The 92,777-nt window shown below is 53.7% G+C and carries 76 protein-coding genes, 1 tRNA gene and 1 pseudogene; 27 read left to right on the top strand and 51 right to left on the bottom strand.

All coding sequences use genetic code 11. The features are described from left to right. The first annotated feature begins 323 nt into the window (after positions 1 to 323). Positions 324 to 560: a hypothetical protein gene (locus ACR0NN_RS22905; RefSeq protein WP_170721588.1), complete on the top strand. Its 237-nt coding sequence runs from the start codon at positions 324 to 326 to the stop codon at positions 558 to 560. Between the two features lie 737 nt (positions 561 to 1,297). Here ACR0NN_RS22905 and ACR0NN_RS22900 read toward each other — a convergent pair. Continuing rightward, positions 1,298 to 1,834 carry a bacteriocin fulvocin C-related protein gene (locus ACR0NN_RS22900; RefSeq protein ID WP_170721636.1) on the bottom strand — a complete coding sequence of 179 codons (537 nt, stop codon included), beginning with the start codon at positions 1,832 to 1,834 and terminating at the stop codon, positions 1,298 to 1,300. Positions 1,835 to 1,917: 83 nt separating this feature from the next. Between ACR0NN_RS22900 and ACR0NN_RS22895 the strand changes: the two genes are divergently transcribed. Beyond that, positions 1,918 to 2,610: an SOS response-associated peptidase gene (locus ACR0NN_RS22895; RefSeq protein ID WP_170721649.1), complete on the top strand. Its 693-nt coding sequence runs from the start codon at positions 1,918 to 1,920 to the stop codon at positions 2,608 to 2,610. Beyond that, positions 2,610 to 2,939, top strand: coding sequence for a hypothetical protein (locus ACR0NN_RS22890; RefSeq protein WP_170721651.1), 330 nt, complete (start codon positions 2,610 to 2,612; stop codon positions 2,937 to 2,939). Before ACR0NN_RS22895 ends, ACR0NN_RS22890 begins: the two co-directional genes overlap by 1 nt. A 79-nt stretch (positions 2,940 to 3,018) precedes the next feature. Here the strand turns inward: ACR0NN_RS22890 and ACR0NN_RS22885 are convergent, their stop codons facing one another. Together ACR0NN_RS22885 and ACR0NN_RS22880 are read right to left on the bottom strand one after the other, a co-directional pair. Further along, positions 3,019 to 3,762: a hypothetical protein gene (locus ACR0NN_RS22885; protein ID WP_170721654.1), complete on the bottom strand. Its 744-nt coding sequence runs from the start codon at positions 3,760 to 3,762 to the stop codon at positions 3,019 to 3,021. Positions 3,763 to 3,990: 228 nt separating this feature from the next. Continuing rightward, a complete protein-coding gene (locus ACR0NN_RS22880) occupies positions 3,991 to 7,560 on the bottom strand; it encodes a M10 family metallopeptidase C-terminal domain-containing protein (RefSeq protein WP_170721656.1) in 3,570 nt (1,189 codons plus the stop codon). A 332-nt stretch (positions 7,561 to 7,892) separates the two neighbouring features. On the opposite strand from ACR0NN_RS22880, the gene ACR0NN_RS22875 reads away from it, so the two are divergent. Genes ACR0NN_RS22875 through ACR0NN_RS22865 form a run of 3 tightly spaced genes read left to right on the top strand, consistent with a single transcriptional unit; the run spans position 7,893 to position 11,065 of the window. Next, the gene (locus ACR0NN_RS22875) at positions 7,893 to 8,864 is read left to right on the top strand and encodes a hypothetical protein (protein WP_170721658.1); all 972 of its coding nucleotides are present in this window, start codon (positions 7,893 to 7,895) and stop codon (positions 8,862 to 8,864) included. Then, the gene (locus ACR0NN_RS22870; protein ID WP_480685614.1) at positions 8,861 to 10,369 is read left to right on the top strand and encodes a hypothetical protein; all 1,509 of its coding nucleotides are present in this window, start codon (positions 8,861 to 8,863) and stop codon (positions 10,367 to 10,369) included. The genes ACR0NN_RS22875 and ACR0NN_RS22870 overlap by 4 nt, the downstream gene beginning before the upstream one ends. A gap of 54 nt (positions 10,370 to 10,423) precedes the next feature. Next, entirely contained in the window at positions 10,424 to 11,065 is a 642-nt protein-coding gene (locus tag ACR0NN_RS22865) for a hypothetical protein (RefSeq protein ID WP_170721674.1), read from the top strand. Between the two features lie 140 nt (positions 11,066 to 11,205). Here the strand turns inward: ACR0NN_RS22865 and ACR0NN_RS22860 are convergent. The 8 genes from ACR0NN_RS22860 to ACR0NN_RS22825 form a co-directional block, all read right to left on the bottom strand. Continuing rightward, positions 11,206 to 11,282, bottom strand: a tRNA-Met gene (locus ACR0NN_RS22860). Between the two features lie 82 nt (positions 11,283 to 11,364). After that, positions 11,365 to 12,336: an alpha/beta fold hydrolase gene (locus ACR0NN_RS22855; RefSeq protein WP_170721675.1), complete on the bottom strand. Its 972-nt coding sequence runs from the start codon at positions 12,334 to 12,336 to the stop codon at positions 11,365 to 11,367. Then, a complete protein-coding gene (locus tag ACR0NN_RS22850) occupies positions 12,336 to 13,808 on the bottom strand; it encodes a flavin-containing monooxygenase (RefSeq protein ID WP_170721677.1) in 1,473 nt (490 codons plus the stop codon). Before ACR0NN_RS22850 ends, ACR0NN_RS22855 begins: the two co-directional genes overlap by 1 nt. A 71-nt stretch (positions 13,809 to 13,879) precedes the next feature. Next, positions 13,880 to 14,683: a PaaX family transcriptional regulator C-terminal domain-containing protein gene (locus tag ACR0NN_RS22845; protein ID WP_170721679.1), complete on the bottom strand. Its 804-nt coding sequence runs from the start codon at positions 14,681 to 14,683 to the stop codon at positions 13,880 to 13,882. Positions 14,684 to 14,726: 43 nt separating this feature from the next. Further along, positions 14,727 to 16,751: a phenylacetic acid degradation bifunctional protein PaaZ gene (paaZ, locus tag ACR0NN_RS22840; RefSeq protein ID WP_170721681.1), complete on the bottom strand. Its 2,025-nt coding sequence runs from the start codon at positions 16,749 to 16,751 to the stop codon at positions 14,727 to 14,729. 28 nt (positions 16,752 to 16,779) lie between these two features. Then, positions 16,780 to 18,132: a TRAP transporter large permease gene (locus ACR0NN_RS22835; RefSeq protein WP_170721683.1), complete on the bottom strand. Its 1,353-nt coding sequence runs from the start codon at positions 18,130 to 18,132 to the stop codon at positions 16,780 to 16,782. Next, the gene (locus ACR0NN_RS22830; protein ID WP_170721685.1) at positions 18,129 to 18,635 is read right to left on the bottom strand and encodes a TRAP transporter small permease subunit; all 507 of its coding nucleotides are present in this window, start codon (positions 18,633 to 18,635) and stop codon (positions 18,129 to 18,131) included. Before ACR0NN_RS22830 ends, ACR0NN_RS22835 begins: the two co-directional genes overlap by 4 nt. 55 nt (positions 18,636 to 18,690) lie before the next feature. Beyond that, positions 18,691 to 19,710 carry a TRAP transporter substrate-binding protein gene (locus tag ACR0NN_RS22825; protein WP_170721687.1) on the bottom strand — a complete coding sequence of 340 codons (1,020 nt, stop codon included), beginning with the start codon at positions 19,708 to 19,710 and terminating at the stop codon, positions 18,691 to 18,693. A 178-nt stretch (positions 19,711 to 19,888) separates the two neighbouring features. Between ACR0NN_RS22825 and paaG the strand changes: the two genes are divergently transcribed. From paaG to ACR0NN_RS22800, 5 genes are all read left to right on the top strand, one after another. Next, on the top strand, positions 19,889 to 20,674 hold the full coding sequence (gene paaG / locus ACR0NN_RS22820) for a 2-(1,2-epoxy-1,2-dihydrophenyl)acetyl-CoA isomerase PaaG (RefSeq protein ID WP_170721688.1): 786 nt from the start codon (positions 19,889 to 19,891) through the stop codon (positions 20,672 to 20,674). Position 20,675: 1 nt separating this feature from the next. After that, on the top strand, positions 20,676 to 21,104 hold the full coding sequence (paaI, locus tag ACR0NN_RS22815) for a hydroxyphenylacetyl-CoA thioesterase PaaI (protein WP_170721689.1): 429 nt from the start codon (positions 20,676 to 20,678) through the stop codon (positions 21,102 to 21,104). A 15-nt stretch (positions 21,105 to 21,119) separates the two neighbouring features. Next, positions 21,120 to 22,427, top strand: a complete 1,308-nt coding sequence (gene paaK / locus ACR0NN_RS22810) for a phenylacetate--CoA ligase PaaK (protein ID WP_170721690.1) — start codon at positions 21,120 to 21,122, stop codon at positions 22,425 to 22,427. Positions 22,428 to 22,449: 22 nt separating this feature from the next. Beyond that, positions 22,450 to 23,046 (top strand): TetR/AcrR family transcriptional regulator, encoded by a 597-nt coding sequence (locus ACR0NN_RS22805; protein WP_170686519.1) that lies wholly within the window; start codon positions 22,450 to 22,452, stop codon positions 23,044 to 23,046. A 69-nt stretch (positions 23,047 to 23,115) separates the two neighbouring features. Beyond that, positions 23,116 to 23,331 (top strand): hypothetical protein, encoded by a 216-nt coding sequence (locus ACR0NN_RS22800; protein WP_170721691.1) that lies wholly within the window; start codon positions 23,116 to 23,118, stop codon positions 23,329 to 23,331. Positions 23,332 to 23,333: 2 nt separating this feature from the next. Here ACR0NN_RS22800 and ACR0NN_RS22795 read toward each other — a convergent pair whose 3' ends face one another. From ACR0NN_RS22795 to pcaF, 7 genes are all read right to left on the bottom strand, one after another. Further along, positions 23,334 to 24,092 carry a Phenylacetic acid catabolic protein gene (locus tag ACR0NN_RS22795; RefSeq protein ID WP_170721692.1) on the bottom strand — a complete coding sequence of 253 codons (759 nt, stop codon included), beginning with the start codon at positions 24,090 to 24,092 and terminating at the stop codon, positions 23,334 to 23,336. Between the two features lie 12 nt (positions 24,093 to 24,104). Then, the gene (locus ACR0NN_RS22790) at positions 24,105 to 25,178 is read right to left on the bottom strand and encodes a 2Fe-2S iron-sulfur cluster-binding protein (protein WP_170721693.1); all 1,074 of its coding nucleotides are present in this window, start codon (positions 25,176 to 25,178) and stop codon (positions 24,105 to 24,107) included. 14 nt (positions 25,179 to 25,192) lie between these two features. Then, on the bottom strand, positions 25,193 to 25,651 hold the full coding sequence (paaD, locus tag ACR0NN_RS22785) for a 1,2-phenylacetyl-CoA epoxidase subunit PaaD (protein ID WP_170721696.1): 459 nt from the start codon (positions 25,649 to 25,651) through the stop codon (positions 25,193 to 25,195). A 96-nt stretch (positions 25,652 to 25,747) separates the two neighbouring features. Further along, positions 25,748 to 26,506 carry a 1,2-phenylacetyl-CoA epoxidase subunit PaaC gene (gene paaC, locus ACR0NN_RS22780; protein ID WP_170721699.1) on the bottom strand — a complete coding sequence of 253 codons (759 nt, stop codon included), beginning with the start codon at positions 26,504 to 26,506 and terminating at the stop codon, positions 25,748 to 25,750. Continuing rightward, a complete protein-coding gene (gene paaB / locus ACR0NN_RS22775) occupies positions 26,506 to 26,790 on the bottom strand; it encodes a 1,2-phenylacetyl-CoA epoxidase subunit PaaB (RefSeq protein WP_170721701.1) in 285 nt (94 codons plus the stop codon). The genes paaC and paaB overlap by 1 nt, the downstream gene beginning before the upstream one ends. An 18-nt stretch (positions 26,791 to 26,808) precedes the next feature. Further along, positions 26,809 to 27,801: a 1,2-phenylacetyl-CoA epoxidase subunit PaaA gene (gene paaA, locus ACR0NN_RS22770; RefSeq protein WP_170721703.1), complete on the bottom strand. Its 993-nt coding sequence runs from the start codon at positions 27,799 to 27,801 to the stop codon at positions 26,809 to 26,811. A gap of 15 nt (positions 27,802 to 27,816) precedes the next feature. Continuing rightward, complete coding sequence (gene pcaF / locus ACR0NN_RS22765) at positions 27,817 to 29,019, bottom strand: 3-oxoadipyl-CoA thiolase (RefSeq protein ID WP_170721705.1); 1,203 nt, start codon at positions 29,017 to 29,019, stop codon at positions 27,817 to 27,819. 813 nt (positions 29,020 to 29,832) lie between these two features. Between pcaF and ACR0NN_RS22760 the strand changes: the two genes are divergently transcribed. From ACR0NN_RS22760 to ACR0NN_RS22745, 4 genes are read left to right on the top strand one after another with little or no spacing between them, the layout of a single operon-like run. Further along, positions 29,833 to 30,495: a MotA/TolQ/ExbB proton channel family protein gene (locus tag ACR0NN_RS22760; protein ID WP_170686509.1), complete on the top strand. Its 663-nt coding sequence runs from the start codon at positions 29,833 to 29,835 to the stop codon at positions 30,493 to 30,495. Between the two features lie 31 nt (positions 30,496 to 30,526). After that, positions 30,527 to 30,853, top strand: coding sequence for a biopolymer transporter ExbD (locus tag ACR0NN_RS22755; RefSeq protein ID WP_170721708.1), 327 nt, complete (start codon positions 30,527 to 30,529; stop codon positions 30,851 to 30,853). 4 nt (positions 30,854 to 30,857) lie between these two features. Further along, complete coding sequence (locus ACR0NN_RS22750; protein WP_170721709.1) at positions 30,858 to 31,235, top strand: ExbD/TolR family protein; 378 nt, start codon at positions 30,858 to 30,860, stop codon at positions 31,233 to 31,235. Beyond that, positions 31,232 to 32,278: a TonB family protein gene (locus ACR0NN_RS22745; protein WP_170686506.1), complete on the top strand. Its 1,047-nt coding sequence runs from the start codon at positions 31,232 to 31,234 to the stop codon at positions 32,276 to 32,278. The genes ACR0NN_RS22750 and ACR0NN_RS22745 overlap by 4 nt, the downstream gene beginning before the upstream one ends. 90 nt (positions 32,279 to 32,368) lie before the next feature. Here ACR0NN_RS22745 and ACR0NN_RS22740 read toward each other — a convergent pair whose 3' ends face one another. From ACR0NN_RS22740 to ACR0NN_RS22705, 8 genes are all read right to left on the bottom strand, one after another. Next, positions 32,369 to 33,187 (bottom strand): DUF2189 domain-containing protein, encoded by an 819-nt coding sequence (locus ACR0NN_RS22740; RefSeq protein ID WP_480685607.1) that lies wholly within the window; start codon positions 33,185 to 33,187, stop codon positions 32,369 to 32,371. Positions 33,188 to 33,710: 523 nt separating this feature from the next. Then, positions 33,711 to 34,613: a hypothetical protein gene (locus ACR0NN_RS22735; protein ID WP_170721710.1), complete on the bottom strand. Its 903-nt coding sequence runs from the start codon at positions 34,611 to 34,613 to the stop codon at positions 33,711 to 33,713. A 180-nt stretch (positions 34,614 to 34,793) separates the two neighbouring features. Further along, positions 34,794 to 37,940, bottom strand: a complete 3,147-nt coding sequence (locus ACR0NN_RS22730) for an adenylate/guanylate cyclase domain-containing protein (RefSeq protein WP_170721711.1) — start codon at positions 37,938 to 37,940, stop codon at positions 34,794 to 34,796. Positions 37,941 to 38,539: 599 nt separating this feature from the next. Beyond that, positions 38,540 to 40,105: a hypothetical protein gene (locus ACR0NN_RS22725; RefSeq protein ID WP_170721712.1), complete on the bottom strand. Its 1,566-nt coding sequence runs from the start codon at positions 40,103 to 40,105 to the stop codon at positions 38,540 to 38,542. Positions 40,106 to 40,113: 8 nt separating this feature from the next. Next, complete coding sequence (locus ACR0NN_RS22720) at positions 40,114 to 40,737, bottom strand: pseudaminic acid biosynthesis-associated methylase (protein ID WP_170721713.1); 624 nt, start codon at positions 40,735 to 40,737, stop codon at positions 40,114 to 40,116. Between the two features lie 231 nt (positions 40,738 to 40,968). Continuing rightward, the gene (locus tag ACR0NN_RS22715) at positions 40,969 to 41,529 is read right to left on the bottom strand and encodes a YdcF family protein (RefSeq protein WP_170721716.1); all 561 of its coding nucleotides are present in this window, start codon (positions 41,527 to 41,529) and stop codon (positions 40,969 to 40,971) included. 51 nt (positions 41,530 to 41,580) lie between these two features. Beyond that, positions 41,581 to 42,636 carry a pseudaminic acid synthase gene (pseI, locus tag ACR0NN_RS22710; RefSeq protein WP_170721718.1) on the bottom strand — a complete coding sequence of 352 codons (1,056 nt, stop codon included), beginning with the start codon at positions 42,634 to 42,636 and terminating at the stop codon, positions 41,581 to 41,583. After that, positions 42,629 to 43,255 (bottom strand): formyltransferase family protein, encoded by a 627-nt coding sequence (locus tag ACR0NN_RS22705; protein ID WP_170721720.1) that lies wholly within the window; start codon positions 43,253 to 43,255, stop codon positions 42,629 to 42,631. Before ACR0NN_RS22705 ends, pseI begins: the two co-directional genes overlap by 8 nt. Before the next feature lie 327 nt (positions 43,256 to 43,582). Between ACR0NN_RS22705 and pseB the strand changes: the two genes are divergently transcribed. From pseB to ACR0NN_RS22685, 4 genes are all read left to right on the top strand, one after another. After that, positions 43,583 to 44,593 (top strand): UDP-N-acetylglucosamine 4,6-dehydratase (inverting), encoded by a 1,011-nt coding sequence (pseB, locus tag ACR0NN_RS22700; protein WP_170721722.1) that lies wholly within the window; start codon positions 43,583 to 43,585, stop codon positions 44,591 to 44,593. Next, positions 44,590 to 45,747, top strand: a complete 1,158-nt coding sequence (gene pseC, locus ACR0NN_RS22695) for a UDP-4-amino-4,6-dideoxy-N-acetyl-beta-L-altrosamine transaminase (RefSeq protein WP_170721724.1) — start codon at positions 44,590 to 44,592, stop codon at positions 45,745 to 45,747. Before pseB ends, pseC begins: the two co-directional genes overlap by 4 nt. Before the next feature lie 96 nt (positions 45,748 to 45,843). Further along, positions 45,844 to 46,815 carry an N-acetylneuraminate synthase family protein gene (locus ACR0NN_RS22690; RefSeq protein ID WP_480685602.1) on the top strand — a complete coding sequence of 324 codons (972 nt, stop codon included), beginning with the start codon at positions 45,844 to 45,846 and terminating at the stop codon, positions 46,813 to 46,815. Positions 46,816 to 46,826: 11 nt separating this feature from the next. Beyond that, complete coding sequence (locus ACR0NN_RS22685; RefSeq protein WP_170721728.1) at positions 46,827 to 47,522, top strand: acylneuraminate cytidylyltransferase family protein; 696 nt, start codon at positions 46,827 to 46,829, stop codon at positions 47,520 to 47,522. Between the two features lie 102 nt (positions 47,523 to 47,624). Here the strand turns inward: ACR0NN_RS22685 and ACR0NN_RS22680 are convergent, their stop codons facing one another. The 5 genes from ACR0NN_RS22680 to ACR0NN_RS22660 form a co-directional block, all read right to left on the bottom strand. Then, on the bottom strand, positions 47,625 to 49,295 hold the full coding sequence (locus ACR0NN_RS22680; RefSeq protein WP_170721730.1) for a thiamine pyrophosphate-binding protein: 1,671 nt from the start codon (positions 49,293 to 49,295) through the stop codon (positions 47,625 to 47,627). A gap of 218 nt (positions 49,296 to 49,513) precedes the next feature. Then, on the bottom strand, positions 49,514 to 51,925 hold the full coding sequence (locus ACR0NN_RS22675) for a GcvT family protein (protein ID WP_170721732.1): 2,412 nt from the start codon (positions 51,923 to 51,925) through the stop codon (positions 49,514 to 49,516). Beyond that, complete coding sequence (locus tag ACR0NN_RS22670) at positions 51,925 to 54,321, bottom strand: GcvT family protein (protein WP_480685599.1); 2,397 nt, start codon at positions 54,319 to 54,321, stop codon at positions 51,925 to 51,927. Before ACR0NN_RS22670 ends, ACR0NN_RS22675 begins: the two co-directional genes overlap by 1 nt. Then, on the bottom strand, positions 54,318 to 55,607 hold the full coding sequence (locus ACR0NN_RS22665) for an aminotransferase class III-fold pyridoxal phosphate-dependent enzyme (protein WP_170721736.1): 1,290 nt from the start codon (positions 55,605 to 55,607) through the stop codon (positions 54,318 to 54,320). The genes ACR0NN_RS22670 and ACR0NN_RS22665 overlap by 4 nt, the downstream gene beginning before the upstream one ends. Next, positions 55,604 to 57,148 carry a trimethylamine methyltransferase family protein gene (locus tag ACR0NN_RS22660; protein ID WP_170721740.1) on the bottom strand — a complete coding sequence of 515 codons (1,545 nt, stop codon included), beginning with the start codon at positions 57,146 to 57,148 and terminating at the stop codon, positions 55,604 to 55,606. Before ACR0NN_RS22660 ends, ACR0NN_RS22665 begins: the two co-directional genes overlap by 4 nt. Positions 57,149 to 57,255: 107 nt before the next feature. Here ACR0NN_RS22660 and ACR0NN_RS22655 point away from each other — a divergent pair, with 107 nt between their 5' ends. Further along, complete coding sequence (locus ACR0NN_RS22655; protein WP_170721743.1) at positions 57,256 to 58,122, top strand: LysR substrate-binding domain-containing protein; 867 nt, start codon at positions 57,256 to 57,258, stop codon at positions 58,120 to 58,122. A gap of 87 nt (positions 58,123 to 58,209) precedes the next feature. Here the strand turns inward: ACR0NN_RS22655 and ACR0NN_RS22650 are convergent, their stop codons facing one another. From ACR0NN_RS22650 to ACR0NN_RS22615, 8 genes and pseudogenes are all read right to left on the bottom strand, one after another. After that, positions 58,210 to 59,631 (bottom strand): AMP-binding protein, encoded by a 1,422-nt coding sequence (locus tag ACR0NN_RS22650; RefSeq protein ID WP_170721745.1) that lies wholly within the window; start codon positions 59,629 to 59,631, stop codon positions 58,210 to 58,212. Continuing rightward, positions 59,624 to 60,469, bottom strand: a complete 846-nt coding sequence (locus ACR0NN_RS22645) for a hypothetical protein (RefSeq protein ID WP_170721746.1) — start codon at positions 60,467 to 60,469, stop codon at positions 59,624 to 59,626. Before ACR0NN_RS22645 ends, ACR0NN_RS22650 begins: the two co-directional genes overlap by 8 nt. After that, positions 60,466 to 61,797 (bottom strand): hypothetical protein, encoded by a 1,332-nt coding sequence (locus ACR0NN_RS22640; protein ID WP_170721750.1) that lies wholly within the window; start codon positions 61,795 to 61,797, stop codon positions 60,466 to 60,468. The genes ACR0NN_RS22645 and ACR0NN_RS22640 overlap by 4 nt, the downstream gene beginning before the upstream one ends. Beyond that, positions 61,794 to 62,924 (bottom strand): BtaA family protein, encoded by a 1,131-nt coding sequence (locus tag ACR0NN_RS22635; RefSeq protein ID WP_480685596.1) that lies wholly within the window; start codon positions 62,922 to 62,924, stop codon positions 61,794 to 61,796. The genes ACR0NN_RS22640 and ACR0NN_RS22635 overlap by 4 nt, the downstream gene beginning before the upstream one ends. Next, positions 62,884 to 65,346, bottom strand: a complete 2,463-nt coding sequence (locus tag ACR0NN_RS22630) for a PEP/pyruvate-binding domain-containing protein (RefSeq protein ID WP_170721751.1) — start codon at positions 65,344 to 65,346, stop codon at positions 62,884 to 62,886. The genes ACR0NN_RS22635 and ACR0NN_RS22630 overlap by 41 nt, the downstream gene beginning before the upstream one ends. After that, complete coding sequence (locus ACR0NN_RS22625; RefSeq protein WP_170721754.1) at positions 65,343 to 66,254, bottom strand: UbiA family prenyltransferase; 912 nt, start codon at positions 66,252 to 66,254, stop codon at positions 65,343 to 65,345. Before ACR0NN_RS22625 ends, ACR0NN_RS22630 begins: the two co-directional genes overlap by 4 nt. Continuing rightward, positions 66,251 to 67,489 carry a hydroxymethylglutaryl-CoA reductase gene (locus tag ACR0NN_RS22620; RefSeq protein ID WP_480685594.1) on the bottom strand — a complete coding sequence of 413 codons (1,239 nt, stop codon included), beginning with the start codon at positions 67,487 to 67,489 and terminating at the stop codon, positions 66,251 to 66,253. The genes ACR0NN_RS22625 and ACR0NN_RS22620 overlap by 4 nt, the downstream gene beginning before the upstream one ends. 443 nt (positions 67,490 to 67,932) lie before the next feature. Then, positions 67,933 to 68,346 (bottom strand): annotated as a pseudogene (locus ACR0NN_RS22615) (transposase); the annotation flags it as partial. A gap of 546 nt (positions 68,347 to 68,892) precedes the next feature. Between ACR0NN_RS22615 and ACR0NN_RS22610 the strand changes: the two are divergent. Further along, entirely contained in the window at positions 68,893 to 69,531 is a 639-nt protein-coding gene (locus ACR0NN_RS22610) for a GDSL-type esterase/lipase family protein (protein WP_480685593.1), read from the top strand. 205 nt (positions 69,532 to 69,736) lie between these two features. Here the strand turns inward: ACR0NN_RS22610 and ACR0NN_RS22605 are convergent, their stop codons facing one another. Continuing rightward, on the bottom strand, positions 69,737 to 70,633 hold the full coding sequence (locus ACR0NN_RS22605; RefSeq protein ID WP_170721765.1) for a helix-turn-helix domain-containing protein: 897 nt from the start codon (positions 70,631 to 70,633) through the stop codon (positions 69,737 to 69,739). 95 nt (positions 70,634 to 70,728) lie between these two features. Here ACR0NN_RS22605 and ACR0NN_RS22600 point away from each other — a divergent pair, with 95 nt between their 5' ends. Then, positions 70,729 to 71,646, top strand: a complete 918-nt coding sequence (locus ACR0NN_RS22600; protein WP_170721767.1) for an MBL fold metallo-hydrolase — start codon at positions 70,729 to 70,731, stop codon at positions 71,644 to 71,646. A gap of 476 nt (positions 71,647 to 72,122) precedes the next feature. Here ACR0NN_RS22600 and ACR0NN_RS22595 read toward each other — a convergent pair whose 3' ends face one another. The 7 genes from ACR0NN_RS22595 to ACR0NN_RS22565 form a co-directional block, all read right to left on the bottom strand. Beyond that, positions 72,123 to 72,602 (bottom strand): DUF2165 family protein, encoded by a 480-nt coding sequence (locus ACR0NN_RS22595; protein ID WP_480685591.1) that lies wholly within the window; start codon positions 72,600 to 72,602, stop codon positions 72,123 to 72,125. A gap of 64 nt (positions 72,603 to 72,666) precedes the next feature. Further along, positions 72,667 to 74,328, bottom strand: coding sequence for an ABC transporter substrate-binding protein (locus ACR0NN_RS22590; RefSeq protein ID WP_170721771.1), 1,662 nt, complete (start codon positions 74,326 to 74,328; stop codon positions 72,667 to 72,669). Between the two features lie 87 nt (positions 74,329 to 74,415). After that, on the bottom strand, positions 74,416 to 75,300 hold the full coding sequence (locus tag ACR0NN_RS22585) for a TauD/TfdA family dioxygenase (protein WP_170721774.1): 885 nt from the start codon (positions 75,298 to 75,300) through the stop codon (positions 74,416 to 74,418). A 9-nt stretch (positions 75,301 to 75,309) separates the two neighbouring features. Next, the gene (locus ACR0NN_RS22580; RefSeq protein WP_170721776.1) at positions 75,310 to 76,716 is read right to left on the bottom strand and encodes an FAD-binding oxidoreductase; all 1,407 of its coding nucleotides are present in this window, start codon (positions 76,714 to 76,716) and stop codon (positions 75,310 to 75,312) included. Next, positions 76,713 to 77,963 (bottom strand): amidohydrolase family protein, encoded by a 1,251-nt coding sequence (locus ACR0NN_RS22575; protein WP_170721779.1) that lies wholly within the window; start codon positions 77,961 to 77,963, stop codon positions 76,713 to 76,715. Before ACR0NN_RS22575 ends, ACR0NN_RS22580 begins: the two co-directional genes overlap by 4 nt. After that, the gene (locus ACR0NN_RS22570) at positions 77,960 to 78,754 is read right to left on the bottom strand and encodes a creatininase family protein (protein ID WP_170721782.1); all 795 of its coding nucleotides are present in this window, start codon (positions 78,752 to 78,754) and stop codon (positions 77,960 to 77,962) included. The genes ACR0NN_RS22575 and ACR0NN_RS22570 overlap by 4 nt, the downstream gene beginning before the upstream one ends. Beyond that, positions 78,751 to 79,449, bottom strand: coding sequence for a glutamine amidotransferase-related protein (locus tag ACR0NN_RS22565; protein WP_170721784.1), 699 nt, complete (start codon positions 79,447 to 79,449; stop codon positions 78,751 to 78,753). The genes ACR0NN_RS22570 and ACR0NN_RS22565 overlap by 4 nt, the downstream gene beginning before the upstream one ends. Positions 79,450 to 79,577: 128 nt before the next feature. Here ACR0NN_RS22565 and ACR0NN_RS22560 point away from each other — a divergent pair, with 128 nt between their 5' ends. Then, a complete protein-coding gene (locus ACR0NN_RS22560; RefSeq protein ID WP_170721786.1) occupies positions 79,578 to 79,967 on the top strand; it encodes a RidA family protein in 390 nt (129 codons plus the stop codon). A 250-nt stretch (positions 79,968 to 80,217) separates the two neighbouring features. Here the strand turns inward: ACR0NN_RS22560 and ACR0NN_RS22555 are convergent, their stop codons facing one another. The 4 genes from ACR0NN_RS22555 to ACR0NN_RS22540 form a co-directional block, all read right to left on the bottom strand. Then, positions 80,218 to 81,771: a S1 family peptidase gene (locus ACR0NN_RS22555; RefSeq protein ID WP_170721788.1), complete on the bottom strand. Its 1,554-nt coding sequence runs from the start codon at positions 81,769 to 81,771 to the stop codon at positions 80,218 to 80,220. A gap of 18 nt (positions 81,772 to 81,789) precedes the next feature. After that, complete coding sequence (locus tag ACR0NN_RS22550) at positions 81,790 to 83,850, bottom strand: lipase family protein (protein ID WP_170721789.1); 2,061 nt, start codon at positions 83,848 to 83,850, stop codon at positions 81,790 to 81,792. A gap of 231 nt (positions 83,851 to 84,081) precedes the next feature. Beyond that, positions 84,082 to 86,268, bottom strand: a complete 2,187-nt coding sequence (locus ACR0NN_RS22545) for a S41 family peptidase (RefSeq protein WP_170721791.1) — start codon at positions 86,266 to 86,268, stop codon at positions 84,082 to 84,084. A 65-nt stretch (positions 86,269 to 86,333) separates the two neighbouring features. Further along, positions 86,334 to 87,014: an iron-containing redox enzyme family protein gene (locus ACR0NN_RS22540; RefSeq protein WP_170721793.1), complete on the bottom strand. Its 681-nt coding sequence runs from the start codon at positions 87,012 to 87,014 to the stop codon at positions 86,334 to 86,336. Between the two features lie 189 nt (positions 87,015 to 87,203). On the opposite strand from ACR0NN_RS22540, the gene ACR0NN_RS22535 reads away from it, so the two are divergent. The 4 genes from ACR0NN_RS22535 to ACR0NN_RS22520 all read left to right on the top strand — a co-directional run bounded on the left by ACR0NN_RS22535 (position 87,204) and on the right by ACR0NN_RS22520 (position 92,549). Beyond that, complete coding sequence (locus ACR0NN_RS22535; protein ID WP_170687192.1) at positions 87,204 to 87,416, top strand: hypothetical protein; 213 nt, start codon at positions 87,204 to 87,206, stop codon at positions 87,414 to 87,416. Positions 87,417 to 87,419: 3 nt separating this feature from the next. Then, entirely contained in the window at positions 87,420 to 88,661 is a 1,242-nt protein-coding gene (locus tag ACR0NN_RS22530; RefSeq protein WP_480685586.1) for a YcaO-like family protein, read from the top strand. A gap of 137 nt (positions 88,662 to 88,798) precedes the next feature. Next, positions 88,799 to 89,764: a TfuA-like protein gene (locus ACR0NN_RS22525; protein ID WP_170721797.1), complete on the top strand. Its 966-nt coding sequence runs from the start codon at positions 88,799 to 88,801 to the stop codon at positions 89,762 to 89,764. Between the two features lie 118 nt (positions 89,765 to 89,882). Then, a complete protein-coding gene (locus tag ACR0NN_RS22520; protein WP_170721799.1) occupies positions 89,883 to 92,549 on the top strand; it encodes an adenylate/guanylate cyclase domain-containing protein in 2,667 nt (888 codons plus the stop codon). Positions 92,550 to 92,777 lie beyond the last annotated feature (228 nt).

The raw sequence follows: 92,777 nt of genomic DNA, 5'->3' as shown, positions 1-92,777 counted from the left end.
GTGTATTGATTTCGTCCGTTGCTAAAGGATCTGCTACGAGCGGTGCGGGCAACAGGAACGCAATCAGCGCAAGTGTTCTCAATTCGATGTCTCCGTGTCCTGGAGTGGCCGCATTGCCTATGATGGTGTCTATTACAAGGTTCCGAGGTCGACTAGTGGCGAACCCAGCTTGGCATATTTCCATCTACGGTAACCTTCGGTTTTTCGTGGCCTCAAGCTATCAGGTATTGGCATCCTCGCGAATGCATTTGGCAGAAATTCGCAATCTCAAATCGCAGCGATACACCAAATGACCTGAACCCATTTCATTCAGGAGATTAGGTATGAGTGACCAATTGGCTGAAGGTGCATTGTACCCGGCGAACATCCTTACAGAATGCTTCAAATCGAATGTCGGCGACCACCCTTGGATTCAGGCCAATCCCGAAGTCGCGTTAGCGGTTGAACACGCGATTTTGGCAATGGAAGCAGCGTGTGAGGCAATTCGGGAAAAGCAATCCAATTGCGATGCGGGCGAAGACTCAAGCCAGCGTCAAGTAGAACGGCACATTCGGATATAGCGACCCAACAGAGTCAAGGATGCTGGCGTAACCGCTGGGTGTGGTGCGACGCGCCGAACTCGTACCCCCTCATTGAAATCGCTAATCCCTTCGCGACGCGCCGCGCTTTATCTCTAAACTCGCGACATGAAGCAATTGAGACCCCGAAGTGGAAGATTCGCGCGTGTCTGACCGCAAAAACCGCGTATTTCGCCAGTTGTGGATGTTTGATACGGGGTGACACGCCTCACTCATGACCCCCTCTTTTAAAGGTCGTAAAACCAGTACGTGCTAAAATACAGCCGTGCCACCCACTGTGAGATAATCGCATTTGTGGCAAAATTGTGTCCACGATTCATTGTGAAACTTACCGTTCTCAACTGGGAAACAAAGTGTTTCACCCTATTTTGGAGTATTACGGGAATCCCCCAATTTCGGACAAGGCACTAACAAAGTAGATTGGGCCCAACGGAATAACACTACCACTCCGTGTACCCCCTCAAAAAAAGAGGGGCTGGCCAAGACCCCCTCATCCAGCCCCTCACCACCTTCACTCTGAATTATTCGTGAGACGGTGGTTACTTCCACTACTCCCGAACCGGCAGACCAGCGCAGTATAATACTGAAAGTCCATCATATTCAGCCCGCTATATATGGGGGGTTACGGCGGGCCCAGCCGTCGCCATCTGGCGCGCTCGAAGTCGCTTTTCTGATGCGGCAGAGAACCGCATTGTCCCTGCGCTGTGAACCATGAAGCCTTAACACCAGTTACCAGTGCACAATCCATCGCAAGCTTGCAGCCAGAGAATGCCGCAACCTCGTACGGTAGGATTACATCCGCCCGCCAGGCATTCTTGAATTGCACCACAATCGTTGTGTCGCCACATGCAGGATCTTGATGACGAGCAGGTACAGGTGGGCAGCGCGTCCTCTTCTTGCTCAATTGTTGTGGTGTCGCACGCGTTGTCACCCAGTCTTTGTGTGTATTTTTGGAAAACGGAGTGATCCGGGAATATTTTTTCTATGAGCTCTGACATACCATCAATGTGCGCGATGGCCGTCTGGTTCCTTTCTTGGTCAGAATAGCTTTCGGGCGAAAGGGTATCACTCAGTTCTCGCAGCAACTTACATTGCGAACTATCCGATAATTCGGATGCCCCCTCAAGCAGTCGGTCTTGCCACAGGCTGAATTGGATAGCTGCAGGCAGGCAATCGAAAATAGCCTTTTGCTCAGTTAGGCTAAGTGCTGATAGCCCTGTACGAAAAGAGGTGATAGGCGAAGAAGGTCTATGCATAGTGTTCCTCCAGTCTGATACTGATGCATATCACACTTGAAAAAGTTCCCCAAACGTTCCCCCTGTTTTGCTAAGCTTGCTGAATGTGCGGACGACTCGGCAGACCTGAAATGACATGGGCGGAGCTTTATGCCCTGCAGAACTGGATCGTGAACGGCGTTCCAGTCCCAACTGAGCGCGACCCAAACGCTCAAGACCTGTCCATGAGCTGGAACGTGAAGCCCACTCAGATGTTGGATATGGCTTATATCCATGGCGACCGACTTATAAGCTCTACGGCCCGCTGGTGGCTTGTCCCGCACTGGTTTAAGGAGGACGTGAAGCAGTGGAAACCGACCACCTTCAACGCGAAGATTGAGACGGCACATAAATTGGGTTCGTTCCGGGTCGCCTGGAAGAGCAGCAGGTGCATTATCCCGGCCAGTTTCTACTATGAATGGACAGGTCCAAAGGGGGCTAAGCAGCCTTGGGTTATCAAGACAGATACCAATGACCCCTGCATGTACTTCGCGGGCCTTTACTCGCGCCTCTCATCAGGTCTGAACACTTGCACAATTCTGACACGGCCTGCTTTGCATCAAATCGAACACATCCATGCAAGGTCGCCGGTTATTCTAACCAACGAGAACTTAGTGCCGTGGATGACAGGCGAGATTGACAACGACGAAGCGCAGAAATTGGGCACGGAATGGGATGGACGGATGCGCTGGTACAAAGTCGCACCAATTGGCCGCGACGATGACGGGCCAGAGTTGATTGACGTCATCGAGGTGTGATGGCCACGCGCAGCAGATCCCCGAAGAAAGCAGCAGACGATAAGTACTTCCCGATTAGAGTGCGCGTTCAAGTTCCTGAAGAAGGGTTTGGCTATAAGCTCAGTGAGATGCACGCGTGGCTCGATGTCAATGCCGGTCGTGGCCGCTGGGGCTGGAACGCGGACAACGTGCTCTCACGCACCGCACGGGATGCCACTTCATTCTACCTGCTGGACGAACAGCTTATTGCGCCGTTCATTGAGGCGTTCGGTCTGAAACTTGCGCAAGGTGAGGCGGAGCTCTGCGGCGAAGGGTCGTTCAAGCTGATTGCTCCCGATAGCTTTTGGTAATTAGAGCTCAACTGGCGTTCTTTGATTAGAATTTAATCGGGTCACTCCACCATAATAGTGGTATCAAATTTACCGTCATTCACTCACAGTTTTTGTAAGTCTGGGTATCGAAGTAGCCATTAAAGAACGTATACACCTGTCTTTGCGTGAACTCGAACATGGAGTCGTGGATTTCAACTCCCAAATCATTACCGAGAGTTTTCAATTGAATCTTTATAAACTCAGGGGTTTGAAACTTGAATACTGCGGTGGCTTTGTAGTTTTTGCTTCCGCGGTCAAAATCCTTCAAACGAAAGGCCAGCAGGTTAGTCGCGGACAAACTGGGCGGTACTTCACCTACGCCAACATCATCAAGCAGTAGGTAAGGTTCAATCGCGCCTGTGTCTTCACCGAGCGGGCCGATTCCCCTAAACTCAATGCTTTCGAAGGTCACAATCGAAGAGAACTTCGAAAAATTCCTGAAGCAGTAGCTAATGGAGGCATATGAAGCTGAACTATCGGCTGAGACCGTGAAAGTTTCAACGGCTGGTCTGGCGCTCTGAATCAATTCGATGAGCCTAAGTCTTTGATCAATTGTGTTGTTCTCACGCTCTTGGTTGCCGAGGACCAATTCGATTTCATTCAGTGTCGTAGTTTGTCTTTGACTTTCCCTTTGAAGCTCCAGGAGGTCTTGTTCGATTTTCAACCTAGACTCTTCGAAGCCACTGCCTCGGAAGTCGGAATAAAACCATGAAGCGCCCGATGCACCTGCGGATATCGCAAGCAGCAGATAAAAGACAATTTTTTCCAATCGGCTTAGCCCTCCAGGTGCCATATCACCCATTTTCAAACCTCATTAATTCAAAACAGTTTTACCCGACCTGCTTGGCAAAAGCCGTACCGCCGATGTTTTCAATAATGATTAAGGTCCGCAATATATCCAGCACCGTCAAGGGCCTAACCGATCCTTGGACCATGCCCAAAAGTTGGTTAACGGGTGGTAAATTGCTTCCTACGCGACTCGATACGGACACTGAGTCAGATGCTCAGGTAACGGTGGTGAAGTGCTCCACTAGAAAATGAAGTCGGACTCTTGCAGCGAATTCGAACTTACACCATTCAGTTGCATAGAGTTGCCAGATCCATCGACAATCAGCGCATTCGCTGCACCGGATAGATGGTTGGCCTTTAAATCAGCAAAATCGACTATCGACGCCACGCCACTGAGGTCTATGAAATCTCGCGGCCCGAAGCCAATCACTATGTCCGCGCCTTCTGCGTACACGAAAGTATCTGCTCCAGCCCCACCACGCAGGGTATCGTTGCCCGTACCACCGTCTATAAGGTCCGCTCCGTCGCCACCGCGCAGGTCATCATTTCCAGCAAATCCCAACAGTGTGTCGTTACCTGCGTAACCATCTGCACGGTCGTTTCCTGCGCCCGTCCAAAGCGCGTCATCACCTGAGCCGCCGCCGACGGTATCCCTCCCGCCACCGGCATAAACAACGTCGTCATTACCTCCAGCATAAATTCGGTCGTTGCCTGCACCGCCGAACACAGTGTCTCGCCCTGTCCCAGCCCAAACGACATCATTGCCATTCCCAGCGCGAACATCGTCGTTTCCAGCACCCGCACCTATCGTGTCGTTGCCTGTACCTGCGAAAACTGTGTCATTTCCCGATCCTGAATAAACTGAGTCTTTTCCCGCTTTGCTTCGGACTAAATCGTTGCCCCCGAAACTCGAAAAGGACTCGTCTTCGTTATTTCCGATGAGAATGTCGGGTCCGCTAGTCCCAAGGATTTCGTCAGGTTCCTCAATGCTTGTCGTGATGTAACTGTCGTCGCCAACCACTTCCACCTTGAACGCAAATCCTGAGAAATCTCCCTCTAGCACGATTGTTGCGTCGATGCTTCCATTTAGATCCTGGTCGATATCAAGGATTGCGGACCCTAAGGACACCGTCAGGTTTTCATCGGAAAGTCTCGTGCCAGCTACGATTAGAGTATCACTCAAATCAAAGTCTATGACCGTATCACCATCCAGCTCGTTCAAGTCACCTTTGACAAATTGCCCCCCGCTCGCGTCATCTAGGACATGCGCCTCTTTGTCTTCAGTGGCTTCAATGGTTTTAGAGTCATTGGGAAGCCATTTTGGTTTTTTTGGGCCATATCCAAGCGTCTCAAGTAACGCGACATCAACTCTTGTAATTTCTTGATTTGGCGTAAAATCGTCATCCATAATTGTAATTGAACTTGGAGTTATATGGTTGAAGTACGGCCGCAAAAATTCCACTGTGGCAATCATTTCATTTGAACCTTTAGGAGCGACAGGTTCGTCGAGTTCAATAACATATTGACCGAATTTATTTTGTCCTTGATAGAAAAGTGTCGAAAACGGTTCCATCCCTGCCCCGACACCAAGGCCGTGCAAAATTTCATGGGCAATTAGAGATTCGACGTCAGGAGATTGTGCATTTGCCAATTCGGAGGGGGAGTATGCGCCGCCAGCGCCATTATACCATCGCTCAATGAAGCCCGGATGAAGAAAAATTGTAAGGTCCGGACCACTTTCGTCATTATCGGTCAGTTTTTCATAGAGTGGGCGCGGGACATGAATTTCTGTCGTGTCGATTTCGCCAGTTTCGAACTTTTGGAAGCTGATTGCTACCGTTCCTTGACTAATACTGGGTTCGGCTCTAGCGAAAGTACCCCCAACCACATCCGGATTTAGTTTTAGCGTATCGGGTTTAATCTCAATACTCAAACCACCAAGAGCGGGTAACTTTTCGTATACTCTTGCAGCAGCAGCTTTAATGTCGGCCTTCAATAAGTCTATGGCACTCGCGTCGACGCCAGTCAAAGAGCTGGTGTCAACCGATGTTCTTTCTTCCCTTCGAGAGCCATCGCCATCCTCAATTGTGGCTTTAATAAATTCAAAGGATTCCAGCTGCAACTGAACCTCATCAGAGGTTGTCGTTTCTTCGTCTATGACACGAACACCGAAGTACAGTGTTGTGTCTGTTTCAACCAATGTGTCTTGTATTATGGGAACGACAAATTCAGCTTCATCGTTGCCTTCTAATATCTCAACCCTTTTGTAAGCATAATCCCGGTTCCTTTCGCCCGAAACCAATAGTCCAGGCAAGGCCCATTCTCCGATATCGCCGCCCGTTACACTCCCGGTCATAAACGGCATTGTCCCGTCGTAGACTTGATAGAATTCAAGTACCAATCTCCCGTCCGTTAGCGGGTCACTTAGTTTTATGGGGATTTTGAGTTCGCTGTCACTTTCCTGAGCAGTCGTATCCGATATACTTATGGAAATCTCAGGAACTTCATTAACGCCTATGAAATCATCAACGCTGAGCTCAGTGATACCTTCAAGAACTATTGTATGATTGGCTTCACCGTTACCAGTTGTATCAAATTCAACAAGCGTTTCATTCTCCAAGTATTGCCATGCCACTTGACCAGCTACACCAGTGAGAGGAGAGTCTCCCTTCGCCGAAAATTCTTCATTTTCTGAGAAGGTACTGCGAACTGCATCCCAATCCGAAACATCGATTTTGTCGATGCCACGTTCAAAATCCGTAACGGCATCATGACCGAGTACGTCGAAGCCAATTGTCTCATTAATGTCAAAGTCTTTTGATACGCCTTTGAATAAGTCCTCACCTGCCCCCCCCGTAAGCGTGTTTTCACCGCTTCCAAGAAAAAGCGCATCATTAGCTGAACTCCCGATTAGGGTGTCGTTACCTTTTTCGCCATACAGATACCAAGGTATTTCTTCAGCGCTGGAGGCATCAATTCGATCATCTCCATCGCCTGCGAAGTATGCCTCGTGACCAAGAACTTCGTATCGAAGGAAATCCAGTAAGCCAGGGGCATAGTACACGTTTCTTATTTGGGAAATATCTTCCAGGGTGGGCAAAGTCACGGTGTCGTTTCCGGGACCTGAAAAACGCCATTCGGGCCTGCCCACACCCAAAGACGGCCACAAAACAGTACCGTTTGAGTTGGCTATTTCGGGGAAATTTATCGTATTACCTGTTGGGTCTGGATCCCTGAAGATTTCTGGAAATCCGGAATAAGGTTCGCCTGGAACATATTCATTGTCTTGTAGAACCCAGATATAGTCCGGAACTGTAACAACCTGCTGAACATCATTTTGAGGTGGCAAACCAGGTTCACTCGGACCAAGGAGAGTTAGTTGCCCATTTCTTTGTGCACCGACCAAACCGAGCGAGGGATATTCCTCTGAGCTTAGCCCTAAACGTTCGTAGACTTCGCCTTGGTACTCTGCCGATTGTCTAACTGAACCAAAGCTCGCTTCAATATCGGGTGAAAAAATCGCGGCATCAGAAACCTGCGTTACTTCGGCCCTTACCGTCGTGCTTGAAAACGAAATCGAATTTATGAACTTTGAATGCGCCTCATCGAAGACTAAAGCTCGGTTTGTTTCCTCGAATGAGTACAGGTATTCTTGCACTACCAAACCTTCATTGGCGGATTCACCATCAACGGCAACAGACCGGCTCATGTTCCAAAGTGGGACAAATACTTCTTGGCCATCCAGCAGTAACGGCACATCACTAGGTGGCGTTAAAACTTGCCAAACGCTGGGAGAAGAGTCATCGCCCAAATATGTGTGCTGTTGAACTTCGAAAGAAAACTCAATTCTGTACCAACTTGACATAGTAAACACCCGCACCCACTGAAGTTATCCGTGCCGACATAAGGTTGAAGATTAGTAGGCTCGGAACATCAAATGCGGTTTACACAAACCTACTTCGATAGAAGGGCTAGTGGCGTCTCGTTGAAAGCCTAAAACCACATTTCACTTACAAATTAATTCTTATTGCCTAGCACAATTCACACCTTGGTCAAAATTTGCCCGTTTGTTCCCGCCTTGTTCTTGCTTTGTTTGGGGTAATATGATACCTATTCTTTAAGAATATTCGCTTGAGGCAAGCAATGAGCAGGTCCACATTTGAAGCCGTGCCACGCGCACTGGACAGCAATGGCAACCCGGTATCCGGGGGCCTGCTATACGTCTATCTGGCGGGCAGTACGACTGCAGCAATCACCTATTCCGACGAAGACCTGACGACACCCCACACGCAGCCGATTGTGAGCGATGCGTCGGGCGTGTTTCCGCAGGTCTACGCAGCACAAGGCAGCTATAAGTACGTCATCAAGACGGCGGGTGGTGTCACGCTTCAGGAGGCCGATAACGTTGTCCAGGGTGAAGCGGGCTTATTGCCGATCCCATCGGTTCCTGACCTGCTGGCAAATACAAGCCTGTCCTACACAACCGGCAACGCTGTAGTAGAAGGCGACATTGTCCGCACTGACAAAGAGGGCACGGCATACGAGGTCGCAGCGTCAGACGCGACGGACTATGACACAATCACTGCAGGCGGCGTAAAGCTGAACCGCGTTCCGAACCCTACGGAAACGCTCACGTCTCAGGCTATCTCGGACACGCCCCACGCCGTTAAGCTGGATCACCTTCCTGAACTGCCTCAGGAAACATTTGTTGCGAACCCGGCAGATACTAAGGCCGCTCCGATACCAATCAAAGCTGACAAAGCGCTTGGGTTGTTGGGATTTGGCCTCACGACCGGGACGGCTGAGGAATGGTCGCTGAAGCTGCCACAGCCAGACGGGCGGACGGTCATCAAAAAGGGCGGACGCATCGAAATCCCTCTCGGCAACGCAACCTATGACGTCGATTACGCCGAGCCCTTCCCCTTGGACATTTGGTCAAACCCGGTTTTGACGCCTCACCGCGTCGGTAGCGATATTTTCATCTGCCACACGGTTTTACAGACCGACAAGGCCAAGGGTTTCACGATTTACATCTGGCAGTGGGACAGTGGAACAAACGACTGGATCACACCCACCGTGAATACCTTTGTGACATGGGAGGCAACGGGCGAATGATCCGCTTTGACTATGTAAAAACATCCCCCTGGATCAGAGACCAGCGCATCACAACCGGCGTTGATAAGTTCGATGACTGGTGGATGACAAACAGCGTCCTTGGATCAACATGGGTTGAATACGGCAATGACATTCTGTGCGCCGTAAGGGGTGAGGGTTCAGGGACGACCTACGGGGTTTCCATTCTGCGCGCCGAAAAGTCCTCAGACCTTGCTGACTCCAATTCGTGGGAAATCCTGCATAAAGACGCCCCAGCCTTTCAGGCAACGGACATGCCCACGCCGTATGGCAACTATCCAGCCCCTACAACCGGGATTGAACTGTTTATCGATACCGATGTGACCACGAACGGTTTTGACCGCCTGTGGATCACATTCAAGGCCAAGGAAATTAACCTCGACCGCGCCGACTATCCGCAGTGGGATGCTGCGTTTACCGGAACCGCAATCGGCGGCACGTATGATATCGGCTACACGATTGCTTGGCGCGAACAGGTCTGCGTATTTAATGGTTCTACCGAGCTTGTTCAGGGCATCGATTATCAGTTGAACAATGAAGGCAGCGGTTCAACGAATGGTGAGATTGAGTTCCTTACCGACCAGAACGGCAATTCTCTGACGTTCAAGTATGTCCAGCAGTCATTCCGGTACGCGTTCTATTCCGATGATGGCGGCGTGGCATGGACTTATTACGGCCCGTTTCTTGGCAGCGGTGGGCGTCCCTATGAATATGGGCAGCCGTCGCTATTCCGGCACAATGACGGGTCGCATACATGGCACATGGTCACCACCCAAACTCCAACCAATCCGGCAGAGGCATTTATCTATGCCCGCAGCACTGGCCCAAGCGGCGGCAACTGGACTTGGGTCGATGAGACCGCAATCGCCGACTTCGGTGACGATGGGGATTGGAACGCCTACTGTGCTGTTGGCACGGGTGTGCGGGTGTTTGATGGATACGCCTATCTACTCGGCACTTGTGGTGCTGGCGCTGATATTGATTGGGGAACAAACCCGGAATCTTTACCTGATGCAACGAGCCCAGCCAACATTATCACGCACACAGACTACCCCACAGCACATGGATTATGGCGCTGTCCGCTTACAAACATGACCACCCCATCATTCTGGGAGGAATACGCGCACAACCCCGTTTCCTATCGTCCTGGCGGTACGGCTTCGGCCATGTGGAACGGCGATATGATTGGCGGGCAAAACGACCTGCGCATCACCTATGAGGGCGTTGGCACACTGCGCGATCCAGTGTCGGGCCCGCAGTCTGAGGCCACGCTTGATTTCCAATACAACGGGGATTTCTCGGTCCTGAGCCTGCCCGCACAGCCTGACTACATCACCGGCAATCTGACGATCCAGGTCAATTTCGTTTCGAAGGCACTGGGCTTCCCGATAATCCAGAAGGGACCAAACGGGCTTGCCAATTTATCGACCGTATCAGGGCAATTCTACGTCCATGTGACCGACGAAGGCGGAATTGTTGTCCATTGATGGCATTTTGGGAAAACCGTACATCTGGTGTATTCTTAGGAGCTCGGCGGTTTTATGAAGCTTATTTTAACTTACGAAGGCAACTTGCCATCTCTACAGAACAAGCGAGGAAAGAAGGGCAATGAGTTGCTACATGACATTCGCAAGCAGTTTCACCCGCAACTAAAAAGGCATTGGCAAACAAACAAGTTTTTGAACGAGTGGCAAACAACGCAGGGTGATTTTGATAAAGAAAACCATCGCCCACCTAGTTCAACACCTATGATTGCAGCAGGTGGTGAGCTTCACCATATGAGCAAATTAGTTCCTGAAGCCCACAAGTTGGCGGGATTTAGATTTACTCCGCTGGCGCGGAAGCACTGGTTCCTGAATTGCACTCTGGACATTCTTTTTCTCAGACGAGATCCACCGGGTTCAGTCACCAATCACGGCGACATTGATAATCGCATCAAAACGCTAGTTGATGCCCTTAGATTGCCGGATGCTAATCAAATCTCAGACGACATGTATCCAATGCAGGACGAGGACCCGTTTTATGTTCTTATGGAAGACGATGAGCTTTTAACCAGACTCAATGTTGAGACGCAGATGCTCCTCACGCCACAAGCCTACCCAGACGACAAGTCCGTCAAGCTAGTCATTCGTGTCGATGTAACCCCGTTCCACTTTACCTTCGACAATCTGTCGTTTGGTTGAGTGAGGCGGGCGAGAATCGGGGAAGACTTCCTGAGGTTTGATTTGACTCAAAATCAAAGCGTTTGTCCCCCATATGTCCCCCAGAAACCAGAACGGGGAGTTGAGGCAGCGCCAATATTCATGCAAGTAATTGATTTTAATGGTAGCGGAGGAGGGACTTGAACCCCCGACACGCGGATTATGATTCCGCTGCTCTAACCAACTGAGCTACTCCGCCACGAGTGAGAGGCGATTTAAGCGAGGGGCTGGGGAGGGTCAAGAGGGAAATGTTCACCAGCACAGATTCTTTGCGTGATCTTTCACTCGGGCTTTTGTGTGGCCTTCTTGGCGCATGCCTCCTCAACAATCTGACGTATGAAACGCGCGCAGACATCGGGTTCAGTGATCAGGATCATATGGCCTCGGTTCTCCATCTCTTCATACGTCAGACCAAACTTTGTCATTGCTGCGCCATGTGTTTTGGCCGACAGGATCGGGTCTCCTGCGCCATACAGGATACCTCCGGGCACATGCAGTTCGTCATAGCGAGAGGTTAGATTTCCCATGCTGGCCTCGGCCCCGATCACATCCTGCGAAGCGGTAATGAAGGCCGAGGGGCGAAGGCCCAGGGCTCCGCCTGCCCGGTCCAGAAAGTCCGCCGGAGCAGGTTCAGGCGCGAAAACGTCTTTTAGAACAAGGGGTGCTGTTTTGCGCGCCATCGGGACAGCGATGGTATTTCCGATAAAGTTGCGCAACCACTCGGTGCGGATTTCAAGCGGTTTGAAGACAGCAGGCGGTGTGGGCATTTCCTGCGTCAGCGGAGCCAGCAGCGCGAGCGCGGTCGTGCTATCCGGATAATCCAGCGCCATCGCCAAAGACACGGCGCCACCCAAAGAATGACCGACCAGCACGGCTTGGTCGACATTCTTCGCCTCCAGAAACTCGTGGACCATACGTCCCTGCTCGGGCAGCAAGGCAAGCGCAGCATTATCGCGAGTGGAATAGCCACAACCCGGACGGTCCACCGCAAGAACGTGATAATCCTGTGCAAGCTCATCCATCAACGCATAAGTGTAATGCTGTAGTTGGCCTGAAAGACCATGGATCATGACAATGGTCTGGTTGGCCGGATCGCCCTTTTCGACATAGTGGATGCTGCCACCGTGCACAGGTATGCACTTGCCCAATTGCGGTACCAACTGGGTGCCTTGCTTGGTCAGATGGCGGGTCCAAAGGTGCATGCCCAACAGGATACCCGCCAGTAGCAGGACTATCGTTAGCAGGATCGACATCACGGATCTCCGGTTGCTTTGCTAAGGGGATGGTATTGCTCGAGCCCCGATTGCGCCATGCGTTTTCTGAACTCGCTAACCGTACCCGGCCACAATGTCGTGTTGCGCCCGTTGGCGTCCTGATACCACGAAGTACAGCCGCCGGACTGCCAAACGTTTTCAAGGTGACGATCCTGCATCTCTTGCGTGAATGCTGCCTGCCTATCTGCGTTCGGAGTAATGGCGCTCAGGCCGTTCTCCTGCATCTCGGTTAGAACACGGCCGATATGGGCAACCTGTGCCTCGATCATGAGCACCACTGAATTATGCCCCAGCCCTGTATGCGGGCCCAAAAGGATGAAGAAATTTGGAAATCCGGCGACCGCAGTACCAAGATTCGCCTGCATCCCATCGGACCAAGCCTGTTTCAGTGTCAGGCCATCAGCCCCGGTAATATCGAGATTGTCGACCACATCGGTTACATGAAACCCGGTGCCCCAGATCAGAACATCGGCTTCAAACTCATCTCCGTTACCTGCTGTAAGTCGGTTCCCTGCGATTGAGGAAACGGCATGCGGCATCACATCGACGTTGTCACGTGCCAACGCCGGATACCAATCGTTTGAACTTAGGATACGTTTGCAGCCGATTTTGTAATCGGGTGTCAGCGCCGCTTTTAGCTTTGGATCACTGATCGCATCATCCAAAGCCTGTCGCCACGTTTTCATGGCGAAATCGACAGCCCGAGGCTCACCCCGGAATACGCGGTGGCGAAACTCGAACAGCATATAGATCAGTTGGCGCCGGATGCGCGGCAGCAGCGGCAGGCGCTGATACAAGCGGCGCACCCAAGGCGCAATCGGGCCGTCCGGGCGCGGCAGAACGTATGGGGCACTGCGCTGAAAAATCGTAACGCGCGCCGCAGTTTTAGCGATCTCGGGGACGAATTGAACCGCTGAGGCTCCGGTTCCAATAACAGAGACCCTTTTACCGGTCAGGGAAACGTCATGGTTCCATTCTGCCGAATGAAAACTGGAGCCGGGAAAACTACTGGCGCCAGAGATCTTAGGTATGCGCGGGACATGCAGCGCCCCGATGGCCGACACAAGAAATCGTGCTGACCAACGGTGGCCATCCTGGGTCTCGACCTGCCACCTGTCACCCTCCCAATGCGCGGATTTGAGTTCCTGGTGAAAGCGGCAAAGCGCATACAACCCTTCTTCTCGTGCGATGCGTTGCAGATAGGATTGAATCTCAGCCCCACCTGCATAAGCGCGGCTCCAGTGCGGGTTAGGATGGGTTGCCATTGAATAGAGATGCGAAGGAACATCACAGGCCACACCGGGATAGGTATTTTCGCGCCACGTCCCGCCAATATCGCCTGCCTTTTCCAGAATCGTAATGTCCGAAAAGCCACGCTTGCGGGCCTCAAGCGCCATGGTCAGGCCCGAGAACCCAGCTCCTACGATCAGCATATCGGTATACGTTGCCATCGCAGCCTCCCACTAGCGCGATGAATGGATCATATGGGGTATCCGTGCGGTTTGAACAGATTGCCCCGTGGTCAACCGCTTCCGCTAAGCACGTCGGCTGCAGGGCGTGGCAGCAGATCAAGCAATTCGAACACACGATCACGGCACGCAGGGCCGGCCCAATCCTCGGGGTAGAATGCCGGGGGCAAATCCGGCTGCCGCAGCACAACACGTCGCCAGCGATGCACGAGCAGAGTTCGCAAAGTCGCGCTCTGCAGGGGTGTTGGCGTCCACTTTTCAGGGCGTGACTTGGCAGCGCGTTCTACTGCGCCCAGAAGAGCCTGACATGAGCTGCGCAATTCGGGCAGGCATAACCGATCTTGCAGCCATTTCGGCGCTGAGTGCGGAGATATATCCAACGCCAGCAACCCGTCGGCCTCAACCGGAACAGGCCCCGCTCCCATGGCAACGTTGCGCCCAATGGGGATGTAATCATCGCTGAGCATCACATCCTCAAGTACCTGCGTGCCCGACCCGTCTTCTGCGATCAGAAGATGCCATTGCTCAACGGGTGTCGGACCACGCGCATAAATGCGCGGCGTGACGGCGGCTGATTGCGTCCTACCAAATTCAGAGAGGACATGGCGCGAGACACGGCCAATCCGGTCGCTCTCGATCCAGCCATCTTTGCGCAGTCGGTGCAACGCGACCCGGATCGCTTCGGGTTTGATGCCCATCGGCTCGATGATCCGAGTCAGTACGCCGCCCGAGATCTGCGCACCGGGCTCTTGCGCCATGTCACCAAACAGCGAGACGATGATCGACCACACCCGCTGGTCTTGCGGGTCGGTTAGTTCGGCAACAGCCGTTTCGAACCACGAGCTTTGATTGGTCATGAGACCAGTTTAACCCACTAAGCCCAATAGTAAAAACAGGTAATCAGTACGCGTTCATGGTCAGAAGTTCGTACTCTGCGACCGGCTCATCATCCTGATTGGTCAAAGAGACATGCCAGCGAACTTCGCCATATTCGTCGTTGCGTGGGGTCTTCTGTTTAACCGTCAAACGCACCTTGATGCTATCACCTGCGACGACCGGCTTCATGAAACGCAGGCCGTCCAGCCCCGTATTGGCCAGCACGGGCCCCTCATTTGGTTCGACGAACAGCCCCGCTGCGAAGCTGAGCAACAGATAGCCATGCGCGACCCGACCGGGGAAGAAAGGATTCCGCGCCGCCGCGTTCTCGTCCATATGGGCGTAGAACGTGTCTCCGGTGAAATTCGCAAAATGTTCAATGTCGTCCAGCGCGATGGTTCGCGAGGCAGTATGAAGCGTCTCTCCGATCTGCAACTCACCGAATCTACGGGTAAAGGGGTGCGCTGGCCCGTGGATTTCGGGCGCTCCGGGCACCCACCTAGTACCCATGCTACTGAGCATTCGCGGCGAGCCCTGAATGGCCGTACGCTGCATATAGTGTTTCACGCCACGTACGCCGCCCATTTCCTCACTACCGCCCGCGCGTCCCGGCCCGCCATGCACCATGTGCGGCAATGGCGAGCCATGACCTGTCGATTCCGCCATCGAGTCTCGATCGTTGATGTATATCCGCCCGTTATAGGCGGCAGCCCCCATCACGACGTCGCACGCCACGCTGGTGTCATGCGTGACCAAAGACGTGACCAGAGACCCCTGCCCCCGATTGGCCAGCGCAATCGCATGATCCAGATCGCGATACCCCATAAGGGTCGAGACCGGGCCAAACGCTTCGGTGTCATGGACGCGCTGTGCCCGATCGGGATCGGCGCAGTGAAAAAGCATCGGAGGAACAAAAGCGCCGGTTTCGGGGCCATGTAAGTCGAACGCATCGGGGTTACCGAAGACGCGCTCAGCCTCTTGCCCAATCAGCGCAGCCTTCTCCAGCACATCAGCCTTCTGTCCATTCGAGACCAGCGCCCCCATACGCGTGGCCTCGGCCCGTGGATCGCCGATGGTGATCTTTGACAACCTCTCTGAGAGCGCGGCGATCACTTCGTCCACTTGCCCCTCGGGCGCAATGATGCGTCGGATGGCGGTGCATTTCTGGCCCGCCTTGGTGGTCATCTCGCGGGTGACTTCATTGATGAACAGATCAAACTCGGGTGTGCCCGGCACGGCGTCTGGCCCAAGGATCGAGGCGTTCAGACTGTCCTGTTCTGCCACGAACCGGACCGAGTTTCGCAAGATCGCAGGTGTCTGTCGCAGTTTAAGCGCAGTGCTGGCAGAGCCGGTAAAGCTGACCACATCCTGACAGCCCAAGTGGTCCAGCATATCGCCCAAACCACCCGAAACAAGCTGCAGCGCACCAGCGGGCAATATGCCACTGTCCAGCATGATCCGAACGGCTAGTTCGGTGACGTAGCAACTGTTGGTCGCCGGTTTCACGATGGCGGGGACGCCCGCCAACAGAGTCGGTGCCAGCTTTTCCAACATCCCCCAGACCGGGAAGTTAAAGGCGTTGATATGAACCGCAACGCCTTGCAGAGACGTGCAGATATGTTGCCCCAAAAACGTTCCATTACGCGAAAGTTGCTCGACATCGCCATCGAGATAAACCTGCGCATCCGGCATCTCGCGCCTACCTTTTGAGGCAAAGACGAACATCGTGCCGATACCCCCGTCAATATCGATCAGGTGATCTTTCTGCGTCGCCCCGGTCTCAAAACTCAGGTCATAAAGCGCCTGTTTATCTGCCGAAAGCTCTTGCGCCAGCGCCTTGAGCATCCGAGCGCGGTCATGAAACGTCAGCTTACGCAGGGCGGGTCCGCCAGTGTTGCGCGCATAGTCAAGCATCGCCAGCACATCGAGTGCCGCGTTTCCGGCAGTGGCAAACGGTGCGCCGGTGACGGCGGAAGCGATGGTGCGTGCGCCTTCTCCGGGCGCAACCCAAGTGCCAGCGGCAAAGCTGGAAATCTGATGCAGGGACATGGTGTTCTCCTGTTTGATAAGGCGGGGCTTAGTGCCCCAATGCGCCCATTTGCTGGGGCAGATACAGAACCACGATGGGGACCAGCACGATCAGCGCCAGGCGGAAGATGTCGGCGACCCAGAAGGGGGTTACGCCTCGGAAAATAGTGCCGGTCGAGACGTCGCCCACCACGCCTTTCAGGATGAAGACGTTCAGGCCCACGGGTGGAGTGATCAGTGAGATCTCGGTGACAACCACAACTACAATGCCGAACCAGATCGGGTCATAGCCCAGCGACGTGACCAGGGGGAAGAAGATCGGAACAGTCAACAACAGCATTGAGAGGGATTCGAAGACGCAGCCCAGAATGATGTAGATGCCAAGGATCATCAGGATCACGACAAACGGTGCCACATCATAGGCTGTGACCATTGCAATCAGGGCCTCGGGCAAGCCGGCCAGATTGATGAAGTTCGAAAATATCTGCGCGCCGATCAGCACCGCGAACAAGGCAGACGCGGTAAAGCAGGTCTCTTTCAGCACCTCGAAGGTCGATCCTACCGTCAGGCCCCCGCGAAACAGAGCGATCAGGAACGCTCCGGCGGCTCCCATTCCTGCGGCCTCGGTGGGTGAGAAGGTCAGGTTCAGGGGCTCAAAGTCAAAGGCTCCGTACAACCCGCCGATCACCAGAAAGAACAGCAGCAGCACGGCCCAGACCGAGCCCAGCGCACGGATACGTTCCGACCAGGTGGCGCGTTCCCCTGCAGGCCCAGCCTTGGGGTTGCGCCAGACGGTCCAGCGCACGGCGAAAAGGTAGAACAGGATACCCAGGATACCCGGGATGATCCCAGCCATGAACAGCTTGCCGATCGAGGTTTCGGTCAGCAGCCCGTAAATGACCAGAATGACCGAGGGTGGGATCAAAATGCCCAGTGTTCCGCCTGCTGCAATCGAGGCCGTCGAGAGTTCATCGGAATAGCCGAAGCGCCGCATCTGCGGCATCGCGACCTTGGACATCGTGGCCGCCGTGGCCAGCGACGATCCGCAGATGGCCGAAAATCCACCGCAAGCCGCAACCGTCGCCATGGCGATGCCTCCGCGCATGTGGCCCAGAAAGGCATTGGACACCGCATAAAGCTCGCGTGCCATACCGCCTTTGTTCACGAACAGGCCCATCAGAATAAACAGTGGAACAACCGACAAGCCATAATCCTGCGCGGTATCGGTAATCTGACGACCAACCATGGACATAGCAGCCTTCAACCCACGCTCGTCAAAGATCGAGCCGCCGCGCTCATAAGCGAAACCCAATGTCCCAACGAGACCCATGGCAAAGACGATGGGCAGGCGCACCAGCACCAGGATCAAGACAATCGCAAATCCGATCAGCGCTGCGGTCATTGCATAGGCTCCGACAGAGTATTGGGGGCGAAGGCCTTTAACAGCCCGGTGGCGATCATCACCAATGCTGTGATGGCGACCGATAGCGTGATGAACCAGCCAATCAGGTAAGTGGGGATTGAGAGATACTCGGTCACGTCCCCATAGTCCCGTGCCCGCTCGGACAGAACCCAGACGCGCTGAACCGGCCAGAACAGCATGATGCCGCTGACGACGTAAATCACTACATCGCGCGCACGTGACAGGTGAAGACGGTTAAAAAAACCATCTGTCAGGTCAACCGCAATATGGCCGTTAGTGGTGGAGACGATCGGCAGAACCGAGAACACCAAAATGGCCATCAAAATGCGCGTCAGCTCAGTGGCGGCCTCGATCGGCGCATTGAAGACCGAGCGCAGGATGACGTCACAGAATGTCATTACCATTAGGATGAACAGGGCAATGCAGGCCACGATCACGGGAAGGGCGCTGGCACGGCGCACAAGCTGGATTATCGGGGTCATGGGAAACTCATGAAGGGTAAATCAGGGCGGCGCAATTGGCCGCCCTGCAGTCGGATTAGTTCGAGGACATTTCCGATTTGATCATGTCATAAGCCGCCTGAGCGTCAACGCCCGCCGCATCAACCTCGGCAATAACTTTGCCACGAATATCTTCGGCGATGGCTGAGAATTTCTCCAGATCGGCATCGGTGGCGGCGTTGATGGCATTGCCTTCCGCCGCTTCGGTTGCCTCACGTCCGGTGGCATCGATCTCATCCCAAATCTTGCCGATTTCGCGGCTCAGCGGTTCGCCGAACACGTTTTCTTCCAGCGCTGTCTGCAGCTCTGGCGGCAGATCGGCAAACGTATCTTCGTTCATGATGAAGGCAAAAGACCCACGATAAAGGCCGCCGGGCATCTCATAAACGTTCTGTGCAACTTCGGTCAGCTTGAAACCCTTGCGCGATTCCAGCGGCATGACGACACCGTCAGCGGCTTTTGATGCCAGTGTTTCGTAGACCTTCGGCGCGGGCACCTGAATGCCGGTCGCGCCCAGCGCCGCGCCAACGTCACCGCCAACGCCGCCGGGGATGCGGACTTTCAGGCCAGCAACCTCGTCGAGAGACGTGACCGGAGCACTGGAATGCAACTGCGCCGGGCCATGCGTGTGCAGGGCGATCACTTTGACGCCACGATGCTCATCCGCCGCCTTCAGATGCGCGTCATAGGCGCGCCAATAAGCAACCGAGGCTTCCTCGGCCGATCCTTCATAACCGGGCAGTTCGATCAGCTTGGTGGTGACAAAACGGCCAGGCTGGTATCCGTGGAAAATGATCGAGGCATCGGCAGCGCCATCCATGATCAGGTCCATCTGTGCGGGAGGCGGGGCGATGCCCAGCTTTAGCTCTGCCGTGACCTGCCCATCAGTCGCCTCTTCCACCATTTCGACGAATTTGGGCCACATCTTTGCGTTGATGCCATGGGTGGGCGGTGCCCAGCTGGAAATCGTCAGTGTGTAGTCTGCGGCAAAGGCAATAGTGCCGGACACTGCCAAGGTTGCAGAAGCCAACAGTGTTGTGAGCTTGGTGAATTTCATGACCGGGTCTCCTCCTCAAAACGCAAGTCGTTAGTTTGGTATTGGTTCGTTTTGTAACTATCAACGGGACTGAACAAGCGTCGCCGCCCTGCTGATTCACAAAAGCTTGGATAATTTATTGACCAACCGTTCGGTTTATGCAAGAAGTTTGTTGCAACTTATGAAAAGCGAACCGGGCATGTCCAACACGATTATTTCGCAAAATATGGGTCAATGGGTTGAAATTACACTCAATCGTCCAGATCGCCTGAATAGCTTCACGGATGAAATGCACTATGCCCTGCGCGCTGCACTTGAGGCGGCGCGTGACGAAGGCGCCCGCGCTGTGCTTCTGACTGGGGCCGGGCGTGGTTTCTGTGCCGGGCAAGATTTGGGGGATCGAAACCCTGCCACGATGGAAGGGTCGCCGGATCTGGGGAACACCGTCCGCACGTTTTATGCGCCCTTGGTCCGCCTGATCCGGTCGCTGAACTTTCCAGTGGTCTGTGCCGTCAATGGCGTCGCCGCCGGGGCCGGGGCGAATCTCGCTTTGGCTTGTGATGTGGTGCTGGCGGCTGAATCGGCCAAGTTCATCCAGTCGTTCTCAAAGGTTGGCCTGATACCCGATACCGGCGGGAGTTGGCACCTGCCACGCCTGCTGGGGGAAGCGCGGGCCAAAGGGCTGGCCCTGACCGGGCAACCATTACCAGCGCTACAGGCAGCGGATTGGGGGTTGATCTGGAAAGCTATCCCTGACGTCTATTTGATGACCGAGGCACGCGCTCTGACTGAACAATTCGCCAATGGCCCTACGCTTGGGTTGGGTCTGACAAAACAGACAATCCAGGCAGCGGCAACCACCACTTTGACCGAACAGCTCGAGATTGAGGCCGACGCCATGAAAACCTGCGGTGAAAGCGCAGATTATGCCGAAGGCGTCACCGCGTTTTTAGAGAAACGCGCGCCGGTGTTTCAGGGAGAATAAGATGACACCGAAGGAGCGCGCCCAGAAAGCCGCCGCTGCCATGTGGGGACGTGACAATGCCTCGCAATGGGCCGGAATGGAACTGGTCTCGGTGGACGAAGGTGCGGCGACATTGGCGCTGCAGGTGGTCGATCATCACTGCAATGGGCATGGAATTTGCCATGGCGGCGTGACCTTCATGCTGGCTGACAGCGCATTTGCCTTTGCATGCAACAGCCGCAATCAATCCACTGTGGCACAGCACAATGTGATCAGTTTCATCGCGCCGGCGCGGTCCGGCGATCTGCTGACGGCCCGCGCAACGGAACAAAGCCTGACCGGGCGCAGTGGCATCTATGATGTAACCGTAACCAACCAAACCGGCCAAAAGATCGCAGAGTTTCGTGGCTTTTCCCGCGCGGTCAAAGGCCCAGTGTTTGATGAGACCTGAGATGAGGGGGATGACATGAAGGATCTTACTCCGAACAAGGCAGATCTTGATCCGATCGAGATCGCCTCGATTGATGAAATTCGCAGCTTGCAGCTTGACCGGCTCAAATGGTCGCTGCGACATGCTTATGACAACGTGCCAATGTACCGGCAGCGGTTTGATGAGGCCGGGGTGCATCCGGATGATCTGCAATCACTCGGCGATTTGGCCCGATTTCCGTTTACCTACAAGAATGACCTGCGAGAGAACTATCCCTTTGGCCTGTTCGCCGTCCCGCGCGAACAGATCATCCGAGTTCACGCCTCGTCGGGGACGACCGGCAAGCCAACTGTTGTGGGCTATACGCAGGGCGATATCGACAATTGGGCCGATCTGGTTGCGCGATCACTGCGTGCCAGCGGATTGCGCCGGGGTAATATGGTGCACAACGCCTATGGCTATGGGCTGTTTACCGGCGGATTGGGCGCGCATTACGGGATTGAACGCCTGGGGGCCACGGTCGTCCCGATGAGCGGCGGGCAGACGGCTAAGCAAGTCGATCTGATCACCGATTTCAAACCGGACGGAATCATGGTTACTCCGTCCTATATGCTGAACATTCTTGAGCAGTATCATAAGGTTGGCCTTGATCCGCGCGACTGCTCATTGGCGGTTGGCGTTTTTGGCGCCGAACCCTGGACGGACTCAATGCGAGCCGAGGTTGAACAGGCCTTCGACATGCACGCCGTCGACATCTATGGCCTGTCCGAGATCATGGGGCCGGGCGTTGCCAACGAATGTGTAGAAACAAAAGACGGGCCAGTAATCTGGGAGGATCATTTCTATCCCGAGATCATCGATCCCGTGACCGGTGAAGTCATGCCCGATGGCGAGATGGGCGAACTGGTCTTTACAACATTGACCAAGGAAGGTCTGCCAATGATCCGCTATCGCACCCGCGATTTGACCCGGCTCTTGCCTGGCACTGCACGGTCGATGCGACGGATGGAGAAGATTACCGGGCGTTCGGATGACATGATCATCCTGCGTGGCGTAAACGTCTTTCCCAGCCAAATCGAGGAGCAAGTTCTGGCAACCGGAGGCCTTGCGCCCTACTACCAAATCGAGCTCTACAAAGCTGGGCGGATGGACGCGATGCGGGTTCATGTTGAGGCAACACCTGACGCTGCAGATGAGCTAAGCAAAACCGCTGCAGCCCGGATGCTTTCACGCCGGATCAAAGAGGTGGTTGGCATCTCGACCGAGATCGATATAGGCGAGCCGGGCGAGGTTGAACGCTCTCAAGGCAAGGCCCGGCGCGTGATCGACAACAGGGACAGTTAAGCGAAAGACGGAGGGCCAGCAATTGGCGCGCACAATAGCAAAAGACCATGATCACAAACGGGCGCATATCCTGAAATCTGCTGCTCGCGTCTTTGCGCAGGAAGGGTTTGATCGCGCGTCAATGTCTCAATTGGCGCGCGAATGCGGGATATCCAAAGCCAATATCTATCATTACTACGATAGCAAAGACGCCATTCTGTTCGATATGCTCGACAGCTATCTGCTGCAGCTTCGTGATCAGATTTGCGGACTTGACCTTGCAGGATTGGAGCCTGCGGAACGTCTGAAATGCGTGGTGAGGGAAATCCTTCTGGCCTATCAGGGCGTGGATGATGAGCATCGGGTGCAAACCAGCGGCATGTCGGCCCTGCCCGAAGATCAGCAGAAGCTGTTACGCGGCTATCAGCGCGATCTGGTTGTGTTCGTCAGTGATATCATTGCCAGCGTCTCGCCCAAGACCTTCAAGAATGACGCCGCCAAGCTTCGGGCGACCACAATGTCCGTCTTCGGAATGCTGAATTGGTTCTACATGTGGAACGCAGGTGCGGATGCCGACGCGCGCAGCGATTATGCAGCGCTGGTGAGCGATCTGACATTGTCAGGTGTTAACGGTCTCTGAAACACAAACCGCCCAGAGTTGATTTGGCTTACTGGCGCGGATGCGCTTGAATGTGGGCGGAGGTCACTCATGCAAAGCCCTGATCGTTTTGATAAATTCTATTTCGCCAAAGTTGGTCTGGGCGAGGCCTGTGGCTGCGCCGAACGTGTGATTGATGTGTTCGAGTTCAATCGGAAAGGTGGCGCACATGCCCAACGGGCAACAAAGCAGGATCGCCGCAAACATCGGTCCCTTCGTGGATGGGCCGTGAAATATGGGCTGCTCAGCCGTAAGTACCAGTCATGAGACTAGGGCGTCTTTAGCCCTAACACAGTAACCTGTTCTGTCGCCTTGATCACCCACTGATCTTTCATCTCTGCCCCGGTCAGGTGCCGCAGGCCGAGCTTGCGCAGAACTTCAATCTTCTCCGCGCCCCCTGCCCCAAAACTGGCCGCCACACGAGGCCACCAATAGTTGACCGAGGTCTGCATCTCGGCAGACTTGCCCCGGTCGATCAGCTTGCGCGCACCTTCAAGCGCCAGCTCTCCGTGGCGTGCTTCGATCGGAGTAATTTCACGGAACGCTTCGGCCAGAGGCTGATAGGATATCTGTGAGAACTGAGCGAGTTGCACATCAACCGCCTGACTCATCAGCAAGTTCATCACCACGGCATCCTCCCACCCCTCAATCGGATAGTTGAACACCGCAAGGCGCATGTCATGCTCAGAGCGGGACGCCCCGATATCTGCGTCCCGATCCAAACGGGTCGTCCAAGGGTGGTGGTTTGCATATTGGTCGATATTGGCCCCAAACTCGCCCATGATTTTCAAAACACGATCCGCATTGTCGGTCTTTTCAAGCACAATTTTTGCCGCCGCTATCCGTTCCTTGATGCCAGGGCCCTGATTGATGATATCGGCAAACCCTGCAGCCCCTGCCAGTTCACTATCCACAAAGGTCGCCATCAGCTTCATAAGCTCCGCGCGATAACGCGGCGGAACATTGGTCGGGTTGCTCAGAACACCACCTGCGGCCAGATAGCTCTCGATTGTCATGTCTTCAGCCATCATATCCTCCGTCTACTGATCGTAATCCACGACCACGGTGTCGGTTAGCGGATAGGCCTGACAGCTCAGGACATAGCCTTTCTCGACCTCGTAATCTTCCAATGCATGATTGGCGAGCATTTCAACCTCGCCCTCAAGCACCCGGCAGCGGCAGGTCGAGCAGACCCCAGCCTTACAGGCGTAGGGCGCATCCATCGCATTCTCCAAGGCAGCATCAAGAATCGACTGATCTTTGGGCATTGTGACCGTCTGGGTCGCCCCGTCCATGGTAATAGACGCTTTTGTCTGGTTGGCCTGAGACGCCGTATCTGCACCGCTGACCTTGCGCTTGACGCGACCGGGTTGGGCGCTGGCGAAGAGTTCGAATTTGATTTGACCGTCATTCAGCCCATGCGCGCGCAGTGCGGCAGCAATACCCAACATCATCGGCTCGGGCCCGCAGATAAAGGCTATGTCGACGTTCTTGATATCGATCCAATGAGCAAACAGTTCAGCGCATTTGTCTTGCGTGACCAGCCCGGTAAAAAGTTCGATCTCCTGCGCATCCGATTCCAGAATGTGGATCACGTTCAGGCGCCCCATATAGAGGTTTTTGAGATCCTCCAGCTCTTCGCGGAACATGATCGTGTTCACGCCTTTATTGGCATAAACCAGTGTGAACCGGGAATGTGGTTCCTGCGCCAAGCTGGTTTTCAGGATCGACAGAACCGGAGTGATGCCGGACCCACCGGCAAAACCCAGATACTGCTTTTCGGCAGACGGATCGATTGCAGTGTGAAAGCTGCCCATCGGGGGCATCGCTTGCACTGTATCGCCCACCTGCAGATCGGAATTGGCCCAGGTCGAGAATGCCCCGCCATCGACGCGCTTGATCCCGACTTGCAATACTCCGTCATCTTTGCCCGCGCAGATCGAATAAGACCGGCGCAGTTCTTCCCCATCGAAATTGCGGCGGAAGGTCAGATACTGGCCTTGGGTAAAGTCGAACTCATCGCCCGAACCGTTGACCGGCTTCAATGTCACCACCACCGCATCGCGGATGGTTTTGTGAATGTCGGTGACCTCGAGGTCATGAAAACGTGCCATCCGGTGATCCTCCCTCAGATGCACTTGAAATAGTCAAATGGTTCCAAACAATCGGTACAGCGCCAATGGGCCTTGCACGGGGTTGAGCCGAACTGGCTGACCTTTTCAACCGCCTTGCTACCGCAACGTGGGCAGCGTTCGGGGCCGCCTGCAGGTTGCGGCGGAGCAATGCCGTATTCCTCAAGCTTGGCGCGTCCCTTGTCGCTGAGCCAATCAGTGGTCCAGGCCGGGGCGATGCTGGTCTCGATCCGCAAATCGTTGATCCCGCGATCACGCAGCGCGGATTCGATATCCATGCTGATGATAGATGTTGCCGGGCAGCCGGAATAGGTCGGCGTGACCGTTACCTTAAGTGTGCCATCGTCCCACCGCACATCGCGCACGATGCCCAGATCAACGACCGAGATCACCGGGATCTCGGGGTCGGGAACGGTGTCCAGCCATGTCCAGATCTGATCTACACTTGCATGCATCGTCTCGTTTGCCTTGTTTGTCGTATCGAGCGCCACCGGAGAACGGAGTTTTGATAAAATTCCGGATTGATTTCTTTGTAATAAATCAATCAGTTGTCACCAATCGACGCCAGGATAGGCGCGTTGCAGCCACTGCATCTGTGTCAGGAGATGACCCAAGTGCTCAGTATGCATCCGCCCATCGCGCCCGCCTTTGTGGCCAAAGCGGCTTGCGGGAATGGACAATGTGGCCTCGGTCAGCACCCGCTCGACCAAAGCGTCATATTCTTCACGCAAGTCAGCCGGGCTCGGGGCGATCCCCGCAGCTACCATCTGGACGTCCACCTCATCATTGGCAAACATCTCACCCACGTAGGGCCACAGATAATCCAGAGCCTCCTGCATCCGTGCATGGCTTTCCTCGGTCCCATCGCCGAGCCCCACCACCGTGTCGCCGGAACGTTCAAGATGATAAGTGACTTCTTTGATTGCCTTGGCGGCGATCGCCGCGACCCGTTCGTCAGATGATTTCATCAGACGCCCCAACATGATCGAATGCCACGCATCGAACAGGAACTGACGCATCAGCGTGCGCCCGAAATCGCCATTCGGCACCTCGACCAGCAATACATTGCGGAAATCCCACGCGTCGCGGAGAAAAGCTAGATCGTCGGCACTTTTGCCACCATCGATCTCTCCAGCAAGGCCCAGCCACATCTGAGTCTGACCGATCAGATCCAGCGCTGTATTAGCCAACGCGATGTCTTCTTCCAGCACAGGCGCATGACCGCACCATTCGCTGACGCGATGCCCAAGGATCAGGGTGTTATCCCCCATCCGCAGCAGAAACTGCAGGAATGCTTCGTCCCGGGTCATCACATCGCCCCCACTTCATCGGGAATGTCGAAGAAGGTCGGGTGGCGATACACCTTGCTTTCGCTGGGTTCGTAAAGCGGGCCCTTGTCGCTGGGAGATGAGGCCGTGATATTATTGGCCTCAACCACCCAAATCGACACGCCTTCGTTGCGGCGGGTATAAACGTCACGCGCATTCTTGATCGCCATTTCAGCGTCTGGGGCGTGCAGCGAGCCAACGTGACGGTGGCTCATTCCATGCTGACCGCGGATAAAGACTTCCCACAGGGGCCATTCGTTGTTCATAGTGTGTCCTCCTCGGGTCTATTCTGCCGCCAGGTTGCGTTTGCTTTTCTTCCGGGCGTGGGCCAACAGGCCGTCGCGCACCCATTTGCCATCGTCCCAAGCCTTGTTCCGGGCAGCCAGCCGGTCGACATTGCAAGGGCCATTGCCCTTGATCACATCAAAGAACTCGGACCAGTCGGGTTCCGAGAAATCGTAGTGCCCGCGTTCCTCGTTCCATTTCAGATCAGGGTCGGGAATGGTCAGCCCCAGAAATTCAGCCTGCGGCACCGTCTGATCGACGAATTTCTGGCGCAGTTCGTCATTGGTGTTGATCTTGATTTTCCACGCCATCGATTGCGCCGAGTGCACTGATTCTTTGTCCGACGGGCCGAACATCATGAGCGACGGAAACCAAAAGCGGTTTAGTGCATCCTGTGCCATCTTGCGCTGTTCTGGCGTGCCTTCTGCCATCTTGCGGATCGCATCGTAACCCTGTCGCTGGTGAAAGCTTTCTTCCTTACAGATACGAATCATCGCGCGCGAATAGGGCCCGAAGGACGTCCGCTGCAGTGGAACCTGATTCATGATCGCGGCCCCATCAACGAGCCATCCAACCGCGCCGATATCGGCCCAGTTGAGTGTAGGATAGTTAAAGATCGACGAGTATTTCATACGCCCGTCCAGCAGCATCTCTGTAATCTCATCCCGGCTCACCCCCAGGGTTTCGGCGGCACAATACAGATACAGACCATGACCGGCCTCGTCCTGAACCTTGGCCAGCAAGATCGCCTTGCGCTCCAGCGTTGGTGCACGGGTGATCCAGTTGCCTTCGGGTAGCTGACCGACGATTTCGGAATGCGCGTGCTGGCCAATCTGACGGATCAGGGTCGCGCGATAGTCGTCGGGCATCCAGTCCTTCGGTTCGATCTTGATATCCGCATCGATCTTGTCCTGAAACGCGCGCTCCTGCTCGGACATCTCTTCGCGGGATTTCACGCCAGTTCCGGCGGTTTTGATCATCTGAGCGTACATGTCAGGTCTCCTCCCTTACACACGTTCGAGAATAAGTGCAGCGCCCTGCCCCACACCTACGCACATTGTGCAAAGCGCATAACGCCCGCCTGTGCGGCGCAGGTGATAAGCGGCGGTCATGACCAGCCGTGCTCCGCTCATTCCAAGTGGGTGCCCGATCGCGATCGCGCCGCCGTTCGGGTTTACATGTGGTGCGTCATCCGCCACGCCCAACGCGCGCAGCGTCGCCAGCCCCTGTGAAGCAAACGCCTCATTCAATTCTATCACATCCATCTGATCGATGCTGAGGCCGGCACGGGCCAGGACCTTCTGGCTGGCCGGAACCGGACCAATTCCCATCACACGAGGTTCGACCCCGGCGACCGACATGCCGACCACACGGGCAATCGGTTTCAGATCGTTCTTTGAGGCAGCGGCCTCGTTGGCCATCAGGATCGCTGCCGCGCCGTCGTTTACACCAGAGGCATTCCCGGCGGTCACAGTCTTGTCCGGCCCATTGATGCCCTTGAGCCCCGACAATTTCTCAGCCGTGGTTCCCGGGCGCGGATGTTCATCCGTGTCAACCACCACCGGATCACCTTTGCGCTGCGGGATTGTGACCGGGGTGATCTCCTCCTGAAACACCCCGGTCTGGTGCGCCGCGGCCCAGCGGGCCTGGCTGCGTTCGGCAAATGCGTCCTGATCAGAGCGGCTGATACCGTAAGCTTCCGCCACGTTATCTGCTGTTTCTGGCATCGAGTCGATACCAAAATTTTGCCGCATTTTCGGGTTCACAAATCGCCAGCCAATCGTGGTGTCGTAAACTGCGTTGGCGCGCGAGAAGGCAGAAGCCGCCTTGGGCATAACAAAAGGCGCCCGCGACATGCTTTCGACACCTCCCGCGATAGCCATATCATAGTCACCGGCCTTAATGGCGCGCGCCGCCATTCCAACTGCATCCATACCCGAGGCGCAGAGGCGGTTGACCGTTGTTCCCGGTACATCCACCGGCAAACCGGCCAGCAATGCCGCCATTCGCGCCACGTTACGGTTGCTCTCACCTGCCTGATTGGCGTCGCCATAGATGACATCATCCACACTCGACCAATCCACCTGCGGGTTACGCGCCAGAAGCGCCGCAATGGGCATTGCAGCCAGATCATCCGTACGCACCTGGCTGAGGCTTCCACCATATCGTCCGATTGGGGTGCGCTGGGCGTCGCAAATATAGGCGTCCATAGGGCGAGAGCTCCGAATTTGATGCCACATCATTAAGTGACCGATAGGTCGGTTAATACGTGCACATTCGATTCGCGGCAAGTTAAATGTTACTCATTTTCCATTTTCTAAGAACATTGGTAACATATTTGACCGAAGCCGATTGTGCGCTTACGACCCGCTGGCGTGGTGAACCCTCTAAGGTGAGAGGCAAACTCATACTTTGGATGGCGGCCAATCACTGCCAATATCGGCGTAAGCCAGTTCAAAGCCCGAGGTATTAGCACTGAGTTCACAAAGGCTTCACCAGTCCTTTGAACTACACCCTCTATCAGGTATGACAGAGCTATTGTCTGCGATATTCTGCGGGCAATCGAGGTTCGCACAAGCAAATGGGTGCTCTTCAATGAAATCTTTCCGTGTCCTACTTGCGTGTTTCTCATGCTTGTTGCCAATAAACGCGATTGCCCAATCTGCTGAGGACCCTGCCCCGGTAGTTTCGCTGGAACTCAACGCAGCTGATGACGTTGATGGGGCTTGCAGGCTAACATTTTTAGTAGAAAACCGGTCTGGAACGCCCATCGGCGAAGCCGTTTTTGAAACGGTGATATTCGACTCGAGTGGTGGCGTCGTATCCCTGACACTTTTTAATTTCCGCGACTTGCCTTTGGATCGCCCACGTGTTCGTCGGTTTGGCCTTTCCGGGATGTCTTGTGCGTCGGTCAGTCGGGTTCTGATCAATGGTGCGAATTCGTGCGTTGTAAACGGTGCGCAAACCGATATCTGCCAATCATCACTATCGCTCAGCAGTCGGTTGGAAATGGAATTGCTTGGATGAATGTACTGACTTCTCTTCGCGACATTCTGGCCCTTGGCGGGCCGGTGGTGGCGGTTCTAATCGTCATGTCGATCCTGACCGTCGCGGTTAGTCTCTACAAGCTGTGGCAGTTCGCCGCTTGCGGGGTCGGACGTCACAAGATTTTGTCGCAAGCGCTCCAAGCCTGGGATGCCGGTGATCGGTCGGCTGCGCGCGCGCGCCTTGCGCAAAGCAGCAGCTACCTAGCGCCGTTGGTCGAGGCGGCCATGGACGCGCCAGATGCACCCGATATCGACACTCGACTGGACGCTGAGGCTGGTCTTGCACTGGCCGGGCTGGAACGTGGTTTTCGCCTGTTGGACACGGTTGCCCAGCTCGCCCCTTTGCTTGGATTGTTCGGAACCGTTCTGGGAATGATCAACGCCTTCCAAAGTCTGCAATCGGCAGGTTCTTCGGTCGACCCGTCCCTGCTGGCAGGCGGCATCTGGGTGGCCTTGATCACAACCGCCGTTGGCCTTGCTGTTGCCATGCCGACATCAATGGTCTTGTCATGGTTTGAAAGCCGCACAGCGCGCGAGCGCGTGTTCGCAGACAAGGCGCTGCGCACGGTTCTTGTTCCAAATCACGCGATAAGCCCCGCAATGGGCGCAAGTGAGGTTCTGAACGCTGAACATGCGTAACACGGCACCCTTCGTCAGAAGACCAATGTCGATGACACCGCTCATCGATGTCATCTTCTTGTTGCTGCTGTTCTTCATGCTCTCTTCAACCTTCTCAAAATTCGCCGAAATTGAGATCAGCAGCGCGACCTCTGGGCCAGCCACTTCGGCAGAACCTGTAGAAAGGGTTTTTATTCAGATTGGCGAGGAACGCATCACCTTGAATGGTGAAGCCATGACATTGGATGAGTTGTCAGTTCAGATTGGAACGGGACAAGCGCTTATAAGCCTCGATGAAGATACGACGGCACAACGACTTGTCGATGTGCTGGTCACTTTGCGCGGTCGTGATGGATTGACCGTTACGGTGCTGGAGTAGCTTGATGATCCGGAACCTCCGCAAAAGCCGCAGACGGGACTCGACCATCCCACTGATAAACGTCGTCTTTCTGATGCTGATCTTCTTTCTGATCGCTGGCACTGTGGCACCTCCGCTTGATCCAGAGCTCAAGCTTGTAGACGCCTCTGAGCTGGAAGGCCGCGACCCGCCCGATGCGCTGGTTCTAAATGCAGACGGTGCACTCAGTTACCGGGGGGAGCAAACTGACCCCGAGGCTTTCATGACCCGCCATGAAGATGGCCCTGTAAGAATAGTTCCGGACCGCAACGTTTCAGGCCAACGCCTGATGGAAGTGACCGGTGCGCTTCGGCGACACGGAGCACCATCTGTATTTCTTGTAACCCAGCAGGCGCTAAATTGATCCGTAGGTCTGCAGCGGTCGCGGCGATAGCCGTTTTGCTTTCACTCTTCTTACATGCTCTGGGGTTCAGCCTCTTCGGCCCCGGTCTTCCTGAGCGGAAGTCTGACAATGATAACGCAAATGCGATTGAGCTTAGCAACTCGTTTGAGGATTTTACCGAACCCACCAGCGATCCTATACAGCCGGAACCGGCTGAAGCACTTGAACCCCCAATCGAAGACATTATCGAACCCGAAGTACCGATAAGCGAAACGCTTGTAGCATCACCCGATCCTCATCCCGCCACTTCACCCGACATTGGCGCCCCCATAGAGCCGCAATCAGATGCCCCCGCGGAGGCACCGATCGAGCCTGATGCGCCAACTGATATCGCAACTGAGTCAAATCCAGATACACCCGTGACGCCCCCCATTGAACCGCAAGCGGATCAACTGGCCGCGTTACCCCCGGCAGAAATTCCGCCTGCTCCTATTGTGCCACCCGAGACGACAACCGTAGAGCCCGAGATCCCGAATACCGTCGAGGAGCCAAGCCCCGAAACGCCAGAAGTCGGCACCGAGACCTCCGAACAAGCGGTCGCAGTTTCCAAACGCCCTCGCCTGCCCGATGAACGACCAGCACCAGCGCCCCAGAAAACGCTCGAAGGCTTCAGCAACTTCGACAACTTGCGCAACCCGGAGCAAACTGTGGAATCGCCACTGATCCGCTATCAAAGAGAAGGGGCCGACGCCTTCCGCACCAGTCGCGGGCGCAACCAGACCACAGGTCGGGGCGTTGGGAATTCTGACACGACTAATTACGCTGGTCAGGTTTTGATCCACCTTAATCAAACGCCTGTCGTCTATGTACCGGTCCGCGGGTTCGCCCAGGTGTTCTTTGAAATAAACCCTGACGGCTCATTGGCGTGGGTCGATATCGTCGACAGCTCTGGCTCGCCCGAGATCGAACGAGCGGCCAAAGATCAAGTCATCCGCGCCGCCCCATTCCCGCGCCCACCAAGCGGATCAAGCCGCAAGCTATCTTTCTACTACCAGAATAGCTGAGATCCAGGTTCCAATTCTTTCGATAGACAAGAGCCTCACATACCCGAGGTTTAGGCACATAATCCATCGGTTGAAGCGGGCTCGCCCTGTTCACTCATCTGCAAATGAAACAGCCCGCTGATATAAATGCCAAGTGGTATGCCCGAGTATTGGCAGTGTGAAGATCAAACCCAGGAACGCTGGAATGAGAGACAACAGCATCGTGACGGAGATGATCGCAGCCCAACCGAGCATGACAACAGGGCTTTCCGTGACCACCCGAATGGACGTCAACATTGCGGACACGAAATTTGTTTCTCTTTCGAGCAGCATGGGCATCGCAACTACGGTCACTGAGAACAGGACAGCCGAAAGAAACGCACCAATGCATGTGCCGACTGCAAGGAATGTCCACCCCTGCGGCGTGAAGAAGACGGCATTCATAAACCCGTCAAAATCAGAGAAAGAGGCTTTCTGCAGAATGATCGCGAGCCAAAGCCGGATTTGATAGGTCCACACCCAGAAAATGAACAGCGTGACGAACGCCATCCAACCCATCTCGCGCTTTCTTTGGTTGGCCATGACAGTGAGAATGTCACGCCAGCCAAAACCCTCTCCGATTTGCAATCGGCGGGACATTTCGTAAAGCCCTGCCGCAGCAAACGGCGCTACCAGCGGAAAGCCAACTGCGGCGGGAATGATCATCCAAATCTTGCCCAACCAAACCAGACACCAAACGAATAGAATTCCAAAAACAGCATAGAATAGGCCGAAAAAGCCGCTCATGAGAGGACGAGCCAGAAAATCCGAAAACCCCGCCTTGAGCGAACTGGTGATATCCTCCGCTGTTAATACATTGACCTTAGGCATGGCCTGCAGGTGTGCTGTATGCGCATCCGCCAGAGCGGGCTTGGTGATCTTGGACGTCATGACACACTCCTTCAAAATCAATTGATGGACTTTTCCCTTCGCTGACAGAGCTAGCGATAGTTTCGCATATTTCTGCCAACTAAATAAATTGAAGGTTGCTATCCAAGCGCAAGTGACAGTTGCAGAAACTCTGACGATATTTGCTCGTTAAGCAATTAGTCCGTTGGATCGGATTTAGCCTGAAACATCTTATCGATTTTACTACGTTAGCTGCACGAGGATGCCACCAACATCGCCGAGCGCAACTGAACTGTCAGCACTATTGCGCAACGCGGGCTGCCGAGTTTCGATCCTTAGACCTTCGATTTGCTAGCCAAAATCGCCGCTAACCCCACTGGCAACTGCTTTCGTGGAAGCCCTGAGCTCTCGCATTGCGTACATCATCGGGACAGCAACATCCCCGATCGATGTCATATAGATGAGAATATTCCTACAGAACCTGCCCGGCCATCGAAATGGGGTTGGTTTAGACCAACGCAAATCGAGAATCACTTAGGCGCTGACCCACTGGCCCGCGGACAAGCTATTTGGTCGCGCTGACATCACCCGGGACGCAACCTCGAGCACAGAATCGCATGTCGCCAGGAGCTATAGATATGATGTCATCATCGTTGTCTGGTTTGACTTTGAAGTCGATATCAATGCAACTCGCAGCCTTCGGGGTGTAGTATTTGTTCCTGGGATCAACATTTCCAAACTGGTCGAATCCAGAGACTAACCGCATGTGATGCTCCCATCTCTTACCTTGCAGAGTGAGATTGGAGTAATAGGCCAACAACTTGATCGACTTACCTTGGGCAAACATCTTGTAAGTCATTTCGACCCCACCAATGTTTTTCGAGATCACACCCTGTTCCAACCCTGACTCGATCGAGATAACCCAGCGACGCTTCAATGGTATCGATATTACGTTTCCGTTTTCGCTGCACGTAAGTGTTTTCCAGGAAAAAATGTTCAATATAGCGTTTGTTCGGATCGGATTAGTATGAAGTCGCAGAACACTCTCTTTTGGTGTGATTATCGCGTTTTCTATCGGCACACCATTTATGACACAGTTCTTTTGCATCACCGCAAGATCAGTCAGAACCATATCAGTAAACGACGCAGCAACCCCGCCCTCCAGTGATTGTTCGATCAGCTCGGGCATTCCTGGGGCTTCTAGAACCCTGTTGGAATCTCCAAAATCTTCGAAGAGTTGAACAGGGTCCAGTGCTACAGGCGCAGGTGCTTCAGAACGCAATAAGTTTCCGGGATAGGATATTCCATCGAACTCAACAACTGGATGAAAGTGAAACGTGAAGATGCTTCCACCTTCTTCTTTTTCGCCACCCTCAGAAACAATTTCCACTGCTTGCGACGGGCCGTGAATCGAAAACATCATGACAGCGCTGAAAAGAGAAACGCCTAGAGCCTTCTTTATGAACATGATTATCCCCAGGTTTTTTGATATTAAATTCGAAACAATATAGCTGAACACTATCAAATTATTCTATTTGTATCAAATATTGGGCAGCTAAACGGGCTGTCAGCAGTTTCTCTTGCCATTTTCACGAGGCAATGCAGACCCACATGAGCCCAGAGGTCAGGCCCTATCAAGCTTGTTCAATCATTTCTCCGAAGCTTCAATCTGACCAGCACGCAACGCCTCTTCGACACGGTTTGTGAATGGCAGCTGATATCTAACGCTCCATGTTTTCTCACCAGATCTGATCTGGTCGATGACCTTCAATCCTTCGGGTATTTCGCCCGCTAACGAATGAGCGTCAGCGAGTAACGTCTGAGCATAGAGTACGATCTGGGTCGACCCGGTTTGAAGATAGTCCTCGATACCCGCGCTAATCTCAGCAATACCTTCGGTGTGTTGGCCATTCGAAGACTGCGCCCATCCGCGTAGTATTCTGCCCCAGGCGCTCCAATAGTGAAATTCACGCTCACGGCTGATTTCTATGGCGCTATCGACTAACTCCAGCAAATCCTCTGTTTCGCCAAGTATCTGGTAGGCGGTGGCCAGTATATTAAGCCCATAACAACGGGTAAACGCATGAGGTTCATTTCTAAAACGCGCAACCAGATCCGTTATTTCAGACCGGAGCTCGGAATTATCTCCGTCCTTCAGTGCTTTGGCCCAACATCGCATAGCAAGGTCAACGAGGTATATGTCAGCCTCATGATAGTGGAATATATCATCCGGTGCGGATTGCCCGCGCACCGCAATCGCACGATCAAAGGCAGAGATGGCTTCATCCAGCCTGCCGAGCATGAAATTACTCATACCGATATTATGTGCCGCGAGCGCCGCCATCGTGGAATTCTGGGTTCGTTGGGCAACTTCATCCAGATAATCGCAAAGAGCTAAGGCACCAAGAGGATCACCCAGTGTCAGCTGCGCGCCAAACTGTACATGTACCGCCAAAAAAGCGTCGGCGGAACTGGCGGCAGATTTATCAAGCAGATGGCGAAACCTGTCGAGGTTTTTCAGAACTTCTTTTGATCCGAAAGCCCGAGTGCTAAGTGCAACATTTAACATCTTACGCAAATCGATCTCTTCGCGGTCGCGGTCGGGACTTGGCTCAATCTTCGCATTCTCGGACAAGGCTTCGTTGAGATGGTGTATAGTCTCTTCGTTTGCAAAACGTTCGCTCGAAATGATCGCTGCCTGCTGCCAAGCATCCCGAGCTTGTCTCGGCATTTCTGCGCGCGAGTAGTGCTGTGCCAGCAATTCCGGGTTCTGACTGACCAGATCTCTAAACGATGTTGCCATGACTTCTGCAATTCGTCTGTGTACAGCGCGCACACGGCTGGGCAGCATAAGATCATAGGCCGCTTCCCGAATAAGCGCGTGGCGAAACGAATATGTTCCATCAGAACTAACGCCACTTCGCACGAGCATTTGCGCCGTAACCAGTTCGTCCAGCATAGCAAGGGTCGATTTGATCGATTGGTTGCTGACTGCACTAATCATCGCGGGCAAGATATTGCGACCAATCGCGGCGCAGATCGGGACAATCTCGCGCGCAGAGTCCAGTTTGTCGATCATCGCCCATAACAGTTCCTTGAGGGTCGGGGGTAATGCCAGTGCAGTCTGGTCAAAGGTCTGTTCATCTGGTTCTGTAAATCGGTTTTCGACCATCCGCGCCATTTCTTCAGCAAACAATGGCACTCCATCCGTTCTGGTCGCAATTTCATCTTTCATCTCTTGAGTGACCCGTTCGGATTGCAACAGCTCGTCCAACATCTGATGAACGTGATCTCTGTCGAGGCGTGAAATCTTTATAGAAACTATATCGCTCTTGCCGATCCAGGGCGGATGATAGGTCGGTCGAAATGTGCATACGATCAGTACTGGCTTGGATCTGAGCCGTGCTATTAGCAGCTCGATGATTTCTTCCGTCGAAGGATCTATCCAGTGCAAATCTTCGAACAACAACAACACTGGGCGCCGATGCGCCAAGGCTGCCACAGTTTGCACTAGGGCATCCTGGAATTGAGCCTTCAGACGATCTGATGGCAACTTTGTTTGTTTGTCTTCGACCGTCGTAGGTATAGACAGGGCATTTGCAAACAGAGGCAAATGTTTTTCCGTAACTTCCGCCCATTCTGACAGCAGCAGCTTCAGCTTTCTTAGCTTCTGGTCAACATTGTCGGATCTGCGAAAATCAGCCATATGGCTGATGCAGCTTATCACAGGAAAGTGCGCACTGCGTTCATGATTGGGTGAACACTGAAAACTCAGCCGCAAACACCGGCGCGCTTCAAAATCGTGCGTTGCCGCTTCGACCAGGCGCGATTTTCCAATCCCAGCTTCACCAGACAGCATGACGGCTTGACCTCTGCCACGCCGTGCTGCACGCCAGTGCTTCTTGATGATCGCGATCTCGTCAACGCGATTTACGAACGGTGCACCGGAGGTGCCGTGGCGGGCCTGAAAACGCAGCACGGGTTGTTCTAAACTTAGAACTCGCCATATGCCAACAGGTGTTTCAAACCCTTTGAGGCTTTGCTTTCCCCTCCACTCACAATCGAAATTTCGGCCTATTAGCTGTTTGGTGTATTCGCTGATGGCGACGGTTCCTGGATCGGCCAACTCTTGAACTCGAGCGGCCATGTTAGGAACTTCGCCGAACACCAGCCCGCCTAAATTGGAGTGACCATCAACCACGGCTTCTCCGGAAGAAATACCTACCCTAATCCTGATAGACTGCCCATCTCCGTGCTTGATCTTGTTAATCGAGCTGCAAATCTCCAATCCTGCGGTGACAGCTCTTTCAGCGTCGTTCTCTTCTACCGTCGGGTACCCGAAATAAGCGACAACGCCATCTCCGATAAACTGTGCAATATGACCCTGATGCCGGCGTACAATTTCAAAACACAAAGCCTGGTAGTCGTGCAGAACTGCACGATATTCTTCCAGATCGAGTTGATTTGATAGCCTAGTTGAACCCACCAGATCGATAAAAACTAATGTCAGGTAACGGCGCTCGGGGATGACATCCGAGGCTCCGCTCCCAATCACGCGGAAAATATCGGAATGTGCCGATCGCTCAGACTTATCGCCGATGTCTTCGTCTTGACGTTCTTGCAAATCTTTGATCGCACGCATCATACGTTTGCGATCACCCAAATTCAGACCAAGCTCTATCAGATCAATTTCAGTGAGGGTGGCAACAATGTCCAATTCGATCGAGTTTGCAGCGAACACATCGTAGTGCTGCTCAAGCGAAACACTCTTTAACCACGCCTTGATGCCTGCCATCTTATTTCCTCAGTCAAATAGGCCTCAATGAGAGTTGCATTCTTTTAAATTGGCATATTGCCGCGCGATTTCGCTTCTGTCGAAGTCAATAATTCAGCTTGCCGAATATCAGCTCAAATTAACTGCGCACCTAGTGATCAATTTATGATCATTCAAATCGAGGCGGCCACTGCAGCCCTCCGGCAACCCTACCCCAAGACAGAAATTGCGTCCACAAGATCAAATGTGTGGTATTTTCGGTCGATTTTGGTTTGCAATTGATTGCGCTCAGAGCCAGCTATCCACAGTTATCAACAAACCCTCCAAACTCAAATCAAGTGAAACAGCAACTAACCAACCAATCAGTGGACATTTCGAAGCTATCTCCGCAATCAGCTAGGCCAAACAACTCTGGATTTCGATAGCGTAGCTCGGATCTCATTCGACGGGCCGCGCCGCAGCACAACAGGCTTTGGCCAATGGCTTTTTGGGTCAGAAAAAATGTTCCAAATCAACAGGCTCTGGACAAACCGCACATCTTTTCCTATCGGTCTAATGATAGTTGCCTGCTGCTCAATTTCTCTTCGAAGGCTATCGCACCCTAATTTTGGCCAGACCCTTCACGTAAGCGCATCAAAGGCCTTTAGAATTGATCTTTTTGAGTATTGATCCAAATTGTCTGACACATTTGATTCAAGTTTTGACAATGGTGGTTCGGAAACAAAGCCGACAATCTCGTCACTGCTTTTGAGCGCTTTAACTGACCCATCTTGAATGAGATGAGAAAAGTAGTCGGCTCCTATGTCTGACCAAACTGCTGTTTTCAACCCCATCTCCAACGACCTGTAAATAATTGTCGATGCGTCTGTGATCAGCATATCCATCGGCGCCATGGCTTGGTGTTCTGTACAATCGCTAAATTCAAGTATTTCTTCGGCGCTTACATTAAGTACTTGCTGCGCCTCAGCCAAACGTTCGCGTCCTGAAGGATGCAAACGAAAATACCAAGCGACACTTGTCTTGGTGGCTTCATAAGCTTCCCTGACATGCGTCGGGATCAGCTCATTTTTTCCGTATTGGAGTGCCACGAGCACACGCGGCCTCTGATCCAGCGATTTTGGCGGTAAGCGAGGCGCTGATGCAGGATCCTGTAATGCGTCCTCCACAGCGCGCTTCGGATTTCCCCCGACAATCGCGCGGTGATAACTTGAGATCGTTGTCGAGATCCATCGCGCGTTATCCTCTGTCCAGCACCAAAAGACATCTGGCAATAGCTCGTATCCCTTCGCCGGAACGTGGGTCCAGTTTGCTGACAGTGGATGATCGGGATAAATTCCGCCATGTTGAACATCGACGACAGTCACCCCAAGATGACGTGCGGCAGCGCAGACATAGTTTACCCCTGTGTAACTGCTTAGAAACACTGTTTTTGGTCGAACTTTTTTGAGCAGTGCTGCATAGTAGACCATCGCACTAGCGTTCCGTTCGAGCCGATCCAGGACCACGAATTCGTTCAGCTGCAAAGCTGGTGCCAACCGTTCTATTACGGCGTTGGTTTCCCTTGTCTTTGCCAAGACCTTTTTTCGCGCCCTATAGTCCTGTTCGGTTTTTGGTTTTACCAGCGCAAATGGACGCGTGAGTTTTAGTTCAGGTTGTATTAGGGTCGGAACCAGAAACTGTTCAGCTGTGCCTCGAGGATCGTGCGTCGACAATGACAACTGAGATTTATTGTTATTGGCGATCCATCTAAGGCCGTCGGTAAGTGGCTGAAAGACAGTACCTCCAATTCTGCGATACTGGGCTTTGCGATTGAGATATAAAACTTCCGCCTTAGGGAAGTTTTCAAAAATTTCGCTTGGAAACTCTTCTAGCGAACCGTCCAGCCAGCGCATCTCGTGAACCGGGTTCCAAACTTGAAATACCCAATCGGACCAGAACTTCCAGCGGTTCTTGATCTTGGGCTTCTTAACTTCAAGCAGGTCACGTTCACCTGCAATAAATCCGTTTCTTCGCTTGGCGTTGATTTGGAAACGGAGAATTGGCCAATAGTTGAAGCCCTTGATCCGGCAGGTGGAAGGCTGGATCTCTTTTTCAATCTCATTCAGCAGCTTAACGAACTCGGTCCCTTCGGGGATAAAGCCAGTGCTTTTAGGTAGCGCTTCCTGTTGCAGTTGAGATGACGTCATTACTTAGATTACTTTTCAAGCAGGAACCACGTGATATTGTCCTGTGGAACCAACTGGTCACGTTTGTAGAAGAAACCGTAATCCACTAATTTCATATCGAAGCCATCGATCAGCTCACCCGCAAAATCGCGCTTGAACAGACGGTCTGCGTGACCCCGATAGGGAATTGCGACAGGATTTGGATCAAAGTACTCGGCTACAAGCACGTATCGATTGCTGTTTCTAACCAAATTCTCATATACGGTAGGCAGCTTATCAGGGTTGACATGAATAAGAACACCGGCTGTGAACGTCAGATCTGAGGGCGACAGCTCCAAGGGATCGGTGATTGTGCCCACACGCACCTCCGCCCCGTCTATTTTCTGCGCTTCCGCCGCCGCGGCCTCGTTGATCTCAACACCTTGCAATTTGATCCCAGCTCTGAGCTTGCTGAGCGCCAGAAGGTTCAATCCAATATTGCAACCCAATTCAGCCGCCGAATTTACCTGCGCGCAAGTTCTAAGCATCTGCGACCATGCGGCTATTTTAGGAACGAGCAGTCGTTCGGCTTGGTTGCGTCGAATGTATTCATTTCCGAATTCACCGGCCCAAAACGCTTCTTGCGGTGTCGAATATTGGCTGCTCTTCGTCACGCGACTCTCCTTAGGCAGTGGTAATCCTCAGTACGTGCAGGCGGGTTTGGTATGAGGCGCTGCCGAACTTGCCCACCGCATAGCGCGTTGCAACAGGGCTTAGCAAGGCAGTTCATGCGTTTCTCTAGGCGCATAAGTCGCGATTATGATCTGAGGATTGAGCTTTCAGTCACAACCAATCCGATACTCTCACGCAAACGGGAATTCTATGTGTTTTGACGCATTGCCGCACTAGTCGTTTAAAGTAGAGCACCGTAACTGATCATAGACCTGCCCGTTATAGAATGGGTGTTTTGTGCTGAGAGCTTCGCAAACCTGCCCATCGTCCTTAAAATCCACTGCGGCGAAGGTCTTTTGGAAGGCCCGCAAAGAGTCCTTTTCATTTAGCAGAACAGCTTCGTCCCCGAGCGAACCAGAAACCGCGCCAACGACGTCGAGTTCTAGCCCAGTCGGGAAAAATGAACGGAATATGAAATCTGTTCTTTCAACGTGATAATCTGATGTCACGACCACTAGGTCGCGAATACGCATGGGAATGACCGCATTCCGTCGCAAAAAGTAGGCGTCCCCAACAGTGTCACGCGAATTGGTGTCTACGACAATTTTGCTTGAGTCGATTGCGTGGATTGCCTGCAGTTCGTCGGCCATTACGGCCCCGATCATTCGAGGGCAATCCTTCCGATAGTTCCACCCGGTAGTGAGAAACAAATCGAAGGGGTTTTCACGATGCAATGCGACAGCCTGCTCAATCCGCGCCCGGGACTCTGAACCCAAATTTGCCTCCGCATCCATGTGATGCGCTAGAATTGCAACTGCTCTCATGTTCGTATTTGCTTCGGTGGCTTAAGATTTGACTAGTACATCTTCGGTGACGCGGTCACCTCGCTTAACGGCTTGGGATACTCGTTGCCCAATTACCTGTTCATAGAATTTCGGAGGCATCCCAAAGCCAGGCCGTATCCGCCTGATATGTTTGCTCGAGATCATCTCACCTGCAGCCAGATCTTCAACAAAATATAAAGAACGACGGAATATTTTGTTTGGCTGTTCCGCGGGTGATCTGGAAAAGTTGCCATCTCCCAGCGCAGAGAATGCCGCCCGTGTATCTTCCATCAATGAACGCATCTCATCTGGTTCAAGAGAAAATGTGCTGTCCACACCACCGTCTGCTCGTGAGAGCGTGAAGTGTTTCTCGATCAGCGTAGCGCCGGTCGAGGTTGCAACAACGCTCGCAAGGTTACCCATTGTATGATCGGATAGGCCCACTTCGACGTCAAACTCGCGTTTGAGCAATTTGATGGCACTAACGTTGGCTTGATCTAGCGGTGCCGGATAACTGCTTATGCAATGGAACAATGCGATTTCATTACAGCCATTTTGTCTGGCTGTTTCGATGGCCTCACCCACTTCAGATAGGACCGCCATGCCAGTCGACATCAGCATTGGTTTTCTTTGTTTGGCAATATATGCAATCAGCGGCAGGTCAACCAACTCGAATGAGGCAACCTTGTAAGCAGGTGCATCTAGGCTCGCGAGCAAATCTACGGCCGTTTCATCAAACGGAGAAGAGAACAGGGTTAGGCTCAATGACCGGGCATATTCGAAAATTCGTGCATGCCATTCAAACGGCGTATGTGCTTCACCGTAAAGATCATAAAGCGTGCGGCCTTTCCACAGTCCATCTTCGATCATGAAGTCCTTAGCCGTAGAATTGATCGTCATAGTATCTGGCGTATAGGTCTGAATCTTGACTGCATCGACACCGGCTTCCTTCGCGGCTTTGATGGTTTCCAAAGCACGATCAATCGATCCGTTGTGGTTAGCAGAGACTTCAGCGATCACATAAGGTGGATGTTCTGCACTGATCTGGCGGTCATTAATTGAGATGGTGTTAGGCATTTGGGATTCCGGTAATCTGACGCAATCGCTTTATTTCATCAACAATGATGGAATTCCAGCCAGCGAAGTCAGCGGGCAGGTCAGACAACTTGTGCTGAGTTCCTTCACCAACCTGTTCTTGCAAAGTCCAGTTGCCCGCTATGACCTCAGGAAGTCTCCGAATAAAGAGAGTCTCAATCTCTTTGATGAGCCTGTCATAAGTCTGAACGAAGGTAATCTCAGTTTCGGCGAACAAAACACGTTCTTGAAAAAGGATCGGGCCGGTATCGACACCCTCGTCAATCAAATGGATCGTCACTCCAGCAGGAGTCTCATCAAAGAAAGACCAGAAGTTGGGATGTGCGCCTCTGTTATAGGGCAGGTAAGAGATATGCAGATTGATAATTGGGCATCCGATGCTCTCAATCTGCGATTTTCGGATCAGGTGCCGGTAACCAAAGCTTATCACAAGATCATATTCTTTGTCAGGTATCCCGTCCTCTGAGTGATGGACTTCGCAACCGGCAGAAAGCAAGGCATCGATGAGCGTCGTGTGGCGCCTGCCATAGCCCAAAAAAAGAATGGTCCGTTTGATGGCGCCATTGGGCCTAAAGACTGTTGCGCTCGATGTTGGCTTCATAGATCATTTCATTATGCTAGATTTCACGGTGCATCGGCTGATCTCGGGCGCTGCTTTACCGCAGAATTCGCGGTTGGGATACTGCAAATGAAGAAGCTGGTGTAGGACTTTTTTTTATCCTATCACGTCTCAGGCACTGGACAAGTCGCTGGAATTATCAATATGGGGCGCTTCATTGTGAGAAAACGAGCAAGTTCATGCCATCCAGAACCGTGCGAACGACGCTAAGCGAAACCGTAGAACTGTATCCGGTGACAGTGGGTTGGCGATTTACCCGCATAGGAAATGTAAAAACGAAGTAATGCAAATGGCTAAAGGAATTAATTTATGTTGAACCAGTTTGACGGCAGCACCATTCTGGTTACCGGTGGTACAGGTTCTTTTGGCAACGCATTTGTGCCGATGACTCTAGCAAAGACAGACGTCGCAAAAATAATAATTTTTTCAAGAGATGAGATGAAGCAATGGGAGATGGCCCGCAAGTTCCAGGGTGATCCCCGTGTACGGTTTTTTATTGGCGATGTCCGGGATCGCGAGCGCTTGTACCGGGCCTTCGACTCGGTCGACTATGTCGTGCATGCAGCTGCCACAAAAATAGTGCCAACCGCGGAATACAACCCGTTTGAATGCATCAAGACAAACGTTAACGGTGCGATGAATGTCATCGACGCGGCAATCGATAAGCGGGTCAAAGGTGTTGTTGCGCTGTCGACAGACAAGGCGTCCAGTCCGATAAATCTGTATGGAGCGTCAAAACTGGCATCCGACAAATTGTTTGTCGCTGGAAATTCCTATTCCGGTAGCCACGTGACTCGGTTCTCAGTCGTTCGATACGGCAACGTTATGGGGTCTCGCGGATCAGTCATTCCATTCTTCATGAAGTTGCGTAACGAAAACTCTCTGCCAATCACCGATACAAGGATGACGCGGTTTATGATCACTCTGGATCAAGGCGTAGAGCTGGTTTGGCATGCGTTCGAGGACATGGTGGGTGGCGAGATATACGTCAAAAAGATCCCATCGATGAAAGTGACAGACATCGCGAATGTGATCGCACCGCACGCAGATACGGAAGTTGTTGGGATACGACCCGGCGAGAAAATTCACGAGCAAATGGTTGGCGCTGAAGACGCTCCCTTCACCTATGAATATGACGAACATTTCAAGATCCTGCCGTCACTGCACAACTGGTCACAGAGCGCGGACCGCATCAAAGACGGTGTTCGGGTCGCGGAGGATTTTGTGTATTCCAGCGATTTGAATACCGAATGGATGGAAAAGTCCGAACTTTCTAGCTGGATTGAACAAAACCGCGCCGAGTTAGAGAAACCCTTATGATCCCCTATGGGCGGCAGAATATAGACGAGGACGACATAGATGCTGTCGTCGAGGTTCTCAGGTCTGATTTTCTGACTCAAGGACCAGCCATTCCCGCCTTTGAGGCGGCAGTGGCCAAGAAGGTTGATGCGCAATATGTGTCTGCTGTGAATTCGGCGACATCGGCCTTGCACATTTCTGTTGCTGCACTGGGGCTTGGGCCCGGTGATATTCTGTGGACCTCGCCGGTAACGTTTGTCGCTTCAGCCAATTGCGCACGTTATTGTGGTGCCGATGTGGATTTTGTCGATATTAACCCCGACACCTTCAATATGTGCCCGAAAGCGCTTGAACAAAAGCTCATAGAAGCCGAGAAATCAGGATCGCTCCCAAAGATTATCGTGCCTGTACACATGTGCGGCCAATCTCCGGACATGAAGCAGATAAGTAAGCTTGCACGGGCTTATGGTATCAAGATCGTTGAAGACGCAAGCCACGCAATAGGCGCTTCATACGATGGCGCCCCGGTTGGATCGTCCCTGTATTCCGACATCACCGTGTTCAGCTTTCATCCGGTAAAGATTGTTACTTCTGGCGAAGGCGGCGTCGCGGTTACAAATGATCCTGAGATTGCATCCCGGATTGAGTTGTTGCGTAGCCATGGGATCACGCGCAACCCTGAGCTGATGACCGGCCCATCCGATGGTCCGTGGTACTATCAGCAGATAGAACTGGGCTGGAACTATCGTATTACGGACATTCAGGCCGCGCTCGGGCGCAGCCAGCTGACTCGTTTGGAACAATTTGTAGAAAGACGCAACGCGTTGGCAACGGCCTATGATCAGCTATTGGAGAACTCAGAAGTTGTCCTGCCTGGCCGTGATCCGCTAGCCCGATCATCGTTTCATCTATACGTAGTCCGGCTGCCTGAGGCTAACCCCAAGCGCCACAGATCAGTGTTCGAATCTCTGCGGGGGTCGGGCATAGGTGTGAACCTTCACTATATCCCGGTACACCTTCAGCCCTATTACAAACGACTTGGATTTGCTTCTGGCGATTTTCCGGCCTCGGAAGACTATTACCATCGCGCAATCAGCATACCGCTCTACCCGGACCTGACTGAAAATCAGCAAGAACATGTGGTGAAGTCGTTGGAAGTCGCGCTAGCGCTCTGATAGGAAGCACCGCAGATAAAGGAGATCAGCATGCCTTCAGTCAAGCTTGGAAATCGCCTCATTGGAGACGCACAGCCCATCTATTTGATGGCGGACTTGGGGTTGACCAATGGCGGAGACATTGGTCGCGCAAAGGAGCTGATTCACATCGCCGCCGACAGTGGCGTTGAGGCCGTAAAATTCCAAATGCTTGAGGCGGAAAAGCTGCTAGGTGATCATAGCATTGAATACACCTATCCCACGATGAAGGATGGGCCGCGAACAGAGAACATGCTGGAAATGTTCAAGGGCCTTGAATATTCAGACGATCAATGGGCCGAACTCAAACAAACGGCCGATAGCCGAGGCCTCGATATGGTCGTGACCTGCCACTATGAGGGCGGGGTCGAGCGTACAAACCGGCTGGATCTGATCACGAATAAAATCTGCACTTGGAGCCTCAGCCACCGCAGAATGATTGAGCAATTGGCGGCGAATGGCAAACCCCTTATTTTTGACACGGGCACCATAACGCGGGCTGATCTTATCGCGCTTGAAGATGTCTACAAAAAAGCTGGCGGCGGAGAACTGATCGTTCTTCACGATTTCCACACCGACGTTGAAGCAGAGATGAATTTTCGGGCAATGGAAGTGTATCGCCAACTAGGAATGGTTGCTGGTTATACTCCGCAAGGACGCAGCGATTGGTTGGATTTCATGAGCGTTGGTATGGGGGCAGCCATACTAGAGAAGCGACTAACAACCTCACGCGACATCCCTGCAAACGGACATTGGAAAGCACATGAGCCGGTAGAGTTTTCCGAGTGGGTCGAATGCATCCGTCGTTGTGAGCGAGCAATGGGCAATCCGGTTGTTGAACCCACGGCCCGAGATCAGCAAGATGCGAAGAAATACTATAAGTCCGCCTACTTAATTCGGGACGTAAAACAAGGTGATCCGATTCGACAGAGTGACTTTGTCTTTAAAAGACCGGGAACTGGCGTAAGCTCTTGGGCGTTAAGCGAGAGTTACCTAGGACGCCCTTACCAACGCGACTACAATTCGGGTGAAATGCTCGATCAGTTCTAGGCGCTGAACAGATGCTGAGTAAACACACACCAATTGCAATTATTCCTGCCCGTGGTGGTTCAAAAAGAATACCGCGTAAAAACATAGCGGATGTAAACGGAAAGCCTTTGTTGGCCTATCCTGTAGAGACTTGCTTGGCTTCTGGTCTGTTTTCAGAAGTGGTCGTGTCGACAGAAGATGACGAGATTGCCGATGTCGCACGCCAGTTTGGTGCAAGTATCGAAATGCGTCCCGCAGAGTTGGCAAAAGATACGGCTCCAGCATCGTTGGCGTGTAGAGATTTGTTGTTACACCGCTATGAGCCCGACAGCCGACCCAAGAATTTTTGTATGGTCTATCCGATGGCCATATTCCTCGAAGCGGCTGATTTGGTCGAGAGTATGCGCAAACTTGACGGCTGCGACGGAGTAATGGGAGTTTCGGACTTCTCGATCCATCCCTATAAAGCAATGATTGAAAAGGATGGCTATCTGGCTGCGCTCTGGCCCGATCTAAACCTAATGCAATCGCAACAATACCCTAGAACACTGGGATCCAACGGAACTTTCTATTGGGGAAAAACGAGCAGTTTTGTCGAGTCTCCGAATTTCTACCCTAAGCTTCTGAAATCTCATATTATCCCCCCTTGGAAGGCGATTGACATAGATACGCCGGATGATTTGGAACATGCACGTCGAGTGAAGCAACGAGAGCTTGATCAGAGTTGATGTCAATGTCATGAAAGCCTTGCAAGGCGAATTTGGATTTAACTCAGGTCTAGAGCCGCCCCCGATTGTCGGTGATCAGTGCAGCATGTTCCTTAATATCGTTCACTCTTCCTCTGGTGCTTTGAACAGATCCTTGCGCAGCGTCATTAGTGCCCCGGGATCAATTTTCGCCTGAATCACCATGGTTTTTTGGTTTGCGATGGCGGATTTCAGGGCATTCCCCAACTGCCCCGGGCCTTCGACCCAGATGCCATTTCCACCGCAGAGTTCCGCGAACTTGTCAAAGCGAGGGGATTGAATCTCTGCCCCCAAGAGCCGACCGCCGTAGAATTCCTGCTGATAAGCTTTCTCTGCGCCCCAGGCTTCGTTGTCGAGTACAATGATGGTAATTGGCAGTTTGTGCGATATGGCCGTTTGTATTTCGATCATCGTATATCCGATCGCACCATCGCCCATCACCGCGACGACTGGGCGTTCAGGGGCTGCAGCCTTCGCGCCAATAGCGGCGGCAAGGCCAAATCCCACGAGACCGAAATCCAGGGGTGTAATCAGCGATATCGGTGCATAGTGGGCCAGCCGGTCAGCCGCCTGCAGACAGGTGTTACCTGTGTCGAGCGTGACTATGGCGTCCTCGGGCAGTGCATCGCGGATTTCAGCGAGTGCACGGCGGGGGTGCATCGGAAGAGTTTCGATTGCTGCTTCCTCGGCCCGCTCAGCCCAGAGGCTTTCCATATCGGCCTTGAAACTGTCGCGCCACGGATCGCACTCGGGTTTTGACGCAGTTGCGGTCAGTGCTTCGGCAGTCAGGCGGGCATCGCCTTGTGCAGCGATCTCGGCAGGGAAATAGCGGCCCACGGCCGACCCTTCGATATCCACGTGCGCGATGCGGGTCTCGGATCCAACATAGTCATTGCTGTGGAACGTCGAGTTGAAGCCAAGACGTGCGCCCAGTACCACCATCACGTCCGCTTCGTGCGTCAACCGCGAAGCGACGCGATTGCCGCGTGGACCGGCCTGACCTGCAAACCAAGGGTGGCGATGGCGCATCACGTCGGCGTGGCCCGTCGAAGCGACCACGGGGATTTCCAGCGCCTCCACCATCGCAGTCAATGCCGCGCGGCCCGCACCCCACTTAAAGCCTCCGCCCGCAACGATAACGGGACGCTTGGCATCGGCCAGCAATTTTGAAATGGCGGCGATATCTTCGGTGGACGCAGGTCCGGGGCGTGCGATGTTCAGAGGCTTTGGATCAATATCCGGGACATTGGCCGCAAAGAGGTCGCGCGGGACATGCAGCACCACAGGGCCACGTCGCCCGGAATTGGCCAGCCGGATCGCATCTTCCAGCATTGGGGCCAGCCGGGTTGGATCGGTAACCATGACTGATCGTTTTGAGATCGGGGCAAAAAGGGCGACCTGATCAACCTCCTGAAATGTATCCTTGGCCTGGTCCGCGCGGGTTATAGCACCAGCGATTACGACAAGAGGAGAATAAGCCAATTGCGCTTCAGCCACTGCAGTTACAATGTTCACCACACCCGGACCGGCCTGTGCGCCCAGGACGACACCCGGCTTACCCGTCGTCCGCGCCCAAGCGTCAGCCATATGACCTGCAGCGCGTTCATCACGCGCGCCGACATAGGCAATCTCACCGCCCTTGTACATCGCATCATAAAGTTCGAGCATTGAGCCGCCCAAAAGGCCAAACACCGTGTCGATGCCGTTGGCTTTCAAAACGCGATAAACGGCTTCACCGCCATTGATCGTGATCATATCTGTCCTCCTGAAAGCGAAATCGCACGAAACGGCTTAGCGCAAATTGAGTTTGTCTGTTCTGAAGCAGCAACGGGGCTGCAAGTTCGGTCCAAACATTCGGCCTGAAAGAAGATCACACCGAAGTTTTTTGCAAGAAACGATCCCGACGATATGGCATCGACATACCGCGCAATGATACCTGCATGTTGGTTTAGGAATTTGTTTTCTGCGGTCACTTAGACCTCCGATCTTGGATGCAGATTCTGCGGATCGAAAAGAGCGTCGGGATGCACAGTTGTCGCAATCTCTTGATTGAGAATTTGCACCTTTAGGCCGTCATGTGGCGTGCCCTTGCGAACAAATAGCCAACCCAGCGATTTGCCGATGCTGTAACCATATCCACCCGAGGTCGTCAGGCCGACCGGCTTACCATTCCACAGCACAGGTTCGCCTCCATGAATGTCGATGTCATCGGCATGCAATTCGGCATAAAGCAGTTCCCACGTCGGATCGCGATCCTTCAGCGCCGCGCGGCCCACAAAGTCTCGGTTTTCAGTCACTACGAAACGCTCTAGGCCAACGTCGAAAGGGCCCACATCCGTGGTCAACTCGCCACTTGCTCGATAGGCTTTTTCCATGCGCAACCCGTTGAAGGCATAACTGCCCAGGTCGACCAACCCATGCTTCTCGCCAACATCGAAAAGCGCATCGTAAATCGATCCGATCTGCTCTAAAGGAGCATGCAACTCCCAACCGAGTTCTCCGACAAACGAAACCCGCAGCATGTAGCAAGACACGCCAGCAACCTTGACTTCTTGTCCAGAGAGCCACGGGAAATTGGCGTTCGAAAGGTCAACTTCCGTCAACTCGGCCATGATCTTGCGTGAGGCGGGGCCAGACAACGCAAGCATTCCCCAATCCTGCGAGCGGTTAACCATGTGAACGTCTTCACCATCGCGGATGTAGCTTTTGATCCAGTCAAAATCCGGATTGGCGCGTGCAATGGGTGAGCCGGTGAAGAACCGGTCTTTAGCAATGCGCCAGATTGTGATCTCGGTCTCGAACCGGCCTTGTTCGGTCAGCAGGTGGTTCAGGCTCATCCGCCCGTCCCGCGCCGGGATCTTGTTGGCGGAAATCCGGTCCAGCAATGCACCCGCATCCTTGCCCGTGATCTCGAACTGAGCAAATGCACACAGGTCAATCACACCCGCAGCTTCACGCGTCGCTTTAGCTTCGCGCATTGCGTTCTCGTGCCAAATCTGGTGGCCCCAGCCAATCTGTTCCACTTCGCCTACCGCACCAAAATAACGCGGGCGTTCCCAACCTGCGATCTCGCCAAAGACCGCACCCTTCGCGGCGAGACGGTCATACAGCGGGTGGCGTTTGAGTGGACGCAGGCTTTGAAACTGCTTGCCTGGGCACGGGGTATCATGACGGCGCATGAACTCGTCTTTGGTGCGCTCGACGATGAAATGATCGGTTGCAAATTGTCCATAGCGGCGTGGGTCAAAGCTGCGCGTATTGATCGGGGCTTCGCCATGAACCATCCAGTCGGCCAGCACTTTGCCTGCACCACCGCCCCAGGCCAACCCGATCGATGATCCGCAAGACAGCCAGACGTTCGGCGCACCGGATGGACCCACTAACATACCGCCATCAGGCGTGTGGGTGATAGCACCCCGCACAACGCGTTTGATGCCCAGTTCAGCTAGGATTGGCATCTTGTCCAAGGCAACCATCAGGAATTCACCGATGGAATCGTAGTCCGCTTCGAAAAGCTCATTCTCCGCCACCCAAGGCGCGCCTTCGGGCATCTGCCAGACTGTGGGGCAGACATGGCCCTCATAAATGCCGATTAGCCCGGATTTTTGTTCCTGCCGGATGTAGCCACCAAACGCGTTGTCGCGCATCACTGGAAGCTCGGGGCGGTCGAGAAACTCCTTCACCGTGTCAGTAACAAGGTAATGGTGCAGACAGCTGACAGATGGGATTGTCAGCCCAAACCACGCGCCCACCTGATTGGCGTAAGAACCTGCGGCAATAACCACATGTTCGGCCAGCACATCGCCCTTTTCGGTCCGCAATAGCCACATGTCTCCCTTGCGGCTAGCTCCCAACACCTGGTTGTGCCGTTCGATCTTGGCACCGCGTGCGCGCGTGGCGGCGGCCAGTGCCATTGTCACGCTAGAAGGGTCGATATGCCCATCTTCAAAGGTCTGGATTGCCGCCTTAACGTCATCGACCTTGTAAAAGGGGTTACCTTTGGCCACAGCCTCGGGGCCGCCAAGTTCCATGGGCAAGTCGAGCAACTTACCTACGCCCATGATCGACTTCATCCAATCGACCTCGTCGTCGGTTGTGGCGATGCGAAATCCGCCCACCTCGTGCCAGCCGATGCTTTGGCCTGTTTCCTGTTCGACCTTCTTGTAGGTCTCGATCGAGGTCTTGTTGACCCAGCCCATAACCCGGCTGCCAACCGCATGAGCAATCTGCCCGGCTGCATGCCATGTCGAGCCGCTGGTGAGTTCCGCTTTTTCAAACAGGATCGTGTCAGTCCAGCCATTTTCGGCAAGCTGGTACTGCGCGGCGACGCCCATTATCCCGCCGCCAATGATAGCAACGCGCGTGGTGCGAAGCGTGTCTGACATCAGAACGCCTCCTTCACTGGTTTGAGAGAGGCGCTTGCGGTGAACCGTTGGCAGGCAATTTCAACCTCGAAGCCCGATACCACGTCTTCGGACGCCAGCCTATCCAACGGCGCATTGATCATCGCAAGCGCGACCGAACGGCCAAAACGATAGCTCCACGCCGCCGAGGTGATCTGTCCAACAACTTTACCATCATAGTAGATCGGTTCGTCATGGATCGGGATCGCGTCCGGTTCGTCGAACAGTAGCGACACGATATGCCGCTCGGGTACATGATCTTTCAAAGCATCTTCACCAACGAAACCAGTGCCCATGGCGCAGAACGCACCCAGCCCGGCCTCGTGCGGCGTGGTCCCTGGGGTCAGTTCGTGGCCAAAGGCACGGAAACCGCTTTCGATGCGTAATGAGCTGCTGGCGAAAAGCCCGGCATGTGTCGCACCGGCGACGACCAAAGCCTCATGTGCAGCCATGGCCATGTCGGCGGGGACATAAAGCTCGAAGCCGGCTTCGCCAGAAAAGCTCAGCCGACCGGCCCAACCGCGAGCGAGGCCGATCTCGACAGATGCAAAAGAAAATCGCCCAAGCGGAGGAAGGGTGGTGTTGCTGGTGGCCTGAAGCACCTCGTGCGCTTTGGCACCTGCCAACCCTATGATCGCGTAGGCGCTGGTAACATCAGTGATTTCTACACGGAGATCGCCCTTTGTTTCGCGCATCCGCTTCATATCGCGTACGATCTCTCCGGCCCCCACGATCATCAGATAAGTTTCAGGCCCGTGGCGCTGCACAGTCAGGTCGCTTTCGATTCCACCGCGCGCGTTCAGGATTTGCGTATACGCGATGCGCCCTTCATTGATGTTCATTTGGGCGGCGCACAAGTGATTGAGGAAGGCACAGGCATCTGGACCTTGCACCATGATCTTGCCGAAGGCCGATTGGTCCAGGATTGCCGCACCGGTGCGGCAAGCCGCAACTTCAAGCCCCACCTGATCACGCCAAGCCGGTACACCAAAGCTGAGAGGCAGATGCGCAGCATTTCCGCCGAAATGCACAGCCCGCTCCCAACCGCCTCTTGCTTCGAATTGCGCGCCTGCCTCCATCAGTCCTGCATGAATGGGCGAACGCCGCTGCCCCCTTGCCGTCTCCATCGTCCGACCCGGATAGGGGTTATCATAGTGGCGGCCCAACATTTCCGGGATGCGCGCCTCCAATGCGCCAAGCACGTTCATTTCAGGGCTGAAACGCCGGATATCGGCCTCGTTTAGCTCCATTGTTGGTTCGCCTGCGATGATCCATTCAGCCATCGCTTTGCCTGCGCCACCTGCCAACGCGATGCCGGTCGAGTTCATTCCCCCCATCAAAAACAACCCCGGCACTTCAGGGCTTTCACCCAGCATGAACTGGCTGTCGAGCGTAAAGCTCTCGGGCCCGTTGAGCAGCATCCTAACCTCTGCCTTTTCAAGCGCCGGAATGCGCCGCAGGGCATTTTCCATCATGGGCATGAAGTGATCCCAGTCCTCGTCCAGCAGATCGAACGAAAAATCTGAAGGCAGGTCCTTGGTCGAAATCCCTTTTGCGTGGGGTTCGAACGAGCCGACCAACAGCCCTTCGACATCGTCACGGGCATAAAGATAAGCGTCCTGGTCATTCAATGTGGGCAGGTGCGCGCCCTTGCCCAAAGCCTGCACCTCGACCAGCGGTTTGGTCAGGATGTAGAAATGTTCACAGGCATAAAGCGGCATGTGTGCACCCGCCATCGCGGCCACCTCGCGCGACCAGAGGCCGCTCGCAATCACCACTTCGTCCGCTTCGATCTTGTGGTCGCCGATCTCGACACCCGAGATACGTCCGCCCTTTTTTTGAAGACCCGTGACACGCGCATCTTCGACTATCTTCACACCACGCGCACGGGCCCCCTTTGACAGCGCCAGCGCCGCGTCTGACGGGTTCAAGCGACCGTCGGCAGGAGACCAGACCGCACCGATGACATCGTTCACCTCAATCAGCGGCCAAAGCTCTTTCGCGCGGGTGGCATCAACAACTTCTGCCTCAAGCCCAAATGCCCGGCCAAGCGAAACCTGACGCTTGATATTGGTCAAACGGTCCGGATTCGTAGCCAGAGTTAGCGAACCAGTCTGCGTCCAGCCCGTGGCCTGCCCTGTCTCGGATTCCAGTTCGCCATAAAGGTCGATTGAATAGTTTATGAGTTTCGTCAGCGTCGCCGAGGGCCGCAGACGCCGGACCAGACCGGCTGCATGCCAAGTGGTTCCGGACGTCAGCTTGGAGCGTTCCAGCAGCACGATATCCTTCCGCCCTTCGCGCGCTAAATGATAGGCAATCGAGCAGCCGATCACACCACCGCCAATGATCACGGTGCGTGCGTGTGTGGGAAGGTTCATTGCAGCACCCCGTTTTGCACCATTTCTGCCAGTGTCGCGCGGAAAGCCTCCAAAGCCTCGTCAATCAGGTCAGGTGTATGAGCAGCTGAGGTGAGACCCGAAGTATAGGACATGATGTCTACCCCACGCGCGAGCATCCCGTTACGATAGGCCTTGACGGTTGACTTCGGTAATCCGCGGATCTCTGCTGGGGTAAGCCCGTCGACGCAATCGTGGCCAAAGTGGAGGTGGAAGATTGAGGCATCGCCATAGGCCACGCCAGTTACACCCTGCTCTGCCAGCGCTGCATTCATGCCAATGCGCATTCGACTGGCCATCGCGTCGGCCTGCGCTTGCGCCTCACCCGTCGCCAGTAGTGGCATTGCCGCACAGGCCCCTGCTGCAATAAGAGGCGAGGCATTGAAAGTCCCTTTATGACTAACCGCTGGCGCCAGCCCGTTTTGCATTGTGGCGTTGTTCATCAACTCCATGATTTCAGCACGCCCGCAAACGGCACCACCGGGCAGACCTCCGGTGACGATCTTGGCAAGCGTCGTTAGATCCGGGATGATCCCGTCCCGCGCCTGCCGCCCGCCGGGGGACCAGCGGAATCCGCTAATAATTTCGTCGAAGATCAAGACAACGCCTGCTGTGCGAGCCACGTCATGTAGAGCTTTAAGTGTCGCTGACTCCATAGGCACACACCCATAGTTTGCACCCGATGCCTCAATGATAATGGTACCGATCCGTTCATCCTCCAGCGCCGCAGCCATGGAAAATGGATCCGCAGTGCAAACGTGAATCAAATCGTTGATTGCACTAGGGATGCCAAGTGACGTGACCTGCTCATCCCCGGCTTTCGCCCCTTTGAGCGCGTGGTCATGCCAGCCATGGTAGTGGCCATCGACCCGCAAAACATGATCTTTGCCCGAATATGCGCGCGCCAGCCGCAGGGCAAGCATGGTCGCTTCGCTACCCGAAGCAGTAAAGCGCGTACGCTCGGCCGAAGGATAGAGCCGGTTCACCCATTCCGCCCACTCTGTTTCAAGAACATGGCAATCGGCGCAAAAAATCACGCGTTCTGCCTGACGCTGCAGCGCCTCGACGATGACCGGATGTCCGTGGCCTAACATCTGACTGGCACTGCCCATCTTGAAATCGATGTACCGCCGCCCCTCAACATCCCATTTCTCGGCACCCTTCGCGTGGTCGATAAAAATCGGGTTTGGCGCACGATAACGCAACTCGTGGCTAACCCCACCGGGGAGTGCTGCACGGGCTTGTTCGCTTAGGCGGAGATTGCTCATGTTGACCGTCCTGATCCGGCCTTTGTCAGACGGATATCAAAGTTAGCGCGCAAATCGTTATCCAATGAATCAGAGATATGTTTCGGAAAGTGAGTGCGCAGAATCTCACGAGTTTTCTCGCGCGCGACATCTCCGATGGGCTGGGAACCATCTTCCTCCCATTCGCGAGGCGTCCGGCGATCACCGATCTCGGGATAAAAGTAATCTGATTTCATGCGTCCAAAAGTGTGATGCTCGCCCAGATAGTGCCCCGGCCCCTCGCAAACTGACTTGATGACATCTGCAGCGATGTTCTCTGGTGTGGCCTCAATACCGCGAATGGTGCGCAGGATATTTCCCAGCAGATCGTTGTCACTGACATAGGCGGCGTGGCTGACACCTAGGAGGCTTGACATCATACCTGCAGCCTGTGTGACGATGTTGGACCCAGCATGGGCGGCCATCGCCACAGCAAGGGATTTCTCTGCCCCATATTGCGCATCGAGACACTTGGAATCGGTGATCCCGGCAATCGAACTGGTCGGCAGATCCCAATGCCGACCCATCTGCGCCGCACCTGCCATCAGGATCGCCTGCTCGCCACCACCCCCACTCATGGAGCCGGTGCGCAAATCCGCGACCAGCGGCTTGGGTGCGAAAATTGCTTTGACATCCGGTGCAACCAGCTGTGCATAGACCAATCCCGCCAACGTCTCGGCCACGGCCTGCACAAGCGATCCGGCGACTGTGGCGGGGCTGGTCGCACCGGCCTGACCTGCGCTAATAAGTTGAACGGGAAACCCTGCCAAGATCGCGCGCTCAAGTACCTCGCAAGCTTCTTCGGCGAAGCGCATGGGTGGTACCACATGACACACCATCACTGTTAGAAAAGGCCTAGCGCGAAAAGCTTCTTCGCTTCCAGCAATGGAATAGCAAAGGTCTGCAATGGCATGCACATTCTGCGGCTCGGTGATCGAGATCGAGACATGTTTGGAAGTCCCGGCAAGACAGGCATAAGCCGTGTTGAGGTCCATCACCGCGTTGTCTTCAATATCACGTGCAACAACCGAGCGGCTAAAATGATGAATATTGTCCATTACATCCACAATGCGGGCAGCATCGTAGAGATCTTGCAAGGTACTGTCGCGATAAGCATGCGTTTCTAGATCGAAAACACCGGGGGCTGCGCCGCCCGTGGACATATGAACTCGGGGGCCCTCGATCTTCAGGTCCCGTTCGGATGTTTGGCCACAAAGTGTAAATCCGCGTTGAGCCTCATCAATCGCCCGCCTCACGAGCGTCTCGGGGAAGAGTAATCTTCCTGCCTTGGTGTAGGAGCCGCCGGCCTTGGTGACTTTTTCGATCATCGAAGGAGTAGCTTGGCTCAGGCCAAGCGTCTCCAAAAGCGAAAACGCCGCGCCCTCAACCAGTTGCACGTCCTTGGGCGACAGTGGCCTGAGACTCCCTCCAACCACACCTGGCCAGACGGGGCGCTCCACCTCGTCCTGTGCAGGTTGCTTTAATCGGTCTTTACGACCTCTGCGGCGGCGGGCTTCAACCATGAACTCATGAGTATTGTATTTCGCTAACCTAACCATTGCAGCCAAATGCGCTGTTTACAAAGGCACCTTTCTCATCAATAGATGAGTAAAACTTATGAGTACTCACCGTGAGACCTTCGTTACCAGCTCTGCGTGCCTTTGACGCTGCCGCTCGGCATGGCAGTTTTCGTGCGGCTTCTGAACATTTGTCGGTGACAGCGACCGCGATCAGCCACCATGTCCGCGGTCTCGAGGATCAGTTGGGCACGAAACTATTCGTGCGCAGTGGACGAGATGTCATCCTAACTGAGAGCGGTGCAAGATTGGCAGAGGCCACCGGCCAGGCATTTGGAATACTTGATGACGCCGTCCGAACGCTCCATCGCGATACGCGCAAAGTGGTTCGTCTGGCTGTAGGTCCGATTTTTACAGCACGTTGGTTGATGCCGCGAATGAGCGAATTCTGGCAGGCTCACCCAAAAATTGAGCTTGAATTTCTCCCATCCTTTGAGCCGGGCGCTTACGCCAGCGAAACCGTCGATATCGTCATCCGCTGGGACCGCATTGAAGGATCCGATCCCAAGGCGATCAAGCTGCTCGAACTCAGCCCGGCAGCCATTGCTTCCAAAGCTTTCATCGAAGCTCATCCGCCCATCAACCATCCAAACGATCTGAGGCATTTACCCCTGCTCCATCAGAGAAATCACTGGGGTTGGCTAGATTGGTTTGCCGCGATGAATGTCGTGCTCGATTCGCCACTAAGGGGCCCGATTTTTCAGGACGCCAATACCTTGCTCAGAGGCGCTGCCGATGGGCAAGGCATTGTGATCGGCTGGCTACCTCTTATCGACCAGGATCTTGCAGAAGGTCGCGTAGTCCGCCTGTTTGATGAAAGCATCTCACCAACCCATGGATATTTTGTAGAAACACGCGGTGGCCATACGCGGCGATCCGAGGTGCTTCGAGTCATTGATTGGCTGGCAGGCGATGTATAAGGCGTTGGCTCATCATGGCCGTGTATTCAATCGTTTGAAATGATGGGCGCTTCTCCGTCAGGGCACCGATGGGTAAAAAATTGCAGCTTAGTTCCCCAACAGGCAGGTAAGTTCTGCCCGGTCAACTTTGGATCTGTGGCGTTTGTCCATTGGTATTTTTTTCACGTGGATCACTTTGGCGATCCCCAATTCCTGCGCCAAGCTCCTCCAGCTTGATAGCTGATCTGCATTACCTTCGATGCATAAAGCCGGGCTTCCGCCGAGGTTAATGAGTGCGCTGTTCGTCACACTCGGCCATCGTCTGACAGCTATTTCGATTGCAAAAGGGAAGATGCGGCCAGTCGACGTTGTCACATCGCTCCCCAGTCTACCTAACAGCCACAAACGACCTTGGTCATCCAACTGACCAGCGTCGCCGGTTCGATGCCAGGTTTTGGTGCCCTCTTGGATTTTGTTTTCCTCGGCATGCGTGGGATCAAGATAGCCATCATTTACGTGATCGCCCGCGACCTGAACTTCATCATCGCGAATTCGGAGCTCGATCCGAGAAACCGGGTGGCCGACGAGAAGCCCCCTACCTGCTGCCATTTCACGATAGTCAGTGTCGGAGATGTCACGTACATCAAGATGCGCAATCGGTTCTGCCTCGGTCGACCCATAAACGCAGATTACGTCCAGTCGGGAATTGGCGCGAAGCCTCTCGATCAGATCTGGGAACACGGGTCCACCGCCTGTGAAAACAGTATGCAAAGGGCCCGTATCATTGCACCGAGCAAGCTTTTCGCACAAAGACGGAGGGATCAATAGGCGCGTAACTTGCTGCTTCGATATCCAGCTCGACAACTGCTCAGGGGATAACCGATCCAGATTGCTCATTTTCCAGTTTGGCAGAACAGTCGTACGCCCTGCTGCAAGGTTAATCAGCGTAAACACTGGGAATGCGACCAGATCCCGTTCGACGACATCGCTATCAAGAAGCGGCGCAATGGCATCATGTTGAGCCATCAGAAATGCATGGCTACGGGGGATGGCCTTGGCCTGACCTGTGGTCCCGGATGTAAACGAAATGAGTGCCGTATCATTGTCTTGAACAGTCACAAATTCGGGTGCACTGGGGGCGTCACCTGGTCGCAATAGACGCAGCTTCAACAGTTCAGGCAGAACGAATTTGAGCAACGCAAAGTAACCAGACGCGCAATAAGCCTTGGGTCGAATTGTTCTCGCCGCGTGGCGCAACCCCGCAAGCCCCATCGATGGTTCAGGTAAAACCACCGTTGCTCCCAATGACCATAAGGCCGCAAGACTGGCGTAGAGATCAGCGTTGACCGGCATCGCCAGCAGAACACGATCGCCATGGTCGACGCCCTTACTCCTCCATGTGCTGGCCAATTGCCGCGCGCGTTTCTGCAGGTCACGAAATGTGACCTCGCGGCCACTTCCTTCAATAATGGCCGTCCGGTCTGGGTGTCGATCGACGGCGGCGGCAAAATGGGCCAGCAGGTTAGCCATCCAACCGCAACCCCAACAGGCTGTACCGCCGGAATATCTTGGCCCCTTCAACGACACTGCGGTCAGCGGATTGGTTATCATCATGGATCAACGCATGGATGGCGGTTTCAAAACCAAGATTCAGGGCAGACTTATGGAAATGGCTGGCCAAATGGCGACCTGCCCCACGTTCAAGGCTTGCATAAGTCTTCAGGATAGCTGTTGTCGGATTTGGACCTTCTGCATAATTCGGGATACCAAACAGAAATCCCGCCAATGAGCCATCCGGACGACGGGCAAAAAAGATAAGCTCGCGCTTCAATATCGGAACAACAGGCATGTACATCGCAAGGAAATCGCGCTCCGAAATGGGTTTATAAAAGGCGTTTTGCGAAAAAGCTTCGGCAGATAGTTGAAATACTTGCCGAAACAACTCTTCGGGGTTGGTTCCGTTCCAGGGTTCGACATTAAATGCGTTGGTTGCAGCAGGAGTAGATATGGCGGTTTGTGTCAATGACACACGTGCCGAAAAATACTTACTGATGGTGGAAAATCCCACCGCCTCAAACACTTCGGGCTCATGGGGCTTGTTCGTCGGTTCCATCAAGAATGGAGCTGAACCATCACTCTCGGATACAAACCTATAGCTGTGCCATGTATCACCAGTCATTGGTCCGATGATCCGATCAATACCTGCGTTACGGACACGCCCAATAGCCGTGTGAAGAACCTCCAAACCGGCCTCAGGGCTCTGGCACGAAAAATCGCCGATGGTCGCGGCGGGTACGCCATCCCAATCCGGACCCTGCAGATAAACACACAGTTTGGCACCGTCGGTCTGAATACTTTCTTTCGTCATGATAAGGCTCCGGCGGTAGTCTCACGGCCAATAGACCCTGCTATGGACCAGATGTAATAGGCCAGCGGGAGAAATAGAGCCAAAATCGTGAGCCTCAAAATGCGGTCCCTTTGGAGCAACTGTGGAAGCAACAAGGGCACAATCGCCGTAATCGCAAGCGATACAAGCGAGAGCGCGGTCAAAGGTTCGGCCCAATTTGAGTGTTCAGAATTCAGGGATACGGACCAATTCCGAGTAAGGTACAATACAGCAGCGGCCAACGGTATTGCTATTGGAATGGCACGCAACGCTACAGAAGTGAGCCCCATGGCCAATCCCATCGCACTGAGCCCAAAAAAGGATATCGCATCCCACCCCGTTGCATTGCCTGCTGCAAGCCAACCAAACCCCAAAAGCCCCAAGGCAGCGACGACATCCAGATCAGGATATTTGCTGTCGCAAGGAGATCCAGTTCGCGCCCAGCCATGTGCGGCAAGAACCATGATTGGCAATACAGTGTTCTGTAGATTTGCGGCTGCAAGCAGCAAAAAAACCGCGACAACATAAACGCGGGTCGTATGTTTGGTCAGGCCCAGCTTTGTTCCAACAACTCCGAAACTGACCAGGGCTGCAAAGAACAAAATGGCCAACATCACCAAGTCCGCCAAGGCGCTGTAGTAGTGAACTTTCAGAAAGATCAGCAAACCAAGCGGCAGGAACAGGTTGTCAAACCCCCGCCAGCTTTGCGACTCGACCAACGTGCCAAAGGCCGCGACCATTAGGCACAACATCATGATGTTGGGCGGTGGGAGTTTGGACAAAAACAAGAAGCAGATGATCGCAACCAATAGCGTTACGACAAAGAACACCACTGACCCTTCTATGCTTTTGTCACCATCTTCGATCACATAGCGCTTTGTGCCATATGTCGTACCGGCGAGCGCGGCTGCGGCATCAGCCAGTGTCAAAACAGCAATCGGAAGCACGTAATACAGGGTGTTTTCCCCCGCCAGTAAGAAACAAAGCCCAACGGAAAGCGCCAACAGGAAATCACCGTATGAGGTGCGTTCGACGCTGTGCAGTGCAGCGCCCAGACCTTTTGAGAAGCGAGGTAAACGCAAAATCATCATGACGATCACGGTTACCCCAATCAGCATGTAGACCGGCCAACGATCCGGGAAAATCCACGGCAGAGCCAAAGTGAACAACCCGGTCCCAACATGCATCAATTTGCGCTGGACTTCCGCGTTCAAGCCAATCTTTTGTGCCATCCCCCGGACAATTGCCATCAATCCCAACAAGGCCAGAACAGACGTCAAAGCCAGCAGGATCTGAGCCAGAACACTCACGCCAGCACCTCTTCTACGACAAAGTCCGAGTAGAAAAAGGCCATGTCGCGCGCTTTTAGCCGATCCTCAATCTCGCGACGTGTTTCGACTTCGCCCGCAAAAGTAGCGGGCACGCGGCGCGGTGCCATCATGTTCCAATAAACTAGACGCGCCTTTGGTGCGGCAGCTGACAGAATTGATCCGTATACCTGCTCAAACATGTCGGGCGACATGTATTCGAAAATGTCAGAAAGATTGAACCCACTGGCTTTTTCACCGGTCGAAACAAAGGCCTCTAACGATCCGGGCCTGATATCGAGACGATCGAGGCGGGCGCGAATGGTTTCATAGTGCTCGGGCCGCCAGGCCATCGGCAGCGCGTCACCATGCGTACCTTTCAGGATCCAGTGCAAATAAGGATTTTGTGATGGATCGGTCTCAACACCTGCATGACGAATACGACGCGCCACATGTTGGGCTGGACTGCCTTCAACGTGATCGAAAAACGCCTTGTCGCGCCCCATGCGCCCCATCACAAAGCGGGAAAAGAATACATTCAGCAGCATCCGCCATCTGAAGGTGTTAAAGCGCGTTTCAAAAAAAACCTCGCGCGCATCCGGCGACCGGGGTGCAAAGACGTCGTCAATCGTACGTCTGGAATGCACCAACGGCAAAAGTCTGGTGCGAAAGATGCGAAAGTACCGTTCGAACTTACCGACCCCACCGATCCCATAACGCTCCACATCTGGGGCAAGACCGGCCCAGAAGGTGCGTGTCTCGTGATCCGTGTCCTTCAAGGCACTGATCAATAGTTCTGCTCGCCGCTTGCTGGGCCGCGATCCGGCCAGTTCCAAAAACTCTGGGTGTGTCAGCGTTCTGAATGCACCGATGCGTAGCTTGAGGCAGGCGATCTGTGCCGGTGACAGATCCACAACCACAACTTTCGCGGGGTCGAGTGTTAGCATAGCAAGCGCGTTATCCCCTGCCGAACAAATAGACACCAGCGTACTGCCCGTACAATCGCCCAGCGCGTTGGTCAGTACGTCCGCATCCTCCCACAGCTGAGCATATCGGATGTGGTCGAAATCTACTTTGCTTGCGATTTCGCTATGCGCCATCGCATCGTTCCACTTTGCCGTTTGCTCCATCGACCGACAGGGTTTCGCCATCCTTAATCCATTGCGTGGCCCCTTTCAGACCCACGACGCATGGAATGCCCAACTCACGCGCTACAATTGCGGAATGTGACAACAACGACCCCCGCTCCACGACTATGGCCGCAGCATTCGAAAACACTGCGATCCAACCCGGATCGGTGTGACGCGCCACAAGGATGTCGCCAGGCTTCAATGCCTCGGTACGGGGATCGCGTATCACACGCGCCCGAGCGGTCACGTGTCCGGCCGAACAGCCGGTGCCGGTTTTCACACGTTCCGGTTCGCTGTTGACCTCTTCGTTATCCACCCAGATCGGAGCGATGGCCGGGCCCCTAACCTCAATCCGCTCTGGCGGGTCCGGGCGCTGGGACGCAGCGGCATCTTCATGTTGTCGCTGCGCAACTATGGCTTTCAGATCAGGCGAAAGGCTGAACCCTTCGACGGCTCCCAAGACCTCATGGGTCGTCAGATAAAACACGTCGCGGGGTTTATTGACCAGCCCCCTGGCTGAATACTCCCTACCGATCCCCAGAAAGACACGCCGGGCGTGACCAAAGATTCGAGTGCGTTCGAAACGCAGGTTTTCTCGGTCACGTACGCGGGCCTTGGCCCAGCCCACGATCCATTGGGATAGGCGACGTTTCAGTGGATTGGCGGGAAACAGGGCTTTCCAGTCCGGTTCAGTGCCGATGTGTCGTTTACCTTCAGGACGGGCGGCACTGGCTGCCACAGCCATCAACAGACTGGTGGGATCATCGCGCAGCGGAATGCTCTCCAGTTTCAACTCCTCTGTGCATCGATCTCCGAATTTATCCAGATAAGACTGAACTTCGGACTTGATCTGAGGATAAGGTTCAAGGGTTTCCAATCGGCATTCGGCGCTTAGCTGATCAGCTATCCCAGCCTCCCGAACCAAGCGAGCCATGCCTGCAATTCGCTGCGCCGGTTCGGCTGAGACAATATCGCCCTGACCAATCATAACATCGTTATGCAGCAACAGCCCTTCTTCACCCAACCACTTGTGCAACAGGTTGCGCGACGCACCAAATGCGATCATGCAGAGGAAATCATTTACAAGCGGCGCGTCCCAGCGATCCAGCAGGGTGCTTTCGACATGGCGATACTCGGCAGCCAGCTCGGTCGCATTCGCTGCTTCTATGTCCAGATCACGATCCAGAACATCGTTCAGCCTTGCATAAAAATTGCGCCGGGTTCGAGGCAAACACACGGCCTGCCAGATCAGACTACCCGCAACCAAAGCCAGTTTGGCGTACTCCAATATCTTACGCGCGCCTTTGGCAGGAGCAGGCCCGATCCCATCCGTGATTTCACGCGGCATGGGCTCGGACACGCCCATCATGGTTTCCATATAGTCGCGATTTAGCGAGAAACCTGGCAGCAGCGCCAGCGCTCGGTACCAGTTGACCAGATTGTAATAGACACGCCCGTCAATGCGCCCGAGAAAATTGTCGAAGATGGCTGAGTTCTGGGCGATGGTTTTATCTGATACGCCCAAAAACCGCACAAAGGCCCGATAGACGCGAGAATAGACGTGCACGGCAAAGGAGTAGGTCAGCGGACTTACCATGCCCGGGTAACTTTCAACGATGTTTGAATTATCAAAAATGGTCAGCGCATCATCCGGCACCGCTTTGGGTTGCAGCGGGGTCGTAATCGGTCGCGCCTGCAGAATGTGCAGTCCATGCGCGGCATCGAATGCCCATTCTATGTCTTGCGGGATGCCAAAAGCCTCTTCCGCTTTGCGTGCCAACTTCGCGACCTGAAGCGCTTGATCGGGTGTCAGAACTTGAGCCTCGGATTGGGAGCACGCTACGTGATCGGTTTGATCAATGGTCCAATCCTCACCATCAACCTCACCTGCCACGAGGGCATTGCCTAGTCCTTTGATGGCAGACACAACTGCAGTATTTCGTTGCCCGGTCACCGGATCGGCCGAGAAAGCAACACCGGCCGTCGTCGCATCAATCATACGCTGTACAATGATCGCGGGCGCTTCTGCCTCGCCCCCGGAAGTGACCGAGCGATAAGCTTCAAGTGTATCCGAAAAACCTGATTGCCAGACCTGCTTAGCGGCCTGCAAGACCTTACCGCTAGTGACATTCAGGATCGTATCGAACTGCCCAGCATGGCTGTGATCAGCACCATCTTCCGCCCGACCGGAACTGCGCACCGCATAGGGCCCGGAACCCAGCGCATCCAATGCGGCAGCAAGCGCCACACTCAGCCCATTTGCCGCGACAGGCCCTGACTTGCCCGCGCGGAATGCAGCATCGGTGATGATAAAAAACGCAGGTGGATTGAAACCGTGACGCGCTAGACGTGCCAGCGCAGCCGCTTTTCCACCGACCAAAGTCGGGTCAGTTGCATCGGATTGATTGACGATAAAGGTCATCTAAGGCCCCCGACCAGAAACGGTAAAAAACCCGCTGTGGCATAGCAAAAAAAGACCCAAATTCCTGCGATTGCATCCATTCTGCCCTGTGCTTTGGGTGTTGGATCTTTCACATAACTGCGTGCGACCAGGCAACAGGGTACAAATGCAGCAGCCCCGACCCAGACGGTTAACCAGCCGACACCAGATGCAAACCCTGTGCCCACCAGAAACACGAAGGATAACACTACACAGGACAGCCAGACGATGGCGGCACGACGATACCCCCAAAGGCCCGAATAAGTGTCCACCCCGTCGATTTCGTTCTCAGGTGCCCATAATTTTCGCCCGATCTCAAGAACGCAGCCATTGACGAACGACAGTGCCAGAAACAACCAAAGACTTGATGCAGCGCCTCCAGCCGGAAGCCATTCGATGCTGGTTAGCAGCAAGTCGATCAGCGGCATGATCAACATATGGCTGAACAGGTAAAGAATCGGGCGCGCCTTTAACCAGACCGGCACTCCGAACTCGGCAGTCATTGCTGCCATCCAAACCCAAACCACAAGAAGGCACCATAGAACCGGGAGGTACCATAACCACGCAGCAGCAGCAGCCATGGGCAGAGTCATCAGGCCAAGGACCAGCACCTCAGTCGGGGATATCAGCCCCCTTGGAATGGGGCGCTCGGGCCGGTAGCGGCGGTCGTCCTCGGCATCCTTGAATTCGTCGCAAACCCGCATCTGGAAAAACAGCACCATTGCCAACATAAAACCAACCACAAAAGCGGGCCATTCAGGCAACGATCGATCAGCAAGACGCGCTGAGACGCAGATACTTGCCGCTGAAAACACCAGCAAAAGCGGTACGGTTTTCTTAAGTGGAAAGCGTTCGGATTGATAAATCCAAATGCGGTTCAAAAAGGTCATCTTTGGCGTGCCAGGCTTTCATGCGCCCGTGTGAAATGCCCGGCGGCGATCGCAGCGACAATCGAAATTTCTCCGCATAAGCAGACTGCCGTGGCGACTTCGGCTAATGCTGTCCCGTGACCCGCGCCCTTCAGTCCTAAAATATTCAACGCTGCTGATTGGCTGGGTAAGCCGGTGCCGCCCCCCACCGATCCAACAAGAACATTTGGCAGCGTTACCGAGCAGAAAAGATCGTCTCCTCTGGGTTCCATCCGCGTCACCCCCATCGCGCTTTCGGCGACACAGGCCGCGTCCTGCCCAGTCGCGATGTAAAAGGCTGCAAGACCATTGGCATAGTGGGCCTGAGCCCCAAGCTGACCTGACAGGTGCGAACCAAGATTGGCTACGCGCCCATACGCCAACATCGCATCCACCGTAGTACCAAGCGTCTTTTCGACAATATCCGCAGGCAAAGTAACCGACGCACTAACCTTGCGCCCGCGACCGGTCACCATGCCCAGAGCAGAAGCTTTTTTGTCACCCGAAAAGTTCCCTTCGATATACCAATTCTCAATTGGAACTGGACACTCGTTGGCAATGGCCTGGCACAACGCATCCGTTGCAATTGTCACCATGTTCTGACCAGCCGCATCACCCGTTGTGTAACGACAGATCAAAAAAACAATGTTCGTATCGATAAATGGTTCCAGTGAGACAAGTTTGCCATGCCGCGTTGTGGCATCCGCTGTAGCCTGGAGATCGTCAACATTGCTGACTATCCAGTCCACGAACTGACCGGCTTGTAATAGGCTTTCGAACACAAATGCTGGCGTGCGCAACACACCTTCATACAAGACAGCTGTACTAACCCCGCCGGATCGGCCAGCCGCATAGGCCCCTCGCGCATACGAAGCAACAAGCGCGGCCTCGGTCGTTGCCAACGGCACAAAATAATCTCCGTTGGCGTTCATACCGTTCAAACGTAGCGGCCCAACGATGCCAATTGGCACTTTGACAGTGCCGATGAAGTTTTCAATATTGGCGCTGTAAGCTTCAGCAGCTTCAATGGTTGCGGGATCCGCAATCAGTGCTTCATCTGCGTCGCTTGCCTTCGGTTTCAGCTGTCCCCAGAAGCGCGCAACTGTCGTGCCATCAGCCTTGCGAGATGAGCGTAAAGGCGAAAACACTTCGTCGCTTGGAGCCATCTGCTTTGGTGTGTGCACTACATCGTATCGCAACTTAATACGTCGCAGCATCTCCCGCACATGAAATGGAATGATCAAAGGGCAACTCCGTCAAAAACGTTGTGCAGAACGACTGCATATAGATGTCTGCACTGGCCGCACCCTAACAATAAAGTAACCGATTTCCAGTGATATACATCCTATTGGAAACGTGATTGGACCTACTTCTTTGAGTTGATATGCGCCTGTAGCGAAGCTCTGGATCCGTTACCTTTGCTGCAGCAATGTCGGTTGCATGCTTCAAGCATCCGAGTTTCAGAGGTGTATCATGAGCAATTTATGCTGGCTGACTAACGAATAAATTGTAAGCGTTGCATCTTACCCCCAAGATAGCACCTCATCAGCCAACACCTGGAAGTCTATGATGCCTCCAAAAGCATACAGGCTTCGTGAATTCTTAAGCACTAGGTGAGCTCGCCAGTGATCAAAAAATCGAAAAAGTCTTCCACACCTAACCGCTGATGGTTGAAGTGATAGACGAAGGCGGTGATCTGCGCCTCAAGATCACCTGGTAGGAAGTAGTTATCCAGTAGGACGCGGTTCTTGAGGGTCTGCTGCCAGCGTTCGATCTTGCCCTGGGTTTGGGGGTGGTACGGCGCACCGCGCGAGTGCTTCATGCCCTTGTCCTGCAACCACTCGGCCAGATCCCCTGAGATGCAACTCGATCCGTTGTCGCTGAGCAGGCGGGGTTCGTGAACGACATGAATCCGATCGCAGCCGGACGCCTGCAACGCCAGATCTAATGTGTCCGTTACATCCTCGGCCCGCATATTGGTGCAAAGCTTCCAGGAGATGATGTAGCGGCTGTAATCATTCAGGACCGTGCTGAGATAGAACCACCCCCGGCCGATCACCTTGAGATAGATGAAGGTCGCATCGTTTTCTTAGTACTTGTCGAAAAGTCAGGTAGTGACATGCCACCTACAAAGGTCGAGTTGAAATCACTTATGTATTCGTTGTACTTGGCTTCGCTGAACATGTTCGAACCTCGTTACGCCCATTCTTAGAGTTGGGTTATCGGCCGCTTCTAGCCCGACTCAAGCTTTCGTTTGGATCTTTAACCAACTGAATCCGTCCGCAAAATAGGCGTCAGCATCAATTCGCTTGATCGCAGCACTAGTCTCGATCCGGTAGTTCTCTGAGAAATCACCTCATTAATCCAACGACAACTTTGGGCTCTGTACGGCCATTCGCGGGGTTCGGCGTGAGCCGCTTCCTTTGGCGTGTCGCTGACTATGCGGTTTTATCGGCTAGGATTGAATGGCTTTAAGGGGTTAACTGCTCGACCTGCTGTGCCTTGGCACTATATTCTAGGCCCTATCTCTCTCATATGTATGGTCATTTCATCCAAGCAGGAGCGTACAATGGCGTCAGAAGAAATGCATAGTAGTTAGGCCGCCGACCCGAAAACAGTATTGTGTTTCGGGGATTCATTGACTTGGGGTTTCGATCCTCGTGGTGGCGCAAACCTTGTCCGTTATGGATTCAACAAACGATGGACTAGACTACTACAAGCTGAACTAGGTTCATCGTACCACGTGGTCGAAAACGGGTTGAATGGCCGAACAACGGTTTTCGACGACCCTATCATAGGCGACATGAGCGGCCTCGCTCAATTGCCAATCGCGCTTAAGTCGAACATGCCGCTTGATCTTGTAATAATTCTCCTGGGGTCGAATGATGTTAAGACCCGCTTTGGCGTGAACGCCGACGAGATCGCCCGTGGTTTAAGTCGCCTATTGGAGGTTGCTTCCAAATCTAGTTTTGGCCCCGATGGGAAAGCACCATCTACTCTTGTGCTCGTACCACCAGAAATGGGCGAGGTCAGCGGCACATGGTTGGAACCAATGTTCGACCAAAATCATAGCCGAGCAGGCCTTCATCGGCTTCGTGAAACATACCCGACAGTTGCAGGCGCGTTCGGTGCGCAATGCTTTGACCTTAATGAAGTGATCGGTCCCGGAGCAATTGACGGCATACATTTCGATCCTGATTCATTGAAGCAGGTTGCCATGGCGCTTGCCAAAGTTGTCCGTGATATGCTCCCCGCTTAGAAAAACTAAGCGTGCGGAGGAACCCATAGCCAGCTCCTCAACCAGGGATCACTTCGCTTAAACCCGGTTTCAGCGAGGTGAGCAGTTTACTATGGAGATCGGTATCTCGACAAAACGATGAACGGGTACCCCCGCCTATAATGCGATTGCGCGGAAGCTTGGCTGTTCACGTAAGCGAGGAAACCTAAGTCGCCGGCGACATTCCTTAAGTTGAGAACTTCAAGCGAAAATCCCGAGGTGTGATCCCTGTTGCCTCGTGGAACTTTCGGCCAAAAGCGGAATGGTCAGAATATCCGATTTCAAAAGCGATCTGTTGAATTTGTTTTGTTGAATGAATCAGCAATTCTTTGGCCTTCTCAATTCGGACAGCATTTACATAGGCCATCGGTGTCAGGCGGGTTACGGAGGTGAAACGTCGGATGAAAGTGCGCGCCGCAAGCCCGGCGTGTTTGGCCAGATCATCCACCGACAGGTGGTCTGCATAGTCACTTTCGATGTGCAATTGTGCCTTTCGCACGGCTGTATCCTGATGCGACAGATTTGGGGTGAAGCTGCGATAGCGCCGTTGGTCGATCCGGGCAACGTCAACGACAAAGTAGCGTGATGTTTCAATCATCACATCACGGCCGATCAGGCGCTCGATCAATGCGAGGGAAAGATCAACCCAAGCCATCATCCCGCCTGCGGTGATAAGATCCGTATGTTCAATCAGGATTTGATCCACATCGGTCGCGACACTGGGATAGTGCTCTTTCATTTGGGTCTCCAAGCCCCAATGCGTCGTCACCGGTCGATTGCCCAGAACATTGGCTTCTGCCAGCCAAATCAATCCAGCACATACCGAACACAAAAGCGCTCCGCGAGCGTGTTCCCGACGAAGCGACATGGGGATGTCCGGCTGCGCTATGACGTCGATCTCTTGGCCCGCGGGTGGCAGAATGTAGGCATCATATCCAGGCTCAACGGCGCCTGTGAGTTCCACACACAAAGAGCGATCGCGTTTCAAGGTTCCGGCAAGCTCCAACATTTCTTTGATGCCATGCACTGCGGATGTCAAAGCGCCCGGATAGCTTATGACGGCGATGTGTTTGGTCCGGCTCACCTTGTCATTACCTGCATAGTTTTTGTCATTTATGCCAATAGCGGAATGGCGAGGAATAATCAATTTAGTGGCAAGAGATATGAAAGGACACAACCATGAAACCCCTCAGGTTATCCCGCCGGGCATTTTCCACAGCCCTTCTTGGCACTGCAGCGTCTGTGGCAATCCCCCCGGTTGTCTTTGCGGGAGAAGTCGCCACTTTGAACATTGGGACAAAGGTGGTTTCGATGTTATCGGACGGTCATTTCAGCCTTCCATCAGCCTTTTTCCTGGGCGCTGCCGAAGAAGCCCTAGCCGCCGCAGGCGATCCCATTGATATTGGGGCCACAGCTTGGCTAGTGCGTGATGGCGACCGCATCATTCTTGTGGACACGGGATCCGGTCAGGCCCTGTCGGGAATGTTTCCGACCGTGGGCAAACTGGACGCGCTCCTTGCTGCTGAAGGGATCGAAAAAACCGCCATCTCAGATATCGTTCTGACCCATATGCATGCTGATCACATTGGTGGTTTGATGGGGCCGGACGCGGGTGGGTTTGCAAATGCAAAAATCCATGTGGCTGAGGCCGAATGGGCGTTCTGGACAAATCCCGCGTTGCTTGCCAATGCGCCAGAGGCGGACAAGCCGATGATTGAATTGCTGCAATCCATCGCCGCGCCATTGGCGGATCGGATCACGACTTATGTGGGAGAAGCTGATCTTGGTGGGGGCCTCACACTTGTTCCGCTGCCCGGACACACGGCGGGTCACAGCGGCGTCCGCATCGCGGCGGATGATGGCGAAGCTCTTTTCATCGTCGGTGACGCAATCATTTCAGAAGCCCTGCAATTCGCGAACCCGAGCGTGAGCTACGCGCTTGATTCCGATCCTGCGCAGGCGATTGCGACGCGAACCAAGCTGTTGAGCCAGTTGGTGGACACCGAAACGGTGTTTTCCGCAACGCATCTCAGCTATCCGGGCACCGGGCGCGTCGAACGCGCAGGCGAGAGCTTTGCATTCGTTCCTCTGACCTGAATAACTAAAAGTGTTGGTGGAAGCGTATTTCTCGCGTCTACCTACGCCGGCACTTCATGTGCTTGCGATAATGGTCTTCTTGTTCTCTCAATCGTTGATGGCCTGAAATTCAAAGCTGACGCACAGCTGGATGGTTTGACCTCGTTAGGCTGGGTCTGGCAATATGAGGGCCCTGTTTTTGCTGGCGATACAATCTGCGCGAATAAATTCAAGTGACAACTAAGAATCTGATATCCTCTGGTCGTCGCGGCGGCGTGACGTTCCAGTTCGAGGTCTTCAATAAGAACGATCAGCGTGTGCAGCATGGAACCAAAAAACTTATCTTCGATCTCTGACTCATCGGCGCAGAGCCGCATGAAGAACGAGCAATGGTATTTCTCAGACCGGCTTACAACACGGTTCCTAGACGCTGACGTGGACGTAATTGACAAGGACCTCGTTCGCAGCCCGTAGATCGGCTCGACCGGTTTTGTACGCTACCAAACAAGAAGTAGCACCATCGTCGCCAGTCCCCACAGTGTCATCTGGTAGTGCGTATTTTGTGCGCCTTCGTGACAGAACCAATAGCAGAACCAGTTTCCCACGATCAAAAAACCAGCCCAGGTGGCGGTGAACAACAAAACCCCCAGCACTCCGATCGCCCGGGCGTTCGCTGTGTCGGCAACACCCAAGGTGGCGAGGATCAGTGAAGCGACTCCTGCCCAAAGTGTAAGCGTCGCGAGGCCTTCCCAGCAGACGATCAGTTTGAACAGAAGCTTTTGTATCGCTGGCTTTTCGATACTGCGATGGGCTACGACCTCATACGCCTCGGGGTATTCTTCGCGCATCCGCTCCATGCTGAGCACTTGCGCGGTGAATGTTTCATTGAGGTCTGGATGCAAAACGTTTTCGACGAACCCTGTGCTCAACCACGCCGCAAGGAAAAAAACGGCTGCGGTCTGCGCAACAAGGACCATTAATTCTAACAAGGTTATCTACTCCGCCAATTTGAAGGGGTGGCCTTTGCCACCCCGCAGCGTTTTAGCTCCAGTACATTTGGGCTGGGCGTATTTCCAACGAGATATGCTGTTCAGCTCCGCCAAGTCCTTCGCGTGTGTGATTGTACAGCGACCGCCAATAGGGTTGGATCGTAACACCTTCTTCGCGGACAATCTGTTCGCCCTGTGCCATCAGTTCGCGGCGTTTCTCGACATCCGCGGTTGCAAGCGCCTGTTCAAGGATTGCATCAAACTCAGGATTGGACCAACCGAACTCGTTCCATGGCTCTCCTGACCGATAGGCCAGCGCCCAGATCTGGACACCCAGAGGACGGTGGTTCCAGTTGGTTGAACTGAACGGGTACTTCACCCAGTCATTCCAAAAGGTAGATCCTGGCAAAACTGTACGTTTGACCTTGATGCCGGCATCCCGAAGTTGAGCGGCGACCGCGTCGGTAGTGTCTTTGCGCCACGCATCGTCGATGGACAGCAACTCGTGCTCATAATCTTCCATCCCGGCTTCCTTGATCAGTTCAAGGGCGCGGGCAGGGTCATATGTCGGCATGCCGATATCTGCGTATTCAGGATGCGCGGGTCCGACATGGTGGTTGGCGGCAACAGCCCCACGACCACCATACCCAAGCTCAAGCAGAACGGCGTTGTCCACTGCCATTGACAGGGCCTGACGAACGCGTTTGTCGGCATAGGGCTGCACGCCATCCACTTCGGCCAGTTGGTTCGGGCGGATGACGATCGTCGCCATAGTGACAACCTCGTTCTCGACCCAGCCGTCCAACGAGCTGAGGATGTCAATGAACTCACCTTCCGAGATATAGATCATGTCGACTTCGCCAGCATCCGCGGCCGCAAGGTGCGCCGACGGGTCAGTTCCGAAGTCAATGTATTCGATGCGGTCAAGCCAAGCGCCGTTACCGGCATTCCACCATGTATGGTCGTCATTGCGGACCAGCACGCCCTTTACGCCGACTTCAAGGCTTTCCGGTAGGTAAGCGCCAGTGCCAACCGGATTGCCCAGCATGTTTTCAGCGTCATGCGAGGAGTGCACGATAGCCGCTGGATAGTCTGCCATACCCGCGATCAGAGAAATGTCCGGGCGCGGCAGGTTCAGTTTGACCGTATGGCTGTCAACGACCTCAACGGCGCCTTCCAGTGCACGCTCTGTTTCAGGATCGACAAGGGTCGAGAAACGGCCGGCCATCGAATTGCCTTCTACGGATTTATCGCACCAACCGATAATGTTGCGGGCAACATCGTCGGCCGTGAAATCGTCGCCATTGTTCCAGGTCACACCTTTTCGAACGTTCAGAGTATAGGTCTGTGCGTCATCCGAAATTTCCCAGCTTTCCAGCAGTGCGGGCGAAAACGTACCGTCGTTTTCGTAGCTGACCAGGTTCTCGAGCCAGCCTTTGGCGAAATTCGCGATTTCATTCCAGTCAAACGAACGCGGGTCCTTTAGGCCCCGCACGTCCATCTGGATGCGTACAGTACCGCCTTGTTTGGGTTCTGCAGCAGCCGCGGCAGGTGTGGGCAGACCCAGCATCGCATAGGCTGTTGCCGCTGAGGCGCCGAACGAACTGGCGATGGCCAAAAACTCGCGACGATTCACGGCGTCGTCTCCAACCTTTTTGGCCTGATCAGTGATCACTTTTGGCAGTTTTTTCCCTGTACGGGTTCTGAATTTCATTTGTATTCCTCTCTGTTGGTCGTGAGGTGGACCCCTCGGTGGGTGCGGCGTGTTTCGCCATGTGGTGCCCGGCCGGGTTGCCGGGTTCTATTGTGATATGCGCATGGTTTCGATCGCGTCGGCTTCCGTAACGGTCGAGCAGATGCTCGACAGCACGCGTGGCTGTTCATAGGGCCAGGGTGTGCCGCGATGGAGTACAGCGCGCTGGTCCCAGATCAGAACGTCGCCGACCTGCCACTTGTGGGAGTAGACAAACTGCGGTTGGGTGCAGAATTCGATGAGTTCCTCGATGATCGCCTGGCCTTCGGCTTCGTCGTAGCCATCCAGTTTGAAGGCGTGTGACGCGATATACAGCGCCTCGCGCCCGTTGACCGGGTTGCGCCAGAGCGCATTCCAGTGCTGATCCGGCCATTTATTGAACATGGGCAATTCGGCCAGTTCGGGCGAAATCTTGCGCCGCGAATGGCTGTAGCGATGCCAAATGCCCCGTCCGCGCACCTTTGCCTTCAGGTCTTCGGGCATGTTCGCCCAAGCCGCGCGCGTGCTGGCCAGTTCCGTAGCACCGCCCTCGGTCGTGGCGACCCGGCTGATCAGAATGTTCGTCAGCGCGGGTGTGGGAAGAAATGTGCTGTCGGAGTGCCACAGAAAATTCGACTTCAGGTTCAGCGTGTGAAGGTCCATTTCCTCAGTAATCGAACCGTCGTCCCGCACGTTGGATACCGTTGGAACCTCAAACTTCTCACCTTTTTTCCGTTCGTCGGCTTTCCGATCCTCGATAGGGCCGAACAGTTCGGCCAGTTGCTTGTGTTGCTCGTCCGAGATGTCTTGGCCGCGGAACAAAAGGGCTGAGTGTTCTTCAAACAGGGCGCGTATCTGCCCAAACAATCGGTCATTCGTGGCGTCGGCCAGATTGATCCCGGTGACTTCGACACCGAACTGCGGGCTTAGGGGGCGTGTTTCAAATGCAGACATGTCGACCTCTTACACAATTGCCTTGGCTTCTATTTCTTCGGGTGGCAGATCCTTGACCATATCCCAAGCGCGGGATTTCCCAGGGTTCAGCAACCCTTTGGGATCAAGTCGTTTTTTCCAGGCGAGATGCACGTAGTCTGCCGTTTTCAATCCACCACTTTCGACGTGGAAACTGTGGGCGTCGTACACGCTGTGCTCGTGTTCTTCGTAAATGCGACCGATTTCTCGCAGGCGATTTTCGGTCGAATACCAGACGATGGGCAGATCAAAGGCGACGACCTCGCCGTTCAGCAGCGAGAATTCGTGATGCTGCCAGACGTCATCACCCAAGGCTACGCCGACCTTGGCAATCGTGTCTGCATCGGATGCGTCGGGTACGCCGATTTGTTGATAAGTTGCAGAGCGGTCCGCTTTCAGAACTTGCAACGTGGTGTGGTTGTAGGCGAATTCGAAAACATGCGGTAGTGATGCCGCCATTCGGTCGGCTTCGGTCAAAGCCAAATCGAGATGTCCGCCCTGATCGGCGATGAGATCGCGAAAACGCCCCATATCTGACTCGGGTACCAGCGAAACAAGAAGATGTTTGCCAGCCCTGACATGGCCTTTCAGTCTGGGGAAGTAATCCACGATCCGCGCGTCAACAGTGCTGGCGAGTTTGCATCCTGTTTGGTCATCGATCGCAACAGCATATCCGGCCGCATAGCATTCTTTGTAGCTGTCGAATGTCGCCATGCACCCGATCCAATCGGGGTGAGGAACCGTGCGCAGCGTGACTTCGGTAATGACGCCGTTCAAGCCCCAGGCATGGTGTATTTGCAGAACATCCTGACCTTCGAACACATATTCCCGCGGGTTTTCTTCGACGGACAGGGCCTTGAGTTGCAGGATGTTTCCGGGTTCTCTGAGAACCCCGTTCGCAATCGAGCCGATGCCGGCGGACCCACCGGCGACAAACCCACCGATCGTCGCAATATCTTGCGTCGACGGGAACATGGCCATTTCCCAACCCTGAGCCATCAGTGCCGCGTTGACATCCGCCATCAGCGCGCCTGCCTCGGCGCGGACAAAGCCATCTCCGATTTCCAGGATTCGGTTGAGACCGGTGGTTTCGATGATCAGGCCGCCGTGCAAGGGCACGGCTTGACCGTAATTACCTGTCCCTCCACCGCGCAACACGATGGGGGCATCTGCTGCATGTGCGGTTTTGAGGCAATGCACCATCTCTTCAAAGGTTTTTGGCAGAGCAACAAGATCGCCAAAGCTGCGTTTGAGCTGTTGGTTCAGGATCGGACTGTACCAAAAGAAATCCCGAGACCGTTTTTTGACCAGAACAGGTTCGTCGATGACCTCAACAGGGGCGAGGCGCTCGGCAAATGCCACCCAATCCAAGTCCGTTTTTCCTGAAATCGAAGTCATGCAAGCTCTCCTGTCATGACAGTTGCCAGCGTTTTGGGTTCGGTGATTCCGGTTAGCCATTCGGAGGTTGAGCATGCCTCAAAGATCAGCAGATCCTTGACCGAAGCGCCGTCAACCGTGATCGGAGCGAGACCAAGCGCCGTTTGCGCATGTGTCGTGATCATGGGCAGAAAATCACCAAATGGTGGGTCCAGATGCGCCGTCAGTGCCGCGAGTTCCAAACTCTTGCGCGGATCATGCCGGCCAAGGGGGCAAAAGGCGTCCCGCACATTATCCGTCCCAACCACAACCGGCACACCCTCGGCGCGCAATTCGCCTATGCGCGTGACCCCGCGCCGGTCTGGCGTGCCTGTGCTGCGACCTTGCAGATACAGGTTCGATGCGGGCAGGCTGGCTATGGTCAACCCGGCCCGCGCGATCTTGTCCAGAAGCGCCTGCAAGGGCTCGCTTGTCAGGTTCATCAGGCTACAGGCGTGACCGCACAGCACGGGCCCCTGAAACCCGGTCTCGATAAGAGTGTCGGCAATGATTTCAAGCCCATCCAGCCCGTCATGCAGGCCTTCATCGACATGAAAATCAAGCGCCAGCCCGTGCTTTTCGGCCACGCGCACAGCGGCTTCAATTGCTGTGTGGCGATCGGACTGATCCAGAACAAACACACCAAGGACACCGCTGCCACAGGCGATTTCTTTACCCAACGCATCCGCCTGCGAGGCATCCGTCATTTCCGTCGTGCCGATCAACGGCGCAACCTGCAATGAGACCTTGTCCTCGAAGTCTTTTGCCAGCTCGCGCAGCACATGCCAGGCAAGCGGATGCGCGTCAGACTCCGGCTCAGACGACCAATCCATATGGCTGCGAACGACGCCACAGCCCGAGGACATCAGCTCTTTTAGGCCTCGTTCCGCCCGTTGCCGCAGGTCATCCTCGGTCCAGAGGCTGCGGTCACGGTACTGGGCCTCACTGGCTGCGCGTAGATCTCCGCCGACGCGATCCATTCGTGAAATTGTATGGCATTTGTCCAAGTGGACATGACACTCGGTCAGGCGCGGCATGATCAGGCCCGAGATGTCGGCTTGTCGTTCACAGGGCTGCAGTGCAACGGCACGACCGTTGCGAATGATCAAATCGCCATGAACGCAATCCGAGACCTGAGTGCCCCCGAATTTCTGCGCGTCGGCGATCATCGAGGACGGCACCAGAACGTTTTCCACTGTCAGTAGATCAGCACAAGGCAGTACATTCATGTCGCGCCACTCCGGTGATCGAACCGGGCGAACTCGGCCAGAAACTGGGCGAAATTTGCGGCAGCTTTGTCCAAGAGACGCTCCCCCTTTTCCACAGTCGCGGCCGAGGCATTCCCGCAGGCTCCATCCGGATGCAGGTCGTCGATGATCCAGCCCGGCCGTGCGGCTTGCCCGGTCAAACCGATGTGGCTGAAATGCTTCTCCCAGTTGCTGATGGCCGGAACGAAATTCTGCGCCCGGCTCATATCCACCAGATGCGGGCGTGCGGCCAACATGGATGAGGTCTCGGACTCGCCAGCATGCAAATCAAACAGTGCCGCACCTGGGTCTAGAACGCTGTCCCATTCGGAAAACCCGAACCAGGAACAGGTGGCGACAATCAACTCATGCGATATCCGCAAGTCTCGTGCTGCGGTTTCCAACACCGCAATGTTGCCCCCGTGACCGTTGAACAGCACAAGCCGTTTCACACCCGCCCGCGCGACCGAGGCCCCGATGTCACGCAATACCGCCAGCAGAGTATCTGCGGACAGGCTGAGGGTCCCCGGATGCCGATCGTGTTCGCCACTTTTGGTGATCGTCAATCCGGGCAGGATCAGCACGTTCTGCTCGGCGCGCAGCCGAGGCAACGTGCGCTCGATCACGGCCGTCACCAGGTCACTGTCAACGGAGACTGGCAGATGTGGTCCATGTTGTTCGGTTGCTCCAATTGGCAACACGGCGATCAAATCATCCGGCAGATCGCGAAAATCAGGCGCCTTTTGATTGGCCCAATGACCTTGGATACTCATGCGGCGCTCCCAAACAGGCGGTCAAGGAAGCCGTGTAACCAAGCGGCTTGGGCAGAGTCGTGTTGGTGCATCAACTGTGTCTGTTCTTCACGATTTTGCACACCGGGACGACCGTATGCATTCCATTTGGCGTCCTGCCATCGCTGGAACCCAGCGACCGTAACCTCGGGATGAAACTGCAGCCCAAACACCTTATCGCCGTACCTAAACGCCTGGTTCGCGTAGTTGTCATTGCGAGCAAGACGGGTCGCGCCTTTAGGCAGATCGAATGTGTGGAAATGCGCCTGCGTAACCCACAAGGGGCCGGGCATGAAGCCGGGTTCGGAAGGTTCCGGATCAACCCTGTAATACCCGAATTCAAAGCATTCTGTTTTTGGCGCTCCGGCCCAGGCGCCCAGATGATAGGCGATCTGCTGCGCGCCCTGGCAGATGCCCAGCATTGGAATGTCGGCTTTCAGGCACGCTTCGATCCAACGATACTCTTCGTTCAGAAAGCCATGCGTGTCCGTTTCATAGACGTTGAAGTTTCCGCCATAGATGACCGTGCCGGCAAGATCCTCAATGGGCTCACCCAGCAGGTCGCCATCAAAGGGTTTCCGGCTGTCGATCTCGAACCCTTCCTGGCCCAGCCAGGTTACAATTCGATCATCGGCGGGTTCATTCCCATGGCGCACCAAAAGAACACGTTTGCCCATATCGCCCTCCTTGAACGACAGTGGTTTTACGTGGCCCTTGGAATATCCGTGCCAGAGAATGGCACTAAGACTTGCAAAGAAAATCCAAACTCGCAAGCTTAAATTGACAGCGAAAAAGAGTACGAGAAATGAAAGCGTTAAGCCCAACAGACATGCCGCCACCGTTCGCGCGCTATGCGCATGGCGTCGAAATTCCTGGCGACTGGCGACAGGTAAGAACCTCAGGCCAACTGGGGATTCGCTTGGACGGAACCATCCCAGAGGACGCATATGATCAGGCGGTAATTTGTTTTCAGAATATCGCGAAAATTCTGGGATCAGCGAACATGGGCCCTGACGACGTCGCGCATGTCAGTGCGTTTGTCACAGACCGATCCCATATGGCGGACTACATGCGTGCCCGCGATGAATTTCTTACTTCGACCGTCCGCTTGCCAAGCTCAACTCTGTTGATAGTCAACGGATTTACGCGGTCCGAGTTTAAGGTCGAAATTGAGGTCCTCGCAGCAGCGCCATAATGAACTTTTTGAATTGGGTATGATTTCGGCCAAGCCCAATACCGTGCCTAGTTCTGTTGCAAATGACGTCCCCACCAATCAAGTTGATAGCGGTTCTGGGAGCGCGCGTTCGAATAAGACAGGAGCAAACCGAACACGCTCTACCAAAACGACCCTTAGTCTTACTAGTGTGAACAAAGCTTTGCTACAGAACCAGATTTGATCGCTCTAGAAAATTGGGACACATCTATTTTGATCCTCATATTTACAATCAATTCTGAACCTCTCTAAAGGTGGTTAGGTGTACTCCCAACAGTTGCGTAAGTTGCACTAATGCAACCTCAGGATCAGATGTGCAGGTGATGGTATCATTGCATCGCCGGAGGCCATCATCGCTAGGATGGATACGGCCATAGGCGCGAAAAATCAGGTCTTCGTTTATTGCAAAACTATAATAGTCGTAGGGGTCGATGGTATCCGGCTCTGGTGAATTGACGAATAGGCCTACTTTGAAGATCATTGTTCCATCTGCAAAGGTGAGCGCCCGCACCGAATTGTTGTCTAATTCACATTCATTTCCCCAGTCCGCGCAGTCCGCGATTAGACCTTGGATCAATTTGTCCAAATACTCGGGATCACCGTACCCAAACCAATCGGAACCTGCTGGTGCCAACCCCTCCTCAAAGACTTCAAATTGTACAAATCCATCACCAGGTGTTTCTGTCTCAGAAATAAGAAACTCATACCCCGGTTGAAGCTCTTCGAAACTCAAGCCTTGTGCCGCCGGGACCGCGATGATCAACCCAAGGCGTTCGTCCTCATAAATATCGAACTTAAGGCGGTCAGCCATCTCATAATACTGATCCTCACTCAATCCGACGGCATTGGCGTAGCTATTAAGAAGTGAAACGATTCCTTCTGGATCGTCAGACGTCAGGGCAAGTTCGAGAAGCGACGATGTTTTGGTTTGAATAAATCGGAAGTCACGATCATTTTGACTGAACGCAATGACATCCACGTCACCAGTATTGGCACTGGGTGAGGAAAAGAGGATACCCTGCATTATGGCCACTTCAGGCGGGATCGCGGTATCGCCCGCCTGCATTTTTCCCGTCAGCCTATTCAGATTTGTCGCAGGAATAACCCAATTATAGTTGGACATTCCCTTGTTCAAACCACCGTCTACAATTCCAACAAGACGGTTGTCTCGATCAACAACGGGGGCTCCAGAATATCCGGGAAGGAGGCCGCCTTGGACATAGTAAATATCAAGGTCTAGATCGGGAATTCCGTATTTTTTGAGCAGCTGCAAGGCTTCACCTTGGGCGAGGTGACGTAGAACCTCGGGCGAAGCATGTTGTTTCGTCATGTCGCGTGACGTCATGGCTTGCGAACTTTCGAAGTACCCAAGCGTGTACAAAGCCTCGCCAAAACCGGGTTTTTGAGACGACATTTGCCCTTGGTTCAACGGAATACAGCTTGTTGGGCTATCGGTTTGAAGCAAGATGAGGTCGGCATCGCTCAGGACACCGGCCACGCGAGCGGGAAAAGATGCACCCTTGCATTTAACAACGATGTCCAGCCCAGCGGGAACGGCGTGCAACGAAGTGACGACCAGGCGGTTGTCCTCCCAGACAAAGCCACTCGCCGCGCGCGAATTCGATGTACCCGCGCCAACAATGACCCGGACGACAGAGTTCTCCAGTACCTCTGGATTGAATTGCGCAAAAGCTGCCTGAGCGAAAAAACAGAAGACAGAACCAGTCAGTGCAGCGGTATAAGCCATAACACGGGTGCAAACGCTTTGTGGCAAGTAGAGTTTCATCTAATCCTCTTACATTGATTATTCTTTCAACGAACAGGACAGCTCCAGGATAAGAACCAGCGCTTTAATCCTGTCTTCGGCAATCGATAAATTCTTAACCCGCGACAAAGTCGATGCCAGCAAGTCGTCTTGAATGAGCGCTGCCTCAATATCGGTAAGCGATCTCGAATCGGTAATAATATCTAGCTTAGCACATGTTTCAGGCACGAGCGTCAGGGGCTGATCAGAATTGCACATTGCGTCTCGCGCGGTGAACAAGACCTCTTTTCTGTTTGGTTCCGATATCTCAACTTCGACCAGTTCGGCGAAACCTGCCCAACCCTGACCTCCTTCTAAACGAAAATTCCGAACGACTTGTTCAGCGGACAGTGTCTTGTCGTGGGGGGTCGTGAGTTGGTCGCAAACGCTCAGAGTGACGCCGCCACTGAAATGAGCGGTAGTTTGGGCTTTTGACAAAGTGCTGTTCTGAGCGATGGTAGTGCGCACGTTGTTCTGAGCGTTTATGTAGTTCTTCAACAAACCAAGTACTTCGGTTTTATCAAATCCGAGGTCGACATATTCTTGTTTGACGTCTGCTAACGTAGGTTCGCTCACTTGCGGTGAGAGTAGCTGATGGGTTCGAATGGTAGTTCCGATCAAGGCACCCGCAATAGCTGAGAAACAGAACGTGCCGATCCGTACGCCCTTTGCCATCGTAAAATTCCGGTCGCTTAGGCCCAATAACGCGGCGAGACCGGTCGCCAGGCCTCCGACAAATATACCGACGACTTCAGACACCGCCATGCCCACCAAATAACCGATTAGAAGTCCAGCACCCACACTGCTAAAGATCGATATCCAAACCGGCGTGGGCCGACCAAGCTCTCCGCTATTTTCAGGTCCACTCATGAAGCCCTCCTCTGAATGATAATTTTCGCTAAAGGACGTTGTCACATGTCGCGCGAGTGCTTTGGACAACACACTGTTATATTTCGACATTGAATGATCGCTGACGCCAGGGAAAACGCGCGCCATCCATGGTCTTGTGCCGGAGAGCGCCTTAATACGCTCCATCAACTGAAGCTTGATCACGCCCCACTTTGAACCACCAAGGACAGGTTCAAAATGCTTGCCGATAAGCACCAGTCGACCGACATGCCGATAGCTTAAACGTGATAGCCAGCTTGCTTTTTCAAAACCATCTGTTTCGGCGCCAAGAAACTTTCGTAGCGTACTTTCAACAAGCCTTAAGCTTTCTGGTGGTACTCGTGAGACGATATCATTGGCATTGACGACCCGAAAATGTCGGCGATGGAAGGGATAACCTCGACAGAAGTCGGCATCGCCGACTCGGGGCTGTCCAAATGTGTAAATTCCTAAGATATCTTCGTGCTCAAGCACCCCATCAGCAACCAATCTTGATGCCGCCAGTGTTGCCAGGGCGCCGCCCAAACTATGACCGCATAACAAGACGCGAGGTGAACGGACTGGGTCAACGAACTGCTTGATCGCTTCTCTCAAATCCGATTGAAAGCGGTCTTCATTTTCCTCGGGCCAGATCAGCGGTGGCATTTCCGGATCTTGCCAGACTTCCTTGAGTGCGCTCCAAAATCCGCCATGAAGCAACCCGGCGATGCCAAAGGCTGACACGGGTAAAGCCATGAGATCGGCGTAGATATCCCAAAGTCTGGCAGGCTCCGTTCCGCGGAAGCAGAGAATGACGATTTCACCTTTGCCCGCCAAAAAGCACTGTGTACTTGCTCCAGAAAAGAACTGAACTTTATCAAATCCATAACTGAGTAAGTCCCGTTCTATTCTTTCGGCTTCAATGCGAGCGAAATCTCCGAGGGCCGCAATCAGATCAGAGGTATCATGATCGGTATTGCTCTTGGTCTCTTGGCGAAAAAATAAGCCCCATAGCTTTGATCGGTATTTTTTGTTTGATCTATTGACCGATTTGAAGCGTTCGTAAGCTTCCCGCTCTTCATCGGATTTTGGGTAGACTAGCTCTGAGAGCAGCCCCAGAATGTAAGCCTTGCGTATGTCAAAGCTGTCGCCTCTCTCAGAGCCAAACACATCGTGAATGTCGACAGTGGTCATTCGCGGAAGCTTGGTACAAGTGACTGCAAAGCCGTTTACTCCTGCCCATTGTCCCAAACGATAGCGTTAAAGCCACTTCGATTCTATCACCAACTCAAAGTGTGTTAGATCGGTCCTGCGACGCGCATGAAAATTGAACTTGTTCATATTCGGCGGATTGAAGCTTTGTTGTGGCGTTGCAATTTGAAACGGCATGTGCCCAAAGACTTTTGTTTATCAAATTTGCGGACCCTACGATGAATGGGGGGCCATCGGGCCTTGTCCCTCAAATTGCACTTCACGTACGAATGTGGCGAACAGCGTTTTACTGTAGCCGCTATCCGGATCGACATCGTGTGTCTCGACCCGAACTATTGAAGGTCTTGCCGTATCAAGATCAATGTTAAAGCTGGCGCGTCCGTCAACAATGTTCACGGCCTTTTGGAACTTTCCCCCGATCGAAATAATGTGTTCGATCTTGCTAGTTGAATGACCAAGATCGATATCGATATCAACGCGAGCGGTTTTGCCATTCGCAGGAACCTTGATCACGGACTCGCTCAGAGAGACCGGCGTCCCGTCGATCTTGATTTCAACTTTGAACTGCTTCTTGTTTTGCTCCTGCAGGACTCGTCCAGCAAACCTAAGCAAATCAACATCACCGCTGAGCAAATCATCACGTGTCAGGTTATAAACGCAATCACGGCGCACGCCTTCTTCTTCAATGGGCATTCCCTGATTGCGACCAACGCGAACACAACGACGAACAGCATAATGCAGTTTGGGCCCATGTCGTGCTCCACCAGGGAGATGTTCAAGCAGTTGATCAGGCATTGCCATGTCAACGCAATCGCGATGCGTCCACATATTGGCGCCTCCACCTCCTGTACTGGGATCTGTTCCGATCACCGGACCTATCTCATGATCTTGAAAACTTGCGGCAAAAATATCGCCCGAACTATAGGTGACAGCGTTGGTGATGAGGGTGATTGGCCCATAATAACGCTGCCCAATTTCATTAGCGCGTTCCCAGCGTGTAAGAGAGCCGTTGCGCGAGAACTGATTGCCTATGTTTACAGCTGGCGTCACTTTGTCGGCCCAGGTGTCCAGTTTCATTCTGGCAGCTGTTTTGTCAGAGCGCACAATGTCCTCGGCGAGAGTGGTCGCAAGGAATTGGAATGGAAGCGGAGTAATCCTCCTTGGGGACAGGAGTTGCAGGATACTCTCCGCTGCGCTGACCAGCCCACCGGGATTCGAACGTATATCGATCACAAGGCCCGTCTGCGGAACCGCGTTGAGGATCTTCATAAATCCCTCAACAAAGGCTTTGCGTCCGCAAACAAAGTTCTCAATTTTCACCATGCCAAACTTGAAGGCGTCCGGTCCATGATCGACTTTGACAAAGTGCACATCAAAAATCCCAGGAGGTAACCCTTCAATTTCAGCAGATATTTTTGTGACTTTCTTTTCGAATTCGATTTCCTCGGGCACAGAATAAAGCTGGTCGCGTACCGTAGTTTCAAACAGAGATCGAGGTTCTACAGATGGGTCTTCAGACGAATTGTTTTCGAATTTCTTCTTGAGCGTCCACATTGCTTGCACCGACGCCACGCGCCCCCTGCTTGTGTTGTCCAACATAACTCGCCAGGGAAATCGTATCTCACGTATCTCTTCGTCGTCACGATACACGATGGTTACAAAGTACTCGCTTGGGGGCAACGATCCGCCAAACCATCGGACCGTCATCAAGCGCAATCCGAGTTCAAACTGCGCATAGATATTAGAGCCTTGTTCTTCTTCACCGATCCGCCGAATAGCTTCATGGATCGGCATACCGTTCCAACTGAGTATCTCGACACCCGGTTTGAAATGCGGGTGCGTGAATTCGTCCAGCAGCCCGGTTACGATTACCCGGCGCTCACTATCGGGATCAAAGGTATCTTCGCCCAATTCTTCCTCACCGAGCACCTGCCCCTCTTGAGCGGCGGTTTCTTTGACGGTGTGCGCGGCCAGAAGAAAAGGAAGAAATGCGACCATGTCGGAATATGGTTTCGGCATAATGTAGGCCGTATGAATATCCCGTAGTCCTTTGAAGATTTTCATTACCTCAAGATGGAAATCGAAGCCCGTCAATTCATCGCATCGGCGTTTGAGTTGACGCAAAGCAGTAACCGGGTCGACCGCATGGCGGGTACGTTTGAGGTCTCGGTGAACGTACAGCTCCCCGAGCACCAAAATTGCCTGGTCAAGTATCTTGCGCCGCTGTTCGGTCGTCAGAGGGCGGTTTTCGGGCTTTGCACACGCCTCCATAATTGAAAACGTCTCTCCCAAAGCGTCGAGTGACTTGGACAGAGCAGGGATGGAGACAGTCACCTCACGATCTTCGGCGTTATCATCGTAAGGGCTGCCGCGCAGGACCATCGGGTTTCGTTCACGCATTTTGTGCACAGCGAATTCCTTCCTTATCTAAGGTTGGGCAGAAGACTTTGGTCCTGTCTTTGGATTCAGACATGTCTTGGTGGTGCGTCTGTGGAGCTTATTCTGCTCACAATGTCTGCAAGTGTATTTGCAGTGTGTGTTGCGCTAATCCCAATCAGCCCAAGATGACGGCGCGTCAGGGGCATTTGATCAAGCGCATTGTTAAGATCATCGCGGTGATGCGGGTCCACGTCTCCGTGGAACCTATACGTACGGAACGCAGCTGCAGGAAGGTTGCTTTCGCGTTCCAGTCTGTCGATTAATGCTTTGCTGGGCGGTCCTCCTTCAAGTACAGCAATGCATCCTAGCATCATGACAGGATGGAAATGGTGTATCCAGTAGTACTGCGCTCCCATCATGGACGCGACATCGCCCAGCGGAAGCACATCCAGAACGGAATCTCGGGCGTAACCGGCTTCTTCAAGGTCCTCGAGCGCCCAAATGTCATGGTCCAGTTCCTCGCCGACATGCTTGCCGTAATAATCGCGAAGATGCCGACAAAGTGGATCTCTCGTCGCCATCCGGGCCGCTTCATCTCTTGCCGCCTCCATGAGAGGAACCGTTGCGCGCATGATCTGTTGCAGTGTCACTAAAAAACCCGGTATCGATTCAGACAGATCGGGGCGGGCCCAAAACTGCGCAAATGCTTCGTTGGCGGCATGGCACGTCAATTGCATCTTCGCCCGAATAATTTGACTATTGGACATTCGCCCCGTCTGCGCCGCAACAACGTTCATTTTTCTACTGCCTTTTCTGATGCTTCTGCATATCCTAAGCGCAAAGGTTAATTTTCCAAACAATTTTCATTGACAGACCGCCCCCTTAGACTGTGCACTAGGGTGCACGATTGCCGAGGGGCTTGTTGTAGTTTTGAAAAAAAGATTGGGGAGAAAACAATGGCTGATACTAATCTGGATAAGCTGATCGATGAAGGCGCCGTTCTGGATGAGAGTCATATCTCTGAGGCGCATCAGAGAATACTGAATGAAGAGTTCACGGCAGAAGAAATCGCTGCGATTATCAAACTAAAGAACAAAGTAACTGGCACTGCGTTTGCCTCCAATCCTGGCGGTGATGATTCTGAGACTTCGGGCATGGCTGCGTTGTAAGGGATGAGGGCGCTTGGCTACGAAGCCGCAGCCAAGACACTTTTCTCGCAAGAAAATTCCGCCAAGCAATCACTTGCTCTACCAAGAACGCTGAAACCAGAAGAAACGCTGGCGCGCTCCGTTCGTCTCATGAAAGAGTTGTCAGTGGTGAGACTGGCTGATCTGACGTCCTTGGATCGGTTAGGTATCCCTGTTTACTGCGCAGTGACGCCGCTTGCCTCCGACTTGACAACCCATCTGGGGAAAGGACGGGACAAGGCAACAGCTAAGGCCAGCGCATTGATGGAGGCGTGCGAGCGTATCTGCGCGGAAAAATTACCGAAAAAGCCAATTCGAAAAACGTATGAGCAGATGCGGGCGCTTGAGGCGAAAGTTATCGATCCACAGAAGCTGGCCTTGCCGATTGATACAGAGTTCACAGATACGCTTCCTATCGATTGGGCGCTTGCGACAGAGTTAACAAGTGGCGCCGTAATCTATGTACCCGCAGACGTGGTAATCTCACCTCCGCAAGACGGAGTTCTTCGATATCCAGATACCAATGGATTGGCTTCAGGTAATACCCAACTTGAGGCGGTTCTGCATGGGCTATGCGAAGTCATCGAGCGAGATGCAGCAGGACGTCTTCTTTTTGCGGACCTTTATTCGGAGGACGGGGATAAGGTGCTGGTAAGACAGCGGCTTAACCTTGCGTCTGGTGTTCCCGAAACCGCGCTCAAACTCATCAAAGAAATCAATACGCATGGGTTGAGCGTTGAGGTGGAACTCCTCACCCAAGATATTCAGATTCCGGTGTTTAGGGTCGAACTGATCGACCCCCGCTTTCCGACAGTTAATGGCCCGCAGATGCGCCGCTTTCCGGGTCTTGGTTGTGATCTAAATGCTGAAACGGCACTAATGCGCGCCATCACTGAAGCGGCCCAATCCCGACTTGCTGTGATTCAGGGTGCGCGAGACAGTTACAACTATTTTCCTCGCCGCAAACGCACAAACCCACCTCCGGCGCGCATTCCATCCGAGATTTCATGGGCCGATGCACCCAGTTTTGACAGTTTGGATCTGCGCGAGGATCTGAAATACCTTTTGGAGATGTTAAATGCTGCGGGATTGGATCAGGTATTGCATGTCGACCTGACAAATCCGTGCATTGACGTCCCGGTTGTACGCGTCATCGTACCGGGACTAAGCGTGTTTTTTGTAGATCAAGGCCGGGTATCCTGGCGGGATTTACAATGCCTGACCTAGCGCGGTTCGCTAAGCCAGTTGATACCCCTCCATTGGTGTTTGTGGGGCCAACACTGCCTGCAAATGAAGTTCATCGGCTATTACCAGGGGCAGAACTACGACCTCCGATAAGACGCCACGACCTACATATGGCCCGAATGCTAAGATATTCGGTTTTCGTCATTATTGATGGGGTTTTTGCGCAGACCGACGCTATTTCCCCTCGCGAGGTTGTTGATGTCCTGCAAGACGGCGCACTTGTATTCGGAGCCGCCAGCATGGGCGCCTTAAGAGCCGTCGATTGTGCGCCGGTTGGCGCGATCGGAACAGGAAGCATCTATCGGCTGTTTCGTCGCGGAGTGTTAGACCGCGAGGACGAAGTGGCGGTTACCTTTGTTCCAGAGCGGCCCTTTCCTGCCCTAACGTTGGCTATGGCAGCCGTGCGATTGACCCTCAATCGAGCAGTCAGGCAAAATAAAATGTCCCGCGAAAATGCGATCCAATTTGCTCACGCTGGGCAAAGGCTGCACTATCAGGAACGCACATGGGACGCGATATTCGCGTCTGCAAGCTGTCCAACGCCGAACACGGATTTGCAAGGTTGGTTGAACGAGCAAGATCCCAAGGCAGAAGATGCACGCCACCTTTTGAAACAAGTCTCCCGTCGTATCGTTTCCGATCCTGAATTGACACGACGCCCTCGTTCCACGCGTTTGCCGTTTACAGATCCCGACCAAAAGCGGTCCCGATCTACCTTAGTGGAGCTGAGCCCAAAGATTGAAGCATCAAAACCCGGAATGCTGCTTTGGTTGCTTCAGTCAAATAGAATGGAACGATATCTCAAGTTTGCTGAGAATGACGTTAAAGATGGATTGAGAAAGTTGTCATTTGACTTGCCGAACGACTGGCATCAGCGCTTGGAATATCTGACCTGGGAAGACCTTGGATGCAGTGACACAATTCTAGCCAAGAGAATTCTGGCTTCAGTCATTGACCAAATGAACGATTCTGATGAGAATATAGCTGAGTTCTATCGTCTGAAAGCTATGGCCGAACGAATGAGAAGAACGGGAAATATCGGCCTGTCATCCAAGAATGGCGGGTCCTTGGGGATAGGTAGGTAGTTGTGCCAAAGCACAAAAATGGGGGCTACCAGTCGACTTGCTGCAAAGTGAAGCTGTGAATGGCACGGCCCTCTGAACTGATATCCGAAGCGTGTGATTTTTGGACTTGGAGATACAGATGGATGAGGGTGTCGTGGACGAGTTAACGGAAAGGTCTGCCCGCGCTATGACCAAGACCTTGATGTTCACAGACATTGAAGGCTCGACACTGCTTTTGCAGCAACTAGGAGAGCACTATAAAGCCGTTCTGGTTCGCCATCACGAGATCATCAGAGAATGCTATAATCAATTTAGCGGGACTGAGGACGGCACTCAGGGCGACTCTTTTCTAGTCATGTTCGATTCCGTCGTGGAAGCGTTGGATACCGCAGTCAATATCCAACGCCGCCTCAAGGATGAAGAATGGCCAATGAGCATCGACTTGCGTGTTCGGATTGGCATACACGAAGGTACTGTCGAGGAATACCGCGGCCAGCTGGTTGGTTACGACCTCCATCTCGCCGCTCGGGTTGCTGATGCGGCGAACGGTGGACAAATTCTGCTTTCACGAAACGCACACTCGGCCCTTGTTGAAGCGGATTTTCAAAAATGGGGTGTTTCCGTGTTCGCTTTGGGTCCGCACCGCCTCAAAGCCATTCGCTATCCGGAGTCGATTTTTGAAGTCGTTGACCCACAAACCGGAAACGAGTCGCGGCCGATCAGATCTGCTCAAACCCGCAAGACGAATATCACGCAATCGCGCGGACCAATCATTGGTAGGGACAGAGAGGTCGCAGACATTCAGGGTATCTTGTCCGCTGGCGAAAGAAGGCTGGTGACGCTGACAGGCATGGGCGGGACTGGAAAGACTTCAATCGCGCAGTATATCGCCGAACAATGGCTTCAAGACACTGATGAAGGAACTTATTTTGTCGATCTGAGCGGACTTGATGGTGCAGGCCTTGTTGGATCTAGCATCGCCCAAGCGCTGGGGGTACGAGACTATCCCGGTCGACCCGTCGAGCTTGATATTGCTGCCTTTATCGGTGATGAAAAGATGCTGCTCGTTCTGGACACATTTGAACATGTTGCGGCTGCTGCGGTTCTGGTCGGGGATCTGTTAAACGACTGCCCAAATTTACGTGTACTTGCGACAAGCCGGTCTGAGCTAGGTGTTGGAAGCGAACAGCTATACCCAATTGAACCGCTTGGGCTACCTGATCCAGCGGACATTACTCCGGAAGATAGCGGTGCTATGCGCCTCTTCGTTCAAGCGGTTCAGGAAAAGACACCTGATTTCGTAGTAACGGCTGGCAACCGCGCAACGGTTGCTGCAATTGTGACACGCCTCGAAGGCATCCCTCTGGCGATCACTCTTGCTGCAGCGCGCATGGCCTTGCTGCCGCTTGAACAACTGCATAAACGCTTGGAAACGCAGCTTGGGCTTTTGCGCAGCTCTAAACAAGATTCAGGTCGTCACAGAACGCTGCGAACCGCAATTCGATGGAGTGACAGCCTGTTGGACGAGGAGCAACGGGACGTTTTTCTACGGCTAGCAGTTTTCGCGGGCGGGTTCTCCATTGAAACTGCCGAAAGCACACTGTTACGCCTCCCGGATATTGACGCTGATATTCTTGATGCGGTCGCTTCACTTGATACCCAGAACCTGATTTACCGCCGTACGGTAAACGGAGCGCCTCGTTTTGGCATGTTTGATATGGTGCGCGAGTATGCTTTGGACGAACTCGTGCGAAACGGCGAAAAAGACGAAACGCAACGAGTGTTTCTTGAGCACTTCACGAGTTTCGCCGAAAGCTGCGGCCTCAATGCCTTAGGAGAGGACCAGAGCGCAATCGTTTCAGCGATAGCCCAAGAAACCGACAATATTCGTCACGCGCTGACCATTGCGCTAGAGATTAAAGACATAGACTCGGTGGCCCGAATTATTGATGGCCTTTATTGGTACTGGATTTCGCAAGGACAATTTACTGAAAGCCTTCAGTGGATTGCCAAGGCCAACGCTCTTTTTGAGGAACTTGGAAACAGCGAAGCAGGAGCGAAGATCCAAATGGCTGCTGCATACACGAAAGCAATGGCCGGGGATTATTCCGGGGCGTATGAGCACGGCAAAGCGGCAGAGCAAATCTTTACCGAGCTTGGTCACGAGCACGCGTCCAAGAAATCGGGTATGATCCATGCCATTTGTGGCGCCGCGACCGGTGCAATTGAGGATCCTACCGACATTGTGACCGATTGCATCGCTCAGATGCAAAGCAAAGGTGACAACTATTTTACTGCACTTGGATTGATCATCATGGGTGAAGGCGCGCGTATGGAGAATATGCGTGACGCTGCAGAAGAATGCTATTTACAGGCACTTGATGTACTGGCTATCGAAAAGAACAGCTTCTGGCCCGGATTGCTGAAACAAAATCTGGCTCATTTTCGACTGTCCGAAGGAAAGCCAGAAGACGCCGCAACGTTATTGGCCGAGGCCTTTGATCTGGGGCAGAAGTTCGACTATCGGATCGTCATTAATCTTTGTGTTGCAGGATTTGGCGGGCTTGCAATCGCACAAGGTGACCCCGCCAGGGCCGCGCGTTTTCTTGGCGCCGTCGATCACAACATTAATAAGATTGGCGTCGATTTCGAACCAACCGACAAAGCTGATATTGCGACATATGTGGATGCCGCCATAGCTGCATTGGGACCAGAGAAATACAAGGAACACGCAGAGGCTGGAGCAATGGCTGACTGGATCACCATCCAATCTGAAGCACGCGCAACGGTTCTACCACAAACTTGATAGATGGCAGCACATCAGTGGACTGGTGAGCGGCTTACCCTGCCAGTTTGGCCATTTGCTGAAACGGATCGAGTCCACGCGTGAATTAGGCAAACAGTCCAATGGGCTGTTTTTCGGTCGCACGTTTTGTTTGGGATTTGGTTTCGGGAGAGGATTTGAGCCTCTGACTTTCAGGTTATGAGCCTTACGAGGTTAATCGTTAGGCAAACAGTCCAGTGGACTGTTTGT

Source organism: Ruegeria sp. BA2, from assembly GCF_056539605.1.
This window is presented reverse-complemented; position numbering and strand designations above follow the sequence as displayed.

Excerpts from the sequence above, each read along its gene's own strand:
- ACR0NN_RS22905 (WP_170721588.1), top strand. The coding sequence starts at position 324 with ATGAGTGACCAATTGGCTGAAGGTGCATTGTACCCGGCGAACATCCTT.
- ACR0NN_RS22900 (WP_170721636.1), bottom strand. The coding sequence starts at position 1,834 with ATGCATAGACCTTCTTCGCCTATCACCTCTTTTCGTACAGGGCTATCA.
- ACR0NN_RS22895 (WP_170721649.1), top strand. The coding sequence starts at position 1,918 with ATGTGCGGACGACTCGGCAGACCTGAAATGACATGGGCGGAGCTTTAT.
- ACR0NN_RS22890 (WP_170721651.1), top strand. The coding sequence starts at position 2,610 with ATGGCCACGCGCAGCAGATCCCCGAAGAAAGCAGCAGACGATAAGTAC.
- ACR0NN_RS22885 (WP_170721654.1), bottom strand. The coding sequence starts at position 3,762 with ATGGGTGATATGGCACCTGGAGGGCTAAGCCGATTGGAAAAAATTGTC.
- ACR0NN_RS22875 (WP_170721658.1), top strand. The coding sequence starts at position 7,893 with ATGAGCAGGTCCACATTTGAAGCCGTGCCACGCGCACTGGACAGCAAT.
- ACR0NN_RS22870 (WP_480685614.1), top strand. The coding sequence starts at position 8,861 with ATGATCCGCTTTGACTATGTAAAAACATCCCCCTGGATCAGAGACCAG.
- ACR0NN_RS22865 (WP_170721674.1), top strand. The coding sequence starts at position 10,424 with ATGAAGCTTATTTTAACTTACGAAGGCAACTTGCCATCTCTACAGAAC.
- ACR0NN_RS22855 (WP_170721675.1), bottom strand. The coding sequence starts at position 12,336 with ATGTCGATCCTGCTAACGATAGTCCTGCTACTGGCGGGTATCCTGTTG.
- ACR0NN_RS22850 (WP_170721677.1), bottom strand. The coding sequence starts at position 13,808 with ATGGCAACGTATACCGATATGCTGATCGTAGGAGCTGGGTTCTCGGGC.
- ACR0NN_RS22845 (WP_170721679.1), bottom strand. The coding sequence starts at position 14,683 with ATGACCAATCAAAGCTCGTGGTTCGAAACGGCTGTTGCCGAACTAACC.
- paaZ (WP_170721681.1), bottom strand. The coding sequence starts at position 16,751 with ATGTCCCTGCATCAGATTTCCAGCTTTGCCGCTGGCACTTGGGTTGCG.
- ACR0NN_RS22835 (WP_170721683.1), bottom strand. The coding sequence starts at position 18,132 with ATGACCGCAGCGCTGATCGGATTTGCGATTGTCTTGATCCTGGTGCTG.
- ACR0NN_RS22830 (WP_170721685.1), bottom strand. The coding sequence starts at position 18,635 with ATGACCCCGATAATCCAGCTTGTGCGCCGTGCCAGCGCCCTTCCCGTG.
- ACR0NN_RS22825 (WP_170721687.1), bottom strand. The coding sequence starts at position 19,710 with ATGAAATTCACCAAGCTCACAACACTGTTGGCTTCTGCAACCTTGGCA.
- paaG (WP_170721688.1), top strand. The coding sequence starts at position 19,889 with ATGTCCAACACGATTATTTCGCAAAATATGGGTCAATGGGTTGAAATT.
- paaI (WP_170721689.1), top strand. The coding sequence starts at position 20,676 with ATGACACCGAAGGAGCGCGCCCAGAAAGCCGCCGCTGCCATGTGGGGA.
- paaK (WP_170721690.1), top strand. The coding sequence starts at position 21,120 with ATGAAGGATCTTACTCCGAACAAGGCAGATCTTGATCCGATCGAGATC.
- ACR0NN_RS22800 (WP_170721691.1), top strand. The coding sequence starts at position 23,116 with ATGCAAAGCCCTGATCGTTTTGATAAATTCTATTTCGCCAAAGTTGGT.
- ACR0NN_RS22795 (WP_170721692.1), bottom strand. The coding sequence starts at position 24,092 with ATGGCTGAAGACATGACAATCGAGAGCTATCTGGCCGCAGGTGGTGTT.
- ACR0NN_RS22790 (WP_170721693.1), bottom strand. The coding sequence starts at position 25,178 with ATGGCACGTTTTCATGACCTCGAGGTCACCGACATTCACAAAACCATC.
- paaD (WP_170721696.1), bottom strand. The coding sequence starts at position 25,651 with ATGCATGCAAGTGTAGATCAGATCTGGACATGGCTGGACACCGTTCCC.
- paaC (WP_170721699.1), bottom strand. The coding sequence starts at position 26,506 with ATGACCCGGGACGAAGCATTCCTGCAGTTTCTGCTGCGGATGGGGGAT.
- paaB (WP_170721701.1), bottom strand. The coding sequence starts at position 26,790 with ATGAACAACGAATGGCCCCTGTGGGAAGTCTTTATCCGCGGTCAGCAT.
- paaA (WP_170721703.1), bottom strand. The coding sequence starts at position 27,801 with ATGTACGCTCAGATGATCAAAACCGCCGGAACTGGCGTGAAATCCCGC.
- pcaF (WP_170721705.1), bottom strand. The coding sequence starts at position 29,019 with ATGGACGCCTATATTTGCGACGCCCAGCGCACCCCAATCGGACGATAT.
- ACR0NN_RS22760 (WP_170686509.1), top strand. The coding sequence starts at position 29,833 with ATGAATGTACTGACTTCTCTTCGCGACATTCTGGCCCTTGGCGGGCCG.
- ACR0NN_RS22755 (WP_170721708.1), top strand. The coding sequence starts at position 30,527 with ATGACACCGCTCATCGATGTCATCTTCTTGTTGCTGCTGTTCTTCATG.
- ACR0NN_RS22750 (WP_170721709.1), top strand. The coding sequence starts at position 30,858 with ATGATCCGGAACCTCCGCAAAAGCCGCAGACGGGACTCGACCATCCCA.
- ACR0NN_RS22740 (WP_480685607.1), bottom strand. The coding sequence starts at position 33,187 with ATGACGTCCAAGATCACCAAGCCCGCTCTGGCGGATGCGCATACAGCA.
- ACR0NN_RS22735 (WP_170721710.1), bottom strand. The coding sequence starts at position 34,613 with ATGTTCATAAAGAAGGCTCTAGGCGTTTCTCTTTTCAGCGCTGTCATG.
- ACR0NN_RS22730 (WP_170721711.1), bottom strand. The coding sequence starts at position 37,940 with ATGGCAGGCATCAAGGCGTGGTTAAAGAGTGTTTCGCTTGAGCAGCAC.
- ACR0NN_RS22725 (WP_170721712.1), bottom strand. The coding sequence starts at position 40,105 with ATGACGTCATCTCAACTGCAACAGGAAGCGCTACCTAAAAGCACTGGC.
- ACR0NN_RS22715 (WP_170721716.1), bottom strand. The coding sequence starts at position 41,529 with ATGGATGCGGAGGCAAATTTGGGTTCAGAGTCCCGGGCGCGGATTGAG.
- pseI (WP_170721718.1), bottom strand. The coding sequence starts at position 42,636 with ATGCCTAACACCATCTCAATTAATGACCGCCAGATCAGTGCAGAACAT.
- ACR0NN_RS22705 (WP_170721720.1), bottom strand. The coding sequence starts at position 43,255 with ATGAAGCCAACATCGAGCGCAACAGTCTTTAGGCCCAATGGCGCCATC.
- pseB (WP_170721722.1), top strand. The coding sequence starts at position 43,583 with ATGTTGAACCAGTTTGACGGCAGCACCATTCTGGTTACCGGTGGTACA.
- pseC (WP_170721724.1), top strand. The coding sequence starts at position 44,590 with ATGATCCCCTATGGGCGGCAGAATATAGACGAGGACGACATAGATGCT.
- ACR0NN_RS22685 (WP_170721728.1), top strand. The coding sequence starts at position 46,827 with ATGCTGAGTAAACACACACCAATTGCAATTATTCCTGCCCGTGGTGGT.
- ACR0NN_RS22680 (WP_170721730.1), bottom strand. The coding sequence starts at position 49,295 with ATGATCACGATCAATGGCGGTGAAGCCGTTTATCGCGTTTTGAAAGCC.
- ACR0NN_RS22675 (WP_170721732.1), bottom strand. The coding sequence starts at position 51,925 with ATGTCAGACACGCTTCGCACCACGCGCGTTGCTATCATTGGCGGCGGG.
- ACR0NN_RS22670 (WP_480685599.1), bottom strand. The coding sequence starts at position 54,321 with ATGAACCTTCCCACACACGCACGCACCGTGATCATTGGCGGTGGTGTG.
- ACR0NN_RS22665 (WP_170721736.1), bottom strand. The coding sequence starts at position 55,607 with ATGAGCAATCTCCGCCTAAGCGAACAAGCCCGTGCAGCACTCCCCGGT.
- ACR0NN_RS22660 (WP_170721740.1), bottom strand. The coding sequence starts at position 57,148 with ATGGTTGAAGCCCGCCGCCGCAGAGGTCGTAAAGACCGATTAAAGCAA.
- ACR0NN_RS22650 (WP_170721745.1), bottom strand. The coding sequence starts at position 59,631 with ATGGCTAACCTGCTGGCCCATTTTGCCGCCGCCGTCGATCGACACCCA.
- ACR0NN_RS22645 (WP_170721746.1), bottom strand. The coding sequence starts at position 60,469 with ATGACGAAAGAAAGTATTCAGACCGACGGTGCCAAACTGTGTGTTTAT.
- ACR0NN_RS22635 (WP_480685596.1), bottom strand. The coding sequence starts at position 62,924 with ATGGAGCAAACGGCAAAGTGGAACGATGCGATGGCGCATAGCGAAATC.
- ACR0NN_RS22630 (WP_170721751.1), bottom strand. The coding sequence starts at position 65,346 with ATGACCTTTATCGTCAATCAATCCGATGCAACTGACCCGACTTTGGTC.
- ACR0NN_RS22625 (WP_170721754.1), bottom strand. The coding sequence starts at position 66,254 with ATGACCTTTTTGAACCGCATTTGGATTTATCAATCCGAACGCTTTCCA.
- ACR0NN_RS22620 (WP_480685594.1), bottom strand. The coding sequence starts at position 67,489 with ATGCTGCGACGTATTAAGTTGCGATACGATGTAGTGCACACACCAAAG.
- ACR0NN_RS22600 (WP_170721767.1), top strand. The coding sequence starts at position 70,729 with ATGAAACCCCTCAGGTTATCCCGCCGGGCATTTTCCACAGCCCTTCTT.
- ACR0NN_RS22595 (WP_480685591.1), bottom strand. The coding sequence starts at position 72,602 with ATGGTCCTTGTTGCGCAGACCGCAGCCGTTTTTTTCCTTGCGGCGTGG.
- ACR0NN_RS22590 (WP_170721771.1), bottom strand. The coding sequence starts at position 74,328 with ATGAAATTCAGAACCCGTACAGGGAAAAAACTGCCAAAAGTGATCACT.
- ACR0NN_RS22585 (WP_170721774.1), bottom strand. The coding sequence starts at position 75,300 with ATGTCTGCATTTGAAACACGCCCCCTAAGCCCGCAGTTCGGTGTCGAA.
- ACR0NN_RS22580 (WP_170721776.1), bottom strand. The coding sequence starts at position 76,716 with ATGACTTCGATTTCAGGAAAAACGGACTTGGATTGGGTGGCATTTGCC.
- ACR0NN_RS22575 (WP_170721779.1), bottom strand. The coding sequence starts at position 77,963 with ATGAATGTACTGCCTTGTGCTGATCTACTGACAGTGGAAAACGTTCTG.
- ACR0NN_RS22570 (WP_170721782.1), bottom strand. The coding sequence starts at position 78,754 with ATGAGTATCCAAGGTCATTGGGCCAATCAAAAGGCGCCTGATTTTCGC.
- ACR0NN_RS22565 (WP_170721784.1), bottom strand. The coding sequence starts at position 79,449 with ATGGGCAAACGTGTTCTTTTGGTGCGCCATGGGAATGAACCCGCCGAT.
- ACR0NN_RS22560 (WP_170721786.1), top strand. The coding sequence starts at position 79,578 with ATGAAAGCGTTAAGCCCAACAGACATGCCGCCACCGTTCGCGCGCTAT.
- ACR0NN_RS22555 (WP_170721788.1), bottom strand. The coding sequence starts at position 81,771 with ATGAAACTCTACTTGCCACAAAGCGTTTGCACCCGTGTTATGGCTTAT.
- ACR0NN_RS22550 (WP_170721789.1), bottom strand. The coding sequence starts at position 83,850 with ATGACCACTGTCGACATTCACGATGTGTTTGGCTCTGAGAGAGGCGAC.
- ACR0NN_RS22545 (WP_170721791.1), bottom strand. The coding sequence starts at position 86,268 with ATGCGTGAACGAAACCCGATGGTCCTGCGCGGCAGCCCTTACGATGAT.
- ACR0NN_RS22540 (WP_170721793.1), bottom strand. The coding sequence starts at position 87,014 with ATGTCCAATAGTCAAATTATTCGGGCGAAGATGCAATTGACGTGCCAT.
- ACR0NN_RS22535 (WP_170687192.1), top strand. The coding sequence starts at position 87,204 with ATGGCTGATACTAATCTGGATAAGCTGATCGATGAAGGCGCCGTTCTG.
- ACR0NN_RS22530 (WP_480685586.1), top strand. The coding sequence starts at position 87,420 with ATGAGGGCGCTTGGCTACGAAGCCGCAGCCAAGACACTTTTCTCGCAA.
- ACR0NN_RS22525 (WP_170721797.1), top strand. The coding sequence starts at position 88,799 with ATGCTAAGATATTCGGTTTTCGTCATTATTGATGGGGTTTTTGCGCAG.
- ACR0NN_RS22520 (WP_170721799.1), top strand. The coding sequence starts at position 89,883 with ATGGATGAGGGTGTCGTGGACGAGTTAACGGAAAGGTCTGCCCGCGCT.